A 114,902-nucleotide genomic window follows, 5' to 3' on the forward strand; every position below is an offset into this window, starting at 1 on the left:
ACTGCGACTTTTTTTCGCTGAAACCGGGTGTTTGGCCCCCCCCCCCCCCCCGGGGGGGGCCCCCCCCCGGGCGGGGGGGGGCCCCCCCGACGTATGTGCGGAGGGATCAGTGGCAGTACGGCACCGGCGACAGGTTCTCGACGTACCGGGCCGCGACATAGCCGGGGCGTCCGTTGCCGAGGAGGTACCAGAGGTTGTTGCCGTCCACGTTCTGGCCGACGACCTTGCAGGACAGGGCGATGACCGTGCCCGGCTGGATACCTCCCAGGTATCCGGAGTTCGCGGTGGGCCGCTCACGGATGGACAGGGTGAGCCGCGAGACGACCCGCCCCTTCGGCTCGGCGGCGGGCGCCGGCGCCGCGACCGGAGGAGCCGGGGACGCGGGGACGGCGGACGCGGGAGTGACGGACGCAGGGGTGGCGGACGCGGGAGTGGCCGAGGCGGGAGTGGCCGTCGCGGGGGTGGCCGCGAGGGCGGCGGAACCGGCGAGCGCGAGTACCGCGAGTGCGGCGGCGAGGTGGCTCTTGATGCGAAGTGCGGACATCGTCATCCTCTTTCCCTTTTGGGCGTTACCTCCTTATGGCATGCCGGGCGGCACGACCGCCAGAGCCGGACAGGAACCTCACCCGAATAGGGAGTTGGGGAGAGCGTGCGGTCTGCTTGTCAGATCGCCTTACCGAGGTTTCAGATGGCCTTACCGGGGTTGAGGATGCCGTGCGGGTCGAACGCGGACTTCAGCCGGTGGTGCAGCGCCACGCTGTCGGGCCCGAGTTCGTCGGCGAGCCACCGGCGCTTGAGCGTGCCCACCCCGTGTTCGCCGGTGAGGGTGCCGCCGAGGCGCAGCGCGGTGGCGAAGATCTCGGAGGCGGCGGCCCAGGCCGCGTCCGGGATCTCGGGGAGCGCCGGGTCGATCACGAGGATCGGGTGGAGATTGCCGTCGGCGGCGTGGGCGAGGGTGTGGACGGGTACACCGTGGCGCGCCGAGATCGCCTCGATCTCCCGTACCGCCTCGGCCAGTCGGGAGCGGGGTACGGCGATGTCCTCGATGAGGGGGCGGCCCAGGCGCTCCAGGGACGGCAGCGCGAGCCGGCGCGCGGCGAGCAGGTCCTGGGCCTCTTCCTCGTCGTCGGTCAGTTCGACGGAGGTGGCGCGGCCGTGCAATAGGGCCGCGACCCGCGCCGCCTCGGCCGCCGCGCCGGCACCGTCGCACTGGACGAGCAGCAGCGCGGCGCCCTTGCCGCGCAGGCCGGAGCCCTGGGCGTCGTCGATGGCGGCGAGGACCGGGCCGTCCAGCAGTTCTGCCATGGCGGGTTCGATCCCGGCCGCGGTGAGGGCGGTCGCGGCAGCCGCCGCGGCGGCGAAGGTGGCGAAGTACGCGGCGACGGTCGAGGTCGCGACCGGGATCGGCCGCAGCCGTACGGTCGCCGCCGTGATCACGCCGAGTGTGCCCTCCGAGCCGGTGAGCAGCGCGGTGAGGTCGTACCCGGCGACGCCCTTGACCGTACGGCGGCCGGTGCGCAGGAGGGTGCCGTCGGCGAGTACGGCGTCCAGGCCGAGGACGCTGTCGCGGGTGACCCCGTACTTGGCGCAGCGCAGGCCGCCGGCGTTGGTGGCGATGTTGCCGCCGATGGTGGAGATCGCGGCGCTGGCCGGGTCGGGGGCGTAGCGCAGCCCGTGCGCGGCGGCGGCCCGGTCGAGGTCGGCGGTGATCACTCCGGGTTCCACGACGGCGAGCTGGTCGTCGGGGGAGAGTTCGAGGACGCGGTTCATCCGGGCCAGGTCGAGGACGAGTGAGCCTTCGGGGGCGGTGGCGCCGCCGGAGAGGCCGGTGCCCGCGCCCCGGGGGACGACGGGGACGCGCAGCGCGTCGGCGTGGCGGAGGGTGGTCCGTACGTCGTCGGCGTGCGCGGCGTGCACGACGGCCATGGGCTGACCGTCGGGGCGGGCGCCGGAGCGGTCGGTGGCGTACGGGGCGGTGGCGGCCGGGTCGGTGGTGAGGCGGTCGGGGGCCAGGTCGCGGGCGAGCAGGCCGAGGAGCTGGGCGGCGGCGGTGGCCTGTGCGGTGGGCTGGTGAGCGGGGTGGTGGACGGGGTGCCGGGGTGGCTGGTGGGGCTGCTGGTGGGTGAGGGTCACGCGGGCTCCTCGGTCGGGTCGGACGATTGGGGCGGCGCAGACGTCCCAACCGGCGCGGACGTCCCAACCGGGCCGGACGTCCCAACCGGGCCAGACGTCCCGACCAGCTCGGACGTCTCCGTCGGCGCGGGGGCCGCCGTACGCGCCCACGTGCCCAGCGCCGAGGCCCCGATGACCAGGAGCGCGGTGTCCTCCTGGGGCGCGTGCACCGGCGCGCACTGGATGTCGCGGAAGTGGCGCTCCAGTGGGTTGTCACGGGTGAGACCGGGGTTGCCGAGGAGACGCAGCGCGGCCTTGACGGCCGTGGTGGCGTGGCGGGTGGCGAGGATCTTGGCGCCGAGCGCCTGCTCGGGGGTGTACGTGGGGTCGGCGCCGTCGACGCGCCGCGCGCCGCCGAGGACGAGCTGTTCCGCGCTGTCCAGGAGGAGCTGGATCTCGCCCGCGGCCTGGCGGAACCGCTCGGTGCGGGCCACGGGGTGGCCGAGGTTGGCGGGGATCCGCTCGTGGGCGAAGCGGTGGAAGTACCGCTGGGCCGCCCGGCCGACGCCCAGGTAGAGGGCGGCGAGCGGCAGATGGAGCGGGGCGCCCGCGCGGTTGTCCTGGACGGCGGCGGGGCCCCGCTCGGCCACGCTGACCAGGTGGTCCGCCGGGATCTCCACCTCGTGGAAGGCGATGTCGTGGCTGCCGCTGGCGCGCAGCCCGAGATGGTTCCAGCGGTGGGTGATCTCGATGCCGGGTGCGTCGCCGGGCACCGCGAACGTACCGACGCGCGGCTCGGGTTCGTCGGTGGTGGCCCACACCAGATACCAGGTGAGCCCTTCGGCGCCGGTGACGAAGCGCTTGGCCCCGCTGAGCGCCCAGCCGTGCGCGGTACGGCGGGCGGTGGTGGCGGGCAGCCCGCCCCGGGCCGGGGAGCCGAGGTCGGGTTCGACGCGGGCGTTGTTGAGGAGTACGGGCCCCTCGGCGGACCGGGCCAGCACCTCGCCGTACAGCCGCTCGGGCCAGTGCGGGGACCGGGCCTGCATGGTGTGGACGTTGAGGGTCATGGCGCTGATCAGGGCGGTGGCCGGGTCGCCCTCGCCGAGCGCTGCGAGGATGCGCGCCGTGTCGGCGACGCCGAGTCCCGGGCCGCCGTGCCGCTCGCCGACGGTCGCGGTGAGCAGGCCCGCCTCGTACACCGCCCGGACGCCGGTGGCGGGGAACGCGCCGGTACGGTCGTACTCCCCCGCGGTGGCGGCGAGGCTGCGGGTGACGCGCGGGAGTCCGTCGAGGTCGGGGGCGGGGAGGGACGGAGCCGGGGCAGGGGCAGGGGCCGGGGCAGGGGCCGGTCGCGCGGTCATGAGGCGGTCCCGGCGACAGGGGTCTTCGCCGCGAGTGCCTTGGCGAGGTCGGCGTTGAGCGCGTCGGTCCAGAAGGTGGCGACGTCGAGCCGGCCGGGCAGGGCGCCGAGGTCGTGGAAGGCGTCCGCGACCTTCTGTTCGGAGGCGATGGCGGCCTCGCTCGTGACCTCGGCCTTGGTCGGCCGCTGTTTCTCACCGTCCTCGAACTGGCTGAGCGCGAGGTCCAGCGGCTGGTGCGTACTGGTCGCGAGCACTTTCGCGTACTCCTTCTGGTGTCCGTCGCGCACGTACGCCCACGCCTTGTCGATCCGTGCGATGAGATCGGCGGTCGCGGCACGTGCGGCCGGGTCGGCGAGCGTCTTGTCCGACGCCTCCCAGTTGAAGTTGCCGGAGAGGATGTCGGCGCCGGAGCCGATGGTGGTGGCGCCCTGGGCATGGGCGGTGATGATCGCGTTGCCGTACGAGGCGAGGGCGTCGACGGAGCCGCCGGTCAGCGCCGCGAGTCCGGCGTCGGGGAGGAGCGGGACGGCCTGGATGTCGGTCCACCGCAGACCGGCCCGCTTCAGCAGCTCGTAGAGGAAGTACTGCGCCGTGGTGTTCTTGACGTAGCCGACCTTCTTGCCCTTGAGCTGCGCGATATCGGTGATCTTCGAACCCTTGGGGGCGACGACCTCCTGTAGCAGGGTGTTGGCCTTCGTCACCGCGACGACCTTGAAGTTGGCCTTGCCGTCGGCCGCCGCGAAGACGGGCGGGATCTCACTGGAGGCGGCGACGTCGAGCGCGCCCGCCCGCATGGCCTGCAGTTGCAGGTCACCGCCCTGGAACACGCTCCACTTCACCTTGTACGGCGTGTCGTCGAGGCCCGCGAGTTTCAGTACGGACTGGTAGCGGGCCCAGCCGGTGTCGCCGACCGCGAGGGTGACGGAGGAGAGGTCGGGGGTACCGCCGGACGAGGTGGCGGACTTCGTCCCGGTGTCCGCGCCGCCGCCGCACGCGGTGAGGAGCAGCGAGGACAGCACGAGCGCGAGCACCGAGGCGAGCGCGGAGGGTCCGCGGGGGCGGAAGCGGGGCATGGTGGTTCCTTACGGACGGGCGCGCGGACGAGCGGGCGGCCGGGGGACGATACGGCGAGGACTGCGGGTCTGTCGGGCTCCGGAGGGCGACGAGGCGGCAGGGGAAAACAGGGACGGCTGCCCTGCCGGGCTCCGGAGGGCGGGGAGGACCGGGCTCAGGCGGCGGCGCGGGCTTCGCGGGACGCGAGTTCCTGCCGTACCAGCGGCAGTACGTACCGCGCGTAGTCGATCGCGTCGTTGAGCGGGTCCCAGCCACGGATGGAGAGCAGCTCGCAGCCGATGTCGACGTAGTCCAGCAGCGCGGCGGCGACGGTCTCGGGCGAGCCGACGAGCGCGGTCGAACTGCCCGCCGCGTTGGTGGCGGCGGCCAGGGGCGTCCACAGCGCGCGGTCGTGCAGATCGCCCCGGGCCGCGATGTCCAGCAGCCGCTGGGAGCCGACGTTGGCCGGACGGCCCGCGCCGGGCGCCGGGTAGTGGTTGGCATGCTGGTTCCGCGCGCGCTCGGCGGCGCCCTCCTTGGCCTGTCCGAGGATCCGGTGCGCCTTCTCCCAGGCCAGCTCGTCGGTGGGGGCGATGATCGGGCGGAACGACACCCAGATGCGCGGCCGGGTCCTGCCCGCCGCGTCCGCCACGGCGTTGACGGCGGCGATCTGCTCGGAGGTCTCCTTCAGCGGCTCGCCCCAGAGACCGAAGATGTCGCCCTGCTGCCCGCCGACCCGGTACGCGTCGGCGGAGGAGCCGCCGACCGAGACGGGGATGGTGCCGTGGTACGGGGTGACGTCGGAGAGGAAGTCCTCGAACCGGTAGTGCGTGCCCTCGTGTGAGACGGGTCCGTCGGCGGACCAGACCTTGCGCAGGATCTGGATGTACTCGTCCGACCGGTCGTACCGCTCGCTCTTGCTGAGGTAGTCGCCCTCGCGGCGCTGCTCCTCGTCGCTGCCGCCGGAGATGATGTGAACGGCCAGCCGGCCCTTGCTGATCCGGTCCAGGGTGGCGAAGGCGCGGGCCGCGTGCGTCGGGAAGATGACACCGGGGCGGTGGGCGAGCATCGGCTTCAGCCGCTCGGTGTTGTTCGCGACGAACTGGGCGAGCTGGAGCGCGTCGGCGGACGACGAGTGGTAGGCGACGAGCGTGTAGTCGAAGCCGCCGTCGTCCAGGGCGCGGGCGTAGCGGCGGGTGAAGTCGGGGTCGATGCCCCGGCCGAAGGTGGAGGTTCCGTCGAAGGTGGGGTTGGGGTGGACGGCACTGATGAATTCGACAGGCATGGCGGACTCACTCCTGACAACTGGCTTACGGGTGGGGTTACTTGGCGTAGAGGCTGGTGTCGACGGAGTCGGCGACCGTGACGTTCGGGTCCAGGACCTTGATGCCGTGCATCGTGTCCGCGACCTTCTGGACCGACTGCGTCACCTCGGGGGTGATCGGGACCAGTTCGCCGTAGCTCTGGCTCACGATGGTTCTGGCGACCTCGGCGGAGGCGCCGTTGTTCTTCCGGATGGCGGCGGCGTACGCGTCGGGGTGGGTCCTGGCCCATTTCAGGGCGGTGCCGAGCCGCTTGACCGCGTCGGCGAGGGCCTGCTTCTTCGAACGGTCGGCCAGCGCCTTGTCGGTGGCGCCGATGAACCCGTAGCCGCTGACCCGGCCGTCGGCGCCGTTGACGATCTCCCGGCCGCCCTGCTGGGTCGCCACCGCCTTGTAGACACCGAAGATCGCCCACGCGTCGATCCTCCCGGCGCCGAACGCGGCCTGCGCGTCTGTCGGCAGCAGGTACTTGACCTTGACGTCGGAGTACGTAAGTCCGGCCTGTTGCAGGGCGTTGGCGAGCAGGTACTCGGAAATGCTGCCCTTGGCGGAGGAGACCACGACCGTCCGGCCCTTGAGATCCGCCACCTTCCTGATCGTCGAGTTCTTCCGGGTGACGATGCCGACGGACGTCCCGTCGTTGCGCAGCGCGGCCACCGCCTTGATCGGCACGCCTCCGCTGAGCGCCTGGAGCGTGGGCAGATCGGCGGCGTACGTGGTGTCCGCCGCGCCCGCCTGGGCCGCCTGGAACAGCGGTGCCGCGCCTTCGAACTCGGCCCATTTCACCTGGTACGGGGCGCCCTTGAAGGCTCCGGCCGCGTTCGCCAGGGTCTGGAGGTTCTTGGCCTGGTCGCCGAGGGTGAGGGTGACGTCGGAGGCGGCGCCGGCCGGACCGTTGGACGCGCTGTCGTCCTGCGTACCGCATCCGGCCGTCACGAGGGCGAGGGCTGACAGGGCGAGCGCGGCGGCGAGGGCGCGGGTGCTCCGGGTCATGAGGAGGTTCCTTCCAGGGTCTTCGTCCCCGGTGCCGCTTCCGGCGTGGGTACGGGGTCTGCTTCGGGGGCATGGGCGTGGGCGGCGGCGGGGCCCGGAGCCGGGTCGGCGGAGGCGTCCCGCACCCCCAGCCAGGCCAGCAACTGGCTGCGCAGGGCCACGAATTCGGGTGAGCCGAGACTGCGCGGGCGGGGCAGGTCCACGGTCACCTCGTGCGCGATACCGCCCGCGTCCATCACCAGGACCCGGTCGGCCAGCAGCAGCGACTCCTCCACGTCATGGGTGACCAGGAGGATCGAGCAGCCGTGGCGCTGCCACAACTCGCCCACCAGCCGCTGCGCCTTGGCCCGGGTCAGCGCGTCCAGCGCGCCGAACGGCTCGTCGAGCAGCAGGAGTTCGGGATCCCGTACCAGAGCCCTGGCGAGCGAGACACGCTGGGCCTCGCCGCCGGAAAGGGTCTTGGGCCACACGCCGGCGCGCTGCTCGATGCCGACCTCGGCGAGATGGCGGGTGGCCAGCTCCCGGTCCGGCTTGCCGGGCAGTCCGAGGACGACATTGCGCCACACCTTCAGCCAGGGCATCAGCCGGGGCGACTGGAAGGCGGCGGAGCGGCGGCTCGGCACGGTGACCTCGCCGCTGATCTCGTCGTCCAGCCCGGCCAGGACGCGCAGCAGGGTGCTCTTGCCGCAGCCGCTCTGTCCGAGCAGTGCCACGAACTCGCCCTGCCGGATGGTGAGATCGAGTCCGTCGATGACGGTCCTGCCGTCGAAGGTCCGGGTCAGGCCCCGGATCTCCACACTCGCGTCGGCGTGCGTGGTCGTGCCCGTACTCGTGCCCGTGCCCGTATGCGTATGTGTTTGTGTTTGCGTGCTCATCGCGTGCCTCACGCCCCGTCGCCGTCGAAGGATGCCCGCCAGCTCAGCAGGCGCTTGGAGAGCAGCCGCACGATGAAGTCGCAGATCAGCCCCAGGACCGCGTAGACGGCGAGGCAGAGCACGATCACATCGGTGCGGAAGTACTGCTGGGCGTTGCTCATCAGATAGCCGATGCCGTTGCTGGCGTTGACCTGCTCGGCGAAGACCAGGGCCAGCCACGCGGTCGACAGGGCGTACCGCAGTCCGATCAGCGCGCCAGGGAGCGCGGACGGCAGGATCACGTAGCGGATCAGTCCGAGCCTGCCGAGGCCCAGCATCCGTGCCGCCTCGATGAGTTGGGAGTCGGCGGAGCGGATGCCGCCGTAGATGTTGAAGTAGAGGGGATACGTGACACCGAGCGCCACCAGGGCGATCTTCGGGGTCTCCTCGATGCCGAACCAGACGATGAACAGCGGGATCAGACCCACCCACGGGATCGCCCGGAACATGCCCATCGAGGAGTCGATGACGTCCTCGCCCAGCCGGAACAGGCCGGCGGCCAGAGCGAGGGAGAGGGCGATCACCGCGCCGATCACAAAGCCGGTCGCGGCCCGTTTCCCGGACGCGGCGATGGCGCTGGGGAGTTCGCCGTTGACGGTGAGGTCCCAGGCCTGGCGTACGACGTCGACCGGCGAGGCGAGAACGTTCTCCGGCAGGACGCCGGTCACGCTCGCCACGTACCAGACGAGGAGTACCCCGACGGGTCCGCTGGCGCGCCGCGCCCACCGGGGGACGCGTATCCCGCGCCGGGCCTGCCGTGCGGGGCGGATGGTGAGACGGGGGGCCTTGCCCGGGGCCGTACGTACCTCCGTAACAGAGTCCGTGTCCGTGTGCGCGTCCGTGTCCGTGTGCGTGTCGGGCGGTGGGGCGGTGCCGGGGGCCGTGTGCTGCTGCACTGACATCTCGGTTCCTCTCGATCAGCCCGGCTGGTGGCCGGTGGCGGCGGGGCGGGCGGGGTCGGCGGACCAGGCGGACCAGGAGCCGGGGAAGAGGGCGGCGTCGGTGCCGGCGAGGGCGAGTGCGGCGATCTGGTGGGCCGCGGTGACACCGGACCCGCAGTAGACGGCGACGGGCCCGGTGCCGTCCGCGCCCCCCGCACCGAGCGCCGCGAAGCGCGCGCGCAGGGCGTCCGGCGGCAGGAACGTGCCGTCGGGGGCGAGGTTCTCGCCGGTGGGGGCCGAGCGGGCGCCCGGGATGTGGCCGGCACGGGGGTCGACGGGCTCGCTCTCGCCCCGGTAGCGCTCGGCGGCGCGGGCGTCCAGCAGGGTGCCCGAGCGGGCAAGTGCGGCGGCCTCGTCGGCGTCGACGGTGGGCAGGTGGCCCGCGGTGAGGGTGATGTCCCCGGGCTCCGCCGCCGTCTCGCCGGTCTCCAGCGGGAGTCCGGCGCCGCGCCAGGCGCCGAGCGCGCCGTCGAGCAGCGTCACCTCCGCGACCCCGGCCCAGCGCAGCAGCCACCAGGCGCGGGCCGCGGCGGTGTTGCCGTTGTCGTCGTACACGACGACGGGCCGCCCGGCGCTGATGCCCCAGCGACGCGCCGCCGCCTGGAGGACGTCGATGCCGGGCAGCGGGTGCCGGCCGTCGTGCGGCGTGGCGGGGGCGGCGAGTTCGGTGTCGAGGTCGGCGTGGACGGCGCCGGGGATGTGCCCGGCGCGGTAGTGGGCGTGGCCGTGCGGATCGCCGAGGGCCCACCGCACGTCCAGGACGACGGGCGGGTGGGAGGCGGCGAGCAGCCCCTCCAGTTCGGAGACCGTGGTCAGGACGCGGGAAGCGGTGGCGCGAGGAGCGGCATCCTGTTCGGCGGCGGCAGCGGGAGGGGTGGTGCCATGGGCAGTGGGGGTGGCATGGGGAGTGGGGGTGGCATGGGGAGTGGGGGTGGCATGCGCGGGCATACGGTCGCCTCCGGCGGGGTGGGGACGTCTCGGCGGTCTCGGCAGGGCAGCGGGCACCCGCCGGACCACGCGCGTACGGCGGTGAACGCGCGCGGGTCAGGCCGGGCGGGAGATACGGACGGGTACGGCGGGAGGGATGGGGCACCGGGACTGCCGGGACCACCGGGGAGGTACGGCGGGGCGCGTCACCTCGGGCGGGACGGCGCGTCCGGCGTCGGCGCCGACCGGACGGGCCCGCGGCACGGCGCGGCGCCCGACGGGCGGCGGGAGGGGATCAGCGAGTGATCAGGACGTTCAGGGTGTTCAGCGACAGCGAGCGCTGTTGACGAGGCCGAAGTCGACCACGCGGCGTTGCGTCAGCGGCGCGCCCAGGGCGGCACGCCGCCGGGCGTCGAAGGGGTTCGGCTCGACGGCCACCCCGTGCACGGTTCGCAACATGGCCCCAGCATGGCTGACGTACCTGTCACACGTCCAACGACGATTCGCACTCATCATCGATCACGTTCCCTGATCGATCGGTGCTAGCGTGCGGCCATGGCACCCGTTCTGGACATCACCGCGCTGCGCAGCCTCGTCGCGGTCGCGGACCGCGGCGGCTTCCACCGCGCCGCCGAGGCCCTGGCGCTGAGCCAGTCCGCGGTCAGCCAGCACGTACGGCGGCTGGAGAAGACCCTGGGCCGCCCGGTGGTCGAACGCGAGGGCCGCGGCACCCGGTTCACGGCGGACGGCGCGCGCCTGCTGGAGCAGGCCCGCCGCATCATCGCCGTACACGACGAGGCGGTCCGTACGCTGCTCGGGGACGCCGGGGACTCCGTCGTCATCGGCTCCACCGAGCATGCCGCCGACCAGATCCTGCCGCTGCTGACCGCCGCCGTGCGCGAGGCACGGCCCGAGTGCCGGGTGCGGTTCCGCATCGACCGCTCGGCCCGGCTGGTGGAGGCCGTGGAGCGGGGCACGGTGGATCTCGCGGTGTATGTGACGGAGGCGGCGGGTACCGAGGGCACCCCGGTCGGCGGCCTGCCCCTGAGCTGGTACGCGGCGCCCGACTGGGTGCTGCCCGAGGCGCCGGCGCCGCTGCCTCTGGTGGCCGTAGAGGACCCGTGCGCGATCCGGCGCCGGGCGCTGGGCGTGCTCGCGGAACGCGCGATACCCACCACCGTCGTCTGTGACGCGGGCTATCTCGCCGGGGTCCTGGACGCCGCCCGCGCCGGGCTCGGCGCCGCGCTGCTGGCCTCGGTCGGCCAGGGGCCCGACGGGCTGACCGAGCGCCATGACCTGCCGCCGGTCCCGGCGATCCCGATGAGCGCGCATGCCAGGCGGGGCGCCGACCCCGCGATGGTGGCGGGCGCGGTCGCGGCGGTCAGCGCGCTGCTCTCGACGGGCTCAGCTCCCGCCGGGCACTGACGCCGGCCGTACGCCGCGGGCGTGGGCGGCGGCCCCGGCGTCCGGCGCGGAGCCGTCGTCGGCGACGAGATGGCAGGAGACCTGCCGGCCGCCGGCCGCTCCCGACGCGTACGGCAGCGTCCGCGGTCCGGGAACCTCGGTACGGCACCGGTCCACCGCCACCGGGCAGCGCGTGTGGAAGCGGCAGCCGGGCGGTGGCGCGAGCGGGCTCGGCAGCTCCCCGCTGAGGACGATGCGCTCGCGGGAGCGCTGGGCGACCGGGTCGGGTACCGGCGCGGCGGAGAGCAGCGCCTGCGTGTACGGGTGCTTGGGCGAGGCGAACAGCTCGGCGGTCGGGGCCAGTTCGACGATCTCCCCCAGGTACATCACGGCGATCCGGTCGGCGAGGAACTCCACGGCCGCGAGGTCGTGGGTGATGAAGAGGCAGCCGAAACCCCGGTCGCGCTGGAGGTCGGCGAGCAGATTGAGGACGGACGCCTGGACGGAGACGTCGAGCGCCGAGGTCGGCTCGTCGGCGACCAGCAGATCCGGGTCGACGCAGAGGGCGCGGGCGAGGGAGACACGCTGGCGCTGGCCGCCGGACAGCTCATGGGGGTGCCGGTCGATGTGTTCGGGCCGCAGCCCCACCTGGGCGAGGAGCGCGGCGACCCGCGCGCGGGCGGCCTCGCCGCGGGCGATCCCGTGGAGTCGCAGCGGCTCGGCGACGATCCGGCCGACGGTCATCCGGGGGTCGAGCGAGGACGACGGATCCTGGAAGACCAGATGGAACCGCTTGCGCAACGGGCGCAGCGCGCGGCGCGAGAGGCGGGTGATGTCGGTCCCGTTGATCCGTACGGTTCCGGAGGTCGGCTCGTCGAGCCGTACGGCGCACCGCCCGACCGTGGACTTTCCGCTCCCCGACTCCCCCACCAGGCCGAGGACTTCACCGCGCGCGACGGTGAGAGTGACCCCGTCGACGGCGCGGACGGTCCCGCTGCCCGCCGCGAAGTGCCGGGTGAGGGAGGTGAGTTCGAGGACGGGCGGTTCTGTCGTCACGGGCGGTCCTCCTCGGCGGCGGGCGTGTCCGCGCTGGACGGGTCAGGGACGGGGTGAGGGTGTCGGCAGGCGACGAGGTGGTATGGGGCCTCGCCCGCCGGTTCGAGGGCGGGCCGTGCCCGCGTGCACGGGTCGTCGGCGCGGGCGCAGCGCGGGGCGAAGGTGCAGGCGTCCGGCTGTTCGTCCAGGCTGGGGACGAGTCCGGGGATCTCCGTCAGCCGGCGCTTCACGGCCCGCGCGCCCGGGTCCGTACCGGCCCCCGTTCCCGTAGCCGTGACCGTGTTCGCGCCCGTACCGGCTCCCGGTCCGGCTCCCGGGCGCAGTACCGCGCCCAGCAGGCCCGCCGTGTACGGGTGCCGGGGCGCGGCGAACAGCTCGTGCACCGGGGCCTGTTCGACGGCGCGGCCCGCGTACATCACCAGCACCCGGTCGGCGGTGTCGGCGACGACGCCGAGGTCGTGGGTGATCAGGACGATCGCCGTGCCGAGCCGTTCCCGCAGCGCGTGCAGGACCTCCAGGATGCCCGCCTGGACGGTGACGTCGAGCGCGGTGGTGGGTTCGTCGGCGATCAGCACCCCGGGGTCGCACGCCACGGCGACGGCGATCATCACGCGTTGCCGCATGCCGCCGCTGAGCTGGTGCGGGTACTCCCCGGCGCGCCGGGCGGGCGCCGGGATGCCGACCAGTCCGAGCAGTTCCACGGCCCGCTCCCTGGCCTGGCGTCTGCTCAACCCCTGGTGCCTGCGGAGCACTTCACCGATCTGCCGGCCGATGGTGAGAACCGGGTTCAGTGAGGTCATCGGCTCCTGGAAGATCATCGCGATGTCCTTGCCGCGTACCTTCCGCAGCTCCTTGTCCGGAGCGCCCGCCAGTTCCCGGCCGCCGAGCCTGATCGAGCCCGTCACCGTCGCGGTGGGCGGCAGGAGGCCCATGGCGGCCATGGAGGTGACGGACTTGCCGCACCCCGACTCCCCCACCACCGCGAGGACTTCACCGGGGGCGAGGTCGAACGAGACGGAGTCGACGGCGTGCACGGTCCGGGTGGCGGAGCGGAACGACACCGACAGGTCGCGCACGCTCAGCACGGGCGGCACCCCGGCCGGGTCGTCGGCCCGGCGGTCGGCCGGGTCGTCGACGCCGGCGGATTCGGTCACGGAGCCGGTGTTCATCGGGTGCCTCCCCGGGGGTCGAGGACGTCGCGCAGCCCGTCGCCGAGCAGGTTGAAGGCGAGCGTGGCGGCGACGATCGCCAGCCCGGGGAAGACCGCCAGCCAGGGCGCGGGGGCGAGGAAGGACTGCGCGCCGGAGAGCATCACGCCGAGCGAGGGTTCGGGTGGCTGGACGCCCAGGCCCAGGAAGCTGAGCAGCGCCTCGCCGATGATGGCGGTGGGGATGCCGACCGTGGCCTGGACGATGAGCGCGGAGGACGCGTTGGGCAGGATGTGGCGGCCGAGGACGGTGGTGTCGCCGCCGCCGCTCGCCACCGCCGCCGCCACGTAGTCGGTGTGTTTCAGCCGGAGTGTCTCGGCGCGGCTGATCCGGATGACGGCGGGAATCTGCGCGATACCGATGGCGATGGTCGCGTTGGTCAGCGAGGGGCCGAGGACGGCGGCGAGGCCGACCGCCAGCACCAGGAAGGGAAAGGCCAGCATCGTGTCGGTGAGCCGGGAGACCGCGCTGTCCGCGAACCGGCCGTAGTACCCGGCGAGCAGTCCGAGCGGTACGCCGACCACGAAGGCGAACGCCACCGCGACCACGCCGACCTGGAGCGAGGCGCGTGCGCCGTACATCATGCGGGAGAGCTGGTCGCGGCCGAGGTCGTCGGTGCCCAGCCAGTGCGAGAGGCCGGGCGGGGCGAGGACGTCGGTGAAGTCAGGCCGGGCCGGGTCGTACGGGGCGATCAGCGGGGCGAGGAGTCCGGCCAGCACGAACACCGCCGCGATGACGGAGCCGGTGAGGGCGAGCCGGTTCGCCCGCAGGGCCCTCATCCGGGGCCCGCTCATCGCGGTCCTCGTGGCCCGGGCGGCCCTGGTGGCGTGCGCCGCCGCGGCGGACGGCCCGCGCACCGTACGGACGGGTGGGGTCACCGGGCACCTCCGAGCCTGATGCGCGGGTCGATCACCGAATAGACCGTGTCGACCAGCAGGTTGATGAGGATGTACGCGGCGGAGGTGCACAGCACCACGGCTTGCAGCGTCGCGTAGTCGCGGGTGAAGACGGCGTCGATGGTGAGCTTGCCGAAGCCCGGCAGGACGAAGATCTGTTCGGTGACGACGGCGCCGGAGATGAGGTGGCCGAGCTGGAGGCCGAGCACGGTCACCACCGTGACCAGGGAGTTGCGCAGGGCGTGTCCGCCGATGACCTGACGTTGCGTCAGACCTTTGGCGCGTGCCGTACGGACGTAGTCGGCGGAGAGCGAGTCGAGCATGGCGGCGCGGGTCTGGCGCATCACGACCGCCGCGAGTCCGGATCCGAGCACGATCGAGGGCAGCACCATACGGCGCAGGTTGTCGAGCGGGTCGGTGGCGAACGGCACGTAGCCGGAGGCCGCGAAGACGGGCAGGGCGATGGCGAAGGTGAGCACCAGCACGATGCCGAGCCAGAAGGTGGGCACGGAGAGCCCGAGCAGGGCGATGGCGTTGGCGAGCCATTCCTCGGGCCTGCCGCGCCGTACGGCGGCGACGACCCCGGACCCGATACCGACGACGATGGCCAACAACAAGGAGAGTGCGGCGAGTTCCAGGGTGACGGGCAGCGCCTCCGCGATGGCGTCGGCGACCGGGAGGCCCGTACGGGAGGAGGTGCCCAGATCGCCGGTGAGGGCGTGCCCGACGTAACGCCCGTACTGGACGGCGATGTTGTCGTCGAGCCCGTAGCTCTCCCGGACGGCGGCCAGCGCCTCGGGGCTGCGTTCCTCCCCGGCGAGGGCGAGCGCGGGGTCGCCGGGCAGCGCCCTGACGCCCGCGAAGACGACGACGCTGACCAGGAAGAGGGTGATCAGGGACTGGCGCAGCCGGGTGAGCAGATGGCGGGTCATCGGGCGTACCCGGCGGTCGTGACGCGGACGAGCCCGTCGCCGTAGATCCGTACCCCGGCGACCGCCTTGGTGGCGACGGCGTAGTTCTTCTGCCGGTATACGTAGACGAGGGCGTGTTCGGCGTTCACCCGGCGCGTCAACTCCTGGTAGATCTTGGCGCGTTCGCCGGGATCGGCCTCGGTGCGGCCACGGGCGACCAGTGCGTCGATGCGTGGGTCGGAGACCCCGTACGCGTTCATCGCGCCCTGGGTCCTGAGGAAGCTCGCGATGTTGCCGTCCGGGTCGAGCCGCCCCGACCAGCCGCTGGTGAACGCGTCGAAGGCGCCGGAGTCGGTCTCCTCCAGCAGCGTGGCGTACTCGGTGGGGCGCAGGGTGACCGCGAAGCCCGCCTCCTTGGCCATGGCCTGGACGACCTGGCCCAGCCTGCTGGACTCGGGGGTCGTGGAGACCTTCAGCTCCATCCGTACGGGCGTCCTCACCCCCGCCTCCGCCAGCAGCCGCCTGGCCCGCTCGGCGTCCCGCTTCGGGCACCGCGCGGGGTCCACGCCGGGCGCGATGGCGGAGCCGGGCGAGACGGGGCCGCAGGCCGGTTCGTACATCCCCTGGAAGACGACCTTGTTGATCAGCTCCCGGTCGAGGGAGAGCGCGAACGCCTCACGGACCCGGACGTCCCGCGCGATCGGGGTGTCGATCCTCCCCGGCTTCTCGCCGAGCCCCTTCACATTGCCGACGTTGAGGCCGATGCCCTGGTAGCCGAGGGAAGGCGAGTTGAAGACCTGGAGCTTCGGCTCGGTCTGCGCGCCCCGGACGTCGACGGGGGCCATCTGGTCGCCGACCTGAATGTCGCCGGAGCGCAGATTGGCGAGGCGCACGGTGCCGTCGGGGATGGGCTTGTAGATCACGCGGTCGAGGCGGACCCGGTCCGCGTCGTAGTAGCGGGGGTCCCTGCGGAGCACGATCCGGTCGCCGCCGACCCGCTCGACGAAGCGGAACGGCCCGACGCAGGACGGGTGGTTGGTGAAGTCCTTGCCGTACTTCTCCAGCGCGGCCGGGGACATGACCATCCCGGACCGGTCCGCGAGCACCCCGGTGAGCGGCACGTACGGCTGCTTGAGGGTGATGCGTACGGTGTCGGGCCCGGTGGCCTCCACCCGTTCCAGCGGGGCGAGTTCGGTGGCGCGGGCGGAGCCCGGCAGATCGCGGTGGCGCAGCAGGGAGCCGGCGACGGCGCGGGCGTCGAGCCGGGTGCCGTCGCTGAACCGGGCGTCGCGGCGGACCCGTACGGTGACGGTACGGCCGTCGGCCGAGACCGCGGGCAGCGCGGTGGCGAGCTGCGGGACGATCGTCCCGTGCTGGTCGATGTCGTACAGCTTCTCGCACATGCCCGCGAAGACGGTGCGGCCGACGAGGGTCTGGGCGAGGCTCGGATCGAGCTTGTCGGGGTCGGCGTTGAGCGCGACGGTGAGGGTGCCCCCGTCGCGTACGGGCCGGTCGTCGGTCATCCGTACCCCGCCGGCCCCGGTCGCGGAGGACTGGAGCGAGGCACAGCCGGAGAGGAGTACCGTCAGAGCGAGGGCCAGGGCGTGGGGTGTTCGGCGCACGAGATTCTGCCTCCCGCCGGGAGCCGATCAAGGAATACCGCCGACCGTATTTCGCATACATACCCACGACAAGGGCGAGGCCGGCGCTCCTCCGGTGTTTTCGATGAAGATCGGGTAACCCGGCGCGGCAATTCGGGCGGCGTCGCCCATTCGGGAGACGCCGCCCGTGACGCCGGTTCGGCTCCGGATCAACGCCGGATCGGCTCCGGATCGGCTCCGGGTCGGCTCCGGATCAGCTCCCGATCGACGCCCGTCAGACCGTGGAGAGCCGGCCGATGTCCGCGAAGGCCTTGAACTCCTCGACGGGCAGGACGAGTCCGAAGTGCGGCACCGGCACCTCGTGTCCGTCGACGAGGTTGGTGCCCGCCACGGCCTCCCCGGGGAGCCCCCGAGAGGCCGTCGCCGACCTGGTGGGTGACGACCTGGTGGCCGCCGAAGTTCCCGTCGATCCACCGGGTGTCGGACCGGCCTTCGGCGAAGCCGAGCACGCCGCCGAGGGAGGGACCGGTTGCCACCGGGCCGTGGGTCACGGACGGTCGAGATAGGCCAGACCGGGGTGTTCGGCACGGTAGCCGTCCAGGAGCCGGTGGGCTACGGAGACCGAGTCCACCAGCGGGTGCAGCGCGAAGGCCGCGACGGCCGAGGCGCGCGAACCGCTCTCGGCGGCGGCCAGCACCTCGCGCTCGACCGCCTTGACCGCGCAGACCAGCCCGGTGGCGTGGTACGGCAGCGGGGCGACGGTGACGGGGTGCGCGCCGTTGCCGTCCACCAGGCAGGGCACCTCGATGACGGCATCGGCGTCGAGCGCCGCGAGGGTGGACCGGTTGCGGACGTTGAGGATGAGCGTGGTGCGTTCGTCGCGGGCGACGGCCCGCATCAGCGCGAGCGCGACCTGCTCGTAGCCGCCGGACTCCAGATCGGCGTCGTCCCGCTCCCCGGCCCCGGCGGCCTCGCGGTTCTCCGCCATGTACGTGGCCTCGCGCTCGGCGCGGGTCCGGTCCCAGGTGCGCAGCGCGGGGGCGCCGGGGCGGGCCACCTCCTCGTAGAAGCGGGCCTGCTGGTCCCGGAGGAAGGCGCCGCGGGTCTGCTCGGCCTGCTGGTAGGCGAGGACGGCCTCGCGGTTGAAGTAGTAGTAGTGCAGGTACTCGTTGGGGACGGCGCCGAGCGAGCGGAGCCAGTCGGCGCCGAAGAGCCGGCCCTCCTCGAACGAGCCGAGGGCGTCGGGGTCGGCGAGCAGCCGGGGCAGTTCGTCGCGGCCGTCGACGCGCAGTCCGCGCAGCCAGCCGAGGTGGTTGAGGCCGACGTAGTCGATCCACGCGCGGTCGGGGTCGGCGCCGAGCACCCGGGCGACCCGGCGGCCGAGGCCGACGGGCGAGTCGCAGATGCCGATGACCCGGTCGCCGAGGTGGCGGGACATGGCCTCGGTGACCAGTCCGGCCGGGTTGGTGAAGTTGATGACCCAGGCGTCCGGCGCGAGGCGCGCCACCCGCCGGGCGATGTCGACGGCGACGGGCACGGTGCGCAGCCCGTACGCGATGCCGCCCGCGCCGACCGTCTCCTGGCCGAGGACGCCCTCGGCCAGCGCGACCCGCTCGTCCGCCGCGCGCCCTTCGAGTCCGCCGACGCGGATCGCGGAGAAGACGAAGTCGGCGCCGAGCAGCGCCTCGTCCAGGTCGGTCGTGGCGGTCACGGCGGGCGCGTCGGGGACGTCCCTGGCCTGTTCGGCGAGGACCCGGGCGACGGCTCCGAGCCGGCCGGCGTCCAGGTCGTGGAGGGTGACCTCGGTGACCCTCCCCTCCGCGTGGTCGCCGAGGAGAGCGCCGTACACCAGAGGGACCCGGAACCCGCCGCCGCCGAGAATCGTCAGCTTCACACCCGCACCACTTTCACACCGGCCTCCGTGAGCGCGGCGTGTGCGGCCGGGCCCGCGGGGGCGTTGGTCACTCTTACGGGACCATCTTCGCGCCCGTACGCCGGGACGGCGGGGTCAGGACCAGATACACCGCCAGGGAGGCCGCGAGTCCGACCGCCCAGCCGTAGTCAGCGAGCGGCTTGAGGAAGGGGATCAGGCCGTCCTCGGGGAAGGGGCCCTTCCCGGGCGCGGAGTGGGAGCCGCCCACCGCCAGCACACCGCCGACGACGAAGGCGAGCACGGCCCGCGGGTTCCAGCCGCGCGTGTACCAGTACGGTCCGCCGGGCCGGTAGAGGGCGGCGAGGTCGAGCACGGTGCGCCGGACGATCCAGTAGTCGGCGATCAGGATGCCCGCGACCGTACCGAGCAGCCCCCCGACCAGTCCGAGCCAGGTGAAGATGTACAGCTCGGGCGTGGCGGTGAGTTTCCACGGCATGATCAGGACGCCGACGACCCCGGTGATCAGCGCGCCCGTACGGAAGTTGATGATCTTCGGGGCGAGGTTGGCGAGGTCGTAGGCCGGGGAGACCACATTGGCCGCGATGTTCACCGAGATCGTCGCGACGAGCACCGTCACCAGCGCGAACACCAGCCCGAAGACGTTGTCCGTCTTCGCCGCCAGCTCGACCGGGTCCCAGACGGCGGCGCCGTACACCGCCTGCGATCCGGAGGTGACGAAGACCGAGAGCAGCGCGAAGAGGGTCATGGTCGTCGGCAGGCCGAGCGTCTGTCCCCAGATCTGGGCGCGCTGGCCCGCGCCGAAGCGGGTGAAGTCGGGGATGTTCAGCGACAGCGTGGACCAGAAGGCGATCATCCCCATCAGCGAGGGGAAGAAGACGGGCCAGAACTCCGCGCCCCAGCCCAGTTCGGACGGCTGGTCGAGCAGTGGGCCGAGACCGCCCGCCTTGACGGTGATCCAGACCAGCAGGACCAGCGCGCCGACGATCACGAAGGGCGCCGCCCAGTTCTCGAACCGCCGCAGGGTGTCCATCCCCCGGTAGATGATGGCGAGTTCGAGCGCCCAGAAGAGCAGGAAGCAGAGCCAGAGCGTCCAGGGCTGGCCGCCGATCCTCGACGCCTCCGCCCAGCCGCCGAAGATCTTGCCGAGCAGGACGAAGATGCCCTGCCCGCCGATCCAGGTCTGGATCCCGAACCACGCGCAGGCGACGGCGGCGCGGATCAGCGCGGGCAGATTGGCGCCGCGCAGCCCGAACGAGGCGCGGGCGAGCACCGGGAAGGGGATGCCGTACTTCGGCCCCGCGTGCCCGGTCAGCAGCATCGGCAGGAGCACGATCACATTGGCCAGCGCGATCGTGAGGACCGCCTGCTTCCAGTCCATGCCCAGGGTGACCAGGCCGGACGCCAGCAGCCAGGACGGGATGTTGTGCGCCATGCCGACCCACAGGGCGGCGAAGTTGTACGTCGTCCAGTTCCGCCGAGCCACCGGGACGGGCAGCAGATCGGCGTTGGCGAAGCGGCTGTCCTCGGGGACCGCGCCGGGCGGCAGCTCGACGCGGCCCTGGGGGTCGGTTATCGGTCCTTCGGCGGAGGGAGCGGGCGGTACGGTCGCGGTCATGACGGCGGGACCCTTCGTTCGAGGGCGGGTGTCGGGGACGTCGAACGAGGCCGTGCGGGCGGGGAGTTACGCGTGGGGACCGGGCCTGTCCTGGAAAGGGACCCGGGCCGGTCCTGGAACAGGGCGCGGGGGCGCGGTCCTGGAACAGGGACCCGGTCAGTCCTGGAACGCCGGGATGATCTCGGCGCCGTACGCGTCGATCGTCGCCTCCTTCGCGTCGTGCATGTCGTAGAGGGCGAACTGGTCGACGCCGAGCGCGCGCAGCGCCCTCAGCTTCTCGATGTGCGCCTCCACCGGGCCGAGCAGGCAGAAGCGGTCCACGATCTCGTCGGGGACGAAATCGGTGGACGGGTTGCCGGTCCGGCCGTGGTGGCTGTAGTCGTACCCCTCGCGCTGCTTGATGTACGTGGTGAGCGCGTCCGGTACGAGCCCGGAGTGCTCCCCGTAGCGCGACACGAGGTCGGCGACATGGTTGCCGACCATCCCGCCGAACCACCGGCACTGCTCCCGCGCGTGGGCGAGGTCGTCGCTCACATAGGCGGGCGCGGCGACACAGATGGTGATCGCGTCCGGGTCGCGTCCGGCGTCGGAGGCCGCCGTGCGGACGGCCTTGATCATCCACTCGGTGAGGAAGGGATCGGCGAGCTGGAGGATGAAGCCGTCGGCCTTCTGCCCGGCGAGCGCCAGCGCCTTGGGCCCGTACGCCGCCATCCACACCGGCAGCTTCCCGTCCCGTACCCACGGCAGCCGCAGTGTCTTCCCGTCGACGGTGGTCTCGCGCCCCTCCGCCAGGTCGCGGATGACGCCCATCGACTCACCCAGGGTGGCGAGGGTGTTGGGCTTGCGGCCCGCGACGCGCAGGGCGGAGTCGCCGCGGCCGATGCCGCACACGGTGCGGTTGCCGTACATCTCGTTGAGTGTGGCGAAGGTGGAGGCGGTCACCTCCCAGGTCCGGGTGGACGGGTTGGTGACCATGGGTCCCACGGTCAGGGTGGTGGTGTGTTCCAGGATGCGGCTGTAGATGACGAACGGCTCCTGCCAGAGCACGGCCGAGTCGAAGGTCCAGCCGTACCGGAAGCCGTTGCGCTCCGCGCGCCGCATGAGGTCGACGACGGCGGAGGCGGGCGGGTCGGTCTGGAGGACGAGTCCGAAGTCCATGGCTGTCGCTCCTGGGTTCAGTCGAGGTACTGGCAGAGAGAGCGGGGGGTGTACTGGCCGTGTCCGGCCCGTCCGGTGAACTCCCGCCGGTCGATGACGAGTTCGCCCCGGGAGAGCACCGTCTCGACCTGGCCGGTGAGCCGCTTGCCCTCGTACGCGGAGTAGTCCACGTCCATGTGGTGGGTCTCGGCGGAGACGGTCTGCTCGGTGTGCGGGTCGTAGATGACGACATCGGCGTCGGCGCCCGGCGCGATGGTGCCCTTGCGCGGGTAGAGGCCGAACATCCGGGCGGGGGCCGCGCAGGCGATGTCGATCCAGCGGCGCCGGGTGATGTGCCCCTCGACCACGGCCTGGTGGAGCAGGTCCATGCGGTTCTCCACGCCGGGCAGCCCGTTGGGGATCTTGGAGAAGTCGCCGCGGCCCATCTCCTTCTGTCCGGAGAAGCAGAACGGGCAGTGGTCCGTGGAGACCACCTGGAGGTCGTCGGTGCGCAGCCCGCGCCACAGGGCCGCCTGGTGGTCCTTGGGCCGCAGCGGGGTGGAGCAGACGTACTTGGCGCCCTCGAAGTCCGGTTCGGCCAGGTTGTCGGTGGAGAGGAAGAGGTACTGCGGACACGTCTCGCCGAAGACGGGCAGCCCCTTGTCGCGGGCGGCGGCGAGTTCGGCGACGGCCTCCTCGGCCGAGACGTGCACGACGTAGAGCGGCGCGTCAGCGACCCGCGCGAGCTGGATCGCGCGGTGGGTGGCCTCGGCCTCCAGCAGGACCTTCCGTACCTCGCCGTGGTAGCGCGGGTCGGTGTGTCCGGCGGCCAGGGCCTGTTCGACGAGGACGTCGATGGCGATGCCGTTCTCGGCGTGCATCATGATCAGCCCGCCGTTGTGCGAGGCGCGCTGCATGGCCCGCAGGATCTGGCCGTCGTCGCTGTAGAAGACGCCCGGATAGGCCATGAAGAGCTTGAAGCTGGTGACACCCTCCTGGACGAGGAGGTCCATCTCCTTGAGCGAGCTCTCGTTGACGTCCGCCATGATCATGTGGAAGCCGTAGTCGATGGCGCAGTTGCCGTCGGCCTTGGCGAACCAGGCGTCGAGCCCCGCGCGCAGCGCCTGGCCCGGGGACTGGATGGCGAAGTCGACGAGGGTGGTGGTGCCGCCCCAGGCGGCGGCGCGGGTGCCGGTCTCGAAGGTGTCCGCGGCGAAGGTGCCGCCGAAGGGCATCTCCATGTGGGTGTGCGCGTCGACACCGCCCGGGATGACGTACTTGCCGGTGGCGTCGATCGTACGGCCGGCGGTCCAGCCCGCGGCCACGTCGGAGCCGTGTGCGGCGAGGGCGACGATCCTGCTGTCCTCGATCAGGACATCGGCGTGGGTCTCGTCGGCGGCGGTGATGACGAGCCCGCCGCGGATCAGGGTGCGGGTGCTGCTCATGCTGGTGGCGCTCCCTTTCGTACGGTGGGTGGGAGGGGCGAGGCGGAGGGGCGTGGCGTGGCGGGGTGCGGTCCGGCCGGGCACGGCCGTCGGACGTGGCCGTGCCCGGCCGGTGGGGCGGTCGGGCGGGCGGCCGGATCGCCGGATCAGACGCCCCGCAGGGCCTGTTCCAGGATCGCGGCGCCCTCTTCGGCCTCGGCGACGGTCAGTGACAGCGGCGGGGCGATCCGCAGCACGCTGGTGTTGTGGCCGCCGCCCTTGCCGAGCAACAGCCCGCCCTCGCGGGCCGCTTCGAGTACGGCCGAGGCCGTCCGCGGCGCCGCCTCGCCGGTCGCGGGGTTGATCAGCTCGATGCCGATCATCAGCCCCCGGCCGCGTACCTCGCGTACGGAGTCGACGCACGCGCCGATGGCCCGCAGCCGCTCGATGAGCAGGCCGCCGACCCGGCGGGCGTTGCCCTGGAGGTCGTGCTCCTGGAGGTACGAGAGGTTGGCGAGGCCGGCCGCCATGGTGACGGGGCTGCCGCCGAAGGTCGAAATGGAGTTGGAGTCCAGGCAGTTCATGATCTCGGCGCGGGCGACGACCCCGCCGATGGACATGCCGTTGCCGATGCCCTTCGCGAAGGTGAGCAGGTCCGGCGGGCCGTTCCCGGCGTGCGCCTGCCAGCCCCAGAAGTGTTCCCCGGTACGGCCCCAGCCGGTCTGCACCTCGTCGCTGATCCACAGGATGCCGTGGCGATCGAGGACTTCGCGGAACGCGGCGTACAGCCCGTCCGGCGGGGCGGTGAACCCGCCGACGCCCTGCACCGGTTCGGCGATCAGCGCGGCGGGGGTACGGGTGTGGCCGAGCAGGTCCTCCAGGTCGGCGACGCACGCCTCGATGAACCGTTCGTCCGTGAGGCCCGCGTAGGGGCCGCGGTTGCGGACGCCACCGTGCACGTACAGCGTCTGGAGCGGGGAGAGGCCGGTGGGCGACCAGCCGCGGTTGCCGGTGATGGAGACGGTGGAGAAGGACCGGCCGTGGTAGCTGTTGCGCATCGCGAGGATCTGGCTGGAGCCGCGGTACGCGGTCGCCAGCATCAGCGCGGTGTCGTTGGCCTCGGTGCCGGAGGTGGTGAAGAAGACGCGGGCGTCCGGGATGCCGGACAACGCCGCGATGCGCTCGGCGAGTTCGACCATCGGGCGGTTGAGGTAGAGCGTGGAGGAGTGGATGATCCGGCCCGCCTGCTCGCTCACCGCCTTGGTGACCTCGGGGAGCGCGTGGGCGGTCATGGTGGTGAGGATGCCGCCGAAGAAGTCGAGGTAGCGGTTGCCCTCGGCGTCCCAGACATGGCGGCCCTCGCCGTGGCTGATCTCGATGGGCTCGTCGTAGTAGAGCGCGAGCCAGTCGGGCAGGACGGCGCGGTGGCGGTCGTGGAGGTCGCTCACGGCCGCACCAGCCCCTCGTACGCGTCGGGGCGCCGGTCCCGGTAGAACGCCCACTGCTGACGGACCTCGTCGATCAGCGCGAAGTCCAGGTCCCGTACGACCAGTTCCTCGGCCTTGTCGCTCGCGGGCTCGCCCACGAACTGGCCGCGCGGGTCGACGAAGTAGCTGGTGCCGTAGAAGTCGTTGTCGCCGTACTCCTCCTGGCCGACGCGGTTGATCGCGGCGATGAAGTACTCGTTGGCGACAGCGGCGGCAGGCTGTTCGAGCTGCCAGAGATAGCTGGAGAGACCGCGCGAGGTGGCGGACGGGTTGTACACGATCTCGGCGCCGTTCAGGCCGAGCTGGCGCCAGCCCTCGGGGAAGTGGCGGTCGTAGCAGATGTAGACGCCGACCTTGCCGACGGCGGTGTCGAAAACGGGCCAGCCGGCGTTCCCGGGCTTGAAGTAGTACTTCTCCCAGAACCCCTTGACCTGCGGGATGTGGTGCTTGCGGTACTTGCCGAGGTACGAGCCGTCGGCGTCGATCACCGCGGCGGTGTTGAAGTAGAAGCCGGACTGCTCGACCTCGAAGACCGGGACCACCACGACCATGCCGGTCTCCCGGGCCAGCTCGCGCATCCTGGTGACGGTCGGACCGTCCGGGACGGGCTCGGCCCAGCGGTAGTGCTCCGGCTCCTGCACCTGGCAGAAGTAGGGGGCGTTGAAGACTTCCTGGAAACCGATGATCTTCGCGCCCTGCCGGGCCGCCTCGCGGGCGTGCTCCTCATGCTTGGCGATCATGGATTCGGTGTCGCCCGTCCAGGTCGCCTGGACGAGTGCGGCGCGTACGACTCGGGCCACGAGCTGCTCCTTCGGCGGGTGCTTCGGCCGGCTCTACGCACGTAGATTTCGCGTAGGAGGAGAACGTAAGCCCCGGTTCACACGGGGGCAAGACCATCGTCGTTAACCCGCAGGGTCGAGTCTGTTTCACACCCGAGCGGTCGACATCGGGCCGCCCCGCTCAGGCCGGTGCGATTCCGGCCACCCGCAGAGCATGCACCACATCGCGCTCACGGGAGGCCGACACGGCGCGCGCCGCGTCGAGGAGCTGCGGTACGAGACGGCGCGGATCGGGCGCGGCGACGAGCGCCGAGTCCTCCGGCGCACGCGCCTGTACGAAGGCGCTGAGCAGCGCACGCGCCTCGTGCGCACAGCCCGCCTCGCCCAGCGCGAGCACGGCGTCGGTGATCTCCTCGGCCGGCCGGGAGACGCCCTGGCGCAGCAACTGCCCGCAGTCGTCGTCGCGGCCGGCGACGGCGAGCGCCCCGGCCGCCGCGGCGAGCTGCGCGGGCGGCAGGAACGCCGCCTCCCAGAGCAGTTCGGCCCAGTCGGCGCCGAGGCCGGCGCGGTGCAGCTCGGCGGCGAGCAGGGGAAGCTGCTGCGGCGGGCGGCCCGCGGCCTCGCAGAGCACGACGTGCGCCTCGCCCGTCCGCCCCTCGGCGCGCAGCCTGCGCAGCTCGGCGACGGTCAGGGCGGCGGCGCGGCGGTCCTCCGGCGAGGGCGCGGCGGGCGCTTCGCGCAGGGGCGTGACGGGCGCGCCGCCGAACCGGGCGCCGCGCGGGGTGGCGGGCGCGGCGGGCGGCGGCGCCGGGAGTACGGGCGCGGGCGGCGGCTCCTCGGCCTCCTGGACCTCGTCGGCCTCGATCCCGGCGAAGCGGGCGCCGCGCGGTTTGCGCTTCTTCGGCTGGGCCTTGGGCCGGGGCGCGGCGGCGCCCGGCCCGGCGTCGTCCTCGGCCGGCGCCGTGGCGGGGCCCGCCGGCTCCCCGGTACGGCGCCGGCCGCCCCAGAGCGTCCGGCCCCGCGCGGGCGCCGGCTCCGGGCTCGCGGGGGCCGCGGGAGCGGCGGCGGGATCGGCGCTCGGGACGGGCAACGCCGCCATTCTGGCCTGGAGTTCGGAGCAGCGGGCGGTGGCGCGGGCGAGGTCGTCGCGGATCCAGGCCAGATCATGGGTGAGCTGCTGCTCGCCGGGCGAACCCTCGGGCGTGGTACGGAGCAGCCGGACCAGTTCCTCGGCCCGGCCCGCCGCGTGCGTCCGGTCCCGGTCCATCAGCCGCAGCCGTTCGGCGAGCGCCGCACCGCCGCCGGGGAGCCGGTCGTACGCCCCGGCGGAGGCGGAGTGGAGCCGTCGCGCCCGCTCGCGCTCCCCGGCGACGGCGTGGGTGTCGCGCCCGGCGGCGAAGTCCTGGAGCAGCGACTCCACCACGTCCCACGGCGGGATCTCGGTGCCGCCGAGGCAGGCCCGCAGACCGTCGGGGTCGCGGTGGAAGAAGACTCCGTACCAGCCGGCGCCGGGGTTCAGCAGCGTCGTCAGATCCGTTAAGTATCGCGCGAACGTCCCGATCTCCACCGGGAGTTGCCGCACCGCCATCGCTGCCTCGTCCCTCCCGTACCGAAGAGAACACTCCGGTCCGAGGCATTCGACCTCAGTTGTGTTACGGGCCGAATACAGACAGTTTTCCGGGAGGGTGCGAAGCGCTCAGCGTCCGGACGTCAGAAGGAGACGGCGATCCCGGTATGCGGGCGCTTGCCGCGCCGTACGATCCGGGCCGGCACGTCGACCAGCCAGAACTGCCAGGTGTACTTGCGCGCGACGAGCCGCAGGACCCGGTCCAGGTCCGCTCCTTCGAGCAACCGCGCCGTACCCTCGGCGGACGGCGCGCCCGGGGCGATCCGCCCGCGCACGTCGCAGACCGCCACCACCGCACGGGGGTTGTTGCGGATCCGCTTGACCTTCCAGGAGTCGGAGCGGGTCCAGACGAACAGCACTCCCCCGTCCACCGCGTGCCAGACGGGGGTGGCGACACCGGTCCCGTCCTTGCGGTAGGTGGTGAGGCTGACGTAGCGGCTGCGGGAGAGGTCGTCGAGGGTCGTCACGATCACGAGCCTACGCACTCCCCCGCGCTTCCCCCGCCACGTCCGCCCAGGCCACGGGCGCGTGGCGCTGGAGTGGCACCCGCGCCGGCGCGTGGCGTCGGCCGGGCCGGGTGGGTTCCGTCAGACCGGCACCAGCGCGCAGCTCACCGCGATCCGGTCCATCGACAGGCCCAGCGCCGCGGCCAGCGCGGCCACCGTGAAGAAGGCAGGAGTAGGGGCGCGGCCGGTCTCGATCTTGCGCAGCGTCTCGGGGGAGAGTCCGGCGACGGCGGCCACCTCCACCATGCTGCGTGAGCCGCGCGCCTCGCGGAGCAGACGGCCGAGTCGTTCGCCGCGCTCGCGCTCTTCGATGGTGAGAGGGGTCCGTACCATTCCGTCATTGTAATACCGCCCCGGGCGATTCCCGGGCCCTCCACCCACCGGTATTGTTATTGGAATGGTGGAGATCAAAACCGATGCGTCCCTGGACGCCATGCGCGGAGCGGGCCGGGTCGTCGCCCAGGCGCTCACAGCCGTACGGGAGGCCGCGGCCGTGGGGGTCACGCTGCGCGCCCTCGACGAGACCGCCCGCGCCGTACTGCGTGAGGCGGGCGCCGGCTCGCCCTTCCTCGACTATCACCCCGACTGGGCGCCCACCCCCTTCCCCGCGGTCATCTGCGCCTCCGTCAACGACATGATCGTGCACGGCATCCCCGGCTCCTACCGGCTGGCCGACGGCGACCTCGTGTCGATCGACTGCGGTGCGGTCCTCGACGGCTGGGTCGGGGACTCGGCGGTCAGCTTCACGGTCGGCCGCGCCCGCCCGGACGACCTCCGGCTGATCGACACGTCGTACCGGGCGCTGGAGGCGGGTATCGCCGCGGCCCTGGTCGGCAATCGCATCGGCGACATCGCGCACGCGATCGGCCGGGTCTGCCGCGCGGCGGGGTACGGCATCCCCGCCGGCTTCGGCGGCCACGGCGTGGGCCGCACCATGCACGAGGACCCGGGCGTCCCCAACGAGGGCCGCCCGGGCCGCGGTATGCGGCTGCGCCACGGCATGGTGCTGGCGATCGAGCCGATGCTGACCAGCAGTGGTACGGACCGCTGCTTCACGGCCCGTGACGGCTGGACGGTCCGTACCCTCGACCGCAGCCGCGCCTCCCACGTGGAGCACACGGTGGCGATCACCGACGAGGGGCCGCGGATCCTGACGGCGCTCTGAGACACCGGCGGCCCCCGTACCGGCTGTTCCTCCCGTGCCGGTCGTTCCGCCGGTGCCTGCCGTTCCGCCGGTGCCGGTCAGTCCAGCGGCTCGATCCAGACGTTCCTGAAGCGGACCTTGTTGCCGTGGTCCTGGAGCCGGATCGCCCCCTTGGCCGCCGATTCGGCGTCGCCCGCGCCGGTCGGTCCGTCCACCGCCACGTTGTCGTGGACCTTCGTGCCGTTCCACACCACGGTGATCCTGGCGTCCTCGGTCTTGCGGCCCTCGGCGTCGAAACGGGCCGCGCGGAAGACGATGTCGTACGTCTGCCAGGTCTCGGGCGCGGTGGCGGCGTTCCGGTCGGCGGCCTTCTTGTTGTAGATGGACGCGGCCTCGTTCGCGGCCAGTTTCTCCACGCCGAAGGAGTCCAGGATCTGGATCTCGTACCGCTCCTGGAGGTAGATGCCGCTGTTGCCGCGGTCCTGCCCGGTGACGTCGTCCGGCAGCTTCGGCACCCGGAATTCGGCGTGCAGCGCGAAGTCGCCGAAGGCCTGTTTGGTGCGGATGTCGCCGCAGCACACCTCGATGGAGTTCTCGGCGGTGCGCGGCCACTCGACACCGCGGCCGTCGGTGTGCTGCCAGGCGGTGGAGACACTGCCGCCGGAGAACAGGTCGATGCGGCTGCCCGCCCTGCGCACCTCGATCATGTCGAGATTGACGTGGCCGGTGTCCTCCGGCCGGTGGGTGTACGTGACGGTGTTGCGGCCCTTGTTCAGGGTGAACCGCTCGGTCTTCGTGGACCAGCGGTTCCAGGCACCGGTGGCGGGGAGACCGGTCTGCCGGGTCTGCCCGCCGTTGACACCGACGCCGATGGTCTTCGTGCCGGTGAAGGGGTCGGGGCCGTTGGCGTACCGCAGTCCCACGTCGTAGCTGCCCTTCGCGGGTGCGTCGACCTCGAAGGTGACGGCGGCGCCCTCGGTGCCGAAGCCGTCGACGAAGCCGCCGCCGGTGTAGCCGGCGTGCTCGGTGTCGATGTCGGCCCCGCCGCTCAGGCGCCCCGACTCGGCGTCGTACGAGGTGACGGGCTGCTCGGGTCCCGGGCGGGCGTTCAGCGTGTACCAGGCCTCGGTGGACCAGAGTTGCTCACCCGCGGCGGAGGCGAACGGGCGCGGCGACCGGATGTGCACCACCCGGTCGGTCTTGAGGCCGGGGATGGTGAGCCGGACCTTGCGGCGGTCGCCGGACAGCCGGGCGGCCGTGACGGGCAGCACCTCCTCGTCGACCTTGGGGCCTCCGTACGCCGGGGTGGGGACGTAACGCCACTGCTCGACGGAGTAGGCGCCGCTCGTCAGTTTGGCGGCCGTCTCCTCCGACAGGGGCTGGGTGTAGGTGAGTTCGAAGCCGTCGCGGGTGGCGCGCATGGTCTTGATGTCGAAGGCGACCTTGCCGTTCGGGGTGAGTTTCTGGAGGCCGAAGCGGAGTTTGCCCTCCTGGCCCCAGTTTCCGTCGGCGCCGAGGCCGCCCGCGTAGATCGCACCGTCCGGTCCGGTGCTGATACGGGTGATGCCGGACTCCAGGCCCTGCGTGTGCCGGAACACCGCGCCCTGGTACTCGCCCTTCACCTTCTCCAGGTCGGCGCGCTGGAGTCCGCCGTAGGTGACATCGCCGAAGAGCATCTGCCCGGCGAAGGGCCCCTTCTTCAACAGCATCGGCGTACTGGGCGAGTTGGCTATCTCGTTCTGCGGCAGCCAGAGCACCGGCCGGGTGACCTCACGGTCGTCGAACGGGCCGTCCGGTTCGGTGTAGTGGTTGAAGAACCGGTCCTTCTTGACGTGGAGCAGCTTGGAGGCGGGCAGCCAGCCGCCCTGGTTGTCGGTGACGAAGAGTTCGCCCTCCGGGCCCCGTCCGATCCCGTTCGGTGTGCGGAGGCCGCCGGCCAGGTAACTGACCTTGCCCGTCTTCCTGTTCACCTTGACGGTGGTACCGCGGTTCGCGGCGGGCTGCGGGTTGGTCGTCGCGCCGCCGTAGTTGATGGCGACGGACAGGTTCAGATAGAAGTCGCCGCGCTCGTAGAGCAGTCCGAAGGCGAACTCGTGGAAGTTCCCCCCGTACGGCCAGGAGGCGACCTTGCGGATCTCGTCGGCGGAGTTGACGCCCTCGGTGTCGGACAGCTCGGTCAGTTGGTGTTTCTCCGAGACGTACAGCTTTCCTTCGACGTACTTGATCCCCATCGGCTCCTTCAGGCCGTCGGCGATCTTCGTGTAGGTGACCTTCTCCGGTCCGGTGTCCCCCGTCACCTGGTCGAGGACGTACACCTCTCCCTCGGTCTCGGTGCTGCCGCCCCAGGTGGTCACGGCAAGCCGGCCGTCCGGCAGCCAGTCCATCGCGGAGACCTGCGGCTCGAAACCCTCGGGGCGCAGATCGGTGAGGGTGTAGCCGGGGTTGACCGAGGTCAGCGGGAGACCGTCGCCGGGGGTGTCGTAGGTTCCCTCGCACTCCTTGCGGCCGGGGGCGGTGACCCGGACGACGCCGGCGTCGGTGCTGAGCACGGAGTTCGGGACGAGGGTGAAGGCGTCGGCGCCCGGCGGCTTCCACTGGAGGGTGACCTGCTGGCCGCCACCGCGGTCGAAGTGGTCGATCCGCAGGGGGTGGTAGCCGGGGAGGAGGGCGATCTCGCCGTCCTTGGGCTCGGCGCCGTGGAGTCCGTCGTGGTCGATGACCTTCTTGTCACCGATGAACAGACGCGAACCGTCGTCGCTGATCAGACGGAAGGCGTACGTACCGTCCGCGGGGACATTGATGTTGCCGATGATCTGCGACACGAAGTTGTCGGTGAAACCGAAGCCGTCGGTGGAGGACCAGTCGACGGTGGGGATCAGCTTGTCGACGTTGGGGGTCTGGGCCGGTTTGAGGTCGCAGAGCTTGCTCAGCGGGGACTGGATGTCGAAGACCCGCAGGGTCACCCCGGGTTCCTGGGGCGGCAGGTCACCGAAGGGTCTCTCGTCGGCCTGCGCGGCGGGCGCCGCGAGGCCGCCGGTGAGGAGGGCCGCGAGGAACAGCCCGGTGATTCTTCGGGGGCTACGACGATGGCGGGGGGCGCTCTGGTGCGTGCGGGGCGTCACTCTTCCTCCTGCTGTGCGCTGCGGGGCAGCGCGGCCGGGGACGGACCTTCCGTGCGAGAGCGACGCCCAGCGTACGAAGAGTGCCTCGAACCGTCCACACTTTGTCCACAACGAGTTGAAACTCGTGGGGCGGTGGGACGGGACGGCGCGTCCGAAGGGCCCGGACCGGAGGTCCGGGCCCTTCGGACGCGGTGGATCGGGCCCTTCGGTGGATCAGGCCCCTCGGTGGATCAGGACCAGGTCAGGGCGTACCGCCCGCCGGGCGGACGACCATCGCCGAGCCGCCTCCCCTGCGTACCTTCTCCGCCGCCGCCAGCCAGCGGCCGTCCGGCAGCCGCTGCACCCCGGTGGCGGCGCCGATCTCCGGATTCTGGGTGAACGTGTGCCCCAGCGCCTCCAGTTGCTGCCGTACGGGGCTGTTCCACAGACCCGGCTCCAGCTCCGTGGAGGCCGCGTTGCGCTGGCTGGCCCGGGGCGCGGCGATCGCCTCGACCAGCGGCAGACCGCGGTCGAGCGTGCCCGTCAGCGTCTGGAGCACGGTGGTGATGATGGTCGCGCCGCCCGGCGAACCGACCGCCAGGACCGGCTTGTCGTGCCGGTCCAGGATGATCGTCGGGGAGATCGACGACCTCGGCCGCTTGCCCGGGCCCGGCAGGTTCGGGTCGTGGACCGCCGGGTTGGCCGGGGCGAACGAGAAGTCCGTCAGTTCGTTGTTGAGCAGGAAGCCCCGCCCCGGCACGGTGATCGCGCTGCCGCCGGTCGACTCGATGGTCAGGGTGTACGCGACGACGTTGCCCCACTTGTCCGCGGCGGTGAGATGCGTGGTGTTCTCGCCCTCGAACGTGGTCGGCGCGGCGGTGCCGCCCGGCGCGCACGGTGTCGGGTCGCTCGGATCACCGGGCGCCAGGGGGCTCTTGAGGACCGCGTCGTCCTTGATCAGGCAGGCGCGGGAGTCCGCGAAGCGCCGCGAGAGCAGTCCCTTCGTGGGGACGTCCTCGAAGGCCGGGTCGCCGACCCACCGGCCCCGGTCCGCGAAGGCGATCCGGCTCGCCTCGATGTAGCGGTGCAGGTACGCGGCCTGCGACGCCTTCGAAAGGTCCGTACGGGCAAGGATGTTGAGCGCCTCGCCGACGCTGGTACCGCCGGACGAGGAGGGCGCCATGCCGTACACGTCGAGCCCGCGGTAGGTGACCTTCGTCGGTGCCTGGCGCTTCGTGCGGTACGTGGAGAGGTCCCGCGCCGTCAGGTCGCCGGGGCGCACCGTACGGCCGGCCGCCGGGTCGACCGGGGGTGTGCGGACCGTACGGACGATGTCGCGGCCCAGGGCGCCCCGGTAGAGCAGTCCGGTGCCCTCGCGGCCCAGCTCCCGGTACGTACGCGCCAGGTCGGGGTTCTTGAAGACCGAGCCCACGACGGGCAGTTGGCCGCCGGGCAGGAAGAGCTCGGCGGTGTCGGGGAAGTCGGCGAACCGTTCCTGGTTCGACTGGGTCTGGGAACGGAAGGTCGCGTCGACCGTGAAGCCGTTCTTCGCCAGCCGCTCCGCGGGCTTCAGCACCTGCCCGAGCGACCGGCTGCCCCACGCGCCGAGCGCGGTCTCCCAGGTGGCCGGGGTGCCGGGGGTGCCGACGCCGCGTCCGCTGGTCACGGCCTCCGCGAACGGGATCGGCTTGCCGTTCTCCAGGAAGAGCGCGCTGTCGGCGGAGGCCGGCGCGGTCTCCCGCCCGTCGATGGTGTGCACCGTACGGGACGCGGCGTCGTAGTGGACGAAGTAGCCGCCTCCGCCGATGCCCGCGGAGTACGGCTCGGTGACCCCGAGGGCGGCGGCGGTGGCGACGGCCGCGTCCACGGCGTTGCCGCCCTTCCTGAGCACCTCGATGCCCGCCGCCGAGGCGTCGGCGTCGACGCTGGCGACCGCTCCCCCGTACCCCGTCGCGACCGGCACCTTCGCGGGCGGGCCCGACCGTTGCGACACCGCCATGGGCGCCGAGGGCGGCGCGGCGGTGCCGACCGAGAGCAGGGCGGCGGCGACGACCGAGAGCAAGGCGGCGGCGACGGCCATGAGGGAGACATTCCGCACGGCGGAGCGACGCATCAGGTACCTCCAGTCAGCGGTGGGGCCAGTCGGCGACTGTCCGCGCGCAGCGTAACCGCCGCGCCCCGGCATCGTCAGGACCGCCTCTGACACAGGCGCGTGGTCCGGCTACGATGCGCGCCCATGAATGACGACATACGCAACATCGTGCTCGGCGTAGTCGCCGCGGGTTTCAGCGCCGCGCTGGGCTGGCTCGCCCGCACCGCTCTCTGGCAGCGCAGGCTGCGCAGGAAGCAGGCGTTCTTCGGGCTGCCCAGCAACTCCGAGTGCCTGCTGGTCGTCAACCGCAAGGCGGGCAGCGACGGCGCCGTCCACCGCCACGACGTCTCCGCGCTGCTGGAACTCTCCGCGCTGATCAAGGACTGCGGCGCGCACGCCGACATCGTCCAGCACGACACCGCGCGCCAGGGGTTCGGGGAGCGTACGGAGTTCTGCCTCGGCGGCCCGTCGACAAATCGGCGGATGGCGGCCCATCTCACCTCCCTGCTGCCCGGGGTGCGGGTGACGACCGACTCCGACCGGGTGGCCGAGCACGGCGCCTTCCGGATCGGGACCGAGCGTTATCTCGCGGAGGCGGGCGTCCTGGAGTACGTCCTGCTGGCGCGGCTGACCGTCGGGGAGGGCGCGCGGCCCGTCTTCCTCTGCTGCGGCCAGCGGGCCATCACCAATCAGGCGGCCACGCGCTATCTGGCCCGCCATCACGAGCGGCTGACGCGCAAGTACGGCACGGATTCGTTCTGTCTGCTGCTGAAGGTGGTGAACTCGGAGGCGTACGGCCCCGATGTGGTGGAACTGGTCGCCGATGTGACGCGCGCGGCCCATACCCCCCTGCCGGAGCCCGCCCCGGCGACCGGGCCCGCCGAGTAGGCGTGCGTCCCGAGCACAACCCGACCGGCGGACAGCTGACCTTCCCCCCGTGCGCCGGCCGCCCGTCGTCTCCGCCGGGTACCGCCGCCGTACGAGAAGTGATCTCCGGCTGTCTGCCGGGCGGGCCACTGCCCTGCGCTACTGCCCGCCCGGCAGCAGCGTCCCTGGTGCGGCCGGGGCGGCTCCCACGGCCTCGGTTCTCGGGTTGTGCCGCTGCCGCCCGGCCAGCCAGTGGGCGAACCAGGAGAGCAGCATGCACATCCCGATGTAGATCGGCGAGATCACCATCACCACAGGGATGAACGGCAAATCGTAGTCGAGATTCGAGGCGATGAGCTTGCCGGCATGGAGGAACTCCTCGTAGGTGATGAGATAACCGAGCGATGTGTCCTTGAGAGCGACCACCAACTGGCTGATGATCGTGGGCAGCATGGCGCGGACCGCCTGCGGCACCAGCACGTACGTCATGACCTGCGTCTTGCGCATGCCGAGCGCGTACGCCGCCTCCCCCTGACCGCGCTCCACCGCGTGGACTCCGGTACGGAAGACCTCGGCGAGCACGGAGCCGTTGTAGAGCGTCAGACCCGCCACCAGCGCGGGCAGGGCCTGCACCTTCAGCGCCACGAAGATGAAGAAGATCATCACCAGTACGGGCATGGCCCGGAAGAACTCGACCAGCACCGTGGCGAGCCAGCGCACCGGCCGGTGTTCGGAGAGCCTGCCGCACGCCAGGACGGCGCCGAGCGCGAGCGAGAGCACCGCCGCGTACCCGAACGCCTTGAGGGTGTTGCCGAGTCCGCGCAGCAGCAGGTCCTGGATCCCCTGGTACGTGAAGGGGTCCCACTTGACGGCGGTGAACTGGCCGGTGTCGAAGAGCAGATAGATGAGCCAGCCGATCAGCGCGGCGATCACGGCCGTCGACACCAGCCCGTAGGTGCGGTGCCGACGCCGGGTGCGGGGCCCGGGGATGTCGTAGAGGGCGGTCGATTCACTCATCGGGCGACTCCCCAGCGCTTCTCCATCACGTTGAACAGCGCACTGATGGTCAGGGTGATGAGGAGATAGCCCACAGCGATCCAGACGAACGACCAGACGATGTTGTAGCCCCTCTCACTGAGGACCTTGTAGGTGCCGAGCAGTTCGGTGACGCTGAACGCGCCCGCGATCGCGGAGTTCTTGGCCAGCGCGATCAGCGTGGAGCCGATGGGCGGGATGACCGTACGGAACGCCTGCGGCAGCACCACGTCACCGAGCGTCTGGCCGAAGCTCATGCCGAGGCTGCGGGCCGCCTCGCGCTGCCCCTTGTGGACGGTGTTGATGCCGGAGCGCAGCACCTCGCAGATGAACGCGGAGGTGTAGCAGCCGAGGGCGAGGATCGCGAAGAGCTGGAAGGGCAGGACGAGTCCGAAGCGCGGCAGCCCGAGGACGACGGCGAAGAAGAGCAGCGTCAGCGGGGTGTTGCGCAGCACGGTGACCCATACGGTGCCCAGCGCGCGCAGGGAGCGTACGGGCGACACCCGGAACGAGGCCATGAGGAAGCCGAGGGCGAGCGCCAGCAGCGAGGCGTAGACGGTCAGTTGAACCGTGCCGAGGAAGCCTTCGCCGTAGAGGGCGAAGTTGTCGGTGAGTACGTTCATGGCGCGGCCTCAGCTCGCCGGGTAGCGGTCGATGGGCGGGGGCGGGGTCGCCTTGCGGCCGGAGAGGCCGAGGGTCGCGTCGTACGCCTTCTGCCAGTCGCCGTCGCGCTCGTGGACGGCGAGGGCGTCGTCCAGCGCGAGGCGCAGGGCGTTGTCGGAGCGGGGGACGCCGATGCCGTACGGCTCCTTGGAGAAGGGCTTGCCGACGACCTTCAGCTCCTTGGGCACCTTGGCCGCGTACCCCTGGAGGATGGTGTCGTCGGTGGTGACGGCGGCGACCTGGAAGGTCAGCAGGTTGTCCACGCAGACGGAGTAGGTGTCGTACCCGACGAGCTGGACGCGCGGGTAGTCCTGCTGCATGCGCTGGTACGGGGTGGAGCCGGAGGCGGAGCAGACGCGCTTGCCGTCGAGGTCCCGGGGCCCCTCGATGCCGTGCTCGTCGGTCCGTACGAGGAGGGACTGGCCGGCCATGTAGTACGGACCGGCGAAGCCGACGAGCTTCTTGCGGTTGGCGTTGATGGTGTACGTGCCGACGTAGTAGTCGATCTGCCCGTTCTGGAGGGCGGTCTCGCGGTTCGCGGAGGCGATGGTGCGGAAGCGGATGGTTTTCGGGTCGAAGCCGAGGGACGCCGACATCATCTTGGCGATCTCGATGTCGAAGCCGGAGTAGACGCCGGTGGCGGGGTCCTTCTCGCCCATGTACGGCTGGTCCTCCTTGGCCCCGACGATCAGGTAGCCGCGGCGCTTGGCCTTCTCCCAGGTGGGCGAGGAGGGCAGCCGGAAGCCCTGGTCGACGTGGTAGCGGGGCAGCGCGTCGGGCCGGGGGCCCTTCACGGGCGGGCTGCCGGCCTTGCCGCACCCCGCCGCGAGGAGGGCGAGCAGGAGTACGGCGAGCGCCGTCGCGGGACGTCTCAGCGGGCGTCTCAGCGGGTGTCTCACGAACCGCACCCCCGTCAGTGCTTGAGGATCTTGGAGAGGAAGTCCTTGGCCCGGTCGCTCGCGGGGGCGGTGAAGAAGTCCTCCGGGGTGCGGTCCTCGACGATGCGGCCGTCGGCCATGAAGACGACGCGGTTGGCGGCGGAGCGGGCGAAGCCCATCTCGTGGGTGACGACGACCATGGTCATCCCCTCGCCCGCGAGTTGCCGCATCACTTCGAGGACTTCGTTGATCATCTCCGGGTCGAGCGCCGAGGTGGGCTCGTCGAAGAGCAGCGCCTTGGGGTCCATGGCGAGCGCGCGGGCGATGGCCACGCGCTGCTGCTGGCCGCCGGAGAGCTGGGCCGGCAGCTTGTCCGCCTGGTCGGCGAGGCCGACGCGGTCGAGCAGTTCCCGGGAGCGCCGGTCGGCGTCCTCCTTCTTGCGCTTGCGGACCTTGATCTGCGCGAGGGAGATATTGGCCAGCACGGTCTTGTGCGCGAAGAGGTTGAACGACTGGAAGACCATGCCCACTTCGGTACGGAGCCGGGCGAGCCCGCGCCCCTCGGCGGGCAGCGGGCTGCCGTCGATGGTGATCCGGCCCGAGTCGATCGTCTCCAGCCGGTTCATCGTCCGGCAGAGGGTGGACTTGCCGGAGCCGGAGGGTCCGATGACCACGACGACCTCGCCGCGGTCGACCGTGAGGTCGATGTTCTGGAGGACGTGCAACTGCCCGAAGTACTTGTTGACACCACGCAGCTCGATCAACGGTTCGCCGGCCATACGCTGCCCCACCCACTCACTCTCGGCTGTGTCGAGGTCAGCGCAAACTATCCAGCCCGCCAAGGGACTTCGCGCACGACACGCATACGTGGGGCATAAGCCGTATTTACTGCTGAAAGCCTGTGAGGGTCAGGCTTCGGCGGCCTCGGCGTAGACCTGGGAAAGCTCGGGCGCCCCGGTGGCGGCCCAGTCGAGACCCGCCTCGACGACCTGGATCTCCCGCCCGGACGCCAGCCGTACGACGGGGTGACCGCCCGGCCAGATGTGCCAGACCGCGCCGGGGACGGTGCGGACGATCACCGTACCCAGATAGAGACCGGCGTCATTGCCCAGCCAGGGCAGCTCCTCCGGGTCGTCGCGCCAGCGCGGGGGGAGCTGGTCGAGCGCTTCCAACGAGGCCGGGGAGTCGTCCAGTTCCAGGCCGTGCTGCCCCGCTCTGGCGCGCAGCAGCTCGCACTCGGAGAGCAGTTCGGCCACGCCTTCCGGCTCACCGACGGCGGAGGCGAGCGGCGTACCGTCCGCGCCGTCGTGCCGCTTGCGCCAGTTGTCCAGGAAGGAGAAATTCATACCGCTCAGCCTGCCACTCCCCCCGTCGGGGCACCATACGGCGCGCGGAACGCCCCACCGGCCCGGCGGGGCGCCTGCCGCCTCAGACGTCGAGGTCGACCACGACCGGGGCGTGGTCCGAGGCGCCCTTGCCCTTGCGCTCCTCACGGTCGACGTAGCTGTCCTTGACGGCGCCCGCGAACGGCCCGTTCCCGTACACCAGGTCGATGCGCATGCCCCGGTTCTTCGGGAAGCCCAGCTCCCGGTAGTCCCAGTAGGTGTACGGGCGGTCGTACTTCAGCGGGCGGGGCACCACGTCGTCCAGGCCCTGCTCGCGCAGCGCGGCCAGCGCGGCGCGCTCGGCCGGGGTGACGTGCGTGGCGCCCTCGAAGCGGGACAGGTCCCAGACGTCCTCGTCCGCCGGGGCGACGTTGAAGTCACCGAGGACGGCGAACGGGCGCGGGCCGGCCGCGTCCGCCGCGACCGCGTCGCGCAGCGCCTCGAACCAGCGCAGCTTGTACGCGTAGTGGTCGTGGCCGACCTCGCGGCCGTTGGGCACGTAGACCGACCAGAGCCGGACCGGGCCGCAGGTCGCTGAGATCGCGCGCGGCTCCTCCACGCCCTCGTACAGCGGGCCCCCGGGCAGCCCCTTGACGATGCCCGCCAGGCCGACGCGGGAGAGCAGCGCCACCCCGTTCCACCGCCCCGTGGCGTTCACCGCCGACTCGTACCCCGCTTCGCGGAGCTGCTCGGCGGGGAACTGCTCCTCGCCGCACTTGGTCTCCTGGACGCAGAGCACGTCCGTACCGCTGCTCTCCAGCCAGGCCAGCAGCCGGGGCAGCCGGGCGGTGATCGAATTGACGTTCCAGGTGGCGATGCGCATGCGTGACAGCCTATCGGCGGGGTCCGACAGCCGGGGGTACGGCGGTGCGGGGCGGGCCCTGGGAGGGGGTGTGCGGCTACAGCTCGGTCGAGGCGCCGGGGGCCAGCCTGCCGTGGTCGGCGCCGCCCAGCGAGCCGATCTGCGTGTCGTAGATCGGCCGGGCGAGGTCCGTGAGCAGCGCGTCGTGGATGTCGAAGGCGCGCACGGGCTTGACCTCCCGTACGTACTCGATCACCTCGGAGATCTTGCTCCAGGGCGCCTGGACGGGCAGCAGCAGCGTGTCCACGGGGTGGTCGGGGACGGTGAGCGCGTCGCCCGGGTGGAAGACCGAGCCGTCCACGAGATAGCCCACGTTCGTGATCCGCGGGATGTCCGGGTGGATCACCGCGTGCAGTTCGCCGTAGACCCGGATGTCGAAGCCCGCCGCGGAGAACGTGTCGCCGTGCCCCACGGTGTGGACCCGGCCGGGAAAGGCGGCGGACATCCGCCCGGCGACGCTGCGCAGCGTCCACAGCTCGGCGCCCGGATTGGCCTCAAGGCCCGCCCGCAGCCGGTCCTCGTCGAAGTGGTCGGGGTGCTCGTGCGTGACGAGAAGGACGTCCGCGCCCTGCGTCGCGTCCTCCTCCGTGAAGGTTCCGGGGTCGATGACGAGCGTGCGCCCGTCCTTCTCCAGCCGGACACAAGCGTGCGTCTTCTTGGTGAGCCTCACCGCTGACCGCCTCTCTTCCTCACGCGGAACCGCTGTCCGTCCCCCCATCGGCCCCGCCGGCCTCGTCGTTGTCCTCACCCACCATCCTGCTACGCCTCGGGCCGGGTCTCCTCCTGGATCACGGTCCTGGCCACCCGGAACGCGGAGTTCGCCGCGGGGACGCCACAGTAGACGGCGCTCTGGATCAGCACTTCCTTGATCTCGGCCGGGGTGAGGCCGTTGCGCAGCGCGGCCCGGGTGTGGAAGGCGAGCTCCTCCAGATGCCCGCCCGCGACGAGCGCGGTCAGCGTCACCGCGCTGCGGGTACGGCGGTCCAGGCCCTCCCTGGTCCACACCTCGCCCCAGGCGTAGCGGGTGATCAGCTCCTGGAAGTCGCCGGAGAAGTCGTCGGCGGTGGCCATGGCTCGGTCCACGTGGGCGTCGCCCAGGACCTGTCTGCGGACCAGCATCCCCGCGTCGTACGGGTCGTGCCGTCCGCTGGCGACGGCCTGGGGCTGCTCGGCGGGGGCGATCTCGGCGACCGGGCCGATCGTCGCGGAGACCGAGGGCCGGTTTCCCAGGTCGGGCATCACGGTCAGGCCGGTGGCGGTGTCGGACGGGTTGTACCAGGCGGTGGCGAAGTGGTGCACGAGCAGGTCGGTGACGGCGGCGGGCTGCTCGACGGGCGCCAGGTGCGAGGCCCCGGGGACCAGCGCCAGCCGGGCGTCGGGTATCCCCGCGACCAGGGTGCGTGCCTCGGCGGGCCCGGTGACCTGGTCCTCGGCGCCGACCAGGACGAGGGTGGGCACGGTGATACGGCCCAGCTCGGCGCGTATGTCGAAGGCGGCGAGCGCCTCGCAGGCGGCGATGTAGCAGCCGGGGTCGGTGGTACGGACCATCTGGACGGCCCACTCGACGATGGCGGGCTGCGCGGCGGCGAAGCCGGGGGTGAACCAGCGCTCGGGCGCGCTGCGGGCCATCGGGTCCAGCCCGTTGGCCCGGACGATCACCCCGCGCTGGCGGAACTCGTCGGCCGTGCCGAACCGGGGCGAGGCCGCGACCAGCGCGAGCGAGGCGATCCGGTCGGGCCGGCGCAGCGCCAGCTCGGCGCCGATGGCCCCGGCGATGGAGCAGCCCACGTAGCCGAAGCGCTGGATGCCGAGCCCGTCGAGGGTGGTCAGCAGCCGCTGGGCCAGTTCGGGGACGCTGGTGGCGGGGTGCGCGGGCGCGCCGCCGTGTCCGGGCAGGTCGAAGCGGAACACCCGCCACTGCCGGGCCAGCTCGGGCACCTGGCGATCCCACATGTGCCAGGTGGTTCCGAGGGAGGGGCCGAGGATCAGGACGGGGGCGTCCTCCGGACCGTCCATGCGGTACTGCAGGGTCTTCGGTGGTGTCTCGCTCACCCGTCCGACCCTCTCATGCCTCACGGGATCTCACGTGGCCAGGGCGAACTCATCGGCTTTTGTTCACCTCGCTACGACAGGTCCTGCACCGCCCGGCCCCTTGAGGGGCCCGGTACGTGATCTCCGACATGTACACGTGACCGGGTCGGCGGCGGGCCCGGCCCGGTCTCACCTCCAGCGCAGCCGGTTGCCGGTCGCGTTGCGGGCCAGGAACAGCGTGAGATACGACTGCCCCGCCATGGCGCCGATGCGGTGCTCCCGCCCGTAGTAGGTGTTCTCCCCGGCGGCGCCGTAGGTCCGGCCGTCGGTGAAGCGGGACATCAGGGAGAGCTGTGCGGTGTTGTGCAGCCGCTCCCACTCGGCGGCGGGCGGGGTGATGCCCCGGTCCTGCCCGGTGAGGGAGACCAGGAGGTCGAAGTTGCCGAAGTAGAAGGGGAAATGCGTACCCCAGTCGTTGCCCTCGGGATAGTGGATCTCCGCGGAGCCCGGGCGGTAGATGGGGGTGGTCCCTCCCCCGGGCAGCGGGAACGGCTTGTCCACCAGGGCGGCGTAGGTCCGCCTGATGTTGTGCAGCGCGGCCCTCGGCGCCGCACGGTTGGCGAGGCCGAAGACGAAGCCCTGGTAGAGGCTCTGGTCGAAGGCCACCATGTACAGCGGGTGCAGCCGTGCGTGGTTCTCCAGCGTCCCGTCGTCGGCGATGTTCGTCCCCCGCAGCCAGGAGGACAGCCGGATTCCGTTGACGGTCGTGCCGCCGGTGAGGTCGGCCGGCCGGGCCGCGGCGGCCAGCAGGAGCTCGGCGTTGCGACGCGTCCAGCGGGCGGCGCCGGGGTGGCCCGGCATCATCGAGGCGGCCAGGGAGAGCGCGGCGGCGCTCCAACTGTTCTCCTCCGCCTTGCTGTCCCCGGGGGTGACGACGGTGCCGTTCCGGCGGGTCATGTACAGCTCATCACCGCTGGTGCCGATGAGGTGGACGCTGTCGCCGGTGGTGAGCCGGTCCGCCTCCCACACCAGCATGGCGACGAGATGATCGCGCGCGGTGGTGTCCAGCCGGTCCCAGAAGAGCCAGCCCGACAGCGCCGTGTAGTACGCCCACAGGGCGGTCTGCCATCCGCCGCCCCAACGGGTCCCGGCATCGGTGTTGTTGGCCCGGTGCCGGGCGGCGAGGGTCCGGATGAGATTGCGGGTGCGGACGGTGGCGTTCGCGGCCGACAGCGTCCGGGGGTCGTACACGCCCGTGACCAGGGCCGTGGTGGCGGCGACCGCCGCCATGGCGGGCAGCCGTACGGCCCGCTCGTCGGTTCCCCGGAGGTCGATGTGGCCGTCGGGAAGATAGTGGGTGTACGTGGCGGCGTACCAGGGCCCGATCAGGTAGCGGGCGCTCCCCGCGAGGACTGTGCTCACCCTGGTTCCGGCGGCGTCCGCCCCTGCGTAGGAGCCCAGGCGCGACCAGTCGACGGGGACGACGCCGCCGCCGTCCGCCGCCCGGGCGGAGAGGGTCGTTCCGGAGCCGATCACACCGGTCGGTCCGATCACACCGGACAGTCCGATCGCGCTCGTCGCTCCGAGGAAGCGGCGCCGGGAGGGCGGGGGCAGGTCGAACACGGCAGGACTCCTACTCGCGAGGGGTGCCGGGCGGGAAGGGACCTGGCCGCCGGCGGCGCGCTACTCGAAGAACTTGAGGCTGTACCCGACGTCGGTGGGCGCGCCGGGGACATTGGCCCGGCGGTAGGTGGTGTTGCCCCACCACACGGCCGTTCCGGTGTACCAGTAGCGGTTGGACCACGTGTACGGGGTGCCCTTGGCGACCGCGTGGAACAGGGTCGGGAACCGGTTGCCGGACGGCGGGCCGGCGGCGGCGTCGCCGCGCGGCAGGACGAACGTGTGGTGGCCCGGACCGTCGACGTTCAGTGTGGGGTCCCAGCCCGGCATCATGGTCGGGGCGTGCGAGCCGAACAGGCAGCCGTTGCTCTTGTACCAGTCCCAGACGTACGTGGGATCGCCGCCGGCCCGCAGCCGCAGATCGGCGATGCAGTACTGGCTGCTCCAACTGCCGTTCGCGGAGTACGCGATGTGCAACTGCCCGCTGGGGTCGACCACCGGCTGGGGCGCCTCGTTGATGTACGGATCGCCCACGACCCGTTCCCACGGCTCGCGCGGCTGCGAGATGACATAACGGCCGCCGGTGGACGCGGTGGGGCTGCTCATCCTGGCGATGTAGAGGTTCTGCTCGACGTTGGTGTCGCCGGACCAGCCGGACCACACGAACCAGCGCCGGCCGCCGAAGGTGAAGGGCGCTCCGTCGATGGCCCATTTGTCACCGGGCAGGGCGACCTTGGTGGCGGCGGAGTAACCGGTGTCCGGGGCGGCCGAACTGATGTGGTACATCCGGTGGGCGGCGCCACTGCCGGCGGCGAAGTAGATGCGGTACTGACCGTCGTGGTGCACGATCTCCGGGGCCCAGACCTCGCCGAGGCCGCCGGTGTCCCGCCACACCTGGTGCTTGGGCGCGGTGGCGACGCCCTCCAGGGTGGACGCCGACCGCACCGCGATGCCGCCGTCCACGGACTTGGCGGAGACATAGAGGTCGCCGACCTTGATGACGCTCGGGTCGGCGCCGCCGACGAGGGGGCGGCCGAGCGTGGACGGCCGGTCGTCCGTCGCCGCGGCGACGGCCTCCGCGGGTCCGGCGGTGGTCACGTGCCCGAGGACAAGCGCGCCGGCGAGTCCGAGGGAAACGACGCCGGCGAGCCATCGCGCAGGGGACATCAGGTTCCTCCTGATCATGTCCACGACAGAGAGCGCTCCCCATGGTCGCCACACGGCGGGCGGCCGTCAAGGGAGGGGAGCGGGCTCGACACCTCGCGGTCGCCACCGGGACAGGGATCCCGATTTCCTCCCTTTCCGCGCAAAATCACCGAGCACCTTCCGTGCCGCGGATTCGCCGCACCTCGGCACGACACTATTTCTTTCACGTTTCAACCAGCACCGAGAATAACCAAGGAAGTCGCAGACGAACTCGGGCCGCACCGGGACATTCTCACCGCCGTCAGACCTCCGCCCGGAAATTCTCCACTTGGACACCTGAATTCTTCCCCCGAGTCACGAAAGGCCACGCACTCCCACCGCACGCGCCGCCCACCAGCACTTCTCCGCCCGACCGGCGGAAGGAACGAACTCAGTCGGGGGTGAACGGTGACGTGCCGCCGTAAAAGCGGACGACCCGGATATCGGGCACCGCCACGCCGGGAAACGGGCAGGTTCGGGCCCGTACACGAAATCCCGGCACGGTATTACACTCCGGATTATTCCTCCGCCGATACGACGTAGGCAAAGGACGAAATTATCATATGCACGATAATGCGAACGTCATCGCCATTGTCGGAATGTCGGGCCGGTTCGCCGGCGCGCCCGATACCGAGAGTCTGTGGACGCTCATGACGGAGCGCGGGGAGTCCGTCCGCCCCGTACCCGCCGACCGCTGGGACACGACGCGGCCGCTCGATCCCGGCAAGGACGTTCAGGCTGTCGGTGGCTTCCTCGACGGGGTGGACCAGTTCGACGCGGGCTTCTTCGGGATCTCCCCGAGGGAAGCGGCCGACATGGACCCCCAGCAGCGCCTGCTCCTGGAGGCGGCCTGGCGCGCCGTGGAGGACGCGGGGCAGCGTCCCTCGGATCTCGAAGGCTCGCGGACCGGTGTCTACATCGGGGCGTCGTGGCACGACTACGAGCTCCTCCGCAAGGAGCGCGGCACCCCGCCCACGCAGCACAGCATCGTCGGCGGCGCCCTGGATGTGCTCGCCGCCCGGATCAGCTACCTCCTGCGGCTGCGCGGACCGGCTCTCACGGTCGAATCGGGCTGCTCGTCCTCCCTCGTCGCCCTGCACCTGGCCGTACAGGCGCTGCGCCACGGTGAGATCGGTTCCGCGATCGTCGGCGCGGCCAACCTGATACTGGCCCCCGACGTGTCCGTCGGGCTCACCCACTTCGGCGGTCTCTCGCCCGACGGCCGCTGCGCCGCGTTCGCCGCCTCCGCCAACGGCTTCGTCCGGGGCGAGGGCGTGGCCGCCGTCTGTCTGAAGACCCTGGAACGCGCGCTGGCGGACGGGGACCGGATCCACGGCGTCATCCTGCGTACGGCGGTCAACAACGACGGTGGGGGCGACAGCCTGGTCACGCCCGACCCGGCCGCCCAGGAGGAGTTGCTGAGCAGCGTCTACGGGGACGGTCCCGGTGCCGTCCCCGTGGACTCCGTCGCCTACATCGAGGCCCATGGAACGGGGACCCGGCGCGGCGATCCCGCGGAGGCCGCGGCGATCGGCCGGGCCGTGGGCCGGCACCGTACGAACGGCCCCGTCCCGATCGGTTCGGTCAAGACGAACATCGGGCATCTGGAGGCCGCCGCGGGCATGGGCTCGCTGTTCAAGGTGCTGCTCGCGCTGCGGCACCGGGTCGTACCGCCGAGCCTGCACGCCGAGGTGCTGAACCCGGACATCCCCTTCGACGAACTCAACGTACGGGTGCTGCGCGAGTCGCTCGAACTGCCGCGGACCGGACCCGTCCGGCTCGGGGTCAGCTCCTTCGGCTGGGGCGGTACCAACGCCCATGTGGTCGTGGCCGCCCCGCCCGAGGGAACGGACGGCTCCCCCTCCGCCGGGACCGGGACCGGGACCGGAACTCAGGTGTCCGGCCGCCCGTCCACCGGGCTGCCCGCCTTCGTACCGCTGTCCGCCCAGTCGCCCTCGGTGCTCGCCGAGCGGGCCACACAGCTCCTGGACCACGTGCCGGAGAGCGAGGCGGCCGTCCACGCGCTGGCCGGGACGCTCGCCTGGCGCCGTGGCCACCTCCCGGTGCGGGCGGCGCTGCTCGCCACCACGCCCGACGCCCTCTCCGCCACGCTCACGGAGGTGTCGGAACGGCCCGAGGACGGCGAGCACGCGGCGGTGGTGACGGGACGGGCCGTCGCCCGGGGGCGCACCGCGTTCGTCTTTCCCGGGCAGGGCTCCCAGTGGAGCGGTATGGGGCAGGACCTGTACCGGGAGAGCCCGTTGTTCGCCGAGGTCGTGGAGCGCTGTGCGCGGGCGCTGCGTCCGCATCTGACGTGGGATCCGCTGGACGTCTTCACCGGGAAGTCGGGCGACGCGTGGCTGGAGCGGGTCGACGCCCTCCAGCCCGTCCTGTGGGCGATGTCCGTGGGGCTGGCCGAACTGTGGCGGGCGTCCGGTGTCGAGCCCGACGTGGTCATCGGCCACAGTCAGGGCGAGATCGCCGCCGCCACGGTCGCCGGGATCCTGTCGTACGAGGACGGCGCGCTGGTCGTGGCACGGCGCAGCGCGATCGTCCGCCGGACCTGCGGGCGCGGGCGGATGCTGGCCGTGGATCTCGACCGCGACGCGGCCCTGGAGAACGTCGGCCCCTTCGGGGGCAGGATCGCGCTGGCCGCGCACAACGGGCCGACCTCCTGCGTCCTGTCCGGGGACGGCGACGCCGTCCTCGCGCTCAAGGAGACGCTGGAGGCGGACGGTACGTACTGCAGGCTCGTCCAGGTCGACTACGCCTCGCACAGCCCGCAGATGGCCGAGCTCCGCGACGACCTGCTGGTCGAGCTGGCGGCGGCCACTCCCGGGCAAGGGAGCGTCGAACTGCTCTCCACGGTGCGCGGGGAGCCGATGGACGGCGGCGGGATGGACGCGGCCTACTGGGTGGACAACCTGTGCGGCACCGTGCGGTTCGCCGATACGCTGACGCACTCGCTGCACCACGGTGTCAGCCACGTCGTGGAGATCAGCCCGCATCCGGTGCTGACCCCGGCCGTCGAGCAACTGGTCGCCGAACACGGGCGGCCCGCCGCCGCGTTGACCACCCTGCGCCGGGGCGACGGCGGCCCCGACGCGTTCGCCCGCGCCCTCGCGCGCGGCTACGCGGCGGGTCTCGAACCCTTCGGCGGCCTGCCGCGGTGCCGTCCCGTCCCGCTGCCCGCGCATCCGATGCGGCCGGAGCGCCACTGGCTCCCGGACGGTACGGCGGCGGCGCGCCCCGGGGCGGTCCGCGGGCTGGACGTCCGGCTCTCCCCCTCCCCCGGCGAGCGGGACGTCTGGCACGGAACCACCGAACTCGCGGTCGCCGACCTGCCGTGGCTCGCGGACCACCGGGTGCACGACACCGCCGTCCTGCCGGGCGCCGCGACCCTGGCGCTGGCGGTGAACACCGCGCGGGCCAGGACCGGTTCGGCGCCGCGCGCGCTGCACGACATCACGCTGAGCGCGGCCGTCGCCTTCGGTGAGGGACCCGAGCGGCTGGCCGCCGAGTGGCGGGACGACGTCGCGGAGGGCGGCAGCTTCCGCCTTCTTTCGCTGCCGGAGGGGGGCACCGCCTGGACCGAGCACGCCACGGCGCGCGCCGACTACCGGGACGCCGGCGCGGCCCTGCCGGGCCTTCCCGCGTGGCTGGACACGGCGCGGGCCACGGAGCCGGGGCCGTTCTACGAGGCGTGCGCCGGGCGGGGGCTCGACTACGGGCCCGCCTTCCGCTGTGTGCGTGCGCTGTACCGGGGTCCCGACGGGCGCGAGGCGGTGGGCGAGGCGGTGCTCGACGCGACGCTGCTGCCGGGCGCGCGCCCCTACCTGCTGCACCCGGCGCTGTGGGACGGCGCCCTCCAGGTCTCGCTCGCGCTCTTCGAGTCGGACCGGGCGGACACGGCCCTGGTACCGACCGCGATACGCCGGATCCGGGTGCCGGAGCGCCCCGCCGGGCCGCCGGTCGACCGGGTGTGGTCGCATGCCGTCCGGCACGAGGACGGCGACGTGGACGTGCGGGTCTTCGACGGTGAGCGCCGGCTGGTGCTGGCCATGGAGGGGCTGCGGCTGGAGGCGCTGGCCGCGGACGCCGGATCTGACGCGGCGGACGCGGCCCGGTCGCACCGGCTGCGGTGGACCGAGGTGGCCGGGGCGCCGCGGAACGGCAGCCCGCCCCGCGGACCGTGGCTCGTCTGCGGCGACCCGGGCGGCCTCGCGGACCCGCTCGCCGACGCGCTGGCGGCCGAGGGCGCCGAGGTGACCCGCGTACCCACGGGGGAGGCGCACGGCCCGCTCGGTGGCCTGCGCGAGGCCGGGAGCGTCGTCTTCGCGGCTCCCCCGGCGGGCGTCGTCTTCGCGGCTCCCCCGGCCGGCGCGGGCCTCCCGGCCCAGCGGCGGGGGCTCGACGCGCTCACCGACCTCGTGCGCGCCTGCGCCGCCCTGCCCGCCGCACCACGGCTGACCGTGGTCACGCCCCTGGGCCAGGCGGCCACCGCCGGGGACCGGCCCGACCCCGGCGCCGCCCTCTACTGGGGCTACACCCGGGTACTGCGGCGCGAGCACGGGGAGTTGGAGCCACGCGTCGTCGACGTGGACCCGGCCGACGACGGCTGGACCGCGGCCTGCGCCGTGGAGATCCTCGGCGCGGACCGCGAGGACCAGGTCGCCCTGCGCGGACACACCCGGCTGGCCGCCCGGCTCACCCGGGCGGGCGGCTTCGGGGAACCGGACACCCCGCGCCCGCCCCTGCGCGCCGCGCGCCGGCCGTTCCGGGTCGCCGCCACGCTGCCGGGACGGTGGGAGGGCGTGGTGCCTGTGCCGCTGGCCGGACGGCCGCCGGGGCCCGGGGAGATCGGGATCGAGGTCACCGCCGCCGCGCTCAACTTCATCGACGTGATGAAGGCGCTCGGCACCTACCCCGACCCCACGGGCAGCGCCCGGCTGCTCGGCGGGGAGTGCGCGGGCCGGATCGTCTCCGTCGGCCCCGACGTGACCGGGTTCCGTCCCGGGGACCGCGTGGTGGCCTGTGCGTTCGGCTCGCTGGCCAGCCAGGTGACGGTACGCGCCGAGCACGCCAGGCCCGTCCCGGACGGCCTCGGCGACCCGGAGGCGGCGGCCCTGCCGCTCGCCATGGCCACCGCGTGGTACGGGCTCGCCGACCTCGCCCGCCTGGAGCGGGGCGAGACCGTCCTGATCCACTCGGCCGCCGGAGGCGTCGGCCTCGCCGCCCTCCAGGTCGCCCGGCTCCTCGGTGCCCGGGTCGTCGCCACCGCCGGGAGCGCGGCCAAGCGCCGGTACCTGGCAGGGCTCGGTGTCACCGACGTGTTCGACTCGCGGGACCTCGGCTGGGCGTCGGCGGTACGCGCCGCCACCGGCGGACGCGGAGTGGACGTCGTGCTCAACTCCCTGACCGGGGCGGCCATCGAGGCCGGTCTCGACGCGCTCGCGGAGGACGGGCGCTTCGTCGAACTGGGCAAGAAGGACATCCACGGCGGCCACCGGATCTCCCTGGACGCCTTCCGCAAGGGTGTCAGCTTCGCCGCCGTGGACCTGGCCGGGCTGATGGAGCGCCGGCCCCAGCGGTTCGCCCGCGTCTTCGCCGACGTCTGGGAGCACATCACCGAGGGCAGGCTGACCCCGCTGCCCGTACGCACCCACCCCTTCGCCGAGGCCGCGACCGCGCTGCGCGAGATGTCCCACGGCGACCACATCGGCAAGTTCGTCCTCACCGACCCGGAGTCCGTGGGGGCGGTGGCGCCCGTACCGCTGCCGGACGGCCGCTTCCGGGCCGATGCCACCTATCTCGTCACCGGCGGCCTCGGGGCGCTCGGCCTGTCCCTCGCGGAGTTCCTGGCCGGCCGGGGCGCGGGCGCGCTCGCGCTCCTGGGCCGGTCGGCCCCCACCGCCGACGCCGAACGGCGCCTGGCGGCGCTGCGGGAGGCCGGCACGCGGGTGGAGACCGTACGGTGCGACGTCGCCGACGAGCGGGCCCTCGGTGCGGCGCTGCGCCGGGTACGGGAGGAGATGCCGCCGCTGCGGGGCGTCTTCCACGCCGCGGGTGTCCTCGCCGACGCCACGATCGACACCCTGACCCCGGACCGGACCGCCGCCGTGCTGGCGCCCAAGGCCGTGGGCGCCCGCAACCTGGACGAGGGGACCGCGCGGGACCCGCTCGACCTGTTCGTGCTGTTCTCCTCCGCCGCCGCGCTGGTCGGCAACGCCGGGCAGGCCGCGTACGCCGCGGCCAACGCCTACCTCGACGCCCTGGCCGAGACCCGCCGTGCCCGGGGCCTGCCCGCCCTGAGCGTGCAGTGGGGGCCGTTCACCGGCATCGGGCTCGCGGCCTCGGACGAGCGGCGCGGTGCCCGGCTCACGGAACGGGGCATGGGCGGCTTCCCCGCGCACGAGGCCTGGCCGGCGCTGACGCGGATGCTGGAGCACGACGAGCCGGTCGTCGGTTACGTACCCCTCGACCCGGCGCAGTGGTTCGACGCCTACCCCGACACCGCCGCGCTGCCGAGCTGGGAGCTGCTGCGCGCGGCGGCCGACGGCGGCGCCGCCGCCCCGCCGTCGGGCGGGCTGCGCGACCGTCTGCTCACCGCTCCCCCGGACGCCAGGGCGGACATCGGCGAGGCCGCGGTGCGCGAGCTGGCGGGGCGGGTGCTGCGGCTCCCGCCGGAACGCGTCGGCCCGGAGACGCCGTTCAAGACGCTCGGCCTGGACTCGCTGATGAGCCTGGAGCTGCGCAACCGGCTGGAGGCCGCGTTCGGCACCACGCTGTCCCCGACCCTGCTGTGGACCCACGGCACCGTACGGGCGCTGTCCGGGGCGCTGGTCGAGGAGCTGGTGGCCGCGCCACCGTCCGCCCGCTGACCGGGATCGCCACGTCGCGATCAGCGGCGGTGCGCACCAGCTTGTCATCCGAGGAGGAGAAATGTCCGATCCCCTGCGCCTGCCGCTGACCGCCTACCAGCGGGACATCTGGGTCGCGAGCGCCCTCGACGAGAACCATCCGCAGTTCAACTGCGTCGTGCACGAACGCCTGACGGGACGGGTCGACGTGCCCGCGCTACGGGCCTGCCTGGCCCGGGCGGTGCGGCGCAACGACGCGTTCTCGCTGTTCTTCGACGCGCGGGACGAGATACCTCACCAGTGGAAGGACCCCGAAGCCGGTTCCGCCCCCGACAGCGCTCTCGTCGCCGTCGTGGACCTCACCGACGAGCCCGACCCGCGCGCCGCGTGCGCCACCTGGGTCGAGCGGTCGATGGCCCGCCCGTTCCCGCTGCGGCGCGGCCGGATGTTCGAGCTGACGCTGCTCAGGGAGGGGCCCGGCGCCGTACATCTGGTCGTCAAGGCCCATCACATCATCACCGACGGCTACGGCATCTTCCTCTTCACCGAGCAGGTCTTCGAGGAGTACGGGCGGGTGAAGGCGGGCGGCGCCCCCCTGGACGGGACCGCCCCGTCGTACGTGGACTTCGTCGGCGAGGAGGCCCGGTACACCGCCTCGCCCCAGTTCCGGCGGGACCAGGACTTCCACCGCGGGGCGCACGCCGACGCGGTGCCCGCCCTGTTCACCCGTACCGCAGCGATCGCCGCCCCGTCGGACGGCCCGCACGCCCCGACCGGCCCGCACTCCCCGACCGGCTCTCACTCCCCGACCGGCCGGTACTCCTTCACCGTGGAGAGCGCCCTCGTCCGGCGGCTGCGCGAGCAGCAGCGGCTGGTGTTCCCCGTCGTGGCCGCGGCGTTCGCCGCCTATCTCGGCCGGATCCACCGCGTACCGGAAGTGGTGCTCGGCATCCCCATGCTCAACCGCAGGACCGGTGAGGAGCTGGCGACCGTCGGCCACTTCGCCAACATCCTTCCCCTGCGGGTGAGAACCCCCGGTACGGCGACGATGCGCGAGGTCGGCGAGGCCGTCGAGAGCGGCGGCGAGGAACTGCGGCGCCATGAACGCCTCGCGCTCGGTGATGTGCTCAGGACGCTGCCGCGCGGCAGCGGGAGCGCGCCGCAGCTCTTCGACGTGACGCTGTCGTACCTGCCGATGCCCCCCAGTCCCGCCGTCGCCGGCCTTGTCCGCGAGACCAGCGGGTCCGCCCCCGCGCACGCGCAGGACGCCATCGCCGTCCACGTCCTGCACACCCGGGGCACCGACGACGTGCGGATCACCCTCACCTACGGGCGTGACGTCCTCGACGAGGACTTCCGCGTCGGGGCGCTGGCCGGCCACATCACCGCCCTGATCCGGGGCGCGGTCGAGCACCCCGACCGGCCGATCGGGACACTGCCCGTGCTGGGCGCGGCCGAGCGGCGGAACCTGGAGAGCGCCGCGCGCGGCCCCCGGGTGGCGTACGCGGACGATCGGACCCTGCACAGCCTCTTCGAGGAGCAGGCCGCGCGTACCCCCGACCGGCAGGCGGTGCGGCCGGGCACCGCGACGGGCGACACCCCGTTGACCTTCGGGGAGCTCGACGCGGCGGCGAACCAGGTGGCCCGTGCCCTGCGGGCGTCCGGGGTCCGCCCCGACGACCGGGTGGCCGTTCTGCTGGAGCGCGGTCCGCTGACGCTCGTGGCCGTGCTCGGCGTGCTCAAGGCCGGAGGCGCGTACGTACCGGTCGACCCCGGTCATCCGCCCGCGCGGATCGCGTACGTACTGGAGGACAGCGGCGCCAAGGTCGTGCTGGTGGGCCCCGGTTCGCCCGGCGTGGGCGGCTCGGAACCGACAGGAGTTACGGAGGTGCTGCGCGTCGGCGATCTGCTGCACGGCCCGGCCACCCCGCCCGAGCCCACCGCCACCTCGCGTGATCTCGCCTACGTCATCTACACCTCGGGCTCGACCGGCAGGCCGAAGGGCGTCATGGTCGAGCACCACTCGGTCGTCAACCGGCTGGCCTGGATGCAGCGCGCCCACCCCATCGGCGCGGACGACGTGATCCTGCACAAGACGCCGATCTCGTTCGACGTCTCGGTGTGGGAGCTGTTCTGGTGGGCCGTCGAAGGGGCCGCGGTCGCGCCGGCCCCGGTCGGCGCCGAGAAGGACCCGCGCGCGCTGGCCCGTACCGTCGCCGAACGGCGGGTGACCGTCACGCACTTCGTCCCCTCGATGCTCGGCCCGTTCCTCGATCTGCTGGAGGAGTCGGCGCAGGCGCGCGCCGAGGTCCGCTCGCTGCGGTACGTCTTCTGCAGCGGCGAGGCCCTGCCGCCCTCCCGTGTCGACCAGTTCAACCGGATCTTCGGCGCGGGCGACGGCGACCGGCCGGCGCCGAGGCTGGTGAACCTCTACGGGCCGACCGAGGCGACCGTCGACGTCTCCTGGTTCGCCTGCCCGGCCGACCCCGAGCGTCCCGTGGCGCGGGTGCCGATCGGCAGGCCGATCGACAACACCGAGCTGTACGTGCTCGGTGAACACCAGGACGAGCCGCAGCCGTTCGGGGTGCCCGGCGAGCTGTGCGTGGCCGGGGCCGGCGTGGCCCGCGGCTATCTCGGCCGCCCCGAGCTGACCCGGGAGAAGTTCACCGCGCACCCGTCGGCCCCCGGTGGCCGCCTCTATCGCACGGGGGACCTGGCGCGCGTGCTCGCCGACGGCACGATCGAGTACCTCGGCAGGATCGACGGGCAGGTGAAGATCCGTGGCAACCGGATCGAACTCGGCGAGGTGGAGCACCATCTGGCGACCGCCCCCGGCGTGCGCGGCGCCGTCGTCACCAGTGTGACGTCGGCACGCGGCACCCAACTCGTCGGGTACTACGTGGCGGACGAACCGGCCGAGGACGCCGCGTTACGCGCCCATCTCGCCCTGAACCTGCCGGAGTTCATGATCCCGGCCTATCTGGTACGTATCGACCGTGTGCCGCTCACCCCCAACGGCAAGGCCGACCGCCGCGCCCTGCCCGCGCCCCCGACCGCGAGCGGCACGTCCGGGAAGGAGGGCGCCGCGCCCCGCGACGCGACCGAGGCGACGCTCGTCTCCGTCTGGTCCGAGGTGCTGGGGCAGGAGAGCGTCGGTATCCACGACGACTACTACGCGCTGGGCGGCGACTCCCTCCTGACCATCAGGATCCAGGCGAGGGCCGCCCGGCTCGGTGTCCATTTCGCGCCGAACGACCTGGTCCAGCACCCGACCGTGGCGGCCCTGGCCGCCCGCTGCACCGGCGGACCGCGCGAACAGGACCCGGACCTGGCCCCCTTCGCGCTGATCCCCGAGGAGTCACGGGCCCGGCTGCTGCGGGCGGGGGACGTCGAGGACGCGTTCCCGCTGACCCGGCTCCAGCTCGGGCTGATCTACCACAGCTCGGCCAGGGAAGGGTCCGCCGTCTACCACGACGTCTTCCACTACTCCTTCCGGCTGCCCTGGTGCGAGTCCTCCTTCCGGCGGTCGTTCGACCGGCTCGTCGCCCGTCACCCCGCGCTGCGTTCCACGATCGACCTCGGCGGGCACGGCGAACCGCTCCAGATCGTCCACCGTCAGGGGACGGGAGGGCTCCTCGTCGTCGACCAGCGCGGCGTTCCGGAGGCGGAGGCGGACGCGGTCATCGACGAGCACATCGAGCAACAGCGCTATCACAGCTACGAGTTGACGACCGGGCCGCTCTGCCACTTCCGTGTCCATGTCCGCGAGAAGACCGTGGAGCTGGTGCTCGGCTTCCACCATGTGCTGCTCGACGGCGGCAGCGTGGCGAGCCTGCTGCGGGAGCTGCTGGAGGAGCATCTGCGCGTCCTGGGCGAGCGGACGGACACCGCGCAGGACGGCCCGCCGCCCTCCCCCGCCCACCATGTCCTCGCCGAGCGCGCGGCCCTGGAGTCCGCGGACGACCGGCGGTACTGGCAGGAGCGGCTGGACGGCGCGCGGGCCGTCGGCCTCGACGGCTTCCGGCCCGCCACGCCGGTGACCGGGCCGAGCGGCTTCGTCACCCACCGGGTCACCCTGCCCGCGGGGCTGGAACACCGGGTCGGCGCCTTCTCCCGCGCGCACGCCGTCTCCGTGAAGTCCGTGCTCTTCGCGGTGCACTGCCTGACGCTGCGGCTCTTCTCCGGGCAGCACGACCTGACCACGGGGCTGCTCACGCACGGCCGTCCTGAGCGCGCCGACGGCGACCGCACCGCCGGTCTGTTCGTCCACACCATCCCCGTCCGGATGAAGGACGCCGCCTCCACCTGGCTCGCCGCGGTCCGCGAGGCCCACCGTGAGGAGCGGCGCAGCCATCCGCACCGTCACTACCCGCTCAGCGCCATCCAGGAGGACTCCCCGCACGGGCCGGCCGTGCGGACCGCGTTCAACTACGTCAACTTCCATGTCCTGGCGGAGGCTCTCGACCACCCCGCCGTCGAACTGCGGTCGGTGCGCACCTTCGAGGAGACCGACTTCCAGCTCCTCCTCAACGCCGTCACCGACCCGGGCGACGGCGGCCTGTGGCTGCGTATCGACGGGGACGGCCGCCTCTTCACCCTCGAACAGGCGGAGTTGGTCGCCCGCGCCTACACCGAGATCCTCACCCGTGTCCTCGACCGCCCGCACGACCCCGCCGACCTCGGCTTCCTCGCCACCGCGGGCCCGCTCGCCGTCGCGCCCGCGGTCCGCGCCCCGGAGCCCGCGGCGCCGGTGGACGTCGTACGCCTCTTCGCGGGGCAGGCCGCCCGCACCCCGGACTCCGTCGCCGTGGTGCAAGGGACGCGGCGGTGGACCTACCGGGACTTGGACCGGGTGGCGGACCGGATCGCCCGGCGGCTGACCGGCCTCGGCGCGGGGGCGGGTGCCCGGGTCGGCGTCGCCATGGACCGCGCGCCGGAGACGGTGGCGGTGATCCTGGCCGTCGCGAGGGCGGGCGCCGCGTGCGTGCCGCTGGACACCGGCTACCCGGCGGAGCGGATCGCGGCGATGCTGGAACAGGCGCGGCCGGTACGGGTGGTGGCGCACCGCGCCCACGCGGGTCTGGTCGGCGACCCGGACGTGCTGCTGCTCGCGGAGGACCTCGTACCGGACGTAACGGAAGTACCGAACGTAACGGAAGTGCCGGAGGACCTCGTACCGGAGGCCGATCACGGTACGGCCGGCCCCGGCCTCCCCGCCGTCGATCCGCAGAGCACCGCCTACATCCTGTTCACCTCCGGCTCCACGGGCCGGCCCAAGGGCGTGGTGATGCCCCACCGCTCGCTCGCCACCATGGTGGCCTGGCAGAACCGCGCGCCCAGCGCCGCCGCCGGGGGCACCACGGTGAGTTACGCGCCGCTCAGCTTCGACGTCTCGTTCCAGGAGATCTACTCCACGCTCTGCTCCGGCGGCACCCTCGTCCTCGCCACCGACGAGGAACGGCGCGACATGCCGGCGCTGCTGCGTCTCCTCGACCGGCACGGCGTCGAGCGGATCTTCCTGCCCTACGTCGCCCTCCAGCAGCTCGCCGAGGCCGCGTGCGCGCTCGGCCCGGTGCCCCGCCGGCTGAGGACGCTGGTCTCCTCGGGCGAACAGCTCCGGGTGAGCGAGGAGATCCGCCGCCTGTGCGCCCTGCTGCCGGGCGCGGTCCTGGAGAACCAGTACGGCCCGACCGAGTCGCATGTCGTCACCAGCTTCACCATGACCGGCGACCCGGCCGCCTTCCCGCCGCTGCCGCCGATCGGCACGCCGATCGACGGTGCGGAGGTCCTCGTCCTCGACGGGCGGATGCGGCCGGTCCCGGTCGGGGTCAGGGGGGAGATCCACCTCGGCGGCGTCTGTCTGGCCGACGGGTACACCGGGGCGCCCGAGCTGACCGCTGAGCGGTTCGTCCCGCATCCGGACGGCGGCGACCGGCGGCTGTACCGGACCGGCGACCTCGGTTACGTCCTGCCGGGCGGCGCCGTCGTCCACGCCGGGCGCGCCGACACCCAGGTCAAGATTCGCGGCTTCCGGGTCGAGCCCGCCGAGGTGGAGCTCGCCGTCGCCCGGCACGCCGCGCACGGTTCCGGCGTCCGCGAGGTCGCGGTCGTGGACCGGCGGCGCGGGACGGACGCCTTCCTCGCCGCGTTCCTCGTGGGGGACCCGGAGCTGACCGACCTCGGGCGGCTCAAGGACGAGCTGCGGGCGACCCTGCCGGAGTACCTGGTCCCCTCCCACTACGCGTGGCTGCCCCGTATGCCGCTCACGCCCAGCGGCAAGCGGGACGACGCGGCGCTGCGCGCGGCCGAGCTGACGGCGGCGGCGCCCCGGGAGAGCCGGCCACCCCGTGACGCGTACGAGCGGACGCTCGTGGAGGTGTTCGCCGAACTGCTGGACGTCCCCGCGCCGGGCGTCCACGACAGCCTCTTCGAACTGGGGGGCACGTCGATCACCGCCATGCGCCTCGTCATGCTGGTCGAACAGCGCCTCGGTGTGCGGCTGCCGCTGTCCGGGCTCGTCGCGGCCCCCACGCCCGCCGCCATCGCGGAGCGCCTGCGTACCTCGGACGCGGCGTCCGGCCCCCGCGATGTGCTGGTGCCGTTCCGCCGGGAGGGCGACCGGCCGCCGGTCTTCTTCGTCCATCCGCTGGGCGGCAACGTGCTCTGCTATCTGGCGCTGTCCCGGCACCTCCCCGACGACCAGCCCTTCTACGGACTCCAGTCGGCCGGGTTCGTACCGGGCACCGAGCCGGACCGCTCCGTCCCCGAGATGGCCGCCCGGTACGTCGAGGCCCTCCGGCGGGTGCGGCCGACCGGTCCGTACGTCATCGGCGGCTGGTCGTTCGGCGGCTTCGTCGCCTTCGAGATGGCGCGGCTGCTGCGGCAGGCCGGTCAGGAGGTGCTGCCCCCGATCCTCCTCGACACGGTCGCGCTCAGCCCGGACGCCCCCCGGGACGTGAGCGACGCGTCCCTGCTGCACTTCTTCTTCTGGGAGCTCCTCTGGGCCGACAGCGGGAGCGACACCCCCGTAGAGGAGCTGACCCGCGAGGTCGGTACCGAGGAGGAGGTGTTCCGGCGCGTGGCCGAGGTCGCCGCGCGGAACGGGATCCTTCCGCCCGGCGACTCCCACGACGCGGTCCGCCGTCTCCACGCCGTCTTCCAGGCGAACTACCAGGCGCTGATGGACGAGCGGGCCGAGGTCGGCGAGCTGGACCTCACCCTCCTCCACGCCCAGGGCGACCTGCCGGACGCGCTCAAGCCCCTGCACGAGGGGGCGGGCTCCCTGCACGGCGACCCCACGAACGGCTGGCGGACCAGGACGACCGGACACATCGAGGTCGTCGACGTCCCCGGTGACCATCTCCAGGTCGTGGAGGAGCCGTACGTGAAGTACGTGGCGGAGCAGATCACTCATCTGGTGACGGCGAGCCTGCCGGGCACCGGGAACGGAATCCGAGGAAAGCGGTGACGGCGGACATGAGCAGCGGAAACGGAACGAGCGGTACCCGTCGCAGGACGGCGATCGTCGTGGGCGCCGGGATCGGCGGTCTCGCGGCGGCCGTCACGCTGCGCCGCGTGGGCGTCGATGTCGAGGTCCACGAGCGGGCGGGCGAGCTGCGCCCTGCGGGCACCGGCCTGTCCGTCATGACCAACTCCATGACGGCGCTGGCCTCGCTCGGTATCGATCTGCGCCTGGAGGAGCGCGGCCGGGTCATCGAGACCGCCGAGCTGATGACACGCACCGGCGGCCGGATCAAGACGCTGCCCTACCGGGAGCTCACCGAGCGTCTGGGCGCCCCGAGCGTGTGCGTCTCCCGCAGTGAGCTCCAGGCGGCCCTGCTGGAGGCGGCCGGGGACTGCCCGATCCGTCTGGGGTCGGCCGCCACGGGCTACACCGTCGAGGAGGACGGGGTACGGGTCCGTTTCGCCGACGGGCGGGAAGCCCGCGCCGACCTGCTCATCGGCGCCGACGGCATCCACTCGGCGGTCCGCGGACAACTGGCGGGGCCGGAGGAACTCCGGGAGGCCGGTTACCTCTGCTGGCTCGCCGTCACCCCGTTCGACCATCCGCGGCTGACCCCGGGCTTCAACGGCCACTACTGGGGCCGGGGGCAGCGCTTCGGGCTGCACGACATCGGCCAGGGGCAGGCCTACTGGTGGGGGACGCGGAACATGTCCGCCGAGGCCGCCCGCGGCTGGAAGGGCGACAAGGAGGACATCGCCCGCGCCTTCGACGGCTGGGCGGACGTGGTCGGCGAGGTGATCAGGGCCACCCCCGAGGAGTCCGTCCACGCCGTCCCCGCGCAGGACCGGCCGTTCCTGGAGCGCTGGGGCGAGGGCCCTGTGACGCTGCTGGGGGACGCCGCCCACCCCATGCTGACCGCCCTCGCCCAGGGCGGGAGCACGGCGATCGAGGACGCCGTGGTCCTGGCGCGGAGCTGCGCGGCGGCGTCCGACCCGGCGGCCGGGCTGCGCGCGTACGAGGCGGCCCGCCGCGACCGCACCCGATGGCTGGTCGACAACTCCTACACGCTGAGCAGGAACGAGCAGGAGGAGCGCCCGCTGGCGACTGCGGTGCGCGACACCCTGATGCGCTACGCGCCGACGTCCCTGCTGATGCGCCCCTTCGAGAAGGCGATGACGTACGAGCCTCCCCGCTTCGGCGCGGACGACGGGTCCTCGCGGGCGGGTGCGGACCGGTGACCGGGGCGCGTCGGGACGGTCACGGGGTGGTGGTGGAGACCACGTACACCCGGGGGAACCCGGGGTCGGTCAGGTCCACGACGACGTCCTGGCTGGGGCGCGGGCTCTTCTGCCGGTGGTGGAGGCCCGCCAGGTCGTGACCGGGGAGGTCGAAGTCCCAGCCGACGGTGTGCCGGTCGCGGGGGGTGACGGTGATCGCGCCGTCCTTGAGCGCGGAGCGGCTGGTGCCCATCTCCGTGAGGAAGGCGTCGAGACGTCCTGAGGTCACGTCGAACTGGACGTACAGCCGGCTGGTCTTCCAGTTGCTCGTCTCGAAGTAGCGGATACGGGACGAGCCCGGCGGGATCGGCACCTCGAAGACGCGCCGCTTCATCTTGGAGGGGCGCAGCTCCTGGAGGCCGGTGGCCGAGGACTCGATCTCCTTGTTCCGGCCGCTGTCACGGCTCTGCCCGGCCGAGATCGCGAGGTACCCGGCCGGGATGCCGATGAGCAGCACGATGACGATCGCCGTCAGCCAGCGGCGGCGGTTGCGGTGGCGGCGGTCCTCGGGCGGCTTCGCCCCGATCACGGCCGCCGCCTCCGGGTCCCGCGCGGCGCCAGGACCGGTCCGGTCCCCGGTCATGCCGGCGGCTCCTGGCCGGGGCGGGCGGTGCGGATCACCTGCGCGTACCGCTCGTACCGCTCATGGCGCTCCACGCGGCGGCGGTTGGCGCGGCGGAAGCGCCGGGCGACCAGCCGGGAGAGGTCGGCGGCGCCGACCATGCCCGCCTCGGGGCCGAGTTCCGCCTTGGCGATCCGGGCCTCGGGGCGGTAGCCGCGGCCGGTGAGGTTACGGCGGAAGGCGTCGCGGGCCGGGCTGATGAGCAGGTCGTCCGCGGCGCTGACGCCGCCGCCGATGACGAAGCAGGACGGGTCGAGGGCGGCGGCGAGGTTGGCGATGCCGACGCCGAGCCACTGCCCGATGTCCTGGAACAGTTCGATGCACATGGCGTCGCCCTCGCGGGCCAGCTCGGTGATGAGCGGGCCCGTGATCTCCTGGACGTTGCCCTTGACGCGTTCGATGATGTTGTACGCGACGGGTGAGTCGGCGGCGGCCAGCTCCCTGGCCTCCCGTACGAGGGCGTTGCCGGAGCTGTACTGCTCCCAGCAGCCGCGGTTGCCGCACGCGCAGCGGTGGCCGCCGGGCACGACCTGCATATGGCCGAACTCGCCCGCGACCCCGAACTTGCCGCGCTTGACCCGGCCGTCCTCCAGGATGGCACCGCCGATGCCGGTGCCCAGCGTGATCATGACGAGATGGTCCTCGCCGCGTCCCGCGCCGAAGCGCCACTCGGCCCAGGCGGCGGTGTTGGCGTCGTTGTCGACCATGACGGGGACGGCGAGCCGGGAGGAGAGCGCGTCCCTGAGCGGTTCGTCGCGCCAGGCCAGGTGGGGCGCGAAGAGCACCTTGGAGCGGTCGGCGTCGACCCAGCCGGCCGCGCCGATGCCCACGGCGTGCACGTCGTGGCGGTCGGAGAGGTCGAGGACCAGCTCGACGATGGTGTCCTCGACGACGCGGGGGCTCTTCGACTTGTCCGGCGTCTCGGTCCTGATCTTCTCCAGGATGTTGCCGTCCGGGTCGACGACCCCGGCCATCACCTTCGTACCGCCGATGTCGATGCCGACGGTCGGAACGCGGGGCGCGGTCAGCAGGGAGCGGCGCTCCCGGGTGCCGACGGTCCGCAGGACGGTGGCGCGGGCGGTACCGCGGTGGGTGATGTCACGGTACGTACTCATCGGCCCGCTCCTCGTGTGTCGTCCGTCGGATCGGTCGTGCCGTACCGAGTGGGGCGGCGGCTGGGTGCTCGCACGAGTCGTGTCGTCCCTGCGGGGTCGGGGGCCGCCAGGCCCGGGTGGGCAGCGGCGGCGGACGGGTGTCCGCCCTGCCAGATTGTGCCATCCGGGGCGGCTGGGGTCGCTGTGCGGCCCGGCGGGCGGCGCCACGCCCGCGTCCGGGGGCGCCGTACCCGTACCGGTCCCGGCGGCCCGGCCCGCCCCGGGTCAGTCCTCGTCGCTCGCCGGGGTGTCCTTCAGCCTGGGGGCGGGGGCGCGCTCCAGCTCATGGCTGAGTTCGGCCAGCTCGGAGCCGCCCGCCATCTGCCGGGTCAGCTCGTCCAGGGTGATCGAGTCCTTGGTGTGGCTGCCCGCCATGACGCCCCGCTTGAGCAGGACGAAGCGGTCGCCCACCAGATACGCGTGGTGCGGGTTGTGCGTGATGAGGACCACTCCGAGTCCCGCGTCACGTGCGGCGGCCACATATTTGAGGACCACCCCGGACTGTTTGACCCCGAGGGCAGCGGTCGGCTCGTCCAGGACGAGGACCTTCGCGCCGAAGTGGACGGCGCGGGCGATGGCCACGCACTGGCGCTCGCCGCCGGAGAGGGTGCCGATCGGCTGGTCGACGTCGCGCAGGTCGATGCCCATGCGCAGCAGCTCGGCGCGGGTGGTCTCGCGCATCCGCGCCACGTCGAGCCGTTTGAAGGGCCCGTACCCCTTGCGCGGCTCCGAGCCGAGGAAGAAGTTCCGCCAGACCGGCATCAGGGGGACGACGGCGAGGTCCTGGTAGACGGTGGCGATGCCCCGGTCCAGCGCGTCGCGCGGGGAGGAGAGCGCCGCCTTCTCGCCGTCGATCAGGAAGTCGCCCGCGTCGTGGCCGTGCAGCCCCGCGATGATCTTGATGAGGGTGGACTTGCCGGCCCCGTTGTCGCCCAGGACGCAGGTGATCTCACCGGCGTGGACCTCCAGCGAGACGCCCTCCAGGGCGCGGATGTTGCCGTAGTACTTGCTGACGTCGTCCAGTTCGACGAGTGCGGTCATCGTGACGCCTCCGCGCGCTTGCGCACCCACGCGTTGAGCAGGGTGGCCAGAAGGAGCATCGCTCCGAGGAAGAACTTGAACCAGTCCGGGTTCCACTCGGCGTACACGATGCCCTTGCTCGTCATGCCGAAGATGAACGCGCCGACGGCGGAGCCGATCGCCGAACCGTAGCCGCCGGTGATCAGACAGCCGCCGATGACGGCCGCGATGATGTAGATCAGCTCGTTGCCGACGCCCTCACCGGACTGGACGACGTCGAACGAGAAGAGCAGGTGCTGCCCGGCGATCCACGCGCAGAAGGCCACGCCCATGTAGAGCAGGATCCGGGTCCGCTCCACGGGGACGCCGACGGCGCGGGCGGCGTCCGCGTTGCCGCCCACCGCGAAGATCCAGTTGCCGAGACGGGTGCGCAGCAGGATCCAGGTGGCGAGGGCGACCAGCCCGGCCCACCACAGGATGGTGACCTTCAGGTCGACGCCGCCGAGGGTGAGCTGGGAGGCGAAGAGCGCGCGGGCGGAGGGGAAGCCCTCCATGTTGGCGATCGTCTTGGTGGAGACGGTGTCGGCGACCAGCTTCGTCACACCGAGGTTGAGTCCGGTGAGCATCAGGAACGTGCCGAGGGTGATGATGAAGCTGGGCAGTTTCGTACGGGTCAGCATGACCCCGTTGAAGACCCCGAACGCGAGCGTGACCAGCAGCGACACCAGGACGCCGACCCAGACGTTCGCCGTCATCTGGTAGCTGAACATCGAGGAGACCAGTGCGGAGCTGGTCACCATCACACCGGCCGAGAGGTCGAACTCGCCGCCGATCATCAGCAGCGCCACCGGGACGGCCATGATGCCGATCGTGGAGGCCGCGTACAGGACCGTGCCGAAGCTGGAGAGCTGGAGGAACGAGTCAGCGACGAACGCGAAGAAGAGGAAGACGGCCGCCGCGCCGACGACCGAGCCCAGCTCGGGACGGCCGAGGAGCCCCCGGAGCGGGGAGGTGCGCAGCAGGCGTTCGTCCGCGCTCACCGGGTGCCCCGCTCCGTGTACTTCTCCAGCGCCCCGGCGTCCTTCTCGGTGATGATCTGCGGTCCGGTGAGCACCGGGCGCCCGCCGCCGAGGACATCGGCGTTGTAGCGGTAGAGCCAGAGCAGGTCGACCGCCTCGTACCCCTGGAGGTACGGCTGCTGGTCGACGGCGAAGCCGAGGGTGCCGGAGGTCAGCGAGGAGGCGACCTTGGCGTTGAGGTCGAAGGTGTCGATCTCGGCCTTGCTGCCCGCGGTCTCCTTCGCCTTGACGGCGGCGTCCGCGAAGGGCGCGCCCAGGGTGACGACGGCGTCGACGGAGCGGTCGGTCTGGAGCTTGGCCTCGATGGACGCCTGTACGTCGGGCATGTTGGTGCCGTCGACGTACAGGTTCTGCATCTGCCCGCCGAAGGTCTCCTTCGCCCCGGCGCAGCGCTGCTCGTGGCCGACGTTGCCCTGCTCGTGGATGACGCAGAGCGCCTTCTTCCTGCCGCGCCGGTCGAGTTCCTCGCCGACGGCCTCGCCGGCGATGGTCTCGTCCTGGCCGACATGGGTGAGCGCGCCGAACTTCTTGGACTCGGCGGCGCCGGAGTTCACCGTGATCACCGGGATGCCGGCCCGGGTGGCCTGGGCGACGACGGCCTTCATGGCGTCGGGCTTGGCGAGCGTGACGATCAGCCCGTCGACCTTCTTGTCGATGTAGGACTGCACGAGCTGTGCCTGCTGCTGGCCCTCGTCGCTGTTGGCGTAGAGGAACTTGATGTTGTCCTTGGCGGCGGCCTGCTTGGCGCCGTTCTGCACGATGTCCCAGAAGGTGTCGCCACTGCCCGAGTGGGTGACCATGGCCACGGTCCACCGGGGGGTGTCCACCGCGGCCCGTCCCTGGGCGGCCCGCTGGGCCCGTTCCTCGGCGCGCTTGCCGCCGGTACTGCTGCATCCGGCGAGGGCCGTGGCCCCGAGCACCGCCGCCAGTACGGCGCTCAGCGCGCGTACCCCTGTCCGAACCCTTGCCACGACGCCGTGCCCTTCTTGCTGTACTCCTCGGTGCGGCCGGGGCTCGTCCGTGCGGAACCCGGCCGCCCAAGTATCGGTCATGGCTGGTCGGGGGGTGGCCAGCGGGTACCCGGCGGCCGTACGCGGCCCGTACGCGCCCGTACGCGGCCCGTCGGGCGGTCTACGTACGGACGAGGAGCTGGAACTCGAAGGCGTACCGCGAGGCCCGGTAGATGTGCGAGCCGAACTCCACCGCCCGCCCCGTGTCGTCGAAGGCGGTCCGCTCCATGGTGAGCAGCGGCGCCCCTGCGGGCTCGGTCAGCACCTCGGCCTCCTCGGTGGTGGCGGCCCGCGCCCCGACCGTCTGGCGCGCGCTGTGCAGGGTGATCCCGGCGGAGCGCAGCATCCGGTAGAGGCCGGTGGCTTCGAGGCGCTGCGTGTCGCAGTCGAGGAGGCCGGCGGGCAGATGGTTGCGCAGATACGCCATCGGCTCGTCGTGCGCGTACCGCAGCCGCTCCACGAGCAGCACCTCCGCGCCCTCCTGCACCCCGAGCGCGGCGGCGACCTCGGCGGTGGCGGGGTGCAGGGTGTTGCGCAGGACGCGGGTGGCGGGGCGCTGGCCGGCCGCCTCCAGGTCGTCGTAGAGGCTGCTCAGCTCCAGGGGGCGTTTGACCTGGCTGTGCACGACCTGGGTGCCGACGCCCCGGCGGCGTACGAGCAGTCCTTTGTCGACGAGGGACTGGATGGCCTGGCGGACGGTCGGGCGGGAGAGCCCGAGCCGGCCCGCGAGTTCGATCTCGTTGCCGAGCAGGCTGCCGGGCGCCAGCCTGCCGCGCTCGATGGCGCCCTCCAACTGCTGCGCGAGCTGGAAGTAGAGCGGTACGGGACTGGTGCGGTCGACGCCGAGCCTGAGCTGCGGGGCGAGGTCCGGCTCCGGGCCGACGGGGTCGGCCCGGCCGGTCGTCTCCTGTCCGGTTCGGACTGATCTCGGCTGATGGGGCACGGGCCGAGCGTAGTCGCATGCCCTGTTGACGGGAAGTAGAGAAGTCCGGTTGTCAGGACAAAGCCTTGACACGGTGATCAGGGTACGGCCACCTTGGGGCCATGCGCATCGGACTCATCGGCACCGGCCGTATCGGCACCTTCCACGCTGACGTACTCAACCGCCATCGCGATGTCGGATCCCTGGTCGTCGCGGACATGGACGCGGCACGGGCGGCGCGGGTCGCCGAGCGGATCGGCGCCACGGCCGCGCCCTCCGTGGACGAGATCTTCTCGTGGGGCGTGGACGCCGTGGTGATCACGTCGGCGACCTCGTCCCACGCCGAACTGATCAGCCGGGCCGCGCGCGCCGGACTGCCCTGCTTCTGCGAGAAGCCCATCGCCCTGGACCTGGCGGGCACCCTGGCCGCGCTGCACGAGGTGGAGTCGGCGGGCACGGCGCTCCAGCTCGGCTTCATGCGCCGCTTCGACGCGGGGTACGGCACGGCGCGTGAGCTCGTACGGTCGGGGCGGCTCGGCCGACTGCACACCGTACGGGCGATCACCTCGGACCCGGCGCCGCCGCCCGCCTCGTACCTGCCGCTCTCCGGCGGCCTGTACCGCGACTGTCTGGTCCATGACTTCGACATCCTGCGCTGGGTGACCGGGCGCGAGGTGGTGGAGGTGTACGCGACGGGCTCGGACGCGGGCCCCGCGATCTTCGCCGAGGCGGGGGACATCGACACGGCCGCCGCGGTCCTGACCCTGGACGACGGGACGCTCGCGACCGCGACCTCCACCCGCTGCAACGGGGCGGGCTACGACGTACGGATGGAACTCGCGGGCGAGCTCGACCAGTTCGCGGTCGGGCTCGACGACCGTACGCCGATCACCTCGACCGAGCCGAAGGGCCCGCCGGCCTGCGACAACCCGTGGCCGGGCTTCCTGGAGCGGTTCGCCCCGGCGTACGAGGCGGAGCTGGACGCGTTCGTGAAGGTCGTCAACGGTGAGCTGGCGAATCCGTGCGACGGCCGGGAGGCGCTGCACGCGCTGCGGATCGCGGAGGCGTGCGAGCTGTCGCGGAGCGAGCACCGTCCGGTGGCGCTGACGGAGATCGCCGGGGGGTGAGGGCGGGGCCCGGAGTTCGAGGATCCGGGGTCCGGAGTCCGGGGGCCGGAGCGGGGGCGCGCTCCGGCCCCTTCAGAACTCGCCGCTGTCCGGGGCCAGGTCCGCGTCGTGCACCAGCAGGGCGATCTGGACCCGGTTGTTGAGGTCGAGCTTGGCCAGGATGCGCGAGACATGGGCCTTGACGGTGGGGACGCTCATGTAGAGACCGGCGGCGATCTCCGCGTTGGACCGGCCGAGGCCGACGGCGAGCGCGACCTCCCGCTCCCGCTCGCCGAGGGTCGCGAGCCGGTTCGCCGCGCTCTCCCTGCGGCCGGTGGCGGCCTGTTCCGCGCCCGCCCCCGTGCCCCCGCCCGGACCCGCCACGTGAGTCATCAACTGGCGGGTGACGGCGGGCGAGAGCACCGGGTCACCGGCCGCTACCCGCCGTACTGCGGTGACGATCTCGGCGGGCGGGGTGTCCTTGAGGACGAACCCGGCGGCCCCGGCGCGCAGCGCGCGTACCACCTGTTCGTCGGCGTGGAAGGTGGTCAGCACGAGGACCTCGGGGGCGCCCGGGAGACGCCGCAGGGTCTCCGTGGCGGCCAGCCCGTCCATGACGGGCATCCGGATGTCCATGAGCACCACGTCGGGCGCGGTCCGTTCGACCAGCGCGGCGACCTCGGTGCCGTCGGCCCCCTCCCCCACGATCTCGATGTCGTCGGCGCCGCCGAGCATGAAGGTCAGTCCGGCGCGGACCAGCGGGTCGTCGTCGACGATGATCAGCCTGATGGTCATGCGGCCCACGGTAGCCAAGCGCGGACGGCGAAGCCGCCGTCGCCCGTCGGTCCGTGCTCGAACCGGCCACCCGCCAGGGCGGCCCGCTCCGTCAGTCCGATCAGTCCCTGACCCGAGCCGGGGACCTTCTCGACCGCGCCGGTGGGCGCGGCGTTGCGGACCTCGACGGTGAGCCCGTCCCCCGGGCCGCCGCTGACCTCGACGGTGGAGCCGGTTCCCGGCGCGTGCTTTCGGGCGTTGGTCAGCGCCTCCTGCGCGATGCGGTACGCGGTACGGCCGACGGCGGCGGGCACGGCGGCCGGATCGTCGACCCGGTTGTCGAGGTCGACCGCCATACCGGCCCTGCGGGACTCGGCGATCAGCTCGTCGAGCGTGACCAGGGTGGGCTGGGGCCGGTCGGTCTCGTCGCCGTCCGGTGCCCGCAGCACCCCGATGATCATGCGCAGGTCCTGGAGGGCGTCGTGCGCGCTGTCCCGGATCACCCCGGCCGCCCTGGCGACCTCGGGCGCCGGGGCGCTGGGCCGGAACTCCAGGGCGCCCGCGTGGACGCTGAGCAGCGTCAGCCGGTGCGCGAGCACGTCGTGCATCTCGCGGGCGATGGCCTCACGGGCGAGCCGCTGCGCCTGCTCGGCGCGGAGTCCTGCCTCGGCCTCGGCGCGCAGCGCCCGCTCGCGCAGCGCGACGACGAGCTGGCGCCTGGACCGTACGAGCATGCCCCAGCCGACCGACAGCAGGAGCAGGACCACGGTCGCGACGAGCAGGAAGGTGAGGGAGGAGGTCGGATCCGGGCGGATGTACACCTGGGCGAACCCGGTGACCAGGGCCACCGCGCCGACGATCACCACGGGCCGGAAGGGCCGGTGCACGGCCACGCAGAACACCGCGACGAGCGAGGCCCCTCCGGCGAGCGGGGCCACCATGCTCACGACCGACAGCACGATCGCGAGCTCCACCGGGCGGCTCCGCCGCAGCCACAGGGAACAGCAGGCCAGGAACCCGGCGATCAGGTCGAAGGCGTCGACCAGCTCCGGGTTGTGGGCCTTCTGGAGCGTCTCGACGGCGAGCAGCCCGACGCCCGCGGCGACGACGAACATCAGTGTGTCGATGATCCAGTCGCGCACCGTACGGCGCGGCCGGGCCCTGCCGCGGTCGCCGGGCAGCTCGGGACCTCGGGGATCGATCATCTCCGAGGGGAGCAGCCAGGGGTAGTCCGTACGTGTCATGCCACCCAATTTACGCAGGTGGCGGGCGGTACGGTCGCCGGTGCGCGGCGGAAGCTACCAAAGTCGCGCGACTCCCGGCTTTCGTCACGCGGCCCCGACTTTCGCCGGTCCCGGCCGCCGTCCTCAGCCGCCCAGTTCCCGGTGGCGGGCGGCGAGGCGGGCCGCGCCGCCTTCCGTGAGGGAGCCGAAGAGCCGGAGCCGCGAGATCCCGCCGTCGGGGTAGATGTCGATGCGTACGTCGGTCGCGAGGGCGGGGGCGGCGAGGACGAAGCGGTGGTTGGTGTCGGGCTGGAGCCGGGTCCTGGGCAGGATCTCCGTCCAGCCGTCCGCGTTTGCGGCCGTACCCCGGTTCGCGCCCGCGTCGCGTACGGAGAGGGTGGCCCAGCCCGCCGCGTTCCCCTTGAGGTACGCCGTGTCGATCTCGACCGCCCGGATCTCGCCCTGTCCGGCCAGCCGGTAGCGGATCCAGTCGTTGTCCAGGTCGCGGCGGCGCCTGGTCTCCCAGCCGTCGTCCATCTGCCGGGAGCGGCCCGGGCCGATGGTGTTGGCCGGGGGCGAGTAGAAGCGGTCGGAGGCGTCCTCGGCGGTGCCGCCGTTCTCCAGGGCGAGCAGGTCGAACGTACCGAGCGCGGCGAGCCACGCCGGATCGGGCGCGACCTCGCCGTGGACCCGCAGCCGGGCGATCCCGCCGTCGGGGTGCTGGTTGACGCGGAGATGGGTGAAGCGCCGCTCGGCGTCGACCGCGAAGCCGTTGGCGGCGTGGCCGCCGACGGCGGTACGGGGCACGAGCACCGTCCACGCGACGCCGGGGTCGAGCAGCTCCTCCGGGGACGGGGAGCCGGGCAGCGAGACGGCCTCGACGGAGACGGACTGCGGGTAGTTGCCGCGGAAGTGCGCGGTGTCGACGACGATCCCGCGGATCACCCCGGGCGCGCCGAGCCGGACCAGCGCCCAGTCGTGGTCCTCGGGGGCGGGGTGCGGCCGGCCGGCGGCTCCGCCGCGCCTGCGCCGGGTCTCCCAGCCGTCCATGATCTTGCCCTTGTGGCCGAAGTGCTCCGGGTCGAAGACGGCGGGCCCGGGCCTCAGCATGTTCTCGCGCTCGGCGAAGAACTCGTCGTTGGCGGCGAGCACCCCGGCGCCGAGCCGCCGGTCGGCGAGATCGGTGAGGTGGGTGAAGGGGAGGTCCGCGGTGCGGTAGTCGGCGTACGGGTCGCCGCCGCCGTACGGGCGGGCGTCACCGGTGAAGGTGGCTTCGGGCACGGCGGGGGGCGGAGCGTCGGACACGGTCAGTTGTTCCTTTCGAGCAGTCGGCCTGAGGGTTCGGCGAGGACGCCGTCGTGGAGGATCCGGGTGCCGCGCAGCCAGGTCGAGACGACCACACCGTGCAGGGTCCTGCCCGCGTACGCCGTGACCTGGTTGCGGTGGTGCAGTCCGGCCGGGTCGACGGTGAAGGTCCGGTCCGGCGCGAGGACCGTGAAGTCGGCGTCGCGGCCCGCCTCGATGGCGCCCTTTTGGGACAGTCCCGCGAGGGCGGCGGGGGCCGTCGACATCCAGCGCGCGACATCCTCAAGGGTGTGGCCGCGCCGGCGGGCCTCGGTCCAGATCGCGGGGAGGCCGAGCTGGAGCGAGGAGATGCCGCCCCACGCGGAGGCGAAGTCGGGGGTCTTGAGGTCGGCGGTGCAGGGCGAGTGGTCGGAGACGACACAGTCGATCGTGCCGTCGGCCAGCCCCTGCCAGAGCGCGTCCTGGTTCGCGGCCTCGCGGATCGGCGGGCAGCACTTGAACTCCGTGGCCCCGTCGGGGACCTCCTCCGCGGTGAGGGTGAGGAAGTGCGGACAGGACTCGACGGTGATCCGGACGCCCTCGCGCTTGGCGGCGGCGATCCGCGGCAGGACGTCCGAGGACGAGAGGTGCAGGACGTGCACCCGGGCGTCGAGCCGCTTCGCCTGGGCGATCAGACGGGTGACGGCCGCGTTCTCGGCGGCGCGCGGCCGGGAGGCGAGGAAGTCGGCGTACGCGGGGCCGCCGCGCGCGGGGGCCGCGGCCAGCTCGTGCGGGTCCTCGGCGTGCGCGATCAGCAGCCCGCCGAAGCCCGCGATCTCGGCGAGGGCGTGGCCCAGGCGCTCCTGGTCCAGCTCGGGGAACTCCTCGACGCCGGACGGCGACAGGAAGCACTTGAAGCCGAAGACCCCCGCGTCGTGGAGCGGGCGCAGGTCCTGGGCGTTGTCCGGTACGGCGCCGCCCCAGAAACCGACGTCGACATGGGCCTTGGTGCGGGCCACGTCCCGCTTGACCGCCAGGTGTGCGACGGTCGTGGTGGGCGGCAGCGAGTTGAGCGGCATGTCGATCAGCGTGGTGACACCGCCGGCCGCGGCGGCGCGGGTGGCGGTCCAGAACCCCTCCCACGCGGTGCGGCCCGGGTCGTTCACATGGACATGGGTGTCGACGAGGCCGGGGAGCACGACGTCGTCCCCGACGTCCTCGACCACGGCCGTCCGGTCGGTGGCGCCGGGCGGGAGGTCGTACGCGGCGCCGGGCGGGGGCTCCGCGTCGTACGGCAGTACGGCCGAGATCCTGCCGTCGGCGACGGCGATCGTGGCGGGCCGCGTCCCCTCGGGGGTGATGACGCGCGTCGACCGCAGCAGCAGGCTCACCTCGGGCACCCGTACTCCTCACTGGCCTCGTGGGGCTGGCCCCACGAGGCGCGATTCAACGAACTGTTGAAGAAGTCTTCACTCCGGACCGAAGCCCGTCAAGGCCATCGGGACCGCCAATGTTTCCGCGAAGTGAAATACTGTTTTCACCAGCCAGAACACCCTACCCAGCCAAGGCGACCGTGCACACCCCGGACAAACACCACCTGACCGGCAGAGACGTCTCATCCCCGGCCCCCTCCCGATCGCCGGGGCCGGTATAGGCTGCTTGCTTGTCCGCCCGCCCCGAAAGGACCGTTGACGTGCCGTCGTCCAGCGCCAACAGCACCGACGCCGCCAGATCCGCCTCCGGCAACGGTGGCGTCCAGTCCCTTGAGCGCGCCTTCGACCTGCTCGAACGGATGGCGGACGCGGGCGGCGAGGTCGGACTCAGCGAGCTCTCCGCGACCAGCGGCCTGCCGCTGCCCACCATCCACCGGCTGATGCGGACCCTGGTGGCCTGCGGCTATGTGCGCCAGCAGGCCAACCGGCGGTACGCGCTCGGCCCGCGTCTGATCCGCCTCGGCGAGTCGGCGTCCCGGCTGCTCGGCACGTGGGCCAGGCCCTATCTGGCGCGACTGGTCGAGGAGACCGGCGAGACCGCGAACATGGCGCTGCTCGACGGCGACGAGATCGTGTACGTCGCGCAGGTGCCGTCCAAGCACTCGATGCGGATGTTCACCGAGGTGGGCCGCCGGGTACTGCCGCACTCCACGGGGGTGGGCAAGGCCCTGCTGTCGCACATCCCGCCGGAGGAGGTACGCGCCCTGCTGGCCCGTACCGGCATGCCGGCCGCCACCGAGAAGACGATCACCACACCCGACGCCTTCCTGGCGGCGCTGGAGACGGTGCGCCGCACGGGGTACGCGATCGACGACAACGAGCAGGAGATCGGGGTCCGCTGTCTGGCGGTCCCGGTGCCCGACTCCCCCACCGCCGCCGCGATCTCCATCTCGGGGCCCGCGGGCCGGGTGACGGAGGAGGCCACGGACCGGATCGTGCCCGTACTGCTGGAGGTCGCGCGCGACCTGTCGGCGGCGCTGGCGAACACGGCGGCGCAGCAGGCGCAGGGCTGACAGCGGGGCGCGACCGGGGAGCCGCGGGGCCGGCGGGACCGGCCCCCCTGGCCGGTCAGCGGGGGCGCGGCAGGTCCCCGAAGAGGTCGACGGCGCTCCGTACGCCCATCAGCGCCGGTCCGAGGGCGCTGACGGAGCCGATCGAGCCGACGATCAGCAGCAGGGAGCGGCGCATCCGGGCGTTCTCGGGGGCGCCGCTCGCCACCATCGCGGCGAGCGCGGCCAGTTCGTCCTCGGCTATCGCGCGGTCCCTGAACTCCGACGGGTAGACCGCCAGTTCGCGCCGGAGTCGGGACACGGCGGCGCGCAGCCCCGTGATCCTCGGGTCCTCGCCCTTCTCCGCCACCGGCGACTTCCCCACGCTCCGCAACAAAACTCCCCCTATGCTTTTCTGCCCTGCGCCCCACGGCATTTCTCCGTTCCGGGCGCGACTTCGTACTGGTAGGACCATTCCCCTTCGGCGGTGGTCAATCGCCAAGGTCCGCGGGCAAGTTAACGCCATCGCGCAGGGTAGGCGCCACTCCACGGACCGAATACGGCGGGAAGACGGCCGGAATGCGAAAGGAATTCCTGGTGATCACCGGCGCACGCGGAACATTCACCGCGCGGAGGGGTGCGATGGGGCGCGCGGGGGCGCGGTGCGGTAAGCAGGGCTCATGCCAGACACCTACGGCGCGGACGCGCACATGACGGAGGCGTACGAGGGCACGGAACCGGTCGCGGGGCTGCTGCTCGCCGCGGGCGGTGGCCGCCGGCTGGGCGGACGGCCGAAGGCGCTGCTGGAACACCGGGGCCGCCCGCTGGTGGAGCACGCGGCGCGCGCCCTGCGCGAAGGGGGGTGCGCGCCGGTGCATGTGGTGCTGGGGGCGTCCGCGCCGGAGGTACGGGAGCGGGCGGTGCTGCCGGGTGCCGTGCTGGTCGACAACCCCGGGTGGGCGGACGGGATGGGGTCCTCGCTGCGCGCGGGGCTCGCCTCGCTGGCGGGCACGGACACCCGGGCGGTCCTGGTGCTGCTGGTGGACCAGCCGGGGATCGGCGCGGCGGCGGTGGCCCGGGTGGTGGCCGCGTGCCGGGGCCCGGAGGCGCTGGTGTCGGCGGCGTACGACGGGAGGCGCGGCCACCCCGTGGCGTTCGGCGCGGACCGCTGGGCGGAGATCGCGGCGGACGCGACGGGCGACCGCGGGGCACGTGCCTATCTGAAAGCGCGCGAACGCGAGATCGTTCTGGTCGAATGCGGGGATGTCGCCCGGCCGTACGACATCGACACGGAGGAGGATCTGGCCCATCTTGAGCAGGTGTCACCCCGGAGAGCGGCGACATCGACGGAGTGAGGACACCCACAACGGAGCGAGGACATCAACAAAGCATTGAAGTTCCACCATGAGGAAACTATTATCCACAGGTCAGAAGCGCCCGACACTTCGAACGGTGCGCTCGATACGCCGGCCGTCACGGCGCCACCGCCGCCCGCGCCGCTCGTGAAGGAGTGACAGCTCATGTCCGCACCAGCGCCCTCCCCGCTGGCCATCGTCGACGCCGAACCCCTGCCCCGTCAGGACGAGGTACTGACCGATGCGGCCCTCGCGTTCGTGGCGGAGCTGCACCGGCGGTTCACCCCCCGCCGTGACGAGCTGCTCGCCCGCCGCGTCGAGCGCCGTGCCGAGATCGCCCGTACCTCCAGCCTGGACTTCCTGCCGGAGACCGCGTCCGTGCGCGAGGACGACGACTGGCGGGTCGCACCGACGCCCGAGGCGCTCGACGACCGCCGGGTGGAGATCACCGGACCGACCGACCGCAAGATGACGATCAACGCGCTGAACTCCGGCGCGCGGATCTGGCTCGCGGACTTCGAGGACGCCTCCGCGCCCACCTGGGAGAACGTGGTCCTCGGTCAGCTCAACCTGATGGACGCCTACCGGCGCCGCATCGACTTCACCGACCCGCGCACGGGCAAGTCGTACGCCCTCAAGGACGCGGCGGACCTCGCGACGGTCGTGATGCGCCCGCGCGGCTGGCATCTCGCGGAGCGCCATCTCGTGCTGGACGGCGAGCCGGTGCCGGGTGCGCTGGTCGACTTCGGGCTGTACTTCTTCCACAACGCCCAGCGGCTGATCGAGCTGGGCAAGGGCCCGTACTTCTATCTGCCGAAGACGGAGTCGCACCTGGAGGCGCGCCTCTGGAACGACGTGTTCGTCTTCGCCCAGGACTATGTGGGCGTCCCGCAGGGCACCGTCCGGGCGACGGTGCTGATCGAGACGATCACCGCGGCGTACGAGATGGAGGAGATCCTCTACGAGCTGCGCGACCACGCCTCCGGGCTCAACGCGGGCCGCTGGGACTATCTCTTCTCGATCGTGAAGAACTTCCGTGACGGCGGCGCCAAGTTCGTCCTGCCGGACCGCAACGCGGTCACGATGACGGCGCCGTTCATGCGCGCCTACACCGAACTCCTCGTCCGCACCTGCCACAAGCGCGGCGCGCACGCCATCGGCGGCATGGCCGCCTTCATCCCGTCCCGGCACGACGCCGACGTCAACAAGGTCGCGTTCGAGAAGGTCAGGGCCGACAAGGACCGCGAGGCGGCCGACGGCTTCGACGGCTCGTGGGTCGCCCACCCGGACCTGGTGCCGATCGCCATGGCCTCCTTCGACGCGGTCCTGGGCGACCGCCCGAACCAGAAGGACCGTCTCCGCGAGGACGTCTCCGTCGCCGCGGGCGATCTGATCGCCGTCGACTCCCTGGACGCCCGGCCCACGTACGAGGGCCTGCGCAACGCCGTCCAGGTCGGCATCCGCTACATCGAGGCGTGGCTGCGCGGCATGGGCGCGGTCGCGATCTTCAACCTGATGGAGGACGCGGCCACGGCGGAGATCTCCCGCTCGCAGATCTGGCAGTGGATCAACGCGGGCGTCGAGGTCGGCCACGAGGGCGAGACGCTCCGCGTCACCCCGGAACTGGCCCGCACCCTCGCCGCCGACGAACTGACCGCGATCCGCGCCGAGATCGGTGAGGAGGCCTTCGCGGCGGGCCGCTGGCAGCAGGCCCACGACCTGCTGCTGACGGTCGCGCTGGACGACGACTACGCGGACTTCCTCACGCTCCCGGCGTACGAGCAGCTCCGCGGCTGACCGGACACTCGGCGTGGCGTTCGATGAGTTCGGGCGGGTCCGGCGGTCTACTTCGGTATGGACACACACAAGAAGCCGGAACCGCTCGATCTCGGTCCCGCGTGCCAGGAGACGGCCCGGGTGGTGGGCGGTGTCGCGGAGGAGCAACTGTCCGGGGTCACGCCGTGCCCCGCGTACGCGGTACGGGAGGTGCTCGCGCATCTCATGGGGCTGACCGTCGGGTTCCGGGACGCCGCGCGCAAGAAGCTGGGGCCGACGACCGACACGGCGCCCGGTAGCGCCCCGCTCGTGCTGGACGAGGACTGGCGGGAGACGCTGCCCCGGCGGCTCGACGAACTGGCCGCCGCGTGGCGGTCGCCCGCGGCGTGGGACGGGGAGACCCGGATCGGCGGGGTCGATCTGCCGGGGGCGGTGACCGGGCTGGTGGCGCTCAACGAGGTACTGATCCACGGCTGGGACCTGGCGCGGTCCACCGGGCAGCCGTACGCCCCCGCCGAGGCGGGGCTGCGGGCGTCGTACGGGATGCTGTCGCAGGCCGGTCCCGGGGCGTCCGACGTGTTCGGTCCGCCGGTGCCGACGGCCGAGGACGCCGCGCTGCTCGACCGGGTGATCGGCCTCAGCGGCCGGCGCCCCGACTGGCGTCCGGGGGCCTGACCGATGGCCGGGGGCCTGACAACGCCCCCGTACAGCAGGGTGCGTACCCCGTCCACCACCCGTACCGGACCATCCGGGACCCTCCCGTAATCTCGGTGGCAGGCCGGTGCGCGCAGGGCACACCAGGGGGAAAGGTCCGTTCACGTGATCCACGCGCTCCGCCGCACGCTGCGCCGCCTCCTGCTGCCGCTCCTGGCCCTCTGCGTCGCGTGCACCCCCGCCGAAGGGGCCTCCGTCGATCTGGACGATCCCGCGAAGAAGGAGATCGCCATGCGGCTGGTCTCCAGCGCGGAGAACTCCTCGCTCGACTGGAAGGACCAGTACGACTACATCGAGGACATCGACGACGGCCGGGGGTACACCGCCGGTCTGGTCGGGTTCTGCAGCGGCTGCGGCGATCTGCTGCGGGTCGTCGAGCGCTACACGCGGGCGCGGCCGGACAACGCGCTGGCGCGTTTCCTGCCCGCGCTCCGTGCGGTGAAGGGCGGCGACTCCCACGACGGGCTCGGCACCGCGTTCACCACCGCGTGGCGGAAGGCGGCCGACGACCCCCGGATGCGGACGGCCCAGGACGAGGAGCGCGACCGGATCTACTTCGCCCCGGCCGTGGCGCGGGCGAAGGCGGACGGGCTGGGGGCGCTGGGGCAGTTCATCTACTACGACGCGTATGTGATGCACGGTTACGCCGACGCGAAGGACACGGTCGGTTTCCGTACGATCCGCGCGAAGGCGCTCGCGAAGGCCGCAGCCCCGGCGCGCGGGGGCGACGAGACGGCGTATCTCGACGCGTTCCTGGACGCGCGGGTCACCGCGATGCGCGGCGAGCGGGGCCACAGCGACACGAGCCGGATCGACACCGCTCAGCGCGTCTTCCTGGACGACGGCAACCTCGGTCTGCGTACCCCGCTGGCCTGGAAGGTGTACGGGGACTCCTACCGCATCGACCGGTAGCGCGCCGAACACGGCGCCGGTGGCCGGGGGGTCCGGTCGAGGGCCGTCCCTCTCGACCGGACGTTCCGGTGGGATCAGCCGTCCGCGGCGATCCGTGCGAGGCGGCGGGCCTCGCTCCTCGTAGCGCGGGCGAGTTCGTCCTCGTCCACGGTGGTCAGGTGGTTGTCCTCGACGACGGCCTTGCCGTCGACCAGGGAGAGCGTGACGGGGGCCGCGGCCCCGAGGACCAGCGCGGTCACCGGGTCGGCGATGGAGGCGTGGGCCAGCGTGTCCATCTTCCAGAGGACGAGGTCGGCGAGCTTGCCCGCCTCGATCGAGCCGATCTGCTCGGCGCGGCCGAGCACCTGGGCGCCGCCGTACGTCCCGAGACGCAGCGCCTGACGGGCCGTCATGGCCCGTTCCCCGTGGGCGCCTAGGCGGTTGACGAGCAGCGTGTTGCGCAGCTCGGTGTGGAGTTCGCCCGCCTCGTTGGAGGCGGTGCCGTCGACCCCGAGGCCGACCGGGACACCGGCGGCGAGCAGGTCGGGGACGCGCGCGATCCCGGCCGCCAGACGGGCGTTGGAGGACGGGCAGTGGGCGACCCCGGTGCCCGTGCGGGCGAAGGCCGCGATGTCGGAGTCGTTCATGTGGACGCAGTGGGCCATCCACACGTCGGAGCCGAGCCAGCCGGTCGACTCGAAGTAGTCCGTCGGCCCCATGCCGAACAGTTCCTCGCAGAACCGCTCCTCCTCGACCGTCTCGCTGCCGTGGGTGTGCAGCCGTACCCCCTTGCGGCGCGCCAACTCCGCTCCCTGCCGCAGTAGTTCGGTGGAGACGGAGAAGGGCGAACAGGGCGCGACGGCGATCTGGGTCATCGCGTCGAAGGACGCGTCGTGGTGGGCGTCGATGGTCTCCTCGGTCGCGGCGAGCGCGCCGTCCAGGGACTCGACCGCGAAGTCCGGGGGCAGCCCGCCGTCCGACGCGCCGCGGTCCATCGAGCCGCGGGCGAGCGTGAACCGTATGCCCGTCCGCGCCGCGGCGCCGATGATCGCGCCGGACAGATCGCCGGAGCCGCGCGGAAAGACGTAGTGGTGGTCCATCGCGGTGGTGACACCGCCGCGGGCCATCATCGCGAGGGAGCCGCCCGCCGCCGCGCGGACCATCGGCTCGTCGATGCGCGCCCAGGTCGGGTAGAGGGCGACCAGCCAGTCGAAGAGGTTGTGGTCGGTGGCGAGGCCCCGGGTGATCCACTGGTAGAAGTGGTGGTGGGTGTTGACCAGCCCGGGGGTGAGGAGATGGCCGGTGCCGTCGACCCGGCGGACGACGCCCTCCAGCCCCGAGGGGGCGGGGCCCGCGCCGACGGACTCGATCCGGTTGTCCGCGACGACGACATGGCCCGAGGCGTACTCGGTGTCGTGGGCGTCCACGGTCGCGATGGCGCAGTTCTCGATGACAATGCGTGACGTCGCCACGGCGGTTCCTCTCACGGGCTCACGGACCATCGGGCTGACGGACTATCGGACTGACGGACTGGGAGCGGGTGCGCGCGCGGGCTCACAGGTGGGTCAGCTCCGCCGGTATGCCCGGCTCCGCCCCGTCCCGCAGGACGGTGGCCTCGATCAGGCCGTACGGCCGGTCGGCCGCGAGGTAGACCGCTCCGTCGCCGGTGTCGTTGGTCAGCCCGAAGGGCGACAGATCGGCCAGGAAGTGGTGCTTGTTCGGCAGCGAGAAGCGGATCTCGTCGATCTCGGCACGGTGGTCGATGACCCGCGAACCCATCTGGTACAGGGTCTGCTGGAGGGAGAGGGAGTACGTCTCGGCGAAGGCCCGCAGGATGTGCTCCTTCGTCCGCGCGTACGAGGTGTCCCACTCCGGCGCGGACTCCTCGCCGCCCGTCCAGCCGTAGCGCCACCGCGCGGAGACATCGGTGGCGAGGATCCGGTCGTACGACTCCTGGAGGGTCGTGTACTTGTCCTTGGCGTATCCCCAGAACTCGGAGTGGGTCGAGTTCAGTACGGTCAGGTCCTTGAGGCCCGAGACGACCTGCCAGCTCTCGCCGTCGAAGGTGATCCGGGCGACGCGCGTCTCCTGGCCCCTGCGGACGAACGAGTGCCGGGGCTCGTCGCCCGCATCACCGCCGGCCGCCGTGATGCGCTCCCAGGCGTACTCCTCGATCCGGATGCACGCCCGGTGGATCGACTCCTGGCTGGTCACGAAGTGCCGGGCGAGATGGATGCCGAACTGCTCGGCCGACTCGATGCCGTACTCCTTGGCGAACGCGTACACCGTGTTCTTGGTGGTGTCGGTCGGCAGCACATGGGCGTTGGAGCCGGAGTAGTGGACGTCGTCCATGTCGCCTTCGAGCGCGACGGAGACGTTCAGGTCCTTGATGTGGTGGGTGGCGCCGTCCCTCGTGATCCGGACGACGCGGTTCTCCGCCTTGCCGTACTGGTTCTGGCCGAGTATCGCCGGACGGCCCGCGGGGGTGGAGAGGTCGGTCATGACGTACTAGCTCCCTCGGTAGACGGAGTAGCCGAACGGACTGAGCAGCAGCGGTACGTGATGGTGCTCGCCCGGGGTGACGGTGAACGTGATCACCACCTCCGGGAAGAACGGCGTACCGCTGCCCCGTGGCGCGGGGTCGTCCTGCTGTGCCTCGGCTTGCTTCCTGCGGTCGAGATACGGTCCGGTCACGAAGGTGAGCCGTACGTGGGTGGTGTCCGGCGCCGGCGCCGGAAGGTCCTTGCAGCGGCCGTCGGGGTCGGTCACCGAGCCACCGAGCGCGACCCACGCACCGGCGTCGGAGCCGCCGTCGGCGCGGGACGCGAGGGTGACGGCGACTCCGGCGGCGGGGCGCCCGGTGCTGGTGTCCAGGATGTGGGTGGAGACCGAGGCGGGGGCAGGGGTCGGGGCGGGCCCTTCCGCCGTCGGCCGGGAGGCCAGCAGCCGGGAGAGCCTGATGCGGTTGATCCTGCCGAGTTCGGTGCGCGCGATCTCCCGTTCCCGCTCCGGCGTGTGGCCGAGCCGGGTCTTCAGCGCGTCCCGCATCTCCTCGGCGGTGGCGCCGGTGGCGCAGATCAGGAAGACATGGCCGAACCGCTCCTGGTAGGCCAGGTTCAGCTCCGTCATCTCGGCCCGGAGCGGTGCGCAGGCGCCTGCCATGCCGCGCTGTTCCCGGGCGGAGGCGGGGTCGCCCGGCTCCGGCCGGCCGATCGGCGGGTGCCCGGCCATGGCCTCGGTCAGCTCCGCGTCGGTGAGTTCCGCCGTCGCGGTGTCGCCGGCGGCGAGCAGTTCGTCCTCGGTGGCGTACGGGCGGCGGGCGAGCACCGCCTCGCCCCATGCCGGTCCTGCGCACACCTCGCGCAGCGCGGCCAGGGCCACACCGTCGGGAGAGGTGTTGAACCGGGTGAGGCCCGGAGTGGGGGGTGGTGACGACGTCACGGGGAGCCTCCGTGGCAGTGCGCGGTGCTGGGGCGGGCTGCGCCCAGCTAACGCGCTCAACGACAGAACGTCAACACTTTGTTGAAATATCGCGTGGCGGCGCGTCCGGCACCGGACGGACGGCGGATCCGGCCGCGCACGCCTGCCCCGCCCCGCCGGGGCGGGCGTGCGCCGCGTACGGCCGGACCGCCCGGGGGCACCGGCGCTCAGCGTCCGGTGGTGCCGTCGATGAGTTCGCGGAGGATGTCCGCGTGACCCGCGTGGCGACCGGTCTCCTCGATCATGTGGGTCAGTGCCCAGCGCACGCTCGGCGACGGCTCCGAACGCCCCTGCCCGGGGAGGGGTGCGCCGAGGTCGGCGCATTCGTCGAGCACCTTGTTCGCGCGGTCGACGGTGGCCCGGTAGCGGGCGACGACGTCGGCGACGCTGTCCTGAGGGGCCGGCCGGAACGTCGCCTGCCAGTCGGTGACCTTCTCGCCGAGAAACGTCGCGTTCTCCACGGCGATCAGATGGTTGAGCAGGCCCAGCGCGCTCGTGCCCGAGGGCACTACGGGCGTCCGGACCTGGGGTTCCGCGGCTCCGTCGAACTTCTTGGCGATCGAGGCACGCAGGTAGTCGAGGAATCCGCGCAGGACGTCGGCCTCGTTGTTCGCGGTGCGCGGCGGAGGGGTGTCGTCGCGGCGGGAGCCGGTGAACATGGCGTTCTCCTTGTGGGGTGCTGGTCTGGGCGGCATCACGCGGCGCGGCGGATGAGGAGGACGTGATCGACGACCTCGGCGGTGCCCCCGTCGGGGCCGACCGCGGTCCGGCATGCCGTATCGGCACGTTCGACCGTCCACCCCGCAGGGGGGAGGTCCATCAGCGCCGCGACCTCTTGAGGTGTTGGATAGCGCGCACCGGGGTCCTGGTTCCACGACCACGGCGCTGTCGATCCGTGATCGACGACCAGGAGTCGTCCGCCCGGACGCAGCAGATGGGCGGCGGAGCGGAGGATGGCCGTCCTGTCCTGCGCGTAGGGGACGTGGAAGTAGTGGGCGGTGACCAGATCGCGTGGCGGTCCGGGCAGCGAGGCGCGTACGTCGTGCTGTACGGCGGTGATCCGGTCGCCCAGACCGCGTGAACGGGCCTGCCGGGTCAGCCGCGTGGTCGCCACGGCCGAGACGTCGAGGGCCGTGACCCGCCAGCCCCGGCCCGCGAGCCACAGTGCGTCGCCCCCACCACCGCATCCCAGGTCCAGGGCGTCCCCCGGGGGCAGTGCGGTGACCGTTTCCACCAGCCGGTCGTTCGGCCGCGGGTCGGCGGGCGCGGGCCGCCCCGCGTACACCGTGTCCCAGTACTGTGCCGCGTCGGAGCGCTCCATCGGGTTCCTTCCCCTCGGTTTCGTGCGGCCAGTCTCGGCCGACGTGTCCCGAAGTGGCGCGGGTCCATGCCGTTTCGGCAAGCTGGCCCCATGAACCCTGCGATGGAGGATGTGCTGGACGCGGTCGGACCGCGGCTGCGCGCGCTTCGGCGAGCGCGCGGCATCACGCTCGCGGAACTGTCCGCCGCCACCGGAGTGTCCGAGAGCACCCTGTCCCGCCTGGAGAGCGGCCGGCGCCGGGCGACACTCGAACTGTTGCTGCACCTGTCCCAGGTCTACGACGTCCCACTGGACGATCTCGTGGGCGCCCCGCGCGCCGGCGACCCCCGGGTCCATCTGAAGCCGATCCGGCGGTTCGGGATGACGTTCCTCCCCCTGTTCCGGCGGCCGGGCGGAACACAGGCCTTCAAAATGATCATTCCGGCACAGCCGGAACCGCTCGCACCGACCTTGCAGACCCACGAGGGCGTCGAACGGCTGTACGTACTGAACGGCACCCTGCGCCTGGTGGTCGGAAAGCGCGAGCTGGCGGTGGGAGCGGACCAGGCCGCCGAGTTCGACACCTCAGTGCCGCACTGGCTGGGCAGCGCGGAAGGCGGAGCGACAGAACTTCTCGTCCTGTTCGACCTGCGACCGGCGCGTGGCGTCAGCCGTCCCGCTCCGGTCGCCGGTCTCCCCGGCGCGCCTTGGCCCGCTGCTCATCGGCGTAATTGAGGTAGTTGTAGACGGTGAAGCGGCTGACGCCGAGCGCGGTCGCCACCGTCTCCACACCGTGCCGTACCGCGAAGGCGCCGCGCGCCTCCAGGGTCCGTACGACGGACTGCTTGGCCTTGCGGTCCAGCTCCGCGAGCGGCCTGCCGTGGGCGCGCTCCAGCGCCGCCAGGATGTGGTCCAGGGATTCCGAGAGCTGCGGCAGCCGTACGGCCAGCAGGTCGGCGCCCTCCCAGGCGAGGACGACATCGTCCGGCTGGGCCTCCTCGGGCGTCAGAAGCTGTCCGCCCATGGCGTCGACCAGCGGTTTGACCGCCGCGACGAAGGGATGGTCGGGCAGCTCGCTCACCGGTCGCCCTCCGCGGCGGCCCCGGGCCCGGTTCCGGGGGCTTCGGCGGTCCCGGAGGCTTCGGCGGTCCCGGGCCCGCTCCCGATCACGTTGACCTGGAGCGAGACCCGGGTCGCACCGGCTGCAAGCGACTCGCGCAGGAGGGTGTCCACCGCCGCCAGTACGGTGGCGGCGCCGCCCTCCACGGTGTTGCCGAACGGTCCGACGTCGACCGCGTCGAGCTGCGCCCCCTGGACGACCTCGCGGGCCACCACCGCGTGGGCGGGCGCCTCGTCGAGGTCGAAGGGTTCGGTCGTGAACTCCACTCTCAAGCGCACTGTGCCTCCACCGCCGGAAAGCCTGGAGGGTCACTGCGGCCGTTCGGGTGCCCCAGGCACTGGGACACGACCTTAGTCGTTACGCGCTCTGCACGGCACCGGACGCGGAAATGGTGATCTTCGCCGAGGTCGAGCCGGCGCGGGAGCCCAGGGACTCGATCTTCTTGACCAGCTCCTGGCCCTCGACGACCTCACCGAAGACGACGTGCTTGCCGTCCAGCCACGAGGTCACCACGGTGGTGATGAAGAACTGCGAGCCGTTGGAGTTCGGCCCCGCGTTCGCCATGGAGAGCAGGAACGGCCGGTCGTGCTTGAGCTGGAAGTTCTCGTCGTCGAACTTGTTCCCGTAGATGCTCTTGCCGCCGGTGCCGTTGCCGGCGGTGAAGTCGCCGCCCTGGAGCATGAAGTCCGGGATGACCCGGTGGAAGCCCGAACCGGCGTAGCCGAAGCCCTGCTCGCCGGTGGCGAGCTCGCGGAAGTTCTGGGCGGTCTTCGGGACGACGTCGTCGAAGAGGCGGAAGGTGATCCGGCCGGCCGGCTCGCCGTTGATCGTGATGTCGAAGAATACGTTGTCAGTAGTCATGGGGGACATTCTGTCAGGAGGGTCCGCGCGCGGCCCGACGGGCTCCGACCAGGCACGGAGCGGAAACGCGCGCGAACGGGCGCCCGCACGGGTGCCCGTACGCGCGCGCGAACGGGCGCCCGTACAGGGGCCGGTACGGATGCCCGTACGGATGCCGATACGGGTGCCGGTACCGGGGCGGCTTCAGTACGCGACCGGCTCCGCGGGAACGCGCAGGCTCTCCGCCGCCTCCGAGACCCGCCGGAGCAGATCGAAGAAGACGGCCTGCTCGGCGGGTGAGAGGGGGCCGAGGAAGACCTGGTTCATCCGGGCCGCGCGGAGCGCCAGCTTCCGGTGGGTCCGCTCCCCCTCGTCGGTGGGGCGCAGCATGAAGCGGCGGCCGTCCCGCGGGTCGCGCACCTTGTCGACCAGGCCGCGGCGGCTCAGCCGGGTGACCACCTCGGCGATGGTGGAGCGGTCCAGGCCGACCCGTTCGCCGGCGGTGCGCTGGTCGAGGCCCGGTTCGGCGACGAGGGCGTTGAGCACGGCGAACTGCGGTGAGGTGGTCTCCTCGGAGACCATCGTGTTCCACAGCAGGTAGTGCGCCTGCTGGAGGCGGCGGGCGAGATGCCCGGGGTGCGTGGTCAGATCCACCGCGGCCATGTGCGCTCCTCGGGCTGCGCGACACCGGGCACTCCCGGCGCGATTTCGTTGGTGCACTGAACGATACGCGCCCCGATGACGCCCCGTCGCCGCTCTTGACGGATGTGGGGGCGGATGGCAGCTTGTGTCGAACCTCGAAGAGATAGTCAGTGCCCTGAGCATTCGAGGGTGCGGGGCGCCGGATGAGAGGGGGATTCACGCATGGACAAGGTGGTCGCCACCGCCGCGGAGGCCGTGGCCGACACCCGGGACGGGGTGTCCCTCGCCGTGGGCGGCTTCGGTCTGAGCGGGGTGCCGAACGAGCTGATCAAGGCGGTGTACGCGCGCGGCGTCCGCGATCTCGCCGTGGTCTCCAACAACTGCGGCGCCCTGGAATCGGGACTGGCCGTGCTGCTGGCCGCGGGCCGTATCGCGCGGGTGACCGGTTCGTACATCGGGGCGAACAAGGAGTTCGCCCGGCAGTACCTGGCCGGTGAGATCGAGGTCGAGATGATCCCGCAGGGCACCCTCGCCGAACGGCTGCGGGCCGGCGGCTGCGGCATCCCCGCCTTCTACACCCCCGCCGGTGTCGGCACCCAGGTCGCCGAGGGCGGGCTGCCCTGGCGGTACGACGGGCGGGGCGGCGTCGCGCTCGCGTCACCGGCCAAGGAGGTGCGCGACTTCGACGGTACGGAGTACGTGCTGGAGCGCGGCATCCGTACCGACTTCGCGCTGGTCCGCGCGGCGAAGGGCGACCGGCACGGGAACCTGGTCTTCAACCGGTCCAGCCGCAACTTCAACCCGCTCGCCGCCATGGCGGGCCGGGTGACCGTCGCCGAGGTGGAGGAGCTGGTGGAGCCCGGCGGGATCCCGCCGGACGAGGTGCACCTCCCGGGGATCTTCGTCCAGCGTGTCGTGGCGCTCACCCCGGAGCAGGCCGCCGACAAGGGGATCGAGAAGAGGACGGTGCGTCACTGATGGCCTGGACCAGGGAGCAGATGGCCGCCCGGGCCGCGCGGGAACTCCCCGACGGGGGTTACGTCAATCTCGGCATCGGCCTGCCGACGCTGATCCCCAACCACCTCCCGGACGGCGTGGAAGTGGTCCTGGAGTCGGAGAACGGCATCCTCGGCGTCGGACCGTACCCCACGGAGGACGAGGTCGACCCCGATCTGATCAACGCGGGCAAGGAGACCGTCACCGTCCTGCCCGGTGCCTCGTACTTCGACTCCGCGCTCTCCTTCGGCATGATCCGAGGCGGCCACATCGATGTCGCCGTACTGGGCGCGATGCAGGTCTCCGCCCGGGGGGACCTCGCCAACTGGGCCGTCCCCGGCAAGCTGATCACCGGCATCGGCGGGGCGATGGACCTGGTCCACGGCGCGCGCACGGTCATCGTCGTGATGACGCACACCGCCAAGGACGGCGGCCCGAAGATCCTTCAGGAGTGCGCCCTGCCGCTGACCGGCAAGGGGTGCGTGAACCGGATCATCACCGACCTCGGGGTACTCGACGTCACGGGCGACGGGCTGGTGCTGGTGGAGTGCGCGCCCGGGGTGACCGCCGCCGAGATCGTCGAGAAGACCGCCGCAGCGGTCCGTACCGCCGAGCCTGTTCCGCCGCATCCCCGTACCCACGGAGCCGTCCTGTGACCACCACTCCCCTGCCCGACGGGCTGAGCCAGCGCGAGATCGACGCCGAGGTCGCCAAAGCCGCCGAAGGCGCCGAGGCACAGACGTCGTCGGCCGCCGGGAACCATCCGCCGCGCGACTATCCGCCGTACCGCAGCAGCCGTCTGCGCCATCCGAAACAGCCGCTGATACCGCTGCGGGACCCCGAGGCCGTGGAGCTGACGGGGCCGGCGTTCGGTGTCACCGACGTCACCGCGCTCGACCGCGATCTGACCCGGCAGCACCAGGGCGAGCCGCTCGGCGAGCGGATCACCGTCTCGGGCCGGGTGCTCGACCGGGCGGGGCGGCCGGTACGCGGTCAGCTCGTGGAGCTGTGGCAGGCCAACGCGTCGGGCCGGTACGCGCACCAGCTCGACCAGCATCCGGCGCCACTGGACCCGAACTTCACCGGTTTCGGGCGGTGCCTGACGGACGATCAGGGGCATTACGCGTTCACCACGGTCAAGCCGGGCGCCTACCCGTGGCGCAACCACGTCAACGCCTGGCGTCCCGCGCACCTCCACTTCTCGCTCTTCGGTACGGCGTTCAGCCAGCGCCTGGTCACGCAGATGTACTTCCCCGGCGACCCGATCTTCCCGTACGACCCGGTCCTCCAGTCGGTGACCGACGCGTCGGCGCGGGCCCGTCTGGTGGCGGCGTACGACCATGAGCTGTCCGTCCCCGAATGGTCCCTGGGCTACCGCTGGGACATCGTCCTGGACGGCCCGTCCGCCACGCTCTTCGAGGAAGGCGGCGACCACTGATGTCCACGCCCACCACAACGACAGGGTCCTTCGGGCCCACGCCGTCGCAGACGGTCGGCCCGTTCTACGGATACGCGCTGCCCTTCGAGGGCGGCGGCGACATCGCCCCGGCCGGTCACCCCGACACGCTCACCCTGCACGGATACGTGTACGACGGCGCCGGCGCCCCCGTGCCCGACGCGCTCGTCGAGACCTGGCAGCCCGCGCCCGACGGCTCGCGCACCGGGAAGCCGGGATCGCTGCGCCACGACCCGGTCACCGGCCGGGTCCTCGGGCGTAACGGCGTCGACTTCACCGGCTTCGGGCGTGTCCCGACGGACGCCGACGGGCACTGGGCGGTGCGTACGCTGCCGCCGGGCGGCGTCCCGTACCTCAGCGTCGCGGTCTTCGCCCGTGGCCTGCTCCACCACCTCTACACCCGCGCCTATCTGGAGGACACCGGCGATCCGCTGCTGACCTCGCTGGACGCCGGGCGGCGCGCCACGCTGCTCGCCGTTCCCGAGTCCGGCGCGCCGCGCGCGTACCGTTTCGACATCCGCCTTCAGGGCGAAGGGGAAACGGTCTTTCTGGAGTTCCGGTGAGCCTGTACGACACACCCGGCGCCGACCGCACCGGGCCGCTGGACACCGGGCTGCTCGCCCCCGGCCGGGCGGGCTGCCGCGCGGAGACCGCCACCGGTGACCCGGCGTTCCTCCGCGCGATGCTGGACGCGGAGGCCGCGCTCACCCGCGCGCAGGCGGCGCTGGGTCTGGCCCCGGACCGGGCGGCGCGCGCGGTCGGCGCGGCGTGCGACGCGGCGCGCTTCGACGCCCGGGATCTCGCGCTGCGCGCCCGCGACGGCGGCAATCCGGTGATACCGCTGGTGGCCGACCTCACCGCCGCGCTGCCGCCCGCGTTCGCGCCGTACGTCCACCGGGGCGCGACCAGCCAGGACATCCTGGACACCGCGGCGATGCTGGTGGCCGCGCGGACGCTGGAACCGGTCCTGGCGGATCTGGACCGTACGGAACGGGCGCTGGCGCGGCTGGCGGCCGAGCACCGCGACACGGTGATGCCGGGCCGTACGCTCACCCAGCACGCGGTCCCGACGACCTTCGGGCTGAAGGCGGCGGGCTGGCGGAGCCTGGTGCTGGACGCCCGCGACCGGCTGCGCGTGGTCCGCGCGGCGCTCCCCGCCCAACTGGGCGGTGCGGCCGGTACGTTGGCGGCCTTCGACGCGTACGGACGCGAGGCGTCCGCTCCGGTGGCGGGCGGGCTCCTCCCAGGCGAGGGCGGCGCCGAGCACAGCGCCGGGCTGCGGCTGCCGGCCGTCTTCGCCGCTGAACTCGGGCTGGCGGAACCGGCGTTGCCCTGGCACACCCTCCGTACCCCCGTCGCTGACCTGGCCGCCGCCCTCGCCTTCACGGCGGGCGCGCTCGGCAAGCCGGCCGCCGATGTCCTCACGCTCTCCCGTACCGAGATCGGCGAGGTGTCCGAGGGCGCGGGCGGCGGCTCCTCCGCCATGCCGCACAAGGCGAACCCCGTACGGGCCACACTGATCGCCGCCGCGGCCCGGCGCGCCCCCGCCCTCGCGGCGACGCTGTTCGGCTCGATGGCCGCCGAGGACGAACGGCCCGCGGGCGCCTGGCACGCCGAATGGGAGCCGCTGCGCGATCTGCTCCGCCTGGTGGGCGGCGCGGCGCGGGACGCGGCCGAACTCACGGAAGGGCTAAGGGTCCACGCCGGGGCCATGCGGGAACACCTGTATCTCACCCACGGGTTGATCGTCTCGGAGCGGCTGTCGGCCGAACTCGCCCCGCTCGTCGGCCGGGCCCGCGCGAAGGCGCTGCTCACCGAGGCCGCGCGGCGCTCCCGTACCGAGTCCACCACCCTGGCCGCGGTCCTCACCGCGGTGCTCGCGGACGAGCCGGGGCTCACGGGCCTGGACCTCGCCGAACTCACCGACCCCACCCGGTACACCGGCAGCGCCGGACCCCTCACCGACCGTGCCCTGGAGCGACGTTGACCACCTCGGACAAGAACGAGACCACCGCGACCCCCGCCGCGTCGCTGCACCATCGGGCCGAGGGGCCCGCCTCCGCCCCCCCGCTGTTCCTGGGCCCCTCGCTCGGCACCTCGCTGGCGCTCTGGGACGGGGTAGCGCCCGAACTCGCCGTCTCCCACCGGGTCGTACGGTGGGACCTGCCGGGCCACGGCGGCTCCGACGCCGGTCTGATCGGCCCCGGGGCGACGGTCGCCGATCTCGCGGACCTCGTGCTGGCGCTGGCGGACTCGCTCTCCCTGGACCGTTTCGCGTACGCCGGGGTCTCCCTCGGCGGCGCCGTCGGACTGCATCTCGCCACGCACGCCCCGGAGCGGGTGACGAGTCTGGCCGTGGTCTGTTCCTCCGCTCACTTCGGCGCCCGGGGGCCCTGGGAGGAGCGTGCCGCCCTCGCGCGCCGGGAGGGGATGGCCGGGATCGCGGAGGCGTCGCCGAGCCGCTGGTTCACCCCGGGGTTCACGGTGGAGACGCTGGTCGACGACGTACGCGACGCCGACCCCGCCGGGTACGCCGCATGCTGCGACGCGCTGGGCGCGTACGACATCCGCGACCTCCTTCCCTCCGTCACCGCGCCGACCCTGGTCGTCGCGGGCCGCGAGGACCCGGCGACCCCGCCCGCGCACTCCCGGGAGATCGCGGACGCGGTGCCCGGCGCCACGCTCGTCGAACTGCCGGGCGCCGCCCATCTCGCGCCCGCCGAGCGGCCGGACGAGGTGACCGCCGCGCTCAGGGCCCATCTCGGCGGCGCGCCGCCGAGCGGGATGCGGGTCCGCCGCGAGGTGCTGGGCGACGCGTATGTGGCGCGGGCGCAGGCCGGGACCACCGCGTTCACCGCGCGCTTCCAGGACTTCATCTCCCGCTACGCGTGGGGGGAGATCTGGACCGATCCGGCCCTCACCCGGCGCGAACGCAGCATGATCACCCTGACGGCGCTGGTGGCGGGCGGCCACCAAGACGAGCTCGCCATGCATGTACGGGCCGCACGCCGGAACGGTCTGACACCGGAGGAGATCGGCGCGGTGCTGCTCCAGTCGGCGGTCTACTGCGGTGTCCCCGCGGCCAATTCGGCGTTCGCGGTGGCCGGGCGGGTACTGGCGGAGGAGGACCCGGCGGGTTCCTGACCCACCATGACCGGCGCCGGGGGCGACGATCACATGCGCGCCGTCGGGACCGAGTTCAGCCCGAAGGCCAGGGCGTCGTCCCGGGGCTGCCGGCCTCGGGGCTGTTGGGCAGCAGATGGGTCAGCGCGATGAAGCTGTTGGTACGGGTGACGAACGGCTCGGCCCTGATCCGCTCCAGCACCGCCTCGAAGTGGTCGATGTCGGCGGCCCTGATGTGCAGCAGGGCGTCCGCCCCGCCGGTCACGGTCACCGCGGCCACCACCTCGGGGTAGGTGCGGGCGACCTCGGCGAGGCGCCGGGGCGGGCCCGCGGCGTCGCAGAACACCTCGACGTACGCCTCCGTACGCCAGCCGAGGGCCGCCGGCCGCACGATCGTGGTGAAGCCGGTGATCACCTCGGCCTCGCGCAGCCGGTCGACCCGCCGTTTCACCGCGGGGGCCGAGAGCCCGATGGACTGGCCGATCTCCGTGAAGCTGGTGCGCGCGTTCGCGACGAGCGCCGCGAGGATCTGCCGGTCGAGGTCGTCCAGCACCGGCTGCTGATAGGTCACCGAAGTCTCCGTCTCTTGTCATGCGAGGTCTGCTCATGCGAGGTCTGCTCATGCGAGGTCTGCCCTGCGCATCGTGCCGTGTCCCGCCGCGCCGATGTCCTTGACAGCACAGAAGCACACCAGGCAACATTCCATGAAGCAGAAAAACACTTTCACTATGCGGAAGTAGAGGTGGACTCCCCATGGCCTATGTCTCCCCGCCCTGGCGCGGCACAGAGCAGCGATTCGATGTGAATCTGTCCATCCTCTTCACCGAACTCCCCCTGCTGGAACGCCCGGCCGCCGCCGCGGCGGCGGGCTTCACCGCGGTGGAGCTGTGGTGGCCCTGGACCGACACCCCCACCCCGCCGCGCGCCGCACTCGACGATCTTCGCGCGGCCCTGGCGGACGCCGGTACCCAACTGGTGGGGCTGAACTTCTACGCGGGCCTGCTGCCGGGGCCCGACCGGGGCGCGCTCTCCGTACCCGGCGAGGAGTCCGAGCGGTTCCGCGCCAATGTGGAGGTCGCGGCCGAGTTCGCCGCCGCCACGGGGTGCACGGCGCTCAACGCCCTGTACGGGAACCGCGTACCCGGTGTGGACCCGGCGGCCCAGGACGCCCTGGCCCTGGAGAACCTGGTGCCGGCCGCCCGCGCGGCCCACGAGGTCGGGGCGCTCCTGCTGATCGAGGCGCTCAACCGGCCCGAGTCACCGGACTACCCGCTGGTCAGCGCCGCCTCCGCCGTCGAGGTCGCGGACCGGGTCAACGAGGCCACGGGCCTCGGCAACGCCGCGTTCCTGCTGGACCTGTACCACCTGTCGATGAACGGCGCGGACCTGGCCGAGGTGATCGACCGGTACGCCGACCGGACCGGCCACGTACAGATCGCGGACAACCCGGGGCGCGGCGCGCCGGGCACCGGGACGCTGCCGCTGGAGGAACTGGTCGGCCGGCTGCGCAAGACCGGTTACGACGGCTGGATCGGCCTGGAGTACAAGCCGGGCGACCGTCCGAGCGCCGAGTCCTTCGGCTGGCGCACCCCCTGATCCGGGCCCTCTGATCCCGGCTCCCTGATCCCGGCCCCCTGAACTCCGGGCGGCGGCGGCACCGACACCTGTACGGTCGCGCCCGGCACCGCCGCCGCCCGGTCCCACACGGTCGCCTCTCGCGTCGTACGGGCACCTCCCGCGTCAAGTGATGGCCAAAGCCTCTCCCCGTTGCCTCGCTCTTGGTGGACGATGGAACACTGAGCGCAATCGAACGGTGGGGGTCGTGATGAGTGAGAGTCTTCCGGTGCGCTGTCCGTCCTGCGGCAGCGGTCACACCTTCACGGCGTCGGTCTACCCCTGTGTGTGCGGCGCTCCGGTGACCCCGCCGCTCGCCCAGGGCGCGCCGGTGGAGCCCGCCACCCACCGCACCTGGGAGGACGAGTGGGTGACCGTCCGCTGCGACGAGTGCGGAACCGCGTGCGAGCAGCCACGGCCCGAACTGGGCTGCCCGTGCGGTGCGGTGCTGCGGATTCCCGTACGGACCAGGCCCGTTGACGAACTCACCGAACCGGCCGAACCCACCGAACCGGCCGAGCGGCCGGAGTCGCCGGAGCGGCCCCGAACCGCCGGGATCCCCGAGCGGCCCGCTCATATCCCGCTGCCCAGGACCGCCGCCTCGCCCCGCCCCGCGTTCCGCCCGCTGACGATCCGTACGTCCCACGACGCGGTGACGGCGGCCGGGCTCTATCTGCGCTGGCTGGGCTTCAAGAGCGTCGTCCAGGCGGACGAGCGGCCCGCCTCCGGCATCGATCTGCGCGGCCCCGATGTGATCGCCCAGGTCGACCCGACGATGAGCCCGGCGTCCGTGCGCTCCGTCGAATGCCTCTGGCTCAACGGGCTCAACGCGTCGGCGGTGAGCGTCTACTTCTCCCTGGCGGGGTACGCGGACGATGCCCGCGCCCGCGCCGACGACCTCGGGCTGCCGCTCTTCGTCATGGACCTCACCGGCTCCCCGAGACCGGTCAACGGCCCGGCGGACGAACTGGTCTCGGCCGGGGCATGACCACGGGACACGCGCACGCGGCGCCGCCCGTACGCCGTCATACTCGCTCCATGCCCCACCGTCCCCCGCTCGCGCGCCCCCCGCTCATCCGCCCCGCCGTCCTCACCGACCTGCCCGTCCTCCAGGACATCGAGGCGGCGGCGGGCGAGCCGTTCCGCGCGCTGGGCATGGCCGCCGTCGCCGACGACGCGCCGCCCTCCCTCGCCGAACTGGAGCGCTACCGGAGCGCCGGCCGCGCCTGGGTGGCCGAGACCGTGTACGGCGGGCCGCCCGTCGCGTATCTGCTCCACGACCCGGTCGACGGCGCCGCCCATGTCGAGCAGGTCTCGGTGCACCCGGACGCCGCCCGGATCGGTGTCGGCCGGGCGCTGATCGACCACCTGGCCGGGCGGGCCGCCGGCGACGGGTTCACGGCGCTCACCCTCACGACCTTCGCCGACGTGCCGTGGAACGCCCCGTACTACGCGCGCCTCGGCTTCCGTACTCTCACCCAGGACCAACTCACCGACGGGCTGCGGGAGATCCGCCGTGCGGAGGCCGCGCACGGACTCGACCGCTGGCCCCGGGTCTGTATGCGCCGCGCGCTCCCGGCACCGCTGCGGAAGAACTGAACGGGACCCGGTCGCTCACCCCGAGAAGCGCTCCCGCAGTTCGTTCTTCCTGACCTTTCCGCTGATCGTCATCGGGAAGCCGTCCACGATCTCCACCTGGTGCGGGATCTTGTAGTGCGCGAGCCGTTCCCGGCAGTACGCCACGATCTCGTCCCGCGACGGCGGATCCGCCGGGTCGCGTGGGATCACACAGGCCACGATCTCCTCGCCGTGCCGCTGGTCGGGGATCCCGATCACCTGTATGTCGGCGACCTTGGGGTGGCCGTACAGAAACTCCTCGATCTCGCGCGGGTAGATGTTCTCGCCACCCCTGATGATCATGTCCTTGATCCGGCCGACGATCTGCGCGTAGCCGTCGTCCCTGATGACCGCGAGATCGCCGGTGTGCATCCACCGCCCGGCGTCGATCACCTCGGCCGTGCGCTCCGGCTCGTTCCAGTAGCCGAGCATCACGCTGTACCCGCGCGTGCACAGCTCGCCCGGCTCGCCGCGCGGCAGCGTCACCCCGGTCGCCGGGTCGATCACCTTGACCTCGATGTGCGGCAGCGCCCGTCCGACCGTGCCCGTACGGCGCTCCAGGTCGTCGTCGCGCCGGGTCTGGAGGGAGACCGGGGAGGTCTCGGTCATGCCGTAACAGATGGACACCTCCCGCATGTTCATCTCGGCGACGACCCGCTTCATCACCTCGACCGGGCAGGGCGAGCCCGCCATGATCCCGGTGCGCAGGGAGGACAGGTCGTACGCGGCGAAGCCGGGGAGGTCCAGCTCGGCCAGGAACATCGTGGGCACGCCGTAGAGCGAGGTGCAGCGCTCCCGCTGGACCGCGTCCAGGGTCGCGGCGGCCTGGAACGACGGCGCCGGGATGACGACGCACGCGCCGTGCGAGAGGGCGCCGAGGTTGCCCATCACCATGCCGAAGCAGTGGTAGAACGGCACGGGCAGACAGACCCGGTCCTGTTCGGTGTAGCCGACCGTCTCCCCCACGAAGTAGCCGTTGTTGAGGATGTTGTGGTGGGAGAGCGTGGCTCCCTTGGGGAAGCCGGTGGTGCCCGACGTGTACTGGATGTTGATCGGGTCGTCGCAGGAGAGCCCTGCCTCCCGCTCCTTTAGCTGTTCATCCGTCACCTCCGCTGCCTCACACAGCAGTTGATCCCAACTCGGATCACCGATGTAGTGCACGGAGCGCAGTTCGGGGCAGCGTCCGCGCACCTGGTCGACCAGGGCGCGGTAGTCGCTGCTCCGGTGGGCGAGGGACGCGAACAGCACGGAGATCCCGGACTGGTCGAGGACGAACTCCGTCTCGTGCGCCCGGTAGGCCGGGTTGATGTTCACCATGATCGCGCCGATCCGCGCCGTGGCGTACTGCACGAGCACCCACTCCGGGCAGTTGACGGCCCAGATCCCGACCCGGTCGCCCTTGGCCACCCCGTGCCCGAGCAGCGCCCGCGCCAGCGTGCCGACCGCCGCGCCGAACTCCCGGTAGGTCCAGCGCCGCCCCGACACCACGTCGACCAGCGCCTCCCGGTCGGGGAAGGCGGCGACCATCCGGTCCAGGTTGGCACCGATGGTCTCGTGCAGCAGTTCCGTCGTCCCCGTCCCGTGCGTGTACGACCGCGCCGCCCGCCACGTCATCGCAGCTCCCCCTCGTCGTACTCCGCGCCGGAGCCCTCGGCCGTCCGCTCGCGCAGTTCGATGCGGCGGATCTTCCCCGACACGGTCTTGGGCAGTTCGGCGAACTCCAGCTTGCGGATCCGCTTGTACGGCGCGAGCAGCGCGCGCGAGTGGGCGAAGAGCACCTTGGCCGTGTCGGGACCCGGCTCCCACCCCTCGGCGAGGACGACGTACGCCTTGGGCACGGCGAGGCGCAGCGGATCGGGCGCGGGGACCACGGCGGCCTCGGCGACCGCCTCGTGCTCCAGCAGCGCGCTCTCCAGCTCGAACGGCGAGATCTTGTAGTCGGACGCCTTGAAGACGTCGTCGGAGCGGCCGATGTACGTGATGTAGCCGTCCGCGTCGCGCGACCCGATGTCACCGGTCCGGTAGTAGCCGCCCGCCATCGCCTCCGCCGTACGGTCCGGCTCGCCGTGGTAGCCGGTCATCAGGCCGACCGGGTGGGCGGCGAGGTCGAGACAGATCTCGCCCTCGGCGACGCCCGGTTCGCCGGTCACCGGGTCCAGCAGCTCGACCTTGAAGCCGGGGGTCGGCCGCCCCATGGATCCCGCCTTCAGGAGCTGTCCCGGCGAGTTGGCGACCTGGACGGCCGTCTCCGTCTGGCCGAACCCGTCCCTGACCGTCACGCCCCACTCGCGGCGTACGGTCTCGATCACCTCGGGGTTGAGCGGTTCGCCCGCCGCGACGGCCTCGCGCGGCGGGGTGCGCAGCAGCGAGAGATCGGCCTGGATGAGCATCCGCCAGACGGTGGGCGGGGCGCAGAAGCTGGTGACGCCCGCGCCGTCCATCTCCGCCATCAGCCGGGCCGGGTCGAAGCGGGTGTAGTTGTGGAGGAAGACGGTCGCCTCGGCGTTCCACGGCGCGAAGAGGTTCGACCAGGCGTGCTTGGCCCAGCCCGGCGAGGCGATGTTGAGATGGACGTCGCCCGGCCGCAGCCCGATCCAGTACATCGTGGCGAGATGGCCGATCGGGTACGAGACATGGGTGTGCTCGACGAGCTTGGGGCGGGCGGTCGTCCCGGAGGTGAAGTAGAGCATCAGCGGGTCGTCCCCGTGGGTGACACCGTCCGGCTCGAAGTCGGCGGACCGGTCGCGGGCGTCCTCGTACGCGTGCCAGCCCTCGGGGGCGCCGCCCACGGCGATCCGGGTGTAGCGGCCCGGGACGTCCGCGAACTTCCCGGTGTCCTCGGCGCGCACGATCACATGGGCGGCCCGGCCGCGCTCGACGCGGTCCCGCAGGTCGGCGGGGCCGAGGAGGGGCGTGGCGGGGATGACGACGGCCCGCAGCTTCATCGCGGCGAGGGCGGTCTCCCACAGCTCGGCCTGGTTGCCGAGCATGACGACGATCCGGTCCTCGGCCCGTACCCCCCGCTCGCGCAGCCAGTTCGCCGTCCGGTTGGAACGGGCGGCCATCTCGGCGTACGTGACGCGGGTACGGCTGCCGTCCTCCTCCACGATGTGCAGGGCGAGCCGGTCGTTGCCCCGCCCGTCGGGGCCCTCGGCGATCCGGTCGAACCAGTCGAGCGCCCAGTTGAAGCGCTCGGGGCGCGGCCAGGTGAACCCCTCGTACGCCGTCGCGTAGTCCTCGCGGTGGGCGAGGAGGAAGTCCCTGGCGGCCCGGAACCGGTCGGTCACGGTGGCGCCGGGCGGACCCGGGCGCCCGGTCGGTGTCCTTGCCGTCATATGTCCTCCTCATTGCGGGACCGTTCACTAACATCGTGTAATCAGTGACGCAGGTCTCACCACCCCCGGACGGGGGTGGTGGCGACGCGGGCGGAGGGAAAAGGCATGGCCGAAGAGGGCAGGGCCGAGACGGCCCGGCCGGCCGGCGCGGCCGATGTGGCCGAGGCGGTGGAGATGCGGGCCGCGCTGGGGCGGCTGCGCAGGACGACCGGGCTGCCCGTCGCCTTCGGCGGGCTCCTGCCCGAGTCGGGGCATCTGCGGATCGCCGAGCTGAACGGCACGGCGACCGGCGCGCTGCGCACCCTGGCGATCTCCTCGGGCAACGGCCTGGGCGGCAAGTCCATGGCCCTGTCACGGCCCTGCGCGGTCACGGACTACGCGGTGGCCCGCCACATCAGCCACGAGTACGACGCGGCGGTGGCGGCGGAGGGCCTGCGCTCGGTGCTCGCGGTGCCCGTGGTGGTACGGCGCAAGGTGCGCGGCGTCCTGTACGGCGCCCTGCGCAGCGCCCTGCCCATCGGCGAGCGCACCTTCGACGCGGCGGTGGCCGCCGCGCGCGACGTCGAACAGGCCCTGGTCGTACGGGACGAGGTGCGGCGGCTGCTCTCGGCGACCCGGGAACTGCCCGCGGGCCCCGGTGCCTGGGAGGAGGTCCGCGCGGCCCACAGCGAACTGCGGGCCCTGGCGCCGCGGATACTCGACACGGAGCTGCGCGAGGAACTGCTCACCGTCTGCGGCCGTCTCGCGGGCGCGGCCGGCCCCCCGGACGCCCGGCACGCTCAGCCGCCGCCGACGGCGCTGGCGCCGCGCGAGACGGACGTACTGGCCTGTGTCGCGGCGGGCTCGACCAACGCGAAGGCGGCCGAACTGCTGGGGCTGCGCCCGGAGACGGTGAAGGGCTATCTGCGCTCGGCGATGCGCAAGCTCGGCGCGCACACCCGGCTGGAGGCGGTGGTGGCGGCGCGGCGGGCGGGGCTGCTGCCGTAAGGGTGCCCGGCACACTCGAAGCGCCGTTGCTGCGCCGAGGCCGCCCGATGCCGACCGGGCGTACGGTTCTCAGTGTCAGCGCAGAACGGAGCCAGGTATGCCCGACCCCACCGAGATGCACATCGGCGCGCGCATGGCAGCCCGCCGAAAACTGGCCGGATACACACAGCGACAGCTCGCCGAGCACGCTCACCTGTCCCTCGGCGCGATCCGCAAGGTCGAGCGGGGCGAACGGCAGCCCACCGCGAGCATCTTGGCAGGAGTTGCCCGCGTCCTGCACGTCACCGTCGAAGACCTGACCGGCCAGCCCTACCGTCACCTTCCACAGGACCAGCAGGTGCATGCGCCCATTACCGAAGTGCGTGCAGCGCTGCGGCACTGGGACCTGCCCGGCGACTGGTTCGCCCCGCCCCGCTCCTTGTCCGATCTCCGCGCGGATCTCAGGACCGCGACCGATTACCGAGTCCGTGGCCAGCTCACCCGCCTCGGTGCATCTCTGCCCGCGCTCCTTGAGGAGTTGACCGCTTCCGTGCATCTGCGCACGGGCCGGGAGCAGCAACAAGCCGCACGTCAACTCACCCTCGCCTACGACCTCGCCCACACGCTCACCTACCGTCTCGGCTACCCGGACCTGCGTGGTCAGGTCGAGGACCGGCTTCGCTGGGCCGCAGACCTCGCGGGAGATCCCTTGCTGGTCGCGCTCGCGGAGTACAAGCGCGTGGAGACGTTCAAGTCGGCGCACGAGTACGGTGCCGGTCTGCGCGTCCTCCGTGCCGCCCGTGAGCAACTGGCGGACGAGGGCCAAGGACGCGGTACCGAGTTCGTGACGATTCTCGGTGGAATGCGGCTGAGGGAGGTCACCCTGGCGTCCAGACAACGCGACGAGGCGGCCACCGACCACCACTTGGAAGCGGCCCGGGCCCTACTCGACCAGTTACCGCGCGCCGAGGACCAGCGGCACCACAGCGTGGTGTTCGGCCAGGGCAACCTGGCCATCCACGAGATTCAGGCCCGGCTGGAGCTACAGCAAGCCGCAGAGGCCGACAGGGTCATCGACGACCATCAGACGCTGCCCGCTTCGGTCCCGCCCACGCGGATGAGCGCTTATCACATCAACGTCGCCAGGGTTCACATCGAGGCGGACCGCCGGGAAGAGGCGCTCAAGAACCTGCAAGAGGCGCGCAGGGCAGCACCGCAGGTGACTCGGTACAAGCCGATGGCACGGGACGCCGCGCTGCTGTTGACAATGAAGTACCGCCGTACGACCGAGGAGTTGAGGTCGTTGAGTACCTGGTTCGGCTTGGAGTAGTCAAGGGGGCTGCCACGGTCGAAGTACCCCATCTTGGGGTACTTCAGCCATTGCCCACCGGACAGTATGTGACGGACACCGCACACACCGTCACATGGAGCCGATCATGACGTCCCGTCACACCCATGCAGACCCTCCCGTCGCCGGGGAGGAGGCCAGGGACCTGGCCGCCATCGGAAGATGGCTGGTGAAGACCGCCGGCAACCCGGAGATCGCGCGGGCCGACTGGGTCGGGGGCCGTCCGGCCATGCTTCCGCTCGGCGTCCGCTTCGACGCCGTCAAGATGCCGCCGCCCCTGGTGCACGCGGCGACCGTGAGCACCGTACCGACACAGGTGTGTGCCGCCCTGGCCGACCTGCTCGGCGGTCCGGTGGTCTGCCACCCGGGCGTCTGGTACTACGCCCTGGTCCCGGCGGGGACGACGGAGACATGGCATTCGCCGTACGCGGTGGTCCTCGGCCGCGGGGCCTGGCTCGGCACTCCCCGGCCCGACCGCACCACACCGGGCCCCACGCTGCCGTACTGGGCTGTCCCACCGGAGAGGTCCGGCCGGCTCTGCGCGCCGGACGCCGTGGCCGACCTGCTCCGGGCGGGCGCGAAGCACCTGGAGCCGCCGGGGCACGCGGAGTTGTACCGGGCACGGCTGGACCATCTGGAAGCGTGCGCGTCGTGCGGCGCCGGCACGCTCTGCGACGCGGGTAAGGCTCTGCGCGAGGCGGCACGGGAGGCCCGCGATGCAGCACGGCTTCCCTGACCGCCCGCTGAGAGGCATCCGCTCCGAGGAACGAGAGGTGACGGTGGTCTGGCACGGGCCGCCCATCACGGGCGAGAACCTGCCCAGCACGCCGGGAGCCCTGGTCCCGTGCGCTCCCTGCTTCGCCGCCGCACTGTTCGAACTGCGCTCCGCGCACAGGTGCGAGGAGTTCACCATCGTTCGCGCCCACGGTTCCGGATTCGCCGTGACCACTCCGACGTCCTGCCCGTGCGCGTGCCGGACGGGCGAGATGCCGGAGGACGCGTGACCGCCGGGGAGGCGGCCCGGGGAACACCCGGGCGGCCTCCCTTCCGTCAACCGGTCCCGGTTACGGCGCCGTCGGCCGGCGGGCCGGGCGGGCCAGGGTGTAGCCGCCGATGCCCGCGAGCGCGCCGAGCACGCCCCCGGCGAGGGTCCAGAGCCAGCGGTCCGACCACCAGCCGGAGGACCAGCCGCCCTCCGGTTCGACGCCGGACGCGGCGAGCCTGGCGCCCTCGGCGGAGGCGCCACCGCCCTCCTGGGAGACGGTGGTGCGGCCGGGCGTCAGCGGTACGGACAGTGCGCCGTCGACCGCGTGGGCGCCGCCCTGGTCGGGGGTCTCGGCCTCGATCTCCGCCCGGACCGGCAGGCCGAGGTCCTTCTCGTCGGCGTTCAGGACGGTGAGCCGTACGTAGTAGCTGCCGGGGAGCGGATCGTTGGACCACGGCTCGGCCCAGGCCCGTACGGTACGGAGCACACAGCGCAGCTCGACCGTGTTCGCGTCAGCCGCGAGCGCCTTCGTCTGGGCGCCGTACACGCACGGCTGGCGGCGGCGCAGACCGTCGTAGACGTCCACCTGCCAGGTGGCCGAGCCCTTCCGCGCGGCGGCGGACTCGGGGAGCGTGACCTTGGCGGTGACGGTGGCGCGCTGCCCGGCGTCCACGGGGAAGACCCAGTAGAGGTAGTCGCCCGAGGAGCCGTCCGCCGTGGCCGTCTGTCCCGGGCGGAAGGCGGTGGCCGTACGGAACGACGTACCGGCCTCGGTCGGCGCCTGCGCGCTGTCGGAGTCGGTGGAGGGCGAGGGGGTGTCCTCGGCGACGGCGGCGCCCGCCGTGCCGAGGAGCAGCGCTCCCGCGAGCAGGGTCCCGGTGACCATGGACCGGGTGGCTCTGGTGGGTGTGAACAGACCGGCGATACGCATCAGTTGCTCCAGACGATACGAAGGCGCGAGATCCAGCCCCACAGCAGTCCGGCGAGCAGACCGGTGAGCGCCAGGACGCCGAGGAGCCACCAGCCGCGGCCGAGGCCGAACGCGGCGGCGTCGGAGGCCGTGTCGGGCGCGTCGACGAGGTCGACGGTCAGCTCGACGGGCAGGCCCGGGGTGGTCTTGACGGAGGCGGGCGCGGAGAACGCGTTGCTGACCTGGAGGCAGACCGTCTCGGCGGCCGGCTTCTCGTCGGCGTCGGCGTCGGCGCTCTCCGGCTTCGGGTAGCGCAGCCCGGCCGAGATCACGTCCGTACGTCCGTCGCCCGCCTCGGAACCGCGGACGATCTCGCGGCCGTGGACGGTCACGGCACGCAGCAGCACGCCGTAGTCCTGGTCGACGGCGCGGTCGGCGGCGATGCTCACCGAGGCGCGCAGTTCCTGGCCGGGGAGGACGTCCACGCGGTACCAGCGGTGCTCGGAGAACTTCTCGCGGTCGCTGTAGAGGCCGGGCTTGACGGTCGGGGCGTCGGCGCAGCGCGCGGCGCCCTCGGTCGCGACGGGGGTGACGACGGGGTCGGCGGCGCGGTCGACCAACTGGGTGACGCGGCGCGAGAGTTCGTCGGTGTGCTGGACGGAGGTGAAGGTGCCGCCGGTGGCCTCGGCGATACAGGTGAGCTGCCGACGGGTCTTGTCGTCGGGGACGAGGCCCAGGGTGTCGATGGTGAGGTGAATGCCCTTGGCGGCGATCTCGCGCGCGACCTCGCAGGGGTCGAGGGGTGCGCAGGTGTCCTCGCCGTCGGTGATCAGGACGATCCTGCGGGTGGCGCCGTCGTCCCCTTCGAGGTCCTGGGCGGCGCCGAGGAGGGCCGGGCCGATGGGCGTCCAGCCGGTGGGGGCGAGGGTGGCGACGGCGGTCTTCGCCTCCGTGCGGTCCAGCGGTCCCACGGGGTAGAGCTGCTTGGTGTCCTTGCAGCCGACCTTGGTGTCCTTCCCCGGGTAGTCGGCGCCGAGCGTGCGGATACCCAGTTCCACTTCCTGCGGAACGGCGTCGAGCACCTCGTTGAACGCCTGTTTCGCCGCCGCCATCCGGGACTGGCCGTCGATGTCGCGGGTCCGCATCGAGCCGCTGACGTCGAGGACGAGATCGACCTTCGGTGCCGGCTGACCGGTGGGTTCATCGGCGGCGGCAGCGGCGGGAGGAAAGAGCCCTACGGCCAGGGTGGCCACCAGACCGCACACGGCGGCTGCCGACCGTCTACTTATGATCATCGCCGGATGATAGTGATAACGCGCCCGAGGGAACAAACGGCAATTGACAGACCGTCAGCTCTGCATACGGAAGGTGACGGGCCGGTGTCTCCCGTGGTAGCGGGGGTGTACCTCAGGGTGATTTCGTGCATGGGAGCGCTCCCAGTGGTTGGATGACTGAAACCCGTGCCCTGCGCACCGATCAGGCCGGGTTCAGGCTGACTGGAGGTCGCACGATGGTGACGAAGGCACGCACGGGCCAGCCCACCCTGGAGGAGGTCGCGGCGCTCGCGGGCGTCGGCCGGGGCACGGTCTCCCGCGTCATCAACAACTCGCCGCGCGTGAAGGACACCACCCGGCACCTCGTCGAACAGGCGATCGCCCAGCTCGGCTACATACCCAACCGCGCCGCCCGCGCGCTCGCGGGAAGCCGTACGGACGCGGTCGCGCTGGTCATACCGGAGACCGAGAAGCGGTTCTTCGCCGAGCCGTACTTCTCCGACATCGTGCACGGCGTGGGCGACGGGCTCGCCGACACCGATCTCCAGCTCCTGCTGACCCTCGTCCGTACGGAGAGTGAGCGGCAGCGCTTCCTCCAGTACGCGCGGGCCCGCCGGATCGACGGCGTCCTGCTGGTCTCCGTACACGGCGACGACCCGCTGCCCGACCTGCTCGCGGAGATGGAGATGCCGACGGTCCTGAGCGGCCGGCGCTCCGGGGAGGAGTCCGTGTCGTACGTCGACTCGGACAACGTGGGCGGTGCCCGTGCCGCCGTGCGCCATCTCTGGGAGTCCGGGCGGCGCGCGATCGGCACGATCACCGGGCCGCTGGACATGTACGTGGCGCAGTGCCGGCTCCGGGGGTACGAGGAGGCCGTACGGGACACCTCGGGCGAGGGCCCGGGCCCCGGGCCCTCGTGGATCGCGCACGGCGACTTCACGGAGGAGAGCGGACGACGCGCGATGACGGAGCTGCTGACCCGCAACCCCGGCATCGACGCGGTGTTCGCGGCCTCCGACGTGATGGCGGTGGGCGCCCTGCACGCGCTGCGGGCGGTGGGCCGCAGGGTGCCCGAGGACGTGGCCGTGGTGGGGTTCGACGACTCCCCCATCGCCCGCCACACCGACCCCCCGCTGACATCCGTACGGCAGCCGGTGGAGGAGATGGGCCGCACGATGGCCCGGGTGCTGCTGGAGACGATCAACGACTCCTCGGCGGCCTGGCAGCACGTGGTGCTCCGTACGGAACTGGTGCGGCGCACGTCGGGGTGACCCGCCGGGCGGCGCCCCCCGCGTGGGGCGCCGCACCGCGCACTGGCCGATAACACCACTGACCGACGTCCCGCTTCCGCACCGGCCTTGACAACGGGCGACGCCTCGACAAGGCTCATGGGAGCGCTCCCACACCGGAGGAGGCGGTTCCCGACATCGCCGCCCCGCTCGGACTGCCGTAACCCGGCGCGGGGGCGCGACCCTGCCCAACAGGCGGGCTGAGGCGCCGTTCCGCCCCGCATCCGTGGGGGACGCGGGACGGAACGGCGCCCGACGGACCGCTCGTGGCGGTCGGGGCCTCCGAGAGCCTGGGCCATGACGGCCGGGCTCCCACGCGTTCAGGCCGCGGACCCGATCCGGGTCCGCGGCGCCCGCGCCCCGTCGTGGTGGATCGGCGTGCGCGCGCCCGTCAGGGAGCCGCCGCTGCCGCCCCGCCGGGCGGCGACGATCTCCGCCGCGATCGACAGCGCGGTCTCCTCGGGCGTACGGGCGCCGAGGTCCAGGCCGATCGGCGAGTGCAGCCCGGCCAGTTCGGCGCCGGTGAGACCGGCCTCGCGCAGCCGCCGGTCCCGGTCCTCGTGGGTCCGCCGCGACCCCATCGCGCCGACGAACGCGATGGGCAGCCGCAACGCCATCTCCAGCAGCGGCACATCGAACTTGGCGTCGTGCGTGAGCACGCAGAGCACCGTACGGCCGTCGACCGCGGTCCTGGCCAGATAGCGGTGCGGCCAGTCGACCACGACCTCGTCGGCGGCCGGGAAGCGGGCGCGCGTGGCGAAGACGGGGCGCGCGTCGCAGACCGTCACGTGGTAGCCGAGGAACTTCCCCGTGGAGACCAGTGCGGCGGCGAAGTCGACCGCGCCGAAGACGATCATGCGCGGGGGTTCGGCGCACGTCTCGACCAGCAGCGTCAGCGGCCGTCCGCACCGCGATCCGCGCTCGCCGATCAGGATCTGGCCCGTACCACCGGTGTCCAGCAGGGCGCGCGCCTCGTCCGCCGCCGTACGGTCCAGGTCCTGATGGCCGCCGAAGCCGCCCTCGTACGAGCCGTCGGGGCGTACGAGCAGGGCGCGGCCGAGCAGTTCGGCCGGGCCTTCGGTGATGCGCGCGAGCGCCGCGGGCTCCCCGTGCGCGGCGGCGGCGAGGGCCGCGGCGAGCACCGCGCCGAGCGGGGTGGAGGACCGCAGCGGGGTCACCAGGATGTCGATGACGCCGCCGCAGGTGAGCCCGACGGCGAAGGCGTCGTCGTCGCTGTAGCCGAACCGCTCCAGGACCGTGGCGCCGTCGCGCAGCGCCTGCCGGCACATGTCGTACACGGCGCCCTCCACGCAGCCGCCGGAGACGGAGCCGATCGCCGCGCCGTCGCCGTCGACGGCGAGCGCGGCCCCCGGCTGCCGGGGCGCGCTGCCGCCGACGGCCACCACCGTGGCGACGGCGATGTCGCGGCCCTGGCCGACCCACCGGTGCAGCTCCTCCGCGATGTCCAGCATGTCGGTCTCCTCAGGTGCCGGTGAGATGTTCCGGCCGTACGGGCGTCCGGTTCAGCTCCAGACCCGTCGCCGCCCTGATCGCGGCGAGGACCGCCGGCGTGGACGAGAGGGTCGGCGCCTCGCCGACGCCGCGCAGTCCGTACGGCGCGTGGTCGTCGGCCAGTTCCAGGATGTCGACGGGCATGCTCGGGGTGTCGAGGATCGTGGGGATCAGGTAGTCGGTGAAGGACGGGTTGCGCACCTTCGCCGTCACGGGGTCGACGATGATCTCCTCCATCACCGCGACGCCCAGGCCCTGCGTGGAGCCGCCCTGGATCTGGCCGAGGACGGAGAGCGGGTTGAGCGCCTTGCCGACATCCTGCGCGACGGCGAGTTCGACCACCTTGACCAGCCCGAGTTCCGTGTCGACCTCCACCACCGCGCGGTGCGCGGCGAACGAGTACTGGACATGGCCGTTGCCCTGTCCCGTACGGAGGTCGAACGCCTCGGTCGGACGGTGGCGCCACTCCAGCTCCACCTCGACCGCCTCGTCCTCCAGGACGTCCACCAGATCGGCCAGCACCTCGCCGCCGTCGGTGACGACCTTGCCGCCTTCGAGCAGCAGCTCTGCCGTGGCCCACGCCGGGTGGTACGTGCCGAAGCGGCGCCGGCCGATCTCCAGGACCCGCTCCCGCACGTGCTCGCAGGAGTTCTTGACGGCGCCGCCGGTGACATAGGTCTGCCGGGAGGCGGAGGTGGAGCCCGCCGAGCCGACCCGGGTGTCCGCCGGGACGATGGTCACCTGCGTGACCCCGAGTTCGGTGCGGGCTATCTGTGCGTGGACGGTGACCCCGCCCTGCCCCACCTCGGCCATCGCGGTGTGCACGACGGCGACGGCCACCCCGTTGATCACTTCGAGCCGTACGCGCGCGGTGGAGTAGTCGTCGAAGCCTTCCGAGAAGCCGACGTTCTTGATGCCGACCGCGTAACCGACGCCCCGGACCACGCCCTCGCCGTGCGTGGTGTTGGAGAGGCCGCCGGGCAGCGCCCGTACGTCCGCCTCCTCCCCCGCGAGGAGCCACTGCCGCTCGGGCGGGAGCGGCCGGGCCTTGACGCGGCGCAGCAGTTCGGCGACGGGCGCCGGGGAGTCGACCCGCTGGCCGGTCGGGAGCAGGGTGCCCTGTTCCATGGCGTTGATCCGGCGGAACTCCACCGGGTCCATGCCGAGCGCGGCGGCCACCTTGTCCATCTGCGCCTCGTACGCGAAGCACGCCTGGACGGCGCCGAAGCCGCGCATCGCGCCGCAGGGCGGGTTGTTGGTGTAGAGGGCGAGCGCCTCGATGTCGACGTCCTCAACGGCGTACGGTCCGGCGGAGAGGGAGGCCGCGTTGCCGACGACGGCCGGGGAGGACGAGGCGTACGCGCCGCCGTCGAGCACGATCCGGCACTTCATGTGCGTGAGCCTGCCGTCGCGGGTCGCGCCGTGCTCGTAGTGGAGCCGGGCGGGGTGGCGGTGGACATGGCCGAAGAAGGACTCGAAGCGGTTGTAGACCATTTTCACCGGCTTGCCGGTGCGCAGCGCCAGCAGGCAGGCGTGGATCTGCATCGAGATGTCCTCACGGCCGCCGAAGGCCCCGCCGACTCCCGAGAGCGTCATCCGGACCTTGTCCTCGGGCAGGCCGAGGACGGGCGCCATCTGCGCGAGGTCGGCGTGCAGCCACTGGGTGGCCACGTAGAGGTCGACGCCGCCGTCCTCGGCGGGTACGGCGAGGCCGGACTCCGGGCCGAGGAACGCCTGGTCCTGCATGCCGAAGACGTAGTCGCCCGTGATGATCACATCGGCGCGCCCGGCGGCCAGGGCGGCGTCGCCGCGGACGACCGGCTGGCGGTGCAGGACGTTGGGGTGCGGGACATGGCCCGCGTAGTGGTCGGTGCGGTTCTCGTGGATCAGCGGGGCGCCGGGGGCGGTCGCCGACGCCTCGTCGGTGACGACGGGCAGGTCGGCGTAGTCGACCCTGATCTTCGCGGCGGCGCGGCGGGCGGTCTCCGGATGGTCGGCGGCGACGAGGGCGACCGGTTCGCCGTGGTGGCGTACCTTGCCGTGGGCGAGGACGGGGGTGTCCTTGATCTCCAGGCCGTAGTGCTTGACGGCGGTAGGGAGGTCCTCGTACGTCAGCACGGCGTGGACGCCGGGAGTGGCCAGGGCCTGGGAGATGTCGATGGAGCAGATCTCGGCGTGGGCCACGGTGGAACGCAGGGTGTGGCCCCAGATCATGTCCTCGTGCCACAGGTCGGAGGCGTAGGCGAACTCGCCGGTGACCTTGAGGGTGCCGTCGGGGCGCAGCGTCGACTCGCCTATCCCGCCGCGGGTCCTGGAGCCCTGGGTGAGGCTGGTGGGGATGCCGGTGGTGGTGGCCATGGCTGTCACACCGCCTCTTCCTGGCGCGCGGCCTGCCGGGCGGCCGCGAGGCGGACCGCGTCCAGGATCTTCTCGTACCCCGTGCAGCGGCAGAGGTTGCCGGAGAGGGCCTCGCGGATGTCCCCGTCGCTCGGGGAGGGGTTGCGCTCCAGCATCTCGTCGGCGGCGACCAGCAGACCGGGGGTGCAGAAGCCGCACTGGACGGCGCCCGCGTCGACGAACGCCTGCTGGACGGGGGAGAGTTCGCCGCCCTCGGCGGCGTCGGTGCTGTCGGTGGCTCCGGTCTCGCAGGCACCCGCGCGCTTCCTGGCGTGGTCCGCCAGGCCCTCGACGGTGAGGATGTCCCGCCCCTCGGCCTGACCGGCCGCGACCAGGCAGGCGCAGACCGGGACGCCGTCGAGCCGTACCGTACAAGAACCGCATTCGCCCTGCTCACAGGCGTTCTTGGCGCCCGGCAGGCCCATCCGCTCGCGCAGCACGTAGAGCAGGCTCTCGCCCTCCCAGACGTCGTCGGCTTCCTGCTCGCGCCCGTTGACCGTGAAATGGACACGCATGGTTACGCAGCTCCTTCGAGTCCGCCGGGGCCGTGACCGGAGGCCCGGTACCGCTCCCAGGCCCAGCCGAGCTGGCGGCGGGCCATGATGCCGACCGCGCGCCGCCGGTACGAGGCGGTGCCGCGTACGTCGTCGATGGGGTTGCAGGCCGCCGCGGCGAGGTCCGCGAACTGCTTCGCGATCGACGGTGTGATGATCTTTCCGCTGTCCCAGAAACCGCCCTCGTCGAGCGCCGCGTTCAGGAACAGTTCGGCGTCGCGCGCCCGGACCGGGGTGGGCGCGGCGGAGCCGATGCCCGTCCTGACCGTACGGCTGTCCGGGTGCAGCGCGAGCCCGAAGGCGCAGACGGCGATGACCATCGCGTTGCGCGTGCCGACCTTCGAGTACTGCTGCGGTCCGTCCGCCTTCTTGATGTGGACCGCCCTGATGAGTTCGTCGGGCGCGAGCGCGTTGCGCTTCACCCCGGTGTAGAACGCGTCGATCGGAATGCGCCGGGAGCCCCGTACGGACACGGCCTCCACCTCGGCGCCCGCCGCCAGCAGCGCCGGGTGCGCGTCGCCCGCCGGGGAGGCGGTGCCGAGGTTGCCGCCGACGCCGCCGCGGTTGCGGATCTGCGGGGAGGCGACGGTGTGCGAGGCGAGCGCGAGGCCCGGCAGCTCGGCACGCAGGTGCTCCATGATGTGGGTGTACGGGACGGAGGCGCCCAGCGCGACCTCCTCCGCGCCGACCTCCCACTCCCGCAGTTCGTCGATGCGGTTCAGGTCCAGGAGCTGGTCCGGTCGCCGGTGGTCGAAGTTGATCTCGACCATGATGTCCGTGCCGCCCGCTATGGGGACGGCGCCGGGATGCTCGGCCTTGGCGGTGAGCGCCTCCTCCCAGCTTCCGGGGCGAAGGAAGTCCATGAACGGCTCTCTTCCCGATCGTCGCGATCGTTGTCGCCGGGCCCGGGGACGGCCGGTCCTCGCACAGGGTGGCGCTTGAGTGGCACGCGGGTGGTGCCGGTGCACGGGTGGGCGCAGGGTGGCAGGTGAATGGCTGAAGCTCCGAAGCGCTTCTCACCAGTACACAGGCCGCCGACGCCCCCGGTGCAGTCACCGAAAACATGAAGGAGTTGGCTGGTCCACCACTCCGTCTTGTAGATTCGAACGAATGATGGGATGCCGGTAACCGAAAGGCCTTCCCGTCGAAACGTAAGACACTTCCGTCGGGGCGGCAGCTCCGAGAGGGCGCCCCCCGGACGACGGACGAGGAAAGAGATCGGCGGCGACACGATGCGGCTGCGCGCACTGCTGGAGACCGACGCGCTGGGGCTGCGGCTGCTCGGCGGCGAGGACGAGCTGAACCGGGCCGTACGCGGGGTGATGACCACCGACCTGCGCGACCCGAGCCGCTATCTCTCGGGCGGCGAGCTGGTCCTCAGCGGCCTCGCCTGGCGCCGGGCGGCCGAGGACTCGGAACCCTTCGTCCGCATCCTCGCGGTCGCCGGGGTCGCCGGGCTCGCGGCGGGCGAGGCGGAGCTCGGCGACATCCCCGCCGACCTGGTCGCGGCCTGCGCCCGGCACCGGCTGCCGCTCTTCGCGGTGCACGAGAAGGTCGCGTTCGCCACGATCACCGAGTACGTGGTCCGCCAGGTGTCCGGGGAGCGCGCCGGTGATCTGGCGGCGGTCGTCGACCGGCACCGCAGGCTGATGACCTCGGGCCCGGCGGGCGGCGGCCCCGATGTGGTCCTCGATCTCCTCGGCTCGGATCTCGACCTGCGGGCCTGGGTGCTCTCCCCCACCGGCCGGCAGATCGCGGGATCGGGCGCACCGCTCCCCGCTGCCCGGGGAGCCGCACTCGCGGGCGACCACCTCTCGGCCACCCGCGCGGGCCTCAGGAGCCCGCACCGTACGGCCGTCGACGGTACGGCGTACTCCCTCTTCCCGGTCCGTACGCAGGGACGGGACGCGGCCGAGCCGCGCGGGGCGGCGCTGGCCGACTGGCTGCTCGCGGTCGAGGCGGACGCGGGCGACTGGCCGGAGGCCCGGCTCGATCTGCTCCAGGGCGTCACCCAGCTCATCGCGGTCGAGCGCGACCGGCGGGACACGGCCCGTACGGTACGGCGCCGGCTCGCCCAGGAGGTTCTGGAGCTGGTCCAGGCGGGCGCGGCCCCGGCAGAGATCGCCGCCCGGCTGCGGGTGGCGGCCCCGGTCCTGCTGCCGGGACTGAGCGGTACGGCGCCGCACTGGCAGGTCGTGGTGGCGCGGATCGAGTGGGCACAGGACGGCGGGGGCGACGCGTCCGGCGCCCCGGTGGTGCAGTCGCTGCTGGAGGAGATCCTGGTGGGGGCGGCCGGTCCGGCCGGTACGGCGGGCGTCGACTCGGCGGACCGTATCGCCGTGGGCCACATGGGTGAGGAGGCGATCGCGCTGGTACCGCTGGCGATGGCGGAGGAGGGCGCGGCTCCGGGGGCTTCGGCTTCCGCTTCGGGGGCTCCGGCTTCCGGGTCGGCTCCAGCGGCTCCGGCTTCCGCTCCGAGGGCGGCTCCGGGGGCGGCTTCCGAGGCCGGTCCGGTGCCGGAGGACCCCCGGCTGCACGCGGACACGCTGCTGGCCGCCGTACGGGCCCCGCTCGCCGCGGGCCTCGGCGACGACGGCCGGCTGACGCTCGGCGTGAGCGCCGCGGTTCACTCGGCCGAGGGGCTCAGGGGCGCCCTGGAGGAGGCCCGGCACGCCCGCCGCGTGGCGGCGGCCCGGCCGGGCCGCGTCTGCGCGGCGGGCCACCACGAACTGGCCTCGCACGTCCTGCTGCTGCCGTTCGTACCCGACGACGTACGCCGGGCCTTCACCGCGCGGCTGCTCGACCCGCTGCGCGACTACGACCGCCGGCACCGCGCCGAGCTGATCGCCACGCTGGAGGCGTTCCTCGACTGCGACGGCTCCTGGACGCGCTGCGCGGCGCGACTCCATCTGCATGTGAACACGCTGCGGTACCGGGTGGGCCGGATCGAACAACTGACGGGCCGTGACCTGTCGCGGCTGGAGGACAAGCTGGACTTCTTCCTGGCGCTGCGCATGACCTGAGGCGGCGGTGGACGCGGCCTCGGCCGCGCGGACCACGCCCGGCGTCGCATCGTGTTGACCGCCGTCACCCGAAACGGCCACGGAGCGCTCAGCCGTCGGGCCCGGCCGGAGCGGAGACGGGCGGCGGCTGCCGGGGGCACCGCGGGACGGGGCGATCCGCCCAGGTGACAGCCCTGACGGCGGGTGGGCCCGGGCCGTACGGCCGTATCGGAGCCCCTGGTCGGCACCGGCGCCGTGCTCCCCCGGTACCACCGCCGGAGCCCCGGTGTTTGTGAATTCTTTCACCTGACCTATTGGCCCGGCGTGCTGATCCATGCTGAGATGCGTCCACACTCAACAGCACAATGGCGCGCTAGGGGAGGGCAATGTGGCGTATACCGCCATGTCTGGTTCCGGAACCACCGCTGGTGACGACCCACTCCAGACCGCGGTATGGCGGCTGCGCTCGCGCGGTTGTTGGACCGACGCAGCGGTCCTGCTGACCCCCCACGCCCACTCCCCCGGCCCGGCGCTCCAGCGGGCCGCGCTGCTCGTGGAGCGCTGCCTGTTCACCGGTGAGGGCTGGCCCGAGGCCGAGGACGCGCTGCGCGCGGCGGAGGCCACGGCCCGCGGGGACGGTGAGCGGGGCGCCGCCGCGTGCGAACGCGGCCATCTCGCCTACGCCTCGACCGTCCTCGGTGTCCGGGACCGCGCGGACGAGGCCCGCTCGGCCCTGGGACGGGCGGCGGCGCTGCTGGACCCGACGGCGCCGGGCCGCGCCCTGCTCGACTTCCGGCGCGGGCTGGTGGCCGAACACCTCGCGGACTCACCCCAGTCGGCGCGCGCCGCGTACCGCCGCGCCCACGCAGCGGCGACGGCGCACGGCCAGACGCTGCTGCTCTCCTTCACCTGGCGCCATCTCGCCGGACTGGCCCTGCGGGAAGGCGAGTTGGCCGAGGCGCGGCACGGCTTCGGCGAATCGCTCCGTATCCGGGAGGAGTTGGGCTACCTCGTAGGTACGGCGCCGGCCCTGGCCGCGTTGGCCGACGCGGAACCCGAACCGGAGGCCACCCGCCTCCGCGCCGAGGCGAGCCGCCTGTTCCGTCTTCTGGGCGGCGTCCCCACCTGGCTGGCGGACCAGTTGACGCCCACACCGCCGGCCCCGGTGGTCTGAGAGGCTGCGGTCCATGGAGATCGGTGACGACGAGTACGTCTGTCGTGTGTGCGGCTACGACTACGAGGAACGTCCCGAAGGAATGGCGGTGACGGACTCGCCGTGGGCGCGGGCCCGTACCAAAAGACCCTAGGCGGAGGCCCGTACCACCAGTTCGGGCCGTACCCACGCGTCCGCGCCGGTCAGTGGTTCCTCGCCCGCGCGCAGCCGGGCCACCTGTTCGACGGCCAGCCGTCCCAGTTGCCGCTTGTCGAGGTGGAGGGTGGTCAGGGCGGGTTCGACGAGTTCTCCCAGGGAGAGCCCGTCGAAGCCCATGACGGCCAGGTCGTCGGGTACGCGCCGGCCGTGGCGCCGGGCGGCGCGTATCGCTCCGACGGCGATCAGGTCGTTGAAGCCGAAGACCGCGGTGACCTCGGGCCGTACGTCCAGCATCCGTTCCAGCCCGGCCTCGCCGCCCGCGACACTGTGGTCGGGGCAGAGCACGATCCAGCTCTCGTCGAGGGGCAGACCGTGCCGGCGCACCTCGGCGAGGAACGCCTCGCGCCGGGGGCCGGGGGCGTCCGGCCGGTCGCCGTCCAGCATGCCGATCCTGCGGTGCCCCGCCCGGACCAGATGGGCGATGCCCTGCTCCAGGCCCGCGGCGGCATCGATGCCCACGGCTGCGAACCGGGTCTGCTGCGGGCCGCGTTCCAGCAGCACGAGCGGCACACCGCCGAGGTGCCTGGCGAGGGCGTCGTCCTCGTTCTTGAAGTAGCCCACGACCGCGTCCGCCTGATGGGACAGCACGTCGAGGGCCTCCCGCTCCCTGGCGTCGTCGGTGCGGGAGTCCCACACCACCACCTGCCAGCCGCGCTGCTCGGCGGCCTCCAGCACACCGGCGGCCACCTCGGGGAAGAAGGGGTTCATCAGGTCCGGGATCACCAGACCCGCCGTCACCGCCCCCTTGCGGACGAGGCCCCGCGCGAACCGGCTCGGCCGGTAGTTCAGCAGGCGTGCGGTCTCCAGCACGCGTGCCTTCGTGGCCGGGTCGATCTCTCCCTTGTTGTTGACCGCCCGGGAGACCGTCTGGCGTGACACCCCGGCCAGTCGTGCGACATCGTGGATCGTGGCCCGGTGGTGAGGGCCGTCAGGCTCGTCGATCGTGGCTCCCGTTGCTGGTTGTCGGCCCACACGCTGTGCACTGTAGCCGGTGACGACGGCGCCGGCGCCGGGTGGCCCGTGGAGGAAACCCGGGCAATTCCCGGTCGCCGTCGGCCGGTTACGCGCATGGTCGTCCTGGTGTCGCGGGCGGTCACATCTTGGTCGCTCCCGCGGCGAGGTCCCGCAGGAAGTGCCGTGCCCCGATCAGGAAGACGACGATCAGCGGGATGACACTCATCAACGCCCCTGCCATCACGACGGCGTAGTCGGTGTTGTAGGCGACGTTGAGGTTGGCGAGGGCGACCTGGAGGGTGAGCCGGTCGGGGTCGACCATCACGACCAGCGGCCAGATGTAGTCGTTCCAGATCTGGATGAAGGTGAAGATGCCGAGGAAGGCCAGCGCGGGCCGGAAGAGCGGCAGCGCGATCTGCCAGTACAGCCGGAAGAAGCCCGCGCCGTCGATCCGTCCGGCGTCGAGGAGTTCGTCGGGCAGCGAGTTCTGCGCGTACTGGCGCATCCAGAAGATGCCGAAGGCGTTGGCGGCGCCGGGGATGATCAGCGCCTTCAGTGTGCCGGCCCACCCGAACTCGGCCATGGTGACGAACTGCGGCACCAGCGAGAGTTGCGCGGGGATCATGTACGTCGCCATCAGGGCGCCGAAGAGGAGCTTCTTGGCCGGGAAGTCGTACTTGGCGAAGGCGAAGGCGGCCAGCGAGTCGAAGAACAGCACCAGCACCGTTCCCGTCACGGCGACCACGACGGTGTTGAACAGCGAGGTGAAGAAGTCGATGCGGTGGATCACCTCCTGCATGTTGTGCAGCAGTTGGGTGCCGGGCACCAGCTTGGGCGGGTAGCTCAGGATGTCCTGGGTGGTGACCGAGGCCATCACCACCAGCCAGTAGAAGGGGAACATCGAGACCAGCACCCCGAGGATCAGGGCCACCCGGACCCAGATCCGGGCCGCCCTGCTGCCCGCGCCGATGGCGAGCCCCGCGTGGGAGTTCGTACGGTCAGCGGCCATTGCGGGCCCCCTTGCGCAGGGTGATGCCGCGCCGGTCGTCGCGGTCGGAGCCGGACACCAGCCGCCAGTTGATGATCGCGAAGAGGGCGATGAGCGCGAACAGGAGCCAGCCCATCGCGGCCCCGTAACCGAACTGGAGGTCGTTGAAGGACCTCTGCCACAGATAGAGCACGATGGTCATACCTTCCTGGCCGGGCCCGCCGGTGGATCCCGGGTCGTCCGAATAGAAGAGCACTTGGGGCTCGGTGAAGATCTGCAGACCGTTGATGGTGGAGGTGATGACGGCGAAGAGGATCACCGGCCGCAACTGCGGGACCACGACGCGGAAGAGGAGCTGCCGGCTGTTCGCGCCGTCGACCCGGGCGGCCTCGAAGAGTTCGGTGGGGATGGCCTGCAGACCGGCCAGGAAGATCAGGGCGTTGTAGCCGACCCACCGCCAGATGATCATGATGGAGAGCGCCGACTTGATGCCGAGCGAGGAGCTCAGCCAGCCGACGCCGTCCAGCCCGACCGCCTTGAGCAGCGAGTTGGCCAGCCCGGTCTGGGCGAAGACCGAGCCGAAGACGATGGTCATGGCGACCATCGACGTGACGTTGGGGATGAAGTACGCGACCCGGTAGGTGGCGGAGAACCGCACCTGCGAGTGGAGCAGGAAGGCGAGCCCCAGGGAGAGGAAGAGCATCGGCACCGTGGAGAGGAACCAGATCTCGAAGGTGTTGAGGATCGCGTGCCAGAACACCGGGTCGTGGAGCAGCCAGTAGT

96 protein-coding genes and 1 pseudogene (1 of these 97 cut by a window edge) are annotated in these 114,902 nt (G+C 72.4%); 29 read left to right on the plus strand and 68 right to left on the minus strand.

Going from position 1 to position 114,902, the window contains the following annotated elements; translation table 11 throughout:
• Positions 1–106 precede the first annotated feature (106 nt).
• The 10 genes from ACIBJC_RS04595 to ACIBJC_RS04640 all read right to left on the minus strand — a co-directional run bounded on the left by ACIBJC_RS04595 (position 107) and on the right by ACIBJC_RS04640 (position 10,082).
• Positions 107–544: an SH3 domain-containing protein gene (locus ACIBJC_RS04595; RefSeq protein ID WP_399287642.1), complete on the minus strand. Its 438-nt coding sequence runs from the start codon at positions 542–544 to the stop codon at positions 107–109.
• Positions 545–684: 140 nt separating this feature from the next.
• A complete protein-coding gene (locus tag ACIBJC_RS04600; protein WP_399288151.1) occupies positions 685–2,028 on the minus strand; it encodes an FAD-binding oxidoreductase in 1,344 nt (447 codons plus the stop codon).
• Positions 2,029–2,129: 101 nt separating this feature from the next.
• Complete coding sequence (locus ACIBJC_RS04605; protein ID WP_399287645.1) at positions 2,130–3,473, minus strand: acyl-CoA dehydrogenase family protein; 1,344 nt, start codon at positions 3,471–3,473, stop codon at positions 2,130–2,132.
• Positions 3,470–4,546, minus strand: coding sequence for an ABC transporter substrate-binding protein (locus tag ACIBJC_RS04610; protein WP_399287647.1), 1,077 nt, complete (start codon positions 4,544–4,546; stop codon positions 3,470–3,472). The genes ACIBJC_RS04605 and ACIBJC_RS04610 overlap by 4 nt, the downstream gene beginning before the upstream one ends.
• A 155-nt stretch (positions 4,547–4,701) precedes the next feature.
• Positions 4,702–5,811 carry an LLM class flavin-dependent oxidoreductase gene (locus tag ACIBJC_RS04615; protein ID WP_399287650.1) on the minus strand — a complete coding sequence of 370 codons (1,110 nt, stop codon included), beginning with the start codon at positions 5,809–5,811 and terminating at the stop codon, positions 4,702–4,704.
• A 37-nt stretch (positions 5,812–5,848) separates the two neighbouring features.
• The gene (locus tag ACIBJC_RS04620) at positions 5,849–6,841 is read right to left on the minus strand and encodes an ABC transporter substrate-binding protein (protein WP_399287652.1); all 993 of its coding nucleotides are present in this window, start codon (positions 6,839–6,841) and stop codon (positions 5,849–5,851) included.
• Positions 6,838–7,716: an ABC transporter ATP-binding protein gene (locus ACIBJC_RS04625; RefSeq protein WP_399287655.1), complete on the minus strand. Its 879-nt coding sequence runs from the start codon at positions 7,714–7,716 to the stop codon at positions 6,838–6,840. Before ACIBJC_RS04625 ends, ACIBJC_RS04620 begins: the two co-directional genes overlap by 4 nt.
• 8 nt (positions 7,717–7,724) lie before the next feature.
• Complete coding sequence (locus ACIBJC_RS04630; protein ID WP_399287658.1) at positions 7,725–8,657, minus strand: ABC transporter permease; 933 nt, start codon at positions 8,655–8,657, stop codon at positions 7,725–7,727.
• Between the two features lie 15 nt (positions 8,658–8,672).
• Positions 8,673–9,644 (minus strand): sulfurtransferase, encoded by a 972-nt coding sequence (locus ACIBJC_RS04635; RefSeq protein ID WP_399287660.1) that lies wholly within the window; start codon positions 9,642–9,644, stop codon positions 8,673–8,675.
• 303 nt (positions 9,645–9,947) lie between these two features.
• Positions 9,948–10,082 (minus strand): hypothetical protein, encoded by a 135-nt coding sequence (locus tag ACIBJC_RS04640; protein WP_329827979.1) that lies wholly within the window; start codon positions 10,080–10,082, stop codon positions 9,948–9,950.
• A gap of 96 nt (positions 10,083–10,178) precedes the next feature.
• On the opposite strand from ACIBJC_RS04640, the gene ACIBJC_RS04645 reads away from it, so the two are divergent.
• Positions 10,179–11,048, plus strand: coding sequence for a LysR family transcriptional regulator (locus ACIBJC_RS04645; protein ID WP_399287663.1), 870 nt, complete (start codon positions 10,179–10,181; stop codon positions 11,046–11,048).
• On the opposite strand, the gene ACIBJC_RS04650 is transcribed toward ACIBJC_RS04645, so the two are convergent.
• The 14 genes from ACIBJC_RS04650 to ACIBJC_RS04715 all read right to left on the minus strand — a co-directional run bounded on the left by ACIBJC_RS04650 (position 11,028) and on the right by ACIBJC_RS04715 (position 27,501).
• Positions 11,028–12,083, minus strand: coding sequence for an ABC transporter ATP-binding protein (locus tag ACIBJC_RS04650; RefSeq protein ID WP_399287666.1), 1,056 nt, complete (start codon positions 12,081–12,083; stop codon positions 11,028–11,030). The genes ACIBJC_RS04645 and ACIBJC_RS04650 overlap by 21 nt on opposite strands.
• Entirely contained in the window at positions 12,080–13,252 is a 1,173-nt protein-coding gene (locus tag ACIBJC_RS04655; protein ID WP_399287669.1) for an ABC transporter ATP-binding protein, read from the minus strand. The genes ACIBJC_RS04650 and ACIBJC_RS04655 overlap by 4 nt, the downstream gene beginning before the upstream one ends.
• Positions 13,249–14,085, minus strand: coding sequence for an ABC transporter permease (locus ACIBJC_RS04660; RefSeq protein ID WP_399288153.1), 837 nt, complete (start codon positions 14,083–14,085; stop codon positions 13,249–13,251). The genes ACIBJC_RS04655 and ACIBJC_RS04660 overlap by 4 nt, the downstream gene beginning before the upstream one ends.
• An 80-nt stretch (positions 14,086–14,165) precedes the next feature.
• Positions 14,166–15,119, minus strand: a complete 954-nt coding sequence (locus ACIBJC_RS04665; RefSeq protein WP_399287672.1) for an ABC transporter permease — start codon at positions 15,117–15,119, stop codon at positions 14,166–14,168.
• Positions 15,116–16,720, minus strand: a complete 1,605-nt coding sequence (locus ACIBJC_RS04670; protein WP_399287674.1) for an ABC transporter substrate-binding protein — start codon at positions 16,718–16,720, stop codon at positions 15,116–15,118. Before ACIBJC_RS04670 ends, ACIBJC_RS04665 begins: the two co-directional genes overlap by 4 nt.
• A gap of 526 nt (positions 16,721–17,246) precedes the next feature.
• Complete coding sequence (locus ACIBJC_RS04675; protein WP_399287677.1) at positions 17,247–18,593, minus strand: 6-phospho-beta-glucosidase; 1,347 nt, start codon at positions 18,591–18,593, stop codon at positions 17,247–17,249.
• Positions 18,594–18,666: 73 nt separating this feature from the next.
• Positions 18,667–20,208 (minus strand): NCS1 family nucleobase:cation symporter-1, encoded by a 1,542-nt coding sequence (locus ACIBJC_RS04680; RefSeq protein ID WP_399287680.1) that lies wholly within the window; start codon positions 20,206–20,208, stop codon positions 18,667–18,669.
• Between the two features lie 156 nt (positions 20,209–20,364).
• Positions 20,365–21,366: a TIGR03842 family LLM class F420-dependent oxidoreductase gene (locus ACIBJC_RS04685; protein WP_399287683.1), complete on the minus strand. Its 1,002-nt coding sequence runs from the start codon at positions 21,364–21,366 to the stop codon at positions 20,365–20,367.
• 17 nt (positions 21,367–21,383) lie between these two features.
• The gene (gene hydA / locus ACIBJC_RS04690) at positions 21,384–22,790 is read right to left on the minus strand and encodes a dihydropyrimidinase (RefSeq protein ID WP_399287686.1); all 1,407 of its coding nucleotides are present in this window, start codon (positions 22,788–22,790) and stop codon (positions 21,384–21,386) included.
• A 146-nt stretch (positions 22,791–22,936) separates the two neighbouring features.
• Positions 22,937–24,217, minus strand: a complete 1,281-nt coding sequence (locus ACIBJC_RS04695) for an aspartate aminotransferase family protein (protein WP_399287689.1) — start codon at positions 24,215–24,217, stop codon at positions 22,937–22,939.
• Positions 24,214–25,056 (minus strand): nitrilase-related carbon-nitrogen hydrolase, encoded by an 843-nt coding sequence (locus tag ACIBJC_RS04700; RefSeq protein WP_399287692.1) that lies wholly within the window; start codon positions 25,054–25,056, stop codon positions 24,214–24,216. Before ACIBJC_RS04700 ends, ACIBJC_RS04695 begins: the two co-directional genes overlap by 4 nt.
• Before the next feature lie 160 nt (positions 25,057–25,216).
• Complete coding sequence (locus ACIBJC_RS04705; protein WP_399287695.1) at positions 25,217–26,623, minus strand: hypothetical protein; 1,407 nt, start codon at positions 26,621–26,623, stop codon at positions 25,217–25,219.
• A 122-nt stretch (positions 26,624–26,745) separates the two neighbouring features.
• A complete protein-coding gene (locus ACIBJC_RS04710; protein WP_399287698.1) occupies positions 26,746–27,129 on the minus strand; it encodes a PPOX class F420-dependent oxidoreductase in 384 nt (127 codons plus the stop codon).
• A 120-nt stretch (positions 27,130–27,249) separates the two neighbouring features.
• Positions 27,250–27,501: a helix-turn-helix domain-containing protein gene (locus ACIBJC_RS04715; RefSeq protein ID WP_399287701.1), complete on the minus strand. Its 252-nt coding sequence runs from the start codon at positions 27,499–27,501 to the stop codon at positions 27,250–27,252.
• 64 nt (positions 27,502–27,565) lie between these two features.
• On the opposite strand from ACIBJC_RS04715, the gene map reads away from it, so the two are divergent.
• Complete coding sequence (map, locus tag ACIBJC_RS04720) at positions 27,566–28,333, plus strand: type I methionyl aminopeptidase (RefSeq protein ID WP_399287704.1); 768 nt, start codon at positions 27,566–27,568, stop codon at positions 28,331–28,333.
• 77 nt (positions 28,334–28,410) lie between these two features.
• Here the strand turns inward: map and ACIBJC_RS04725 are convergent, their stop codons facing one another.
• Both ACIBJC_RS04725 and ggt read right to left on the minus strand, forming a co-directional pair.
• A complete protein-coding gene (locus ACIBJC_RS04725; protein WP_399287707.1) occupies positions 28,411–31,434 on the minus strand; it encodes a family 16 glycoside hydrolase in 3,024 nt (1,007 codons plus the stop codon).
• Between the two features lie 241 nt (positions 31,435–31,675).
• Positions 31,676–33,526 carry a gamma-glutamyltransferase gene (ggt, locus tag ACIBJC_RS04730; protein WP_399287710.1) on the minus strand — a complete coding sequence of 617 codons (1,851 nt, stop codon included), beginning with the start codon at positions 33,524–33,526 and terminating at the stop codon, positions 31,676–31,678.
• Positions 33,527–33,649: 123 nt separating this feature from the next.
• On the opposite strand from ggt, the gene ACIBJC_RS04735 reads away from it, so the two are divergent.
• Entirely contained in the window at positions 33,650–34,393 is a 744-nt protein-coding gene (locus tag ACIBJC_RS04735) for a hypothetical protein (protein WP_399287713.1), read from the plus strand.
• 138 nt (positions 34,394–34,531) lie between these two features.
• Here ACIBJC_RS04735 and ACIBJC_RS04740 read toward each other — a convergent pair whose 3' ends face one another.
• The 10 genes from ACIBJC_RS04740 to ACIBJC_RS04785 all read right to left on the minus strand — a co-directional run bounded on the left by ACIBJC_RS04740 (position 34,532) and on the right by ACIBJC_RS04785 (position 44,013).
• The gene (locus tag ACIBJC_RS04740; RefSeq protein WP_399287718.1) at positions 34,532–35,389 is read right to left on the minus strand and encodes an amino acid ABC transporter permease; all 858 of its coding nucleotides are present in this window, start codon (positions 35,387–35,389) and stop codon (positions 34,532–34,534) included.
• The gene (locus tag ACIBJC_RS04745; protein WP_399287721.1) at positions 35,386–36,030 is read right to left on the minus strand and encodes an amino acid ABC transporter permease; all 645 of its coding nucleotides are present in this window, start codon (positions 36,028–36,030) and stop codon (positions 35,386–35,388) included. Before ACIBJC_RS04745 ends, ACIBJC_RS04740 begins: the two co-directional genes overlap by 4 nt.
• Positions 36,031–36,039: 9 nt before the next feature.
• Positions 36,040–36,969, minus strand: a complete 930-nt coding sequence (locus ACIBJC_RS04750) for a glutamate ABC transporter substrate-binding protein (RefSeq protein WP_399287724.1) — start codon at positions 36,967–36,969, stop codon at positions 36,040–36,042.
• Between the two features lie 14 nt (positions 36,970–36,983).
• Positions 36,984–37,727: an amino acid ABC transporter ATP-binding protein gene (locus ACIBJC_RS04755; protein ID WP_399288156.1), complete on the minus strand. Its 744-nt coding sequence runs from the start codon at positions 37,725–37,727 to the stop codon at positions 36,984–36,986.
• A gap of 129 nt (positions 37,728–37,856) precedes the next feature.
• The gene (locus ACIBJC_RS04760; RefSeq protein WP_399287727.1) at positions 37,857–38,294 is read right to left on the minus strand and encodes a DUF6278 family protein; all 438 of its coding nucleotides are present in this window, start codon (positions 38,292–38,294) and stop codon (positions 37,857–37,859) included.
• 82 nt (positions 38,295–38,376) lie between these two features.
• Entirely contained in the window at positions 38,377–39,156 is a 780-nt protein-coding gene (locus ACIBJC_RS04765; RefSeq protein ID WP_399287731.1) for an exodeoxyribonuclease III, read from the minus strand.
• A gap of 76 nt (positions 39,157–39,232) precedes the next feature.
• The gene (locus tag ACIBJC_RS04770; RefSeq protein WP_399287734.1) at positions 39,233–39,913 is read right to left on the minus strand and encodes an MBL fold metallo-hydrolase; all 681 of its coding nucleotides are present in this window, start codon (positions 39,911–39,913) and stop codon (positions 39,233–39,235) included.
• Positions 39,914–39,954: 41 nt separating this feature from the next.
• Positions 39,955–41,247 (minus strand): 4-carboxymuconolactone decarboxylase, encoded by a 1,293-nt coding sequence (gene pcaC, locus ACIBJC_RS04775; RefSeq protein WP_329828010.1) that lies wholly within the window; start codon positions 41,245–41,247, stop codon positions 39,955–39,957.
• Between the two features lie 168 nt (positions 41,248–41,415).
• Entirely contained in the window at positions 41,416–42,849 is a 1,434-nt protein-coding gene (locus ACIBJC_RS04780) for a hypothetical protein (protein ID WP_399287736.1), read from the minus strand.
• A gap of 60 nt (positions 42,850–42,909) precedes the next feature.
• Entirely contained in the window at positions 42,910–44,013 is a 1,104-nt protein-coding gene (locus tag ACIBJC_RS04785; RefSeq protein ID WP_399287739.1) for a glycoside hydrolase family 43 protein, read from the minus strand.
• Between the two features lie 581 nt (positions 44,014–44,594).
• Between ACIBJC_RS04785 and ACIBJC_RS04790 the strand changes: the two genes are divergently transcribed.
• The 3 genes from ACIBJC_RS04790 (at position 44,595) to ACIBJC_RS04800 (ending at position 59,594) form a co-directional block, all read left to right on the plus strand.
• Complete coding sequence (locus ACIBJC_RS04790) at positions 44,595–50,912, plus strand: SDR family NAD(P)-dependent oxidoreductase (RefSeq protein ID WP_399287742.1); 6,318 nt, start codon at positions 44,595–44,597, stop codon at positions 50,910–50,912.
• A gap of 61 nt (positions 50,913–50,973) precedes the next feature.
• Positions 50,974–58,359 (plus strand): amino acid adenylation domain-containing protein, encoded by a 7,386-nt coding sequence (locus ACIBJC_RS04795; RefSeq protein ID WP_399287745.1) that lies wholly within the window; start codon positions 50,974–50,976, stop codon positions 58,357–58,359.
• A gap of 8 nt (positions 58,360–58,367) precedes the next feature.
• Positions 58,368–59,594: an FAD-dependent monooxygenase gene (locus ACIBJC_RS04800; RefSeq protein WP_399287748.1), complete on the plus strand. Its 1,227-nt coding sequence runs from the start codon at positions 58,368–58,370 to the stop codon at positions 59,592–59,594.
• Positions 59,595–59,613: 19 nt separating this feature from the next.
• Here ACIBJC_RS04800 and ACIBJC_RS04805 read toward each other — a convergent pair whose 3' ends face one another.
• The 6 genes from ACIBJC_RS04805 to ACIBJC_RS04830 form a co-directional block, all read right to left on the minus strand.
• Positions 59,614–60,216 (minus strand): hypothetical protein, encoded by a 603-nt coding sequence (locus ACIBJC_RS04805; RefSeq protein WP_399287751.1) that lies wholly within the window; start codon positions 60,214–60,216, stop codon positions 59,614–59,616.
• The gene (locus ACIBJC_RS04810) at positions 60,213–61,370 is read right to left on the minus strand and encodes an ROK family glucokinase (RefSeq protein ID WP_399287754.1); all 1,158 of its coding nucleotides are present in this window, start codon (positions 61,368–61,370) and stop codon (positions 60,213–60,215) included. The genes ACIBJC_RS04805 and ACIBJC_RS04810 overlap by 4 nt, the downstream gene beginning before the upstream one ends.
• Positions 61,371–61,634: 264 nt before the next feature.
• A complete protein-coding gene (locus ACIBJC_RS04815; protein WP_399287757.1) occupies positions 61,635–62,450 on the minus strand; it encodes an ATP-binding cassette domain-containing protein in 816 nt (271 codons plus the stop codon).
• Positions 62,447–63,469 carry an ABC transporter permease gene (locus ACIBJC_RS04820; RefSeq protein WP_399287760.1) on the minus strand — a complete coding sequence of 341 codons (1,023 nt, stop codon included), beginning with the start codon at positions 63,467–63,469 and terminating at the stop codon, positions 62,447–62,449. Before ACIBJC_RS04820 ends, ACIBJC_RS04815 begins: the two co-directional genes overlap by 4 nt.
• Positions 63,466–64,479: a sugar ABC transporter substrate-binding protein gene (locus ACIBJC_RS04825; protein WP_399287763.1), complete on the minus strand. Its 1,014-nt coding sequence runs from the start codon at positions 64,477–64,479 to the stop codon at positions 63,466–63,468. The genes ACIBJC_RS04820 and ACIBJC_RS04825 overlap by 4 nt, the downstream gene beginning before the upstream one ends.
• A gap of 160 nt (positions 64,480–64,639) precedes the next feature.
• Positions 64,640–65,461 carry a GntR family transcriptional regulator gene (locus ACIBJC_RS04830; RefSeq protein WP_399287766.1) on the minus strand — a complete coding sequence of 274 codons (822 nt, stop codon included), beginning with the start codon at positions 65,459–65,461 and terminating at the stop codon, positions 64,640–64,642.
• A gap of 101 nt (positions 65,462–65,562) precedes the next feature.
• On the opposite strand from ACIBJC_RS04830, the gene ACIBJC_RS04835 reads away from it, so the two are divergent.
• Positions 65,563–66,567: a Gfo/Idh/MocA family oxidoreductase gene (locus tag ACIBJC_RS04835; RefSeq protein WP_329828024.1), complete on the plus strand. Its 1,005-nt coding sequence runs from the start codon at positions 65,563–65,565 to the stop codon at positions 66,565–66,567.
• Between the two features lie 72 nt (positions 66,568–66,639).
• Here the strand turns inward: ACIBJC_RS04835 and ACIBJC_RS04840 are convergent, their stop codons facing one another.
• The 4 genes from ACIBJC_RS04840 to allB all read right to left on the minus strand — a co-directional run bounded on the left by ACIBJC_RS04840 (position 66,640) and on the right by allB (position 71,227).
• Positions 66,640–67,341, minus strand: a complete 702-nt coding sequence (locus ACIBJC_RS04840) for a response regulator (RefSeq protein WP_399287770.1) — start codon at positions 67,339–67,341, stop codon at positions 66,640–66,642.
• On the minus strand, positions 67,338–68,564 hold the full coding sequence (locus ACIBJC_RS04845) for a sensor histidine kinase (RefSeq protein WP_399287773.1): 1,227 nt from the start codon (positions 68,562–68,564) through the stop codon (positions 67,338–67,340). Before ACIBJC_RS04845 ends, ACIBJC_RS04840 begins: the two co-directional genes overlap by 4 nt.
• Positions 68,565–68,687: 123 nt before the next feature.
• Positions 68,688–69,848, minus strand: a complete 1,161-nt coding sequence (gene alc, locus ACIBJC_RS04850) for an allantoicase (protein ID WP_399287776.1) — start codon at positions 69,846–69,848, stop codon at positions 68,688–68,690.
• A gap of 2 nt (positions 69,849–69,850) precedes the next feature.
• The gene (gene allB / locus ACIBJC_RS04855) at positions 69,851–71,227 is read right to left on the minus strand and encodes an allantoinase AllB (protein WP_399287778.1); all 1,377 of its coding nucleotides are present in this window, start codon (positions 71,225–71,227) and stop codon (positions 69,851–69,853) included.
• A 293-nt stretch (positions 71,228–71,520) separates the two neighbouring features.
• On the opposite strand from allB, the gene ACIBJC_RS04860 reads away from it, so the two are divergent.
• Complete coding sequence (locus ACIBJC_RS04860; protein WP_399287781.1) at positions 71,521–72,333, plus strand: IclR family transcriptional regulator; 813 nt, start codon at positions 71,521–71,523, stop codon at positions 72,331–72,333.
• A gap of 55 nt (positions 72,334–72,388) precedes the next feature.
• Here ACIBJC_RS04860 and ACIBJC_RS04865 read toward each other — a convergent pair whose 3' ends face one another.
• Positions 72,389–72,706 (minus strand): DUF5955 family protein, encoded by a 318-nt coding sequence (locus ACIBJC_RS04865; protein WP_399287784.1) that lies wholly within the window; start codon positions 72,704–72,706, stop codon positions 72,389–72,391.
• 283 nt (positions 72,707–72,989) lie between these two features.
• On the opposite strand from ACIBJC_RS04865, the gene ACIBJC_RS04870 reads away from it, so the two are divergent.
• The 4 genes from ACIBJC_RS04870 to ACIBJC_RS04885 all read left to right on the plus strand — a co-directional run bounded on the left by ACIBJC_RS04870 (position 72,990) and on the right by ACIBJC_RS04885 (position 77,066).
• The gene (locus ACIBJC_RS04870) at positions 72,990–73,664 is read left to right on the plus strand and encodes an NTP transferase domain-containing protein (protein WP_399287786.1); all 675 of its coding nucleotides are present in this window, start codon (positions 72,990–72,992) and stop codon (positions 73,662–73,664) included.
• A gap of 165 nt (positions 73,665–73,829) precedes the next feature.
• Positions 73,830–75,461 (plus strand): malate synthase A, encoded by a 1,632-nt coding sequence (aceB, locus tag ACIBJC_RS04875; protein ID WP_399287789.1) that lies wholly within the window; start codon positions 73,830–73,832, stop codon positions 75,459–75,461.
• Positions 75,462–75,518: 57 nt separating this feature from the next.
• The gene (locus ACIBJC_RS04880; protein WP_399287791.1) at positions 75,519–76,115 is read left to right on the plus strand and encodes a TIGR03086 family metal-binding protein; all 597 of its coding nucleotides are present in this window, start codon (positions 75,519–75,521) and stop codon (positions 76,113–76,115) included.
• 144 nt (positions 76,116–76,259) lie between these two features.
• Positions 76,260–77,066, plus strand: a complete 807-nt coding sequence (locus tag ACIBJC_RS04885; RefSeq protein WP_399287794.1) for a chitosanase — start codon at positions 76,260–76,262, stop codon at positions 77,064–77,066.
• Positions 77,067–77,140: 74 nt separating this feature from the next.
• Here the strand turns inward: ACIBJC_RS04885 and ACIBJC_RS04890 are convergent, their stop codons facing one another.
• The 5 genes from ACIBJC_RS04890 to ACIBJC_RS04910 form a co-directional block, all read right to left on the minus strand.
• A complete protein-coding gene (locus ACIBJC_RS04890; protein WP_399287796.1) occupies positions 77,141–78,517 on the minus strand; it encodes an 8-oxoguanine deaminase in 1,377 nt (458 codons plus the stop codon).
• A gap of 82 nt (positions 78,518–78,599) precedes the next feature.
• Positions 78,600–79,547 carry a factor-independent urate hydroxylase gene (gene pucL, locus ACIBJC_RS04895; protein WP_399287799.1) on the minus strand — a complete coding sequence of 316 codons (948 nt, stop codon included), beginning with the start codon at positions 79,545–79,547 and terminating at the stop codon, positions 78,600–78,602.
• 6 nt (positions 79,548–79,553) lie between these two features.
• A complete protein-coding gene (gene uraD, locus ACIBJC_RS04900; protein WP_399287802.1) occupies positions 79,554–80,486 on the minus strand; it encodes a 2-oxo-4-hydroxy-4-carboxy-5-ureidoimidazoline decarboxylase in 933 nt (310 codons plus the stop codon).
• A 206-nt stretch (positions 80,487–80,692) separates the two neighbouring features.
• A complete protein-coding gene (locus tag ACIBJC_RS04905; protein WP_399287805.1) occupies positions 80,693–81,184 on the minus strand; it encodes a DinB family protein in 492 nt (163 codons plus the stop codon).
• A 35-nt stretch (positions 81,185–81,219) separates the two neighbouring features.
• Complete coding sequence (locus tag ACIBJC_RS04910) at positions 81,220–81,846, minus strand: SAM-dependent methyltransferase (RefSeq protein ID WP_399287807.1); 627 nt, start codon at positions 81,844–81,846, stop codon at positions 81,220–81,222.
• Between the two features lie 90 nt (positions 81,847–81,936).
• Between ACIBJC_RS04910 and ACIBJC_RS04915 the strand changes: the two genes are divergently transcribed.
• Positions 81,937–82,560: a helix-turn-helix domain-containing protein gene (locus ACIBJC_RS04915; protein WP_399287810.1), complete on the plus strand. Its 624-nt coding sequence runs from the start codon at positions 81,937–81,939 to the stop codon at positions 82,558–82,560.
• On the opposite strand, the gene ACIBJC_RS04920 is transcribed toward ACIBJC_RS04915, so the two are convergent.
• The 4 genes from ACIBJC_RS04920 to ACIBJC_RS04935 all read right to left on the minus strand — a co-directional run bounded on the left by ACIBJC_RS04920 (position 82,493) and on the right by ACIBJC_RS04935 (position 84,448).
• The gene (locus tag ACIBJC_RS04920) at positions 82,493–82,849 is read right to left on the minus strand and encodes a helix-turn-helix domain-containing protein (protein ID WP_399288159.1); all 357 of its coding nucleotides are present in this window, start codon (positions 82,847–82,849) and stop codon (positions 82,493–82,495) included. The two genes, ACIBJC_RS04915 and ACIBJC_RS04920, sit on opposite strands and share 68 nt — an antisense overlap.
• 53 nt (positions 82,850–82,902) lie before the next feature.
• The gene (locus tag ACIBJC_RS04925; protein ID WP_399287813.1) at positions 82,903–83,223 is read right to left on the minus strand and encodes a hypothetical protein; all 321 of its coding nucleotides are present in this window, start codon (positions 83,221–83,223) and stop codon (positions 82,903–82,905) included.
• Positions 83,224–83,302: 79 nt separating this feature from the next.
• Positions 83,303–83,806, minus strand: a complete 504-nt coding sequence (locus ACIBJC_RS04930; RefSeq protein WP_399287816.1) for a peptidylprolyl isomerase — start codon at positions 83,804–83,806, stop codon at positions 83,303–83,305.
• 183 nt (positions 83,807–83,989) lie between these two features.
• A complete protein-coding gene (locus tag ACIBJC_RS04935) occupies positions 83,990–84,448 on the minus strand; it encodes a MarR family winged helix-turn-helix transcriptional regulator (RefSeq protein ID WP_399287819.1) in 459 nt (152 codons plus the stop codon).
• 201 nt (positions 84,449–84,649) lie between these two features.
• Here ACIBJC_RS04935 and ACIBJC_RS04940 point away from each other — a divergent pair, with 201 nt between their 5' ends.
• From ACIBJC_RS04940 to pcaD, 6 genes are read left to right on the plus strand one after another with little or no spacing between them, the layout of a single operon-like run.
• Positions 84,650–85,405 carry a CoA transferase subunit A gene (locus ACIBJC_RS04940; RefSeq protein ID WP_329828042.1) on the plus strand — a complete coding sequence of 252 codons (756 nt, stop codon included), beginning with the start codon at positions 84,650–84,652 and terminating at the stop codon, positions 85,403–85,405.
• Positions 85,405–86,079 (plus strand): CoA transferase subunit B, encoded by a 675-nt coding sequence (locus ACIBJC_RS04945; protein WP_399287821.1) that lies wholly within the window; start codon positions 85,405–85,407, stop codon positions 86,077–86,079. Before ACIBJC_RS04940 ends, ACIBJC_RS04945 begins: the two co-directional genes overlap by 1 nt.
• A complete protein-coding gene (gene pcaH, locus ACIBJC_RS04950; protein WP_399287825.1) occupies positions 86,076–86,861 on the plus strand; it encodes a protocatechuate 3,4-dioxygenase subunit beta in 786 nt (261 codons plus the stop codon). Before ACIBJC_RS04945 ends, pcaH begins: the two co-directional genes overlap by 4 nt.
• Positions 86,861–87,442 (plus strand): protocatechuate 3,4-dioxygenase subunit alpha, encoded by a 582-nt coding sequence (gene pcaG, locus ACIBJC_RS04955; RefSeq protein ID WP_399287828.1) that lies wholly within the window; start codon positions 86,861–86,863, stop codon positions 87,440–87,442. Before pcaH ends, pcaG begins: the two co-directional genes overlap by 1 nt.
• Complete coding sequence (gene pcaB / locus ACIBJC_RS04960) at positions 87,439–88,866, plus strand: 3-carboxy-cis,cis-muconate cycloisomerase (RefSeq protein WP_399287830.1); 1,428 nt, start codon at positions 87,439–87,441, stop codon at positions 88,864–88,866. Before pcaG ends, pcaB begins: the two co-directional genes overlap by 4 nt.
• Positions 88,863–90,023: a 3-oxoadipate enol-lactonase gene (gene pcaD / locus ACIBJC_RS04965; protein WP_399287832.1), complete on the plus strand. Its 1,161-nt coding sequence runs from the start codon at positions 88,863–88,865 to the stop codon at positions 90,021–90,023. The genes pcaB and pcaD overlap by 4 nt, the downstream gene beginning before the upstream one ends.
• A gap of 55 nt (positions 90,024–90,078) precedes the next feature.
• On the opposite strand, the gene ACIBJC_RS04970 is transcribed toward pcaD, so the two are convergent.
• The gene (locus tag ACIBJC_RS04970; protein ID WP_399287835.1) at positions 90,079–90,573 is read right to left on the minus strand and encodes an Lrp/AsnC family transcriptional regulator; all 495 of its coding nucleotides are present in this window, start codon (positions 90,571–90,573) and stop codon (positions 90,079–90,081) included.
• A 182-nt stretch (positions 90,574–90,755) separates the two neighbouring features.
• Here ACIBJC_RS04970 and ACIBJC_RS04975 point away from each other — a divergent pair, with 182 nt between their 5' ends.
• The 3 genes from ACIBJC_RS04975 (at position 90,756) to ACIBJC_RS04985 (ending at position 93,215) form a co-directional block, all read left to right on the plus strand.
• Positions 90,756–91,598, plus strand: coding sequence for a TIM barrel protein (locus ACIBJC_RS04975; RefSeq protein WP_399287837.1), 843 nt, complete (start codon positions 90,756–90,758; stop codon positions 91,596–91,598).
• Positions 91,599–91,827: 229 nt separating this feature from the next.
• Positions 91,828–92,604 (plus strand): hypothetical protein, encoded by a 777-nt coding sequence (locus tag ACIBJC_RS04980; protein WP_399287840.1) that lies wholly within the window; start codon positions 91,828–91,830, stop codon positions 92,602–92,604.
• Positions 92,605–92,654: 50 nt separating this feature from the next.
• On the plus strand, positions 92,655–93,215 hold the full coding sequence (locus ACIBJC_RS04985; RefSeq protein WP_399287842.1) for a GNAT family N-acetyltransferase: 561 nt from the start codon (positions 92,655–92,657) through the stop codon (positions 93,213–93,215).
• Positions 93,216–93,230: 15 nt separating this feature from the next.
• Here the strand turns inward: ACIBJC_RS04985 and ACIBJC_RS04990 are convergent, their stop codons facing one another.
• Positions 93,231–94,847, minus strand: coding sequence for an AMP-binding protein (locus tag ACIBJC_RS04990; protein WP_399287845.1), 1,617 nt, complete (start codon positions 94,845–94,847; stop codon positions 93,231–93,233).
• A complete protein-coding gene (locus ACIBJC_RS04995) occupies positions 94,844–96,568 on the minus strand; it encodes an AMP-binding protein (RefSeq protein ID WP_399287847.1) in 1,725 nt (574 codons plus the stop codon). Before ACIBJC_RS04995 ends, ACIBJC_RS04990 begins: the two co-directional genes overlap by 4 nt.
• 105 nt (positions 96,569–96,673) lie before the next feature.
• On the opposite strand from ACIBJC_RS04995, the gene ACIBJC_RS05000 reads away from it, so the two are divergent.
• From ACIBJC_RS05000 to ACIBJC_RS05015, 4 genes are all read left to right on the plus strand, one after another.
• On the plus strand, positions 96,674–97,555 hold the full coding sequence (locus ACIBJC_RS05000; RefSeq protein WP_399287850.1) for a response regulator transcription factor: 882 nt from the start codon (positions 96,674–96,676) through the stop codon (positions 97,553–97,555).
• Positions 97,556–97,652: 97 nt separating this feature from the next.
• On the plus strand, positions 97,653–98,864 hold the full coding sequence (locus ACIBJC_RS05005) for a helix-turn-helix domain-containing protein (protein WP_399287853.1): 1,212 nt from the start codon (positions 97,653–97,655) through the stop codon (positions 98,862–98,864).
• 106 nt (positions 98,865–98,970) lie between these two features.
• The gene (locus tag ACIBJC_RS05010) at positions 98,971–99,618 is read left to right on the plus strand and encodes a hypothetical protein (protein ID WP_399287856.1); all 648 of its coding nucleotides are present in this window, start codon (positions 98,971–98,973) and stop codon (positions 99,616–99,618) included.
• Positions 99,619–99,655: 37 nt separating this feature from the next.
• On the plus strand, positions 99,656–99,886 hold the full coding sequence (locus ACIBJC_RS05015) for a hypothetical protein (RefSeq protein WP_399287859.1): 231 nt from the start codon (positions 99,656–99,658) through the stop codon (positions 99,884–99,886).
• A gap of 60 nt (positions 99,887–99,946) precedes the next feature.
• Here ACIBJC_RS05015 and ACIBJC_RS05020 read toward each other — a convergent pair whose 3' ends face one another.
• Together ACIBJC_RS05020 and ACIBJC_RS05025 are read right to left on the minus strand one after the other, a co-directional pair.
• Positions 99,947–100,798: a hypothetical protein gene (locus ACIBJC_RS05020; protein ID WP_399287862.1), complete on the minus strand. Its 852-nt coding sequence runs from the start codon at positions 100,796–100,798 to the stop codon at positions 99,947–99,949.
• Entirely contained in the window at positions 100,798–102,072 is a 1,275-nt protein-coding gene (locus ACIBJC_RS05025; protein ID WP_399287865.1) for a VWA domain-containing protein, read from the minus strand. The genes ACIBJC_RS05020 and ACIBJC_RS05025 overlap by 1 nt, the downstream gene beginning before the upstream one ends.
• Before the next feature lie 215 nt (positions 102,073–102,287).
• Here ACIBJC_RS05025 and ACIBJC_RS05030 point away from each other — a divergent pair, with 215 nt between their 5' ends.
• Complete coding sequence (locus ACIBJC_RS05030) at positions 102,288–103,322, plus strand: LacI family DNA-binding transcriptional regulator (protein WP_399288161.1); 1,035 nt, start codon at positions 102,288–102,290, stop codon at positions 103,320–103,322.
• Positions 103,323–103,660: 338 nt separating this feature from the next.
• On the opposite strand, the gene ACIBJC_RS05035 is transcribed toward ACIBJC_RS05030, so the two are convergent.
• The 4 genes from ACIBJC_RS05035 to ACIBJC_RS05050 are packed head-to-tail and all read right to left on the minus strand — an operon-like array spanning position 103,661 to position 108,666.
• Positions 103,661–104,812 carry an XdhC family protein gene (locus ACIBJC_RS05035; RefSeq protein WP_399287868.1) on the minus strand — a complete coding sequence of 384 codons (1,152 nt, stop codon included), beginning with the start codon at positions 104,810–104,812 and terminating at the stop codon, positions 103,661–103,663.
• A gap of 10 nt (positions 104,813–104,822) precedes the next feature.
• The gene (locus ACIBJC_RS05040) at positions 104,823–107,210 is read right to left on the minus strand and encodes a xanthine dehydrogenase family protein molybdopterin-binding subunit (protein ID WP_399287869.1); all 2,388 of its coding nucleotides are present in this window, start codon (positions 107,208–107,210) and stop codon (positions 104,823–104,825) included.
• A 5-nt stretch (positions 107,211–107,215) separates the two neighbouring features.
• The gene (locus ACIBJC_RS05045) at positions 107,216–107,764 is read right to left on the minus strand and encodes a (2Fe-2S)-binding protein (RefSeq protein WP_399287872.1); all 549 of its coding nucleotides are present in this window, start codon (positions 107,762–107,764) and stop codon (positions 107,216–107,218) included.
• Positions 107,765–107,766: 2 nt separating this feature from the next.
• Positions 107,767–108,666 carry an FAD binding domain-containing protein gene (locus ACIBJC_RS05050; RefSeq protein WP_399287875.1) on the minus strand — a complete coding sequence of 300 codons (900 nt, stop codon included), beginning with the start codon at positions 108,664–108,666 and terminating at the stop codon, positions 107,767–107,769.
• A 369-nt stretch (positions 108,667–109,035) separates the two neighbouring features.
• Here ACIBJC_RS05050 and ACIBJC_RS05055 point away from each other — a divergent pair, with 369 nt between their 5' ends.
• Both ACIBJC_RS05055 and ACIBJC_RS05060 read left to right on the plus strand, forming a co-directional pair.
• Positions 109,036–110,826, plus strand: a complete 1,791-nt coding sequence (locus ACIBJC_RS05055; RefSeq protein WP_399287878.1) for a PucR family transcriptional regulator — start codon at positions 109,036–109,038, stop codon at positions 110,824–110,826.
• Positions 110,827–111,193: 367 nt separating this feature from the next.
• Positions 111,194–111,979: a hypothetical protein gene (locus ACIBJC_RS05060; RefSeq protein WP_399287880.1), complete on the plus strand. Its 786-nt coding sequence runs from the start codon at positions 111,194–111,196 to the stop codon at positions 111,977–111,979.
• 129 nt (positions 111,980–112,108) lie between these two features.
• Here the strand turns inward: ACIBJC_RS05060 and ACIBJC_RS05065 are convergent.
• The 3 genes and pseudogenes from ACIBJC_RS05065 to ACIBJC_RS05075 all read right to left on the minus strand — a co-directional run.
• Positions 112,109–113,151, minus strand: a pseudogene (locus ACIBJC_RS05065) (LacI family DNA-binding transcriptional regulator).
• Positions 113,152–113,270: 119 nt separating this feature from the next.
• Entirely contained in the window at positions 113,271–114,140 is an 870-nt protein-coding gene (locus tag ACIBJC_RS05070) for a carbohydrate ABC transporter permease (protein WP_329828065.1), read from the minus strand.
• Positions 114,130–114,902, minus strand: partial view of a carbohydrate ABC transporter permease gene (locus ACIBJC_RS05075; RefSeq protein ID WP_399288163.1) — the 3' portion only. It continues 238 nt past the right edge of the window; the window shows 773 of its 1,011 coding nt (coding positions 239–1,011); its start codon lies off the right edge, out of view; the stop codon is at positions 114,130–114,132. The genes ACIBJC_RS05070 and ACIBJC_RS05075 overlap by 11 nt, the downstream gene beginning before the upstream one ends.

It is taken from the genome of Streptomyces sp. NPDC050509 (assembly GCF_044457965.1).
Taxonomy (GTDB): Bacteria; Actinomycetota; Actinomycetes; order Streptomycetales; family Streptomycetaceae; genus Streptomyces.

Bases quoted from the DNA above. Each gene is read 5' to 3' on its own strand.
- ACIBJC_RS04640 (WP_329827979.1), bottom strand. From the start codon at position 10,082: ATGTTGCGAACCGTGCACGGGGTGGCCGTCGAGCCGAACCCCTTCGAC.
- ACIBJC_RS04815 (WP_399287757.1), bottom strand. From the start codon at position 62,450: ATGACCGCACTCGTCGAACTGGACGACGTCAGCAAGTACTACGGCAAC.
- ACIBJC_RS04685 (WP_399287683.1), bottom strand. From the start codon at position 21,366: ATGGACTTCGGACTCGTCCTCCAGACCGACCCGCCCGCCTCCGCCGTC.
- ACIBJC_RS04795 (WP_399287745.1), top strand. From the start codon at position 50,974: ATGTCCGATCCCCTGCGCCTGCCGCTGACCGCCTACCAGCGGGACATC.
- ACIBJC_RS04800 (WP_399287748.1), top strand. From the start codon at position 58,368: ATGAGCAGCGGAAACGGAACGAGCGGTACCCGTCGCAGGACGGCGATC.
- ACIBJC_RS04745 (WP_399287721.1), bottom strand. From the start codon at position 36,030: ATGAACGTACTCACCGACAACTTCGCCCTCTACGGCGAAGGCTTCCTC.
- ACIBJC_RS04990 (WP_399287845.1), bottom strand. From the start codon at position 94,847: ATGACGTGGCGGGCGGCGCGGTCGTACACGCACGGGACGGGGACGACG.
- ACIBJC_RS04615 (WP_399287650.1), bottom strand. From the start codon at position 5,811: ATGCCTGTCGAATTCATCAGTGCCGTCCACCCCAACCCCACCTTCGAC.
- ACIBJC_RS04915 (WP_399287810.1), top strand. From the start codon at position 81,937: ATGAACCCTGCGATGGAGGATGTGCTGGACGCGGTCGGACCGCGGCTG.
- ACIBJC_RS04870 (WP_399287786.1), top strand. From the start codon at position 72,990: ATGCCAGACACCTACGGCGCGGACGCGCACATGACGGAGGCGTACGAG.
- ACIBJC_RS04905 (WP_399287805.1), bottom strand. From the start codon at position 81,184: ATGTTCACCGGCTCCCGCCGCGACGACACCCCTCCGCCGCGCACCGCG.
- ACIBJC_RS04595 (WP_399287642.1), bottom strand. From the start codon at position 544: ATGTCCGCACTTCGCATCAAGAGCCACCTCGCCGCCGCACTCGCGGTA.
- ACIBJC_RS04980 (WP_399287840.1), top strand. From the start codon at position 91,828: ATGAGTGAGAGTCTTCCGGTGCGCTGTCCGTCCTGCGGCAGCGGTCAC.
- ACIBJC_RS05050 (WP_399287875.1), bottom strand. From the start codon at position 108,666: ATGGACTTCCTTCGCCCCGGAAGCTGGGAGGAGGCGCTCACCGCCAAG.
- ACIBJC_RS05055 (WP_399287878.1), top strand. From the start codon at position 109,036: ATGCGGCTGCGCGCACTGCTGGAGACCGACGCGCTGGGGCTGCGGCTG.
- ACIBJC_RS04715 (WP_399287701.1), bottom strand. From the start codon at position 27,501: ATGGTACGGACCCCTCTCACCATCGAAGAGCGCGAGCGCGGCGAACGA.
- aceB (WP_399287789.1), top strand. From the start codon at position 73,830: ATGTCCGCACCAGCGCCCTCCCCGCTGGCCATCGTCGACGCCGAACCC.
- ACIBJC_RS05020 (WP_399287862.1), bottom strand. From the start codon at position 100,798: ATGCGTATCGCCGGTCTGTTCACACCCACCAGAGCCACCCGGTCCATG.
- ACIBJC_RS04635 (WP_399287660.1), bottom strand. From the start codon at position 9,644: ATGCCCGCGCATGCCACCCCCACTCCCCATGCCACCCCCACTCCCCAT.
- ACIBJC_RS04645 (WP_399287663.1), top strand. From the start codon at position 10,179: ATGGCACCCGTTCTGGACATCACCGCGCTGCGCAGCCTCGTCGCGGTC.
- ACIBJC_RS04835 (WP_329828024.1), top strand. From the start codon at position 65,563: ATGCGCATCGGACTCATCGGCACCGGCCGTATCGGCACCTTCCACGCT.
- ACIBJC_RS05070 (WP_329828065.1), bottom strand. From the start codon at position 114,140: ATGGCCGCTGACCGTACGAACTCCCACGCGGGGCTCGCCATCGGCGCG.
- ACIBJC_RS05030 (WP_399288161.1), top strand. From the start codon at position 102,288: ATGGTGACGAAGGCACGCACGGGCCAGCCCACCCTGGAGGAGGTCGCG.
- ACIBJC_RS04790 (WP_399287742.1), top strand. From the start codon at position 44,595: ATGCACGATAATGCGAACGTCATCGCCATTGTCGGAATGTCGGGCCGG.
- ACIBJC_RS04760 (WP_399287727.1), bottom strand. From the start codon at position 38,294: ATGAATTTCTCCTTCCTGGACAACTGGCGCAAGCGGCACGACGGCGCG.
- ACIBJC_RS04930 (WP_399287816.1), bottom strand. From the start codon at position 83,806: ATGACTACTGACAACGTATTCTTCGACATCACGATCAACGGCGAGCCG.
- ACIBJC_RS04785 (WP_399287739.1), bottom strand. From the start codon at position 44,013: ATGTCCCCTGCGCGATGGCTCGCCGGCGTCGTTTCCCTCGGACTCGCC.
- ACIBJC_RS04630 (WP_399287658.1), bottom strand. From the start codon at position 8,657: ATGTCAGTGCAGCAGCACACGGCCCCCGGCACCGCCCCACCGCCCGAC.
- map (WP_399287704.1), top strand. From the start codon at position 27,566: ATGGTGGAGATCAAAACCGATGCGTCCCTGGACGCCATGCGCGGAGCG.
- ACIBJC_RS04945 (WP_399287821.1), top strand. From the start codon at position 85,405: ATGGCCTGGACCAGGGAGCAGATGGCCGCCCGGGCCGCGCGGGAACTC.
- ACIBJC_RS05040 (WP_399287869.1), bottom strand. From the start codon at position 107,210: ATGGCCACCACCACCGGCATCCCCACCAGCCTCACCCAGGGCTCCAGG.
- ACIBJC_RS04740 (WP_399287718.1), bottom strand. From the start codon at position 35,389: ATGAGTGAATCGACCGCCCTCTACGACATCCCCGGGCCCCGCACCCGG.
- ACIBJC_RS04735 (WP_399287713.1), top strand. From the start codon at position 33,650: ATGAATGACGACATACGCAACATCGTGCTCGGCGTAGTCGCCGCGGGT.
- ACIBJC_RS04655 (WP_399287669.1), bottom strand. From the start codon at position 13,252: ATGAACACCGGCTCCGTGACCGAATCCGCCGGCGTCGACGACCCGGCC.
- ACIBJC_RS04605 (WP_399287645.1), bottom strand. From the start codon at position 3,473: ATGACCGCGCGACCGGCCCCTGCCCCGGCCCCTGCCCCTGCCCCGGCT.
- hydA (WP_399287686.1), bottom strand. From the start codon at position 22,790: ATGAGCAGCACCCGCACCCTGATCCGCGGCGGGCTCGTCATCACCGCC.
- ACIBJC_RS04910 (WP_399287807.1), bottom strand. From the start codon at position 81,846: ATGGAGCGCTCCGACGCGGCACAGTACTGGGACACGGTGTACGCGGGG.
- ACIBJC_RS05035 (WP_399287868.1), bottom strand. From the start codon at position 104,812: ATGCTGGACATCGCGGAGGAGCTGCACCGGTGGGTCGGCCAGGGCCGC.
- ACIBJC_RS04940 (WP_329828042.1), top strand. From the start codon at position 84,650: ATGGACAAGGTGGTCGCCACCGCCGCGGAGGCCGTGGCCGACACCCGG.
- ACIBJC_RS04975 (WP_399287837.1), top strand. From the start codon at position 90,756: ATGGCCTATGTCTCCCCGCCCTGGCGCGGCACAGAGCAGCGATTCGAT.
- ACIBJC_RS04985 (WP_399287842.1), top strand. From the start codon at position 92,655: ATGCCCCACCGTCCCCCGCTCGCGCGCCCCCCGCTCATCCGCCCCGCC.
- ACIBJC_RS04765 (WP_399287731.1), bottom strand. From the start codon at position 39,156: ATGCGCATCGCCACCTGGAACGTCAATTCGATCACCGCCCGGCTGCCC.
- ACIBJC_RS04935 (WP_399287819.1), bottom strand. From the start codon at position 84,448: ATGGCCGCGGTGGATCTGACCACGCACCCCGGGCATCTCGCCCGCCGC.
- ACIBJC_RS04840 (WP_399287770.1), bottom strand. From the start codon at position 67,341: ATGACCATCAGGCTGATCATCGTCGACGACGACCCGCTGGTCCGCGCC.
- ACIBJC_RS05025 (WP_399287865.1), bottom strand. From the start codon at position 102,072: ATGATCATAAGTAGACGGTCGGCAGCCGCCGTGTGCGGTCTGGTGGCC.
- ACIBJC_RS04625 (WP_399287655.1), bottom strand. From the start codon at position 7,716: ATGAGCACGCAAACACAAACACATACGCATACGGGCACGGGCACGAGT.
- ACIBJC_RS05010 (WP_399287856.1), top strand. From the start codon at position 98,971: ATGACGTCCCGTCACACCCATGCAGACCCTCCCGTCGCCGGGGAGGAG.
- ACIBJC_RS04705 (WP_399287695.1), bottom strand. From the start codon at position 26,623: ATGGCGGTGCGGCAACTCCCGGTGGAGATCGGGACGTTCGCGCGATAC.
- ggt (WP_399287710.1), bottom strand. From the start codon at position 33,526: ATGCGTCGCTCCGCCGTGCGGAATGTCTCCCTCATGGCCGTCGCCGCC.
- ACIBJC_RS04845 (WP_399287773.1), bottom strand. From the start codon at position 68,564: ATGACACGTACGGACTACCCCTGGCTGCTCCCCTCGGAGATGATCGAT.
- ACIBJC_RS04660 (WP_399288153.1), bottom strand. From the start codon at position 14,085: ATGAGCGGGCCCCGGATGAGGGCCCTGCGGGCGAACCGGCTCGCCCTC.
- ACIBJC_RS04920 (WP_399288159.1), bottom strand. From the start codon at position 82,849: ATGGGCGGACAGCTTCTGACGCCCGAGGAGGCCCAGCCGGACGATGTC.
- ACIBJC_RS04755 (WP_399288156.1), bottom strand. From the start codon at position 37,727: ATGGCCGGCGAACCGTTGATCGAGCTGCGTGGTGTCAACAAGTACTTC.
- ACIBJC_RS04880 (WP_399287791.1), top strand. From the start codon at position 75,519: ATGGACACACACAAGAAGCCGGAACCGCTCGATCTCGGTCCCGCGTGC.
- ACIBJC_RS04995 (WP_399287847.1), bottom strand. From the start codon at position 96,568: ATGACGGCAAGGACACCGACCGGGCGCCCGGGTCCGCCCGGCGCCACC.
- ACIBJC_RS04680 (WP_399287680.1), bottom strand. From the start codon at position 20,208: ATGACCGCGACCGTACCGCCCGCTCCCTCCGCCGAAGGACCGATAACC.
- pucL (WP_399287799.1), bottom strand. From the start codon at position 79,547: ATGACCGACCTCTCCACCCCCGCGGGCCGTCCGGCGATACTCGGCCAG.
- ACIBJC_RS04610 (WP_399287647.1), bottom strand. From the start codon at position 4,546: ATGCCCCGCTTCCGCCCCCGCGGACCCTCCGCGCTCGCCTCGGTGCTC.
- ACIBJC_RS04805 (WP_399287751.1), bottom strand. From the start codon at position 60,216: ATGACCGGGGACCGGACCGGTCCTGGCGCCGCGCGGGACCCGGAGGCG.
- ACIBJC_RS05045 (WP_399287872.1), bottom strand. From the start codon at position 107,764: ATGCGTGTCCATTTCACGGTCAACGGGCGCGAGCAGGAAGCCGACGAC.
- ACIBJC_RS05000 (WP_399287850.1), top strand. From the start codon at position 96,674: ATGGCCGAAGAGGGCAGGGCCGAGACGGCCCGGCCGGCCGGCGCGGCC.
- ACIBJC_RS04810 (WP_399287754.1), bottom strand. From the start codon at position 61,370: ATGAGTACGTACCGTGACATCACCCACCGCGGTACCGCCCGCGCCACC.
- ACIBJC_RS05005 (WP_399287853.1), top strand. From the start codon at position 97,653: ATGCCCGACCCCACCGAGATGCACATCGGCGCGCGCATGGCAGCCCGC.
- ACIBJC_RS04620 (WP_399287652.1), bottom strand. From the start codon at position 6,841: ATGACCCGGAGCACCCGCGCCCTCGCCGCCGCGCTCGCCCTGTCAGCC.
- ACIBJC_RS04665 (WP_399287672.1), bottom strand. From the start codon at position 15,119: ATGACCCGCCATCTGCTCACCCGGCTGCGCCAGTCCCTGATCACCCTC.
- ACIBJC_RS04770 (WP_399287734.1), bottom strand. From the start codon at position 39,913: ATGGGGGGACGGACAGCGGTTCCGCGTGAGGAAGAGAGGCGGTCAGCG.
- pcaG (WP_399287828.1), top strand. From the start codon at position 86,861: ATGTCCACGCCCACCACAACGACAGGGTCCTTCGGGCCCACGCCGTCG.